We start from the raw sequence: 115,343 nt of genomic DNA, 5'->3' as shown, positions 1-115,343 counted from the left end.
TGCTTGTTCAGCACCAGCTGGAACTGCATGGCGCCCTGGGGGGCCAGGCTCAGGCTCAGCCAGGCGACGATCAGCGCGACACCGGCGGCCGGGATCATGGTCATGCCCAGCAGGCGTTGCTGGCTCATGCCGGTGGCCGAAAGCACGGTCATTTCACTTTCGAGATACAGGCGACCGTACGCCAGCAGGATCCCGAGGAACAGGCCCAGCGGCAGGATCAGTTGCAGGAACCCCGGCAGGCGAAAGCCCATGATCAGGAACAGCGAGCCCGGATCCAGCGCGCCAGAGGCGGCCTGGGCGAGGTATTTGACGAAACGACCACTCATGATGATGACCAGCAACACCGCGCTCACGGCACTCAGGGTCAACAGGACTTCGCGGGACAGATAACGGAAGACGATCAAACCAGACACTCCAGGGTTGTCAGGCTAAGGCGGCCAAACAAGCAAGCATACCAGTCGACCCGTTTGCACAGGCCGGCTAAAAAGATGGCGCATTATCCTGTGATTGGCCGCGCCTGTCACGGAGCATGCTCAACCACGTGGACAAAGCTTACACCAAGGGTTGTCAGGCTCCGCCGCCGAGGTTCAAACTGCGGCCTTTGTCGCGGGCGGTTTATACAGCCGCCAAGCTTTAAAGCCGGCGTACAGACGCCCGGCTCTTTGACCTTTATAAGGGACCCGAAAATGGAATTGGTTGTAAAAAGCGTTAGCCCCGAAACGTTGAAAACCGCCACCCTCGTGGTCGCCATCGGCGAAGGCCGCAAGCTTGGCGTCGCTGCCAAGCAAGTCGACGAACTGAGCGGCGGCGCCATCAGCGCGATCCTCAAGCGCGGCGACCTGGCGGGCAAAGTCGGCCAGAGCCTGCTGCTGCAAAGCCTGCCAAACCTGAAAGCCGACCGCGTACTGCTGGTGGGCGTGGGCAAGGACGCCGAGCTGGGCGACCGTCCGTTCCGCAAGATCATCAGCGGCATCCTCACCACCCTCAAAGGCCTGGGCGGCGGTGATGCCACGCTGGCGCTGGATGAAGTGGTGGTCAAGGGCCGCGACAGCTACGGCAAGACCCGCCTGCTGGCCGAAAGCCTGGTGGACGGCGGCTATATCTTCGACCAGTTCAAGAGCACCAAGGCCGAACCCCGCGCCCTGAAGAAGATCACCCTGCTGACCATCAAGGCCGCCCAGGCTGAAGTGCAGCGCGCCGTGACCCACGCCACCGCAATCGCCAACGGCATGTCGTTCACCCGCGACCTGGGCAACCTGCCGCCGAACATCTGCCACCCAACCTTCCTCGGCGAACAGGCCAAGGCGCTGGGCAAGGAATTCAAGGGCCTGAAAGTCGAAGTCCTGGATGAGAAGAAGATCAAGGAACTGGGCATGGGCTCGTTCTATGCCGTGGGCCAGGGCAGCGACCAGCCGCCACGCCTGATCGTGATGCAATACAACGGCGGCAAAAAGGCCGACAAACCTTACGCCCTGGTCGGCAAAGGCATCACCTTCGACACCGGCGGCATCAGCCTCAAGCCAGGCGCCGGCATGGATGAGATGAAGTACGACATGGGCGGCGCCGCCAGCGTGTTCGGCACCCTGCGTGCGGTGCTGGAGCTCAAGCTGCCGATCAACCTGGTGTGCATCCTGGCCTGTGCCGAGAACATGCCAAGTGGCGGCGCGGCGCGTCCGGGCGACATCGTCACCACCATGAGCGGCCAGACCGTCGAGATCCTCAACACCGACGCCGAAGGCCGCCTGGTGCTGTGCGATGCCCTGACCTACGCCGAGCGCTTCAAGCCGCAAGCCGTGATCGACATCGCCACCCTGACCGGCGCGTGCATCGTCGCCCTGGGCTCCCACACCTCGGGCCTGTTGGGCAACAACGACGAGTTGATCGAACAACTGCTCAGCGCCGGCAAGGCCGCCGACGACCGCGCCTGGCAACTGCCGCTGTTCGATGAGTACCAGGAACAGCTGGACAGCCCGTTCGCCGACATCGCCAACATCGGCGGCCCGAAAGCCGGCACCATTACCGCAGCCTGCTTCCTGTCGCGCTTTGCCAAGAACTTCAACTGGGCGCACCTGGACATCGCCGGCACGGCCTGGACCAGCGGCGGCAAGGACAAGGGCGCCACTGGCCGTCCGGTTCCACTGCTGACCCAGTACCTGCTGGATCGCGCCAAGGCCTGAAAATGAGAACGCCGGGGCGGCTTTCAGATAGCCGCCTCGCGTTCCAGGAACCACAATGACCCAAGTCGACTTCTATATATTGCCCAGCGCCGACCCGCTCGCGCGCCTGGACTTTGCCTGCAAACTCACCGAAAAAGCCTGGCGCATGGGCCACCGCATCTACCTGCATTGCAGCGATGCCGCCCAACGCGACGAGCTCGACGCCCGCCTGTGGCGCTTCAAGGGCGAAAGCTTCGTGCCCCACGGCCCTGCCGAATCAGAACCCGAAGGCCTTGTTGTACTGGGCTTGGGCGACAGTTGCGGCGATCACCATGACCTGCTGGTCAACCTGGACCTGAAAGTGCCGCCGTTCGCCAAGGCGTTTGCCCGCGTGGCAGAGGTGGTGGTGGAAGACCCGGCTATTCGTCAGGCGGCGCGGGAGAGTTTCCGTTTCTATCGCGAACAGGGCTATCCTTTGCAGGATCACCGGCTACAACGACTTTGAGTAAATGATGGACACTCCCAACTCGGTAAAAAAAGACGACCACCTGCTGGACGACCTGGAGTCGATCCGCCAGTTGCTCGGTGACGACGGCCTGCAACCGCCACTGCTGACCGACTCGGTCGATGCAGAGGTACAGATTCCGCTGTTGTTCGATATGGTCGGCGCCAAGCCCGCTGCGCCGGAGCCGGTTGCCGTTGCTGTCGAGCCCGCCCCCGCCGAAAAAGGCCAGGACGCCCTGCTGCTGCACCTGGACAACGAACTGCGCGCCGCCGCGCAACTGATCATGCAAGACGTCATCGACGACTTCGCCCCGCATATCGAAACCGAGATCAAGCGCCGGCTGGATGCGCGGATGGAGCGGTTGCTCAGCCAGTACCAGTCATGAAGACAAACAGCTGTTAATTGTTGCCAGCCTCTCTCCATCTCCTTGCCACATACGTGTCATCTAGGAGCGCACTAGCGGCACCGCTGGTCAAAACTGTCATTTATGACAGTAGATAAAGATTCGGGATCTCGTGGAAGGTTATTCGTGGAAAGTTAACGAAAACCTCCCATTGGAGAAACGTCATGCCCTCTTTACCCTCCGGCAGCGCTCCCGTACTCGTTAGTTCAACGACCATCAACTCCCGCCAGCCACTGCTACAAGGCGTGGCTGCGCCAAATGCCATAGTCCAGGTTTTCCTCGCGGGCGGAAGTGTAAATTACGGGTTGGTCAGAGCCGATCAATTCGGTAACTGGAGCCTCACCCCCAACCAACCATTGGCAATCGACGCCTACGGTAACGTCAGTATCGCCTTGGCCGAATACAACGCTTCCGGCCAGCAGATCTCTCCCTGGACCGGCGCCAATCTGACCCTCAGCAGCGTCGGTGGCGGAGGCGGCACTGTCCCAGGCGGTGCAATCCTGCCACCAGGAAGCCCTCCAGTGCTTACCAGCTCAACGACCATCAACTCCCGCCAGCCACTGCTACAAGGCGTGGCTGCGCCAAATGCCATAGTCCAGATTTTCCTCGCGGGCGGAAGTGTAAATTACGGGTCGGTCAGAGCCGATCAATTCGGTAACTGGAGCCTCACCCCCAACCAACCATTGGCAACCGACGCCTACGGTAACGTCAGTATCGCCTTGGCTGAATACAACGCTTCCGGCCAGCAGATCTCTCCCTGGACCGGCGCCAATCTGACCCTCAGCAGCGTCGGTGGCGGAGGCGGCACTGTCCCAGGCGGTGCAATCCTGCCACCAGGAAGCCCTCCAGTGCTTACCAGCTCAACGACCATCAACTCCCGCCAGCCACTGCTACAAGGCGTGGCTGCGCCAAATGCCATAGTCCAGATTTTCCTCGCGGGCGGAAGTGTAAATTACGGGTTGGTCAGAGCCGATCAATTCGGTAACTGGAGCCTCATCCCCAACCAACCATTGGCAACCGACGCCTACGGTAACGTCAGTATCGCCTTGGCCGAATACAACGCTTCCGGCCAGCAGATCTCTCCCTGGACCGGCGCCAATCTGACCCTCAGCAGCGTCGGCGGGGGAGGCGGCACTATCCCAGGCACTACGCCCCGCCCGCCAGGAAGCGCTCCCGTGTTGACCAGTTCGACCACAGTCAGTGCCTACAATCCTTACCTGCAAGGCATAGCAACGCCCTACTCAACCATCTGGTTCTATAACGCCAGCGGCAGCATCTTTCATGGCCAGGCACAGGCAGATGCGTCGGGTAATTGGAGCTTGACACTCAATCCACCGCTACAGCCCGACGCACAAGGCAACGCCTTGATCCAGTTTGCCGAATACAACACGGCAAACCAGCCTGTCTCCGGTTGGGCTACCTATACACTGAGGGTCATCTAGACCATTTCTGCGTTCGTGCTACCTACGGGGCGAACCAACTTTCTACTTCGCCCCGTCACCTCGCTCTACGCGCAACGGCTCATCCTCGTTATACTTGCCGGCTTTCCTGAATAAATGCCAACTAGGGTCCCGCCGCGCATGGATAAGACCTACCAGCCGCACGCTATCGAAACTTCCTGGTACAACACCTGGGAATCCGAGAATTATTTCGCCCCGCAAGGCGCGGGCGATTCCTACACCATCATGATCCCGCCACCGAACGTCACTGGCAGCCTGCACATGGGCCATGGCTTCAACAATGCGATCATGGATGCGTTGATCCGTTTCCGCCGCATGCAGGGCCGCAACACCCTGTGGCAGCCGGGCACCGACCACGCCGGTATCGCCACGCAGATGCTGGTGGAGCGCCAACTCGAAGCCACCGGCCAGAGCCGTCACGACCTGGGCCGCGAGAAATTCCTGGAAAAGATCTGGGAATGGAAAGACCAGTCCGGCGGCAACATCAGCCGTCAGATCCGTCGCCTGGGTTCTTCCGTAGACTGGAGCCGCGAGCGCTTCACCATGGACGACGGCCTGTCGGAAGCCGTGAAAGAAGCCTTTGTGCGCCTGCATGAAGACGGCCTGATCTACCGCGGCAAACGCCTGGTCAACTGGGACACCAAGCTGCACACGGCGATTTCCGACCTCGAAGTGGAAAACCACGACGAAAAAGGCTTCCTGTGGAACCTCAAGTACCCCCTGGCTGACGGTGCCAAGACCGCCGAGGGCAACGACTACCTGATCGTCGCCACCACCCGTCCGGAAACCATGCTCGGCGACGCCGCCGTGGCCGTTAACCCGAACGATGAGCGCTACCAGGCACTGATCGGCAAGTTCGTCGAGCTGCCGCTGGTTGGCCGCCGCATCCCGATCATCGCGGACGACTACTGCGACCCGGAATTCGGCACCGGCTGTGTGAAAATCACCCCGGCCCACGATTTCAACGACTACGAAGTCGGCAAGCGCCACAACCTGCCGCTGCTGAACATCTTCGACAAAAACGCCGCCGTATTGCCGGCCTGCCAGGTGTTCAACCTGGATGGCACGTTGAACGACAGCATCGACGGCAAGATCCCGGCCGAATACGCCGGTCTCGACCGTTTCGAAGCGCGCAAGCAGATCGTTGCCGCCTTCGACGCTGCCGGCCTGCTGGTCAGCGTTGACGACCACGGCCTGAAAGTGCCGAAGGGCGACCGCTCCGGCACCATCATCGAGCCGTGGCTGACCGACCAGTGGTACGTGTCCACCAAGCCGTTGGCCGAGCCTGCGATTGCTGCCGTGGAAGATGGCCGCATCCAGTTCGTGCCGAAACAGTACGAAAACATGTACTTCTCGTGGATGCGCGACATCCAGGATTGGTGCATCAGCCGTCAACTGTGGTGGGGCCACCGTATTCCGGCCTGGTACGACGAGTCGGGCAAGGTCTATGTAGGCCGCGACGAAGCCGAAGTGCGTGCCAAGCACAACCTCGGTGCCGACGTTGCGCTGCAACAGGACAACGACGTACTGGACACCTGGTTCAGCTCGGGCCTGTGGACGTTCTCCACCCTGGGCTGGCCGCAACAGACCGAATTCCTGAAGAAATTCCACTCCACCGACGTGCTGGTCACCGGCTTCGACATCATTTTCTTCTGGGTCGCCCGGATGATCATGCTGACCATGCACCTGGTGAAGAACGAGGACGGCACGCCACAGGTTCCGTTCAAGACCGTGTACGTGCACGGCCTGGTGCGTGACGGCCAGGGCCAGAAGATGTCCAAGTCCAAGGGCAACGTCCTGGACCCGTTGGACATCATCGACGGTATCGACCTGGAAACCCTGGTACAAAAACGTACCTCGGGCCTGATGCAGCCGAAACTGGCGAAGAAGATCGAGAAGCAGACCCGCGACGAGTTCGCCGACGGCATCGCCAGCTATGGCACCGACGCCCTGCGCTTCACCTTCTGCTCGCTGGCGTCCACCGGTCGCGACATCAAGTTCGACATGGGCCGCGTCGAAGGCTATCGCAACTTCTGCAACAAGATCTGGAACGCCGCGCGCTACGTGCTGGACAAAGGCGAAGACTGCGGCCAGAACGGCGAAGCCGTCGAACTGTCCCTGGCGGATCGCTGGATCATCTCGCAATTGCAGCGCACCGAAGCCGAAGTGACCCGCCAACTCGACCAGTTCCGTTTCGACCTGGCCGCACAAGCCTTGTACGAGTTCATCTGGAACCAGTACTGCGACTGGTACCTGGAACTGTCCAAGCCTGTGCTGTGGGACGAAAACGCGCCGATCGAACGTCAGCGTGGCACCCGTCGCACCCTGGTGCGCGTGCTGGAAGTGGCCCTGCGCCTGGCGCATCCGTTCATGCCGTTCATCACCGAAGAAATCTGGCAGCGCCTCGCGCCGCTGGCCGGTATCGAGGGCAAGACCATCATGCTGCAACCTTGGCCGGTGGCCAATGAAGCGCGCATCGATGAGGCGGCCGAAAGCGATATCGAATGGCTCAAGACCCTGATGCTCGGCACGCGCAACATCCGCGCCGAGATGAACATTGGGCCGGGCAAGCCATTGGCGGTGTTTGTGAAGAACGCCAGTGCCGAAGACCAGCGTCGTCTCGCCGAAAACGATGCGCTGCTCAAGAAGCTGGCGAAGCTGGAGTCGATCACGGTATTGGCTACCGACGCCGAAGCGCCGCTGTCAGCCACCGCACTGGTCGGCGAGATGGAAGTGCTGGTGCCGATGGCTGGCCTGATCGACAAGGGCGCGGAACTGGCTCGACTCGACAAGGAAATTGCGCGCCTGCAAGGCGAAGTGCAGCGTGTGGGCGGCAAGCTGTCCAACGCGGCATTCGTCGACAAGGCACCGGCCGAAGTGATCGACAAAGAACGCGCCAAGTTGGCCGAGGCTGAACAGGCCCTGGGCAAGCTGGCGGAGCAACATGCGCGGATTTCCAGCCTGTAAGGTGGATTCCATGTAGAAAAGAGGCCTTCGGGCCTCTTTTTTTTGGCCTGAAAACCCAATCGATGTGGGAGCGGGCTTGCTCGCGAATGCAGTGTGTCAGGCACTGCATCTGTTTCTGATGTACCGCATTCGCGAGCAAGCCCGCTCCCACATTTAACCGAGTTCACCCTGAGAATGTGTGACAATGCCCACCACTTTGAGCCAACACCAGAATCATCATGACCGCCCCCAGCACACCCAAGCCTGCACGCAAGAAGCCTAAAACCGCCGCCACGGCCAAGCCCGTCGCGCCGCGCAAAGAGGCTACCCTGCACCCGCGCAACCGCCACACAGGCCGTTACGACTTCCCGGCGCTGATCAAGACCACGCCGGAACTGGCGAAATTCGTGATCATCAATCCGTATGGCAAAGAGAGCATCGACTTCGCCAGCCCGGATGCGGTGCGGGTGTTCAACCGGGCGCTGCTCAAATCCTTCTATGGCATCCAGCATTGGGACATCCCGGCCGATTACCTGTGCCCGCCGGTGCCGGGGCGTGCGGACTACGTGCACTTCCTCGCCGACCTGTTGGCCAGCAACAACGACGGCAAGGTCCCGCGCGGCTCGATCATCAAGGTGCTGGACATCGGCATGGGCGCCAACTGCGTCTATCCGCTGATTGGCTACATGGAGTACCGCTGGACCTTCCTTGGCTCGGAGGTCGACCCTACCGCCGTGGCCGCCGCCAAGGCCATCGTGCAGTCCAACGACTTGAGCAAGGTCATCCAACTGCGCCAGCAACCCAACCCCAAGCAGATCCTGCTGGGCTTGCTGGAGCCGGGTGAGCGTTTTGACCTGACCATGTGCAACCCGCCGTTCCACGCGTCCATGGACGAAGCCACCAAGGGCAGCGAGCGTAAATGGCGCGCCCTGGGCAAGGCCGATCCCAAGCGCAAGTTGCCGGTACTGAATTTCGGTGGCCAATCGGCCGAATTGTGGTGTGAAGGCGGCGAAGCGCGTTTTGTGACGCAGTTGATCGCCGAGAGTGCGCATTTTGCCCACAAGGTGTTGTGGTTCAGCACCCTGGTGTCAAAGGCGTCGAACCTGCCTGCCATCGAGACCGCGCTGAAAAAAGCCGGGGTGCTGGAAAGCCAGGTAGTGGAGATGTCCCAGGGGCAAAAGCAAAGCCGCTTTGTGGCCTGGACCTTCCAGACCAAGAACGAGCAGCAGATCTGGCGCCAGCGCTGGGCCCGCGACTAACTGTAGTGAGCGGGCTTGCCCCCGCGCTGGGTGGCGAAGCCGCCCTAAAACGGTCCGCCGCGGTGTGTCAGGAAAACCGAGGTGACGGGATTTGGGGCGGCTTCGCCACCCAGCGCGGGCAAGCCCGCTCACTACAGGGCCTCTACAAATCGCAGGCAACAAAAAACCGTGCCCGGATCGCTCCGGAGCACGGTTTTTTTGCTGCGTCTTACTTGTTAACAGCGTCGGTCAGGCCTTTGGCCACAACCAGCTTGATAACTTTCTTGGCAGCGATTTCGATGGCAGCGCCAGTCGAAGGGTTACGGCCAGTACGGGCAGGACGCTCGGTCACTTTCAGTTTGCCAACGCCTGGCAGAGTGATTTCGCCGCCGTTTTCCAGCTGGTCAGCAACAACTTGGCTCAGTTGGTCCAGCAGAGCGCGCACGGTGGTTTTCGGTGCGTCTACTGCTTCAGCCAGGTCAGCGATCAGTTGGTCTTTAGTAATAGCCATTGTGGTGTTCCTTCCCTATCAAATTCATATGGATTGCAGAGTGCAGTGTCAGCCGTCGAGCCCGACCGTCTAGGTCTGGCACCCCAGGCTATAACCGCGAAGATCGGGGTTATAGATGCTTGAAACGGGGATTGGTTCGACCTGACAGATGCTGAATGCACGCTTAACGCCGAGACTTGGCGTAAGACGGGGCAAAACTAGCACAGAGACGGGGAAATATCCGCTTCTACCTACCCATTTGGTCAGCTTTATCGCTCTAAACCGTGAAAAAATGGCATATGCCATGTCGGAGAGCGGCAAAACCGCCTTGAAAGCGCGTCTTGACCAATGGGTGCGGTACACTGGGCGACTTTTCGGGGAGGCCAACCGCTCCCCTTCAACCAGCCGAGAAGCCCATGCCGATCCGTCATTGCATCGTCCACCTGATCGACAAAAAACCCGACGGCACGCCCGCAGTTCTCCACGCCCGCGATTCGGAGCTGTCCGAATCGGCCGCCATCGAGAACATGCTTGCCGACCTCAACGAGAGCTATAACGCCAAACAAGGCAAGGCCTGGGGTTTCTTCCATGCCGAGTCCGGCGCGCACCCGTTCAGTGGTTGGTTGAAGGAGTATTTCGACGGTGGCCAGGATTTCACCACCTTTAGCCGCACCGCCGTCGAGCACCTGCAAAAGCTGATGGAAGAGTCCAACCTCTCCACTGGCGGCCACGTGCTGTTTGCCCACTACCAACAAGGCATGACCGATTACCTGGCCATCGCCCTGCTGCACCACAGCGAAGGCGTGGCAGTGACCGACGAGTTGGACGTGACCCCGTCGCGTCACCTGGACCTCGGCCAGTTGCACCTGGCGGCGCGTATCAACGTTTCCGAGTGGCAGAACAACAAGCAGTCCAAGCAGTACATCTCGTTTATCAAGGGCAAGAACGGCAAGAAGGTCTCGGAGTACTTCCGCGACTTTATCGGCTGCCAGGAAGGCGTCGACGGCCCGGGCGAAACCCGCACCCTGCTCAAGGCATTCAGTGAGTTCGTTGAAAGCGAAGACCTGCCGGACGAATCCGCCCGCGAAAAAACCAAGACCCTGGTGGACTACGCCAGCAGCCAGGCCAAGCTCGGCGAGCCGATGGGCCTGGAAGAACTCTCGGGCTTGATCGATGAAGATCGGCCTAAGGCGTTCTACGACCATATCCGCAACAAGGACTACGGTCTGTCGCCGGAAATTCCGGCGGATAAGCGCACCCTCAACCAGTTCCGCCGCTTTACCGGCCGCGCCGAAGGCTTGTCGATCAGTTTTGAAGCACACTTGCTGGGCGACAAGATCGAGTACGACGAGGCGGCTGGCACGCTGATCATCAAGGGTTTGCCGACCCAACTGACCGACCAGCTCAAGCGCCGCAACTGATGCTCGGCGGGGTGTTCAAGAAAGTCCTGCTGGTATTGCTGGTGGTGGTGGTGTTCCAGAACTGGGGCAAGATCGAGCGGGTGTTCAATCCGTCCCAGGTGGCGCCGGAACAAACCCGGGCCTCGGCGCGGGTGGTGCTCTATTCCACCGAATGGTGCGGCTACTGCAAGCAGATCCGCCGCTTCCTGGACCAGAAAGGCCTGCCCTACCAGGCGTTCGACATCGAAAAGGACGCCCAGGCGCGCAAGGCCTACGAGGCGCTGGGCGGCGGCGGGATTCCGTTTGTAGACGTCAACGGCACGCTGATCCGTGAGTTCAGCCCGGAGAAGATCATGGCGGCGCTGAAATAATCAGCGCACCACGATCACGCGACCCAGCAGGTTGTGCTGCTCGAACCCGAGCACGGCCTGCAACGCATTCAACACCGCCTGCGGATCCTTGCTCGGGAAACTGCCACTGACGCGCTTGCTGCCCATCTCATCGTTGAGCAACAGGATGCGGCCCGGGTAGTAGCGCTCCAGATCCTTGACCACATCGGCCAGCGGCGCCTTGTAGTAGTTGAGCCAGCCGTCGCGCCAGGCCAGGCGCGATTCGCTGTCCACCGGGTGCATGGCATCGGCCACACCTTGCGTGTAGGCCACTTGCTGGCCGGCTGTAAGGACTTGCTGTTGGCCCTGCCTGGACGGCGTCACCCCTACCCGCCCCGACAACACCGTCACCTGCGCCCCCGCCGGTTGCAGGCGCACTTCGAATTGCGTACCGAGCACCCGCGCTTCACCGCTGCCCGCCTCCACCACAAAGGACTCGCCAGTGTGGGTCACGCTGAAAAACCCCGCACCACGACGCAACTGGATGTGCCGTTCGCCATGGCTGAAATCCACGGCAATCGCGCTGTCGGCATCAAGGGTGACTTGGGATTTATCCGCCAGGGTGACGGTTTTGACTTCGCCTGGCGCCGTCACATAGTCGGCGCCAAAGTCATCGACCCAGCGCGACGGCTGCCAGCCTGCGCCCATGGACACCATCAGCAGCAGGCACGCGGCCATCGCCAACGCGCCTGCCCCGCGTACAACCCGCGAGCGCTTCGAGGTGTGCATCGCCTTGAGGTAACCCTGCAAGGCCAATGCATCCTCGTCCGCCAATTTTCGCGCAGGCACTTCACTCAATTCCCAAAGCACCTGGGCCCGGGAGTACGCCTCGATGTGGGCCGGATCGGCACGCAACCATTGGCTGAACGTGGCCTGGTCGCCGCTGCTCGGTTGGTCGTGCAGCAGGCTCAGCCAGGCCAGCGCGGCGTGTTCCTGGTCGGGCGTGGGGGTGCGGTTCACGGTGCTGTCCCTGGCGTGCGTGGGGGTGATGGCTCACGAAGGCTGGCTTTGCAGGCTTCGAGGGCACGCATCATATGTTTTTCCACGGCACTTTGGGACAGACCCATGGCCTTGGCGATTTCCGCGTACTTGCGGCCATGAATGCGGTTGAGCAGGAAAATCTGCCGCGTGCGCTCCGGCAAGCTGCGCAGGGCAGCTTCGACATGGCGCAGATCATTGCCCGCCTCCAAGGCCGCTTGGGGTTCGCAACCCTGATTATCCTGTTGCTCGGGCAGCCAGCCTTCGCTGCTGCGCACCCGCGCGCTTTCGCTGCGCAGGTGGTCAATGGCGATGTTGCCAGCGCAGCGCAGCAGGTAGGTGCTGAGTTCCTCGACCTGCACCAGCGGGCGGCGCCAGAAGCGTAGGAATAAATCCTGCACCAGGTCGGCAGCCGTGGCACGGCAACCGACACGTCGGCTGACCAAGGCTTCCATCTGTGAACGCTGCGAGAGAAACACCTGCAGGAAATGCGCACGCCCGCCTGCTGATTCAGCGCGCTGGCTGTCCTGGGACTCCGGTGGGGTGCTGATCATCATGGGCGTGGCTCAGAGGATGGCGAAGGCCGCGACGGGGCTGGCCAGCAGGCCGACGCCCGCCAGGATCAAGGCCAACCGTGGCCGATACGGCAACAACAGCACCAGCAACAGCGCACTGAGCATCAACACCGCGCACCACTCCACCAGGCCCCGGCTCCAACCACCGAGCGCCACGGCAGGCCAGATCGACAGTGCCAGCAGCAACCAGCCCGCCGCCCGCAACCCCACGCGCCGTTGGGGCGACGGCTTGCTGTGCAGCAATTCGCCATGGTGACGGTCGGTGGACAGGCACAGCGCAGTGAACCCGGCGTAGCACATCAAGAGTGCGAGCAGCATTCAGTTCGCCTCCTGCTTGAGGGTCAACGAACGCGCCCGCTCGCCCCTGGGCTGGGGCGCAGCACGGTGCTGCATCTTCCACGCGGCCCAGGCGAGGAATAAGCCGCTGGCCAGGCACGTCAGGTCGAAACCGGCCATGGCCCAATCACCCGTCGCCAGCGACACGCCCAGGTGGTGCGAAGTGGTCAGCGCATTGAGCAGCGGGATCGCGACAAACAGCAGCGCGCCGACACTCAGTTGTTCAACCCAGCCCTGGCGGCCACGGCGCAGGACCGCGTGCAGCAGGCTCACACCCCAGGCCATGAAGAAGGTCTGTACTTCCCAGGCAGAGCGCTCGGCAAAGCCCACCGGCAGCAGGCGGTTGGCCCAGAAGAACGCCGCAATGGCGATCATCAACCCGGACATGCTGGCGATGTTGAGCACCTCCACCAGGCGCAGTTCAAACGGCATCACGCCGCTCTTGGCGTGCTTGAGTTGACGCTTGCCCAGCCAGATCACCAGCCCGGTGCCGATCATCGCCGTGCCCGCCAGCCCGCAGATAAAGTACAACCAACGCAACACCGGCCCGGCGAACTGGCCCATGTGCAGGCCGTAGAAACTGCCGCCGATGATCGCCGGCAGCGATTGCCCGGCACTGGTGCGCAGCAGTTCGCCGCTGGTGCCGCTGAACGACACGATGCTGTCGAACTCATGCACCACGTTGTCGGAACTGGCCCGAAACACATTGACCGAAGCGTTCACGTCGCTGGGGTTGTTCACCCCCAGACGCCCCACATGGCCACCGTCCCATTGCGCCCGCGCCTGTTCGTACATCGGCAACAGCGGCAGCAATTTGCCCGGTTGCCCCTGCGCCGGCGCGTTGTTGGTGGCGGGGAACACGTCGTTGAAAAAGGCGCGGGTATCACCCGCATAGGAGGCGAGGATCGGCGCCGGCATCACCATGCTCATGAAAATCACCAGGCTGCTGTAGGTGATCATCAGGTGGAACGGCAGCACCAGCACACCGACCGCGTTATGCCCGTCGAGCCAGGAACGCTGGCCTTTGCGCGGGCGGAAGGTGAAGAAGTCCTTGAAAATTTTCTTGTGGGTGATGATCCCGGTGATCAGCGCGACAAACATCACCATCGCAGCGATGGTGGACAGCCAGCGGCCCCAAGGATGGGGCATTTGCAGCTGGAAATGGAAACGATAGAAGAACTCGCCGCCCATGCTTTCGCGGGCCTGCACATCTTGGCCGGTAACCGGGTCGAGGGTTTTCTGGATGAAATTGCCGCGACGGCCAGGGTCGAGTTTGTCTTGCCACATCACCGTCAAGGCGGGGTCGCGGTCATCCGGCAGGTTGATAAACCAGCGCGCGGCCGTTGGCGCCACCTGCTGCAAATAGGTTTGCGCGACGCCCAGGCTGCGCGCGTTGTCCAGTGGATAAGCCTGCACTTCGGGCTGCATCCAGTGGCTGATCTCGTCCTTGAAATACGACAAGGTGCCCGTCAGGAAAATCGCAAACAGCAGCCAGCCAAAGATCAGCCCGCTCCAGGTGTGCAACCAGGCCATGGCCTGGCGAAAACCCTCTTTCATGGACGCGCCATCCACAACCCCACACCCGCCAGGGTGGCAAACGCCGCACTCGGCAACATCACGCCAAACCAGGCGCGCCAGGCCGTGCGGCATGCAAAGCACCAGAGCACCGCCAGCAGATAGAACACAAACGAACTCATCATCCCGGTGATCACCGCGTCGGCGCGGGACGTGGGCATCCACAATGCCAGGCAGATGGCGGCCAGGGAGGCCATCAGGTAGCCGCCGACGACAGCCGCGAGCACCCGCGATGTGACGGCCAGACGGTAGGGTAGCGCAAGTGAGGTTTTGCTTTTCATGCGGGAGACGCCAGGTTCATCAGTGCGCAATATTAATGATAAATATTCTCATAAGCAAAAAAGAACGGATGAAACGCCGGTACTGGCGGATTGCCGAACCGTAGCAGCCCACCTACAATGCGAACAATTCTTGTTCTCTAAAGCATGCCAAATGCCCGCATGCTCGTAGCGAAGGGTGATCGCGTTGCAGCCGTCCAACACCGTCGAAGTTTTGTACACCGACCATCACCACTGGCTCACCGGCTGGTTGCGACGCAAGCTCGGCTGCCCGGAAAGTGCCGCCGACCTGGCGCAAGACACCTTCATCCGCGTGCTCAGCGCCCGTGAAACGCCAACATTGATCGAACCCCGCGCCTTCCTCACCACCGTGGCCAAGCGCGTGCTGTGCAATTTCTACCGCCGCCAGGACCTGGAGCGCGCCTACCTCGACGCCCTGGCCCAGTTGCCCGAACACGTGGCACCGTCGGAAGAGGAACGCGCAATCATCCTGCAAACCCTGGTCGAGCTGGACCAGTTGCTCGACGGCTTGCCCACGCCAGTCAAACGCGCCTTCCTGCTGGCCCAACTCGATGGCCTGACCTACGCGCAAATCGGCGCAGAGCTGGGCATCTCCATCGCCACCGTCAAACGCCACCTGAATAAAGCCGCCATGCGCTGCTACTTTGCCCTATGAACTTCTCGACCCAAGTTGCCGAACAGGCCGTGCATTGGCTGATGGAAATGCAGCAAGGCGCCCTCAACCCGCGCCAACAAGCGGCCTGGCAGCAATGGCTGAATGCCCACAGTGAACACCAGCGCGCCTGGGACCATATGCAACGCGTCAACCAGCGCCTGCGTGGCATGCCATCGCCCCTGGCCCATGCGGCGTTGAACGCGCCAACCTCCACCAGCCGCCGCCAGGCCCTCAAGCTGCTGCTGATCCTCGGCGCTGGTTCGGCCGCCGCCTGGAGCCTGCGCCAGCAACATATCCTGCCGCCGCTCACGGCCGACTACCGCAGCCCCGTCGGTCAACGGCGCAAGGTGCAACTGGCCGACGGCAGCCAGTTGCAGCTCAATACCGGCAGCGCGGTGGATGTGCATTTCGATGGCCAGCAGCGGCTGATCCGCCTGCTCGAAGGCGAGATCCTGCTGACCGGCGCCAAAGGCAACCGGCCGCTCAACGTGCTGACCGGCCAGGGTCTGCTCAGCAGCCAGGCGGCGCGCCTGAATGTGCGCCAGTTCAACGACCACACCCAACTGGCGGTCCTCGACGGCCACGTCGACGTGATGCCCAATACCTACAGCGGCCTGCCGCTGACGGTCGACACCGCACACCAGGTCAACTTCACCCGCAAAGGCTGGGACACCCCGCGCGCCACCGACGCCAACAGCGGCGCGTGGGCCGATGGCATGCTGGTCGCAGCCCACATGCGCCTGGAAGATTTCCTCGGCGAACTCAGCCGTTATCGCCGTGGCCAACTCAATTGCGCCCCCCAGGTCGCCAACCTGCTGATCTCCGGCAGCTACCCGCTGGACGACAGTGAACGCATTCTCGACCTGTTGACCGTCAGCCTGCCGGTCAAAGTGCGGCGCTTTACCCGCTATTGGGTAACCGTCGAGGCGCGAGCCTGAAATTATCTGCAATTGTTGTGAGCCGTTTTCCACACCTCGCGTGACAGAGAAGGAAAGCCACCTTGATCCTTCCTTCTCAGGACCGCACTTCATGCCCCAGCAACCGACGCTTCTTGCCCGCACCTTGGGCCAACTCCTACTCGGCGCCAGCCTGAGCCTGACCGTACTACCTGCTGCAATGGCCGCCGACGCCAAGCCTTACCACATCGCACCAGCGTCGCTGGAAGCCGCGTTGAATCAATTCGGTCGCGAGGCCGGCGTGCTGATTTCCTTCGGCTCCGAGGTCACGGCCGGCATGCAGAGCCGTGGTTTGAGCGGCAACTACAGCGCCGCCGAGGGCCTGCAAAAATTGCTCGAAGGCACCGGCCTGCAAGCCCGCGCCGAGGGCGACAATGCCTACAGCCTGCAGTCGGCCAATGCACCGGCACCCCTCGAACTGGGCACCTCCAGCGTGGTCGGCGACTGGCTCGGCGATGCGGCGCAAACCAATGTCTTCGAACATCCCGGCGCCCGTGACGTGATCCGCCGCGATGAATTCGAACGCCAGGGCGCAACCCAGGCCCGCGATGTGCTCAACCGCATCCCCGGCGTCAACGCCCCGGAAAACAATGGCACCGGCAGCCACGACATGGCGCTGAACTTCGGCATTCGCGGCCTCAATCCGCGCCTGGCGTCGCGCTCCACGGTGCTGATGGACGGCATCCCGGTGCCCTTCGCACCGTATGGCCAACCGCAACTGTCATTCGCGCCGATCAGCATGGGCAACATGGACGCGGTGGACGTGGTCCGCGGCGGCGGCGCCGTGCGCTACGGCCCGCAGAACGTCGGCGGGGTGGTCAACTTTGTGACCCGCGCAATCCCGGACACACCGACTGTCAAAGGCGGTTTCCAGACCGAAACCAGCCCGTCTTCGAGCCATGACGGTTTCAAGACCACCGCCAACCTGCTGGCCGGCGGCACCGCCGACAACGGCCTGGGCGGCGCGCTCCTGTACTCCGGCACCCGTGGCGGCGACTGGCGTGAAAACAGCAACACGCGCATCGATGACCTGATCCTCAAGGGCAAATACCAGCTCGACGAGGCCAACAGCTTCAACGCCATGGCGCAGTACTACGAAGGCCAGGCGGATATGCCCGGTGGCTTGAACGTCAAGGACTACAAGGCCGACCCGTATCAGTCGACCCGTCCCTACGACAAATTCTGGGGGCGCCGTACCATGTTCAACGCCGGTTACCGCTACCAGGAAGACCGCCGCGAATTCACCGTGAACACCTTCTTCACCACCACCCTGCGCAACGGCTACCTGGACCAGACCCGCTTCCTGTCCCTGTCGCCCCGCGAATACTGGGTGCGCGGCCTGGAAACCCGCTTCGCCCAAGGCTTCGACCTCGGCAACACCAGCCACGAAGTCGGCGTGGGCTATCGCTATATCAACGAAGCCGGCCACGAGATGCGCTACACCACGCCGATTGCGGCCAACCAGCAAATTCCGAGCACCAGCAGCAAGAACGACCGCGACACCCGTGGCAGTACCGAAGCCAACGCGTTCTTCATCGACGACCGGATTGATATTGGCAAGTGGACCATCACCCCGGGCGTGCGCTACGAAATGATCAAATCCCGGCAGGTCGACCACATCAACAACCTCGACAACAAAGGCAGCTACAACACCGCGCTGCCAGCGTTGAACGTGCTCTATCACCTGACCGACAGCTGGAACCTCTACGCCAACACCGAAGGCTCGTTCGGCAGCGTGCAGTACAGCCAGATGGCCAAGCGCGTGCCCAAAGGTGAAGTCAAACCGGAAAAAGCCCGCACCTGGGAAATCGGCACGCGCTACGACGACGGCACCTTGCGGGCGGAACTCGGCGCGTTCCTGATCAACTTCGACAACCAGTACGAAAGCAACCAGACCGATGACTCGGTGATCGCACGCGGCCAAACCCGCCACCAAGGCATCGAATCCAGCTTCAACTATGCCCTCGACGGTCTGAGCCCGGCGCTGGCGGGTTTTGATGTGTACGCCAGCTACGCCTACATCGACGCGACCATCCGCGAAGACGGCCCGAACAAAGGCAACCGCGTACCCTTCTCGTCCAAGCACAAAGGCACCCTGGGCGTGGGTTACACCGAAGGTCGCTGGAAACTCAATGTGGACAGCAGCTACCAGAGCAGCCAGTTCGCCGACAACGCCAATACCGAGCAGGAAAATGCTGAAGGCAATACCGGACGTATCCCTGGCTACATGCTGTTCAGCAGCCGTGCCGCGTACGACTTTGGCCCGCAACTGTCAGACTTGAACGTCGCGGTCGGTGTGAAAAACATCTTCAACAAGCAGTATTTCACCCGCTCGTTCGACGACAACAACAAGGGCAAGTACGTCGGTGAACCGCGCACGGTGTACGTGCAGACTTCCATCGCCTTCTAACCCTCGCCACTTTAACTGCCCGCCAGGCAGCTCGGGGTCGCCGCGACCAGTGCGTCGATGGCGCACCGGGTCTTGGCCGGCATGTGCGGTGCGGTCGGCCAAATCACGTGGATCGGCGAAGGCTGTTCACGGTAGCCCGGCAACACCGCCTCCAGCCTCCCGCGCAGTACGTAATGCGCGATCAACCAACTCGGCAACCAGGCCAGGCCAACGCCCGCGATGGCGGCATCGGCCACGGCCTGGAGGTCGTCCAGCACCAACGGCGAAACCACTCTCGAACGATGCGGGGTGTTGGTTCTGTAGGCGATGCCGCGATGGCCTGCCAGATCATCGATAGATTCAATTCGTCCTACGCGCTGCAGGTACGCCGGTGACGCCGCCAGGCCCACCGATTGTTCGCCCAGCCGGCGCGCACTCAGGCGGTCGGTGTCGGGCAGCGGGCCGATCCGCACGGCGAGGTCAAAGCCTTCCTGCACCAGATCGATCATGCGGTCGGCAAAACTGATCTCGATCTCCAACTCCGGGTAAACATCCATCAGCCCCCACAACGCAGGCGCCGCATAGTGATGCCCGAATGCCAGTGGCACGCTTGCCCTCAAGCGTCCGCGCGGCTGCTGGCGCCCGCTTTCCAGCACCGATTCGGCCGCCTCGAGTTCCGCCACTGCACGTAGGCAATGCTCGTAGTACGCCTGCCCATCCTCGGTCAGATGCTGACGCCGGGTAGAACGCTGCAACAAGCGTGTGCCCAAGCGGGCTTCCAGCCGCGCCAGACCTTTGCCGACGGCCGAGCGCGTGAGGTTCAGGCGTTCGGCCGCCTCGGTCAGGTTGCCGCTTTCCACCACTTGCAGAAAGAGCTCAACGCCATCAAAACGTGGGATAGACATGCTTGAATTGTCGCTCCTGATTCCCGTATTGACGGAAAACTTATCACGAATAACGAACTGAGTTCCCCTGAAAATAGCATCACTTCACTCTTCCCAGGAGAATTCCATGCCCGCCGCCACGTTATCGGCCACTCAACCAACCCACACCGCCAGGAACGGCCTCGCTTTAACCGCCGTCTGCCTGGTGGCCCTGATGTTCGGCCTGGAGATTTCCAGCGTGCCGATCATCCTGCCCACCCTCGAACAACAATTGGGCACCGGCTTCCAGGACGCCCAATGGATCATGAACGCCTACACCCTGGCATGCACCAGCGTGTTGATGGCAGCCGGTACCCTGGCCGATTGCTTTGGTCGGCGGCGCATGTTGGTGCTGTGCCTGTGGCTGTTTGGCCTGGCCTCGCTGGCGTGTGGCCTGGCTGACGACGCCTCCACGCTGATCGCGGCACGTTTCGTACAGGGCGTGGGCGCCGGGGCGATGATGATCTGTCAGTTCGCGATTCTGTCGCACCAGTTCCGCGAGCCAGCGGCGCGCGCACGGGCCTTTGCGGTATGGGGCGTGATCGCGGGTGTGGGGTTGGGCTTCGGGCCGATGGTCGGGGCGTTGATCCTGGCGGTGGCGGACTGGCGCTGGGTGTTTCTCGTACACGTGCCGCTGACCTTGCTGACGCTAGGATTGCTGCACATCAGCGTGCAAGAATCCCGCGACCCGGCCGGAAACCGCCTCGATATCGCCGGCATGTTGACCCTGACGTTGTCGGTGTTTTCGCTGGTGTACTTCATCACCCAGGGCAGCGAATACGGTTTCGGCACACCGGCCATGCTCGGTTGGGCGGGCTTGGCGTTGGTCGGCCTGATGCTGTTCATATTTATCGAGAGGCGCAGCGCCCACCCGATGTTTGATTTCTCGGTGTTTCGCATCCGCCGCTTCAACGGTGCGCTGATGGGTTCCATCGGCATGAACTTCAGCTTCTGGCCGTTCATGATTTACCTGCCGCTCTACTTCCAGGCTGGCCTGGGCTACGACACCCTGACCACCGGCGGCGCCCTGCTCGCCTACACCTTGCCGACCTTGCTGGTGCCGCCACTGGCCGAACGCCTGGCCCTGCGCTACGGCGCCGAACGCATCATCCCCCAGGGGCTGGGCCTGATGGGCGTAGGCTTCTTGAGCATGGCCGCCGTCAACCTTGCCGCACGACCCAGCATCGTGCTGGTGCTGATCAGTTGCGTGATGGCCGGCGTGGGCCTGGCGCTGACCAACTCGCCGACCACCAACACCACCACCGGCTCCGTGTCGGCAGACCGCGCGGGAATGGCCTCGGGCATCGACCTCAGTGCGCGGTTGATTACCCTGGCGCTCAACATTGCGTTGATGGGGTTGGTATTGCTACTGGGGATCAGCGATCAACTGGCCGCACTCTTGCCCGCCAGTACGCTGACGCAGTGGCCGGCCATCAGCCAGAACATTGCAGCGGGCAAGCTCACCGCCTCAAGCGTACTTGCGGCCACCGACGCCCAGGCGGCGCTGCGTCAGGGCGCTGGCTGGGCGATGCTCTTCGCAGGGGCGGGCGCCGCCGGGCTGGCAGTGTTGAGCCGGTATTTTTTCCGACGTCTGGGGTAAACGAAAACGGGCCTGCATTTGCAGGCCCGTTTTATGGGGGGGATGAAAGAACTGTCAGCTATCAGCTGTTAAATACGGCACGTTCTTTTTCCAGAAACTCCTGTTCAAGCTCATCTTCATTGACTTTGGTATCCGACAAACTTTTACCGGCAGCGCGTGGCTTGCCTTGCAGTCGGCCAAACAGATGTTCCAACGCGTGGTCCAGCTTGGTCGCCGCACCGTCGATCGCCTGTTCCAGGGTATCGGCCTTGTGCAGTACCGAGAGCGGCTGATGGCCCTTTGGCCGTGCTTCCAGACGGCAGCTCAAATCATGGGGACCGGGCTTGTCGCCGTTCTCATCGCGCAGGTAGACCTCAACGCGGGTCAGGTCTTCTTCGTATCGTTCGAGCGTGCTCTCAATGGTAGTACGTACCCACTCCTCCAGTCGGATGCTGCTTTCAATATGGTTATCGCTATTGACTTGGATTTGCATAGTTCTTCCCTTATTTCAGCTAGCTCGCGGGAGGTCACAACTGCAACACCGATGCGGTGAAACCATGACCTCCTGACTACACAATTGAGCAGTCAGCGAAACAATTCAACCCCTTTGCAAAGATAAATCCCACATTACAAATTAACCCTGACTACAAGCAAAAACGCTGTTAGGGTGGGGAGTTAGTTACAACTTATTCCACCCTGCGCCCCTCACAATTGCCCCTCGCCCAACGGGTGCAATCCGCGAAAAATCCCTGCCTCCTCCACCAGCCAGTCATGCACCGCCCGCACGCCCGGATGGTTCAGCGCGCCCGGCGCATACAGCAGCACGTAACGTTTATGGTTGGGCACCGCCAGGCCGAACGGCACGATCAAGGTGCCGCGTTCCAGCTCATCGTTGAGCAAGGTGCGGCGTGCGATGGCCACGCCCATGCCGGCGATGGCGGCTTCGATGGTCAGGTGGTTGCGGTTGAACGTGTGGCCGCGGCGCACATCGGCTTCGTGATAACCGATGGCATTCAGGTAAAACTCCCACTCGGCGTATTCATAACTCCCACGCCAGGCGGTGATGTCGTGCAGCAGCGGGAAATGCACCAGGTCGGCCGGGCCATGCAACGGCGGGCGCCCGCGCAGCAGGCTTGGCGCGCACACCGGGAAAATCTGCTCATCCAGCAGGGCTGTGGATAACAGGCCGGGGTAGCTGCCGTCGTTCAGGTCGATAGCCAGGTCGAAGTCGCCCTCATGCAAGGCGATGCTGCTGTCTTCGGCGACCATGCGCAGCTGAATGTCCGGGAACCGTTGCTGCAAGCGCGGCAGACGCGGGGTCAGCCATTTGCCCAGGAACGACGGGATCGACCGCAGGCGCAAGGTGCCGCTGATCATTCCTGCGTCCAGCCGCTGCAATTCCGCATCGATGCTGCCGTAGGCCTCCCCCACCGTCGCCGCCAGCCGTTGCCCCTCGGCGCTGAGCTCTACCCCGCGTGCACGGCGATGGAACAGCCGAAACCCCAAACGCTCCTCCAGCTGGCGAATCTGCTGGCTCACCGCCCCCGGTGTGATGTGCAGTTCTTCGGCGCAACGGGTGAACGACAAGTGTCGTGCCGCGCAGGAAAACACGTGCAGCCAGACATAAGTCTGGCCATGGAGGGGACGGGTCATAGGGTTTAGTCCTGCTAAAGGGTGTCTTAGGATAATTCGTTGGTCATTGCTGATCCAGAGGCTCAGTATCGCGCCAACTCCGCTCGGCCGACAAAAAATGGCAGCGATTACCTTCCATTGCTTGTAAGGCTTTAGCATGGCTATCAGTGTTTTTGATCTATTCAAGGTGGGCATCGGCCCGTCCAGCTCCCACACCGTTGGCCCGATGCGTGCGGCGGCGACCTTCGCCCAGGCACTGCTCGACCACCATCTGCTGAGCGACACCCGCCGCGTCGAAGTGCGCCTGTACGGCTCACTGTCCGCCACAGGTATCGGCCATGCCACCGACCGCGCCTGTGTGATGGGCTTGATGGGCGAGTGGCCCGATCGCGTCGATCCCACGTCGATCAATGCACGTATCCAGCACCTGCGCGAGTCCGGTCGACTGCTGCTCGCAGGCCAACAGGAAATTGCCTTCAACTGGCAAAGTGATCTCCTGCTGCTGGACGAAAGCCTGCCCTACCACCCCAACGCCATGTCCCTGCACGCCTATGGCGACAACGGCCTGTTGAGCGAACAAACCTACTACTCGGTGGGCGGCGGTTTCATTATCGAAGCGGCTGAGGCCGAATCGGGCCTTGCGCCGACCAGCGATGTGCAATTGCCCTACGACTTTTCCAGCGCCGTCGAACTGCTGGCGCTGTGCAACAAGCACGGCCTGCGGGTTTCCGAGCTGATGATGGCCAACGAACGCGCATGGCGAAGCGATGAGCAGATCCGCAGCGGCCTGCTGCATATCTGGTCGGTGATGCGCGAATGCGTGGAACAAGGGCTGCGCGATGAAGGCATCTTGCCAGGCGGCCTGGATGTTCCGCGCCGAGCGGCGAAATTGCACCGCAGCCTGTTGGAAATCGGCAAACCGAATGTGATCACGTCGACCTTGTCGGCGATGGAATGGGTCAACCTGTTCGCCCTCGCCGTCAACGAAGAAAACGCCGCCGGCGGGCGCATGGTCACCGCGCCGACCAATGGCGCGGCGGGGATCATCCCGGCGGTGCTGCATTACTACATGAAGTTCAATGCCGATGCGTCCGACGACGACGTGGTGAATTTCTTCCTGGCGGCCGCCGCTGTCGGCATTTTGTGCAAGAAAAACGCCTCGATCTCCGGCGCCGAAGTCGGCTGCCAGGGCGAAGTCGGTTCAGCCTGCGCCATGGCCGCGGCCGGCTTGGCCGATGTCCTCGGCGCCACGCCCGAACAGCTGGAAAACGCTGCCGAGATCGGCCTGGAACACAACCTTGGCCTGACCTGCGACCCCGTCGGCGGGCTGGTCCAGGTGCCGTGCATCGAACGCAATGCGATTGCCGCCGTCAAGGCGATCAACGCCACGCAGATGGCCCTGCGCGGCGACGGCAAACACTTCATTTCCCTCGACCGGGTGATCCGCACCATGCGCGATACCGGCGCCGATATGCATGACAAATACAAAGAAACTTCACGGGGCGGCCTGGCCGTGAGCTGGGTGGAATGCTGAGGAGCATTCCCTGACCGTCCCAACGTGAGCCCGCGCAAAAATAATAACGAGGCAATAACGATGACCGATGTACGTACACCTGCTGCCGAAAATCCTGTAATTGAAACAACCGTGAGCAAAGGCTGGACCAAACACGACACCACCTGGATGCTCGGCCTCTACGGCACCGCCATCGGTGCCGGCACGCTGTTCCTGCCGATCAACGCCGGCGTGGGCGGCTTCTGGCCGCTGATCGTGCTGGCGTTGCTGGCTTTCCCGATGACTTTCTTCGCCCACCGTGGGCTGACGCGCTTTGTGCTGTCGGGCAAATCCGGCGACATCACCGAAGTGGTCGAAGAACATTTCGGCGTCGGCGCGGGCAAGCTGATCACCCTGCTGTATTTCTTTGCGATCTTCCCGATCCTGCTGGTGTACAGCGTGGCGCTGACCAACACGCTGAGCAGCTTCATGGAACACCAACTGCACATGGCCCCGCCGCCCCGGGCGATCCTGTCGCTGGTGCTGATCCTCGGCCTGATGGCGATTGTGCGTTGCGGCCAGGGCGTGATCGTCAAGGCCATGAGCGTGCTGGTGTATCCGTTCGTCGCCGCCCTGTTGTTGCTGGCATTCAGCCTGATCCCCAACTGGAACGGCGCATTCTTCGCCTCAGCCAGTGAGGGCATGCCCCTGCCGCTGTTCTTCAAGACCCTGTGGCTGGCGATTCCGGTGATGGTGTTTTCCTTCAACCACTCGCCGATCATCTCCGCGTTCGCCGTCGACCAGAAACGCGTGTATGGCCCGCAGGCCGAGCGCAAAAGCAGCGGCATCCTCGCCACCGCCCACGGCATGATGGTGCTGACGGTGATGTTCTTCTGCTTTAGCTGCGTGCTGGCCCTGTCGCCGGCCGACCTGGCGGCCGCCAAGGCGCAGAACATCTCGATCCTGTCGTACCTGGCCAACCACTTCCAGACCCCGGTGATCGCCTATGCCGCGCCGTTGATCGCGCTGGTGGCCATCACCAAATCGTTCCTCGGCCACTACATCGGCGCCAGCGAAGGTTTTCAAGGTTTGATCGTCAAATCATTGCGCGGGCGTAACCGTTCGATGTCGGCCAAATGGCTGGAACGCAGCACCGCGCTGTTCATGGTGCTGACCTGCTGGGCCGTGGCCACCTTCAACCCGAGCATCCTGGGCATGATCGAAACCATGGGCGGGCCGATCATCGCGTGCCTGCTGTTCCTGATGCCGATGTATGCGATTCGCCGCGTGCCATCGCTGCGCCAGTATTCGGGCCAGGTGTCGAATGTGTTTGTGGTCGTACTCGGCCTGATTGCGCTGTCTGCGATCGTTTTCTCGGTACTGCCCTGAAACAACGCACACACCTGAAGAACAACACTGACTCCATGTGGTAGCGGGCTTGCTCGCCAATGCGGTGGATCAGCCAATGAATACCGGGTTGATCCACCGCATTCGCGCTCCCACATGGAGGTCTCATTGCCAGGGGGATCGCTGTACGGCACGGCGCTTGCTGTACAGATCACAAGGGAAATGGCCGGTGGTCAGGAGATGCGAACTAATCCCGACACCGGTCGTCAATGACTGCATGTTCTTATCAGGCGGTACGCACCATGGACAATCCTTTTCAGATCATCACTGACACCTTCACACCGGAATACCGCGTCAACCTGAGCATCCAGCGGCTGGATGGCAGCATCATGCTCACCCTCTCCAACGAGGCGGGCGTGGTGGCCAAGCGCATGATCAGCGCCGAACAACGCAACGATCCACAGCGCCTTAAACGCCTGGTGCAAAGCATCCAATTCGGCATCGCCATCGAGCAGGGCCACAGCGCCATGGAGATCCTGGCGGTGATGACGGATGGCGATCACAAACTGTTGCAGCGACCACCCAGCCGCGCCCTGCCCTTCAGCGTCGGGCTTTAAAGCTCACCCTTCTCGGTCTCCAGGCTCGCCTCGCCCTTGCGACGCGGGCCTTCGACTTTCACCGAAGGGAACGCCGACGAGGCGTAGCGCACCACCAGAATCGAGAAGGCCAACAGCAGAATCCCACCGCACAGGTAGATGATGCCTACGTCTGGCGGGTTGTGGTGGGACACGTTGGAGATCAACAGGCGCGTCAGCGCGGTGATCGCCACGTAGATCAGGAAGCGCACGGGCATGTGGTTGGTCTTGAAGTAAATCCCGACCATCGCGCCCAATTCCAGGTAGATGAACAGCAGCAAGATGTCATCGATCTTGATATGCCCGTTCTCCAGCATCCCCAGAAATTCCATCACCGCCGCCCAGGCCGTCACCGCACCAATGGCGAACAACGCCAGGTAGTGGAACGACTCCACAAACAGATTACCCAGGGATTCCGCCAGCCCATGCACGTTCTGGCGCAGCCTTTCGGCCCAGTTGATTTTCACGATGATGCTTCCTTAGGTCGGTTCGACCGGATAATGCGGGTTGGACGTGACGGTTGTTCTGCATGCAGAAAAAAGGCCAGCGGCGTGTATAAGATGATGGCGGGGTGACATGAGGCACGCTTAACCTGTATTTACGGGCTACATTAAAAAACTGCTACCCAAACCCCACGGTTTGGCTTACCCTTTTAGCTGTATATAAATACAGTAGTCGCAAAAGACAACTATCGTGAAGGCATGTGAGGTGGTGAATGGCCGTCGAAGTGGTATACCGCAGCAGCCGAGATCTGGAGCGTTTGTTCATGGATAAAGCCGAAGCTGACCGTCATGACAAGATGCTTGAACTCGCTGAGTTGCTCGCAGAAGTGTTGCAAAAAGCCGTGCCGTCGTTGAGCGAGCAGCAGGTTGAGGAAGCCGGGATCTACATGGCGAAGAACCGCGATGTGTTTGCCAAGGCGTTCAAGAGCCAACCGGATGCACTGTCCGAGTTGCTGAACCCGGCGGCGGAATAAAGCCCGAATTGAACAGGCCCTGAATCATTGATTCAGGGCCTTTTTAATATCTGGCTAGCGGTACAGCAGGCGTTCGGCCAGTTCGTCCGCCACCCTGGCGGGGGAGCGTTTTTCGGCTTGGGCGTGGGCGTAGATTTCCGTCAGGCGGGTGCCAATGTTCGACAGGTGCGCGGTGATGGTGGGCAGTTCGGCGCCACGGTGCTTGAGGGCGACGTAGATCAGGCCGCCGGAGTTGATCACGTAGTCGGGGGCGTAGAGGATGCCCCGTGCCTCCAGCTGATCGGCGTTGTCCAGGTGGGTCAGTTGCGCGCTGGCGGAACCGGCGACGGCGGCGCAGCGCAGTTGGCCGACGCTCTGGCGGTTGAATACGGCGCCCAGGCCGCAGGGGGCCAGGATGTCGCAGGGGGTGCTGAGCAATGCATCGTTGGCGATGGGGTGCGCGCCCAATTGCTCCATGGCCAACTGCACCTTGCCATGGTCGATGTCGCTCACCAGCAGCTCGGCACCCGCGGCGTGCAGTTGCTCGGCCAGCGCGTAACCGACGTTGCCCAGGCCCTGCACGGCCACCCGCAGGCCTTCGAGGTTGTCACTGCCCAGGCGCGCCATGGCGGTGGCGCGGATACCGGTGAATACGCCCATGGCAGTATGGGACGAAGGGTCGCCCGCCGCCGTGGTGCTGGTGACGAAACGGGTGTGCTGGGCGATGCAGTCCATGTCGGCCACCGAGGTGCCACTGTCGATGGCGGTGATGAAGCGCCCGTCGAGTTTTTCGAGGCAGCGGCCAAAGGCTTCAAACAACGCGGCGCGGCTTTCCACGTGCACTGGGCGGACAATCACCGCCGTGCCGCCGCCCACCGGCAAGCCAGCCAGGGCGGCCTTGTAGCTCATGCCTTGGGCCAGGCGCGCGGCATCCGCCACGGCACTTTCGTCGTCGGGGTAGGAGAGGTAGCGACAGCCACCCAGGGCGGGCCCGAGACGGCTGTTGTGGATGGCGATGACCGCCTTCAGCCCGGTAACCGGGTCGACGCTCAAGTGCAGCGATTCAAGGCGGGTGCTGTGCATGAGAGCAAACATCGTCAAGCTCCCGAATCACTTCTGGTAGTGGCCCAAGTATAGGCTTGCGGTGGAAAACTGCCGGAATACGCTGGAATAAGCCGCCCGATTTTGCAGGTCGCGCGACATAAGCAAGTGGGATATTTCTCAAGCCACTGGACGAAAATTCCCAGCAAGGCTAAAACGGGGACATCCGCCGGAGAATGCAATGAATCCCCGCAAAGCCTTTTTCGCCTGCCTGGAACGCTCCCCCCCTGCGCTGTTTGAAGCGGCGCTGTGGATTGCCGCCGAGCACGACCCCACGGTGCAGCCGTTGGTGATCCTGCAAGAGCTGACGTTGTTGCAACAGCAAGTCAGCGTAGGCATGCCCATGCTGCCGGCGGATGAACTGGGCCAGCCGCTGCTGCGCCGCTTGAACGACCTGGGCTTCGCCCAGGACGACTTCACCCCGCTACGCCCCGCCGCGGCCTTGCTGGACAAAGTCTTGCAACGCAAACGCGGGCAGCCGCTGGCCATGGGGTTGATCGCGCTGGAGCTGGCGCGACGCCTGCACATCCCGATGGTCGGCGTGAATTTCCCCGGACACTTCCTGCTGCGGGTACCCGGCGCCGATCACCTGCTGGACCCCTGCGGCGGCCGGCGCCTGTACCCCAACGATTGCCGCGAACTGCTGCAACGCCAATACGGCCCCAACCTCAAGTTGCAGGCCGACCACCTGCACAGCGCCGACCCACGTTCGATCCTGCAACGCCTGTCACGCAACCTGCGCCAACTGCACCTGGCCAATGACGCGCCGCTGGCCGCCCTGGTGGATGCCGAACGTGTACTGGAACTGGGCAATGCCAGCGCCGCCGATTACCTGGCGCGGGCCAGTTTGTATCAGCGCCTGGATTGCCCGAACGCCGAGCGTTTTGATCTGGAGCACGCGTTGATGCTCAGTGAGGACCCGATCCAACGCCTGCGCTTGACCGAGCGATTGGGCCATTTGCCGCCTAACTCAGTGGTGCACTGAGCATCAAGAAGCTGCGGCGCATCAGTGATTGGCCGGCGCTTTTAGAATGTCGCCATGCAACGGACTCACAGGCCCACTTGAGCCCGGTGATCTCACTTGGATGATCAAGAGCGCCGCCATCACCGCCGGAATCGCACAGAAGAAGAAAATCTGCTGCACCGGGATATGCATCGCCAACAACAGGCTGCCGAACAGCGGCCCCAGGATCGAGCCAAACCGACCCACACCCAACGCCCACCCCGTGCCAGTGGCGCGCACGTGGGCCGGGTAGAAGTTGCTGGCGAAAGCGTTAAGCGTCAGTTGCCCGCCGATAATGCAGAACCCGGCGGCAAACACGCACGCCACCAGGTAGCGCGGATTGTCGTGATTCAAGCCCAGCAGGATCGTGCACAGCGCGGCCGCCGCCAATACCCCGGACAACAGGCGCACTTTGCTTTTCAGGCGGTCGGCGAACCAGGCCATGCCGATGGCGCCAAGGGTGCCGGCAAACAGGAACATCGAGGTCACCAGGTTGGCTTGCTTGAGGGCCAGCCCACTTTCCAGCAGCAGCGACGGCAACCAACTGATCATGAAATACAACAGGATCAGGCTGACAAAAAACGTTGCCCAGATCAGCAGCGTCGGGCGCGCATAGCCGTTGCGGAACAGCTCCACTACCGTCAATTGGCCGCCCTGCGCCTGCGGGCTGTCTGCCGCAGCCGCCAGCGGCGCTTGCCAGCCGGGCACCATGTGCGTGCTGACGTCGTGCAAACGCGCATACGGCGGCGCATCCCGCAGCAAGCGCGGCAGCGACTCCGGCAGCAACCACACGAGGAACGGGAACAGCAGCAACGGCGTCACGCCACCGGCAAGAAACACCGCCTGCCAGCCGAAGCCGTCGATAAACCCGGCGGCCACAAAACCACCCGCCGCACCGCCGAACGAAAAGCCGCACGCAGCCAACGTCACCATCAAGGTGCGCAGGCGCGGTGGCGAGTAATCCGACATCAACGCCATGGCGCTCGGCATGGCGCCGCCCATGCCGATGCCGCAGATAAAGCGTGCCGCCATCAAGCTGGTCAGTGAGTGGGCGAACACCATCAGCAGCGTGAGGCTGGCGTAGATCAGCACGCAGCCGAGCAGGATGCGGCGCACGCCAAAGCGGTCCGCCAGCGGCGTGACCAGCAGCGAGCCCAACGTCAGCCCCAGCAGGTTGGCGCTGAACACCGGGCCGAAGGCCGCTTTTTCCAGCCCCCAATCCTTGGCCAGCGCTGGCACCACGTAACCCAGGACCTGGGCGTCGTAGCCATCGGTCACCAGCAACAGCGCCAGCAACAGAAGAATCAACCACTGATAGCGCGACACCGGACGGGCGTCGAGTGCCGCGCGAAAGCTGGCAATCTGATTGTGCATCGCAAGGTACCTATTATTTTCATAAGGATGACGCTGATCAAACTGTGGGAGCTGGCTTGCCTGCGATGGCGGTGCGTCAGGCAACTCATCTGGCACGGGTGCTCCGCTATCGCAGGCAAGCCAGCTGCCACATGTGTATTTAGGGGGTGTCAGGTTGATTGGCAGGGTGCGCCTGAATAAAGGCCGGATGCTGCGCGGCCAACGCCGCCACCCGGCCGATACGCGGATACGCCGCCAACGGCACCTTGAAGCGCTCCGCCGCATACAGCTGCGGAATCAGAAACGCATCCGCCATGCCTGGCTGCTCCCCAAAGCAAAACCCTGTGTCGCCAATCAACTGTTCCACCGCGCCCAGGCCCTGGCTGATCCAATGGCCGATCCATTCCAGCAGTTGCGCTTCGTCATGCCCCCACTGGCGCAACAGGTTCTGGGTGCTGGAGTTGTGCAACGGATGAATATCGCAGCCAATGATCGACGCCACCGCGCGTTCGTGGGCGCGGGTTGCCAGGTCCTTGGAAAGCAGCGGCGCCTGTGGATAACGTTCGTCGAGGTACTCGATGATCGCCGGTGACTGGATCAACAGCTCGCCGTCATCGGTGCGCAGGGCAGGCACGCGGCCCTGCGGGTTGATCGCCAGGTACTCGGGCTGGCGGTTCGCGCCACCGGCCGGCACCAGCAGGTTGACCGGCACCGCACGAAAATCCAGGCCCTTGAGCGCCAGGGCGATGCGCACCCGGTACGACGCGGTGGAGCGGTAGTAGGTATAGAGTTCCATCGCCCTGCCCTCTTAACGTGCGGCGACTACCGTGCCACGGCACTCGCCGAAGCCGATGGAGGCAAACCCTTCGCGGTTGCAGCGGGCGCGCAGGATGATTTCGTCACCGTCTTCAAGAAACTTGCGCACTTCGCCGGAAGGCAACTCGACCACCTTTTTACCGCCCTCGGTCATTTCCAGCAGGCTGCCAAACTGGCCTTCCTGCGGCCCGGACAAGGTGCCCGAACCAAACAGGTCACCGGGCTGCAATTGGCAACCGTTGACGCTGTGATGCGCCACCAACTGGGCGACGGTCCAGTACATATGCAAGCTGTTGCTCAGGGCCAGGCGCTGGGCCGGCAGGTTCTGCTCGCGCATGGCGGCGGTGGTCAGCAGCACTTCCAGTTCGATGTCCAGCGCACCCGCCGCCTGGTCGCGTTTATCCAGCAGGTACGGCAGCGGTTGCGGGTCGCCTTCAGGACGCGCCGGTTGTGCCTTGCGGAACGGCGCCAGGGCTTCGGCGGTGACGACCCACGGCGAGACGGTGGTGATGAAGCTTTTCGACAGGAATGGCCCCAGCGGCTGGTATTCCCAGGCCTGGATGTCCCGCGCCGACCAGTCGTTGAGCAGGCAGAAACCGGCGATATGCTCGGCCGCGTCGCCAATCGCAATCGAGTCGCCCATGGCATTGCCCTGGCCAATCCAGATGCCCAGCTCCAGCTCGTAGTCCAGGCGTGCGCAGGGGCCGAAGCTCGGTTCGGTCTGGCCGGCCGGCAGCGTCTGGCCTTTGGGGCGGCGCACGTCCGTACCGGACGGGCGAACGGTCGAGGCGCGACCGTGGTAGCCAATCGGCACGTACTTGTAGTTGGGCAGCAATGGGTTATCCGGACGGAACAGTTTGCCAACGTTCTGCGCGTGCTCGATGCCGACGTAGAAGTCGGTGTAATCGCTGATTTTCGCTGGCAGGTGCATCTGGCAATCGGCGGCGCGATGCAGCACCTGGGCCTCTCGCGCTTGCAGCGGGCTGCCTTCGGCGAGCAGTTCCAGCAGGCGCTCGCGCAGGGCCACGCGCGGGCCGCGACCCAGTGCGAAAAAGTCGTTCAACTGGCCACCGGCCGTGGCTTCGACGGCACGCCGGGCTTCGCCTTCGAACGCGTCGATGGCCGCGTGCAGGTCCAGGATCGCGTCGCCTATCGCCACGCCACTGCGCGGCGCCGAGCCGTTGTGGCTGAAGATGCCCAGGGGCAGGTTTTGCAATGGGAAATCGGCGTGACCGTTGGCGGAGGCTACCCAGCTGCGGGTCGTGGTGGGCTGAGTCATGGGTTATCTCCGGTTCGGGTTGAAGGTGACGGGCAGCGAGGCCCAGCACGCGTCATAAGAGGGTTGCAGTTGCGGGCAGTCCAGGGCGAATTGGGTCGGGCGCAGCACTTGGCTGGTCTCGAACATGAAGGCCATGGTGTTATCGATCTTGTGCGGCGCCAGCTCGACGTTGATCGCCTTGGTGCAGGTTTCGCCGTCCGGGCCGTGGGCGCTCATGCAGCTGTGCAGCGACGCGCCGCCGGGCAGGAAGCCTTCGGCCTTGGCGTCGTAGGCCCCCTGGATCAGGCCCATGTATTCGTTCATCAGGTTGCGATGGAACCACGGCGGCCGGAAGGTGTTCTCGGCCACCATCCAGCGCGGCGGGAAGATCACGAAGTCGAGGTTGGCCAGGCCGTGCACACTGGTGGGCGAGGTCAACACGGTGAAGATCGACGGGTCGGGGTGATCGAAGCTGACGGTGCCGATGGTGTTGAAACGGCGCAGGTCGTATTTGTACGGCACATTGTTGCCGTGCCAGGCGACCACATTGAGCGGCGAGTGGTCGAGCTCACAGCCCCACAGTTCGCCGAGGAATTTCTGCACCAGGGTGGTCGGTTGCTGCAGGTTCTCGTAATGCGCGACCGGCGTGAGGAAGTCACGCGGGTTAGCCAGGCCATTGCTGCCGATGGGGCCGAGGTCCGGCAAGCGCAGGGGGGCGCCATGGTTCTCGGCGACGTAGCCGCGGGCTTGGGCATCCAGCAGTTCGACGCGGAATTTCAGGCCGCGTGGCAGTACGGCAATCTCCAGCGGCTCAACGTCCAGCACGCCCAGCTCGGTGGCGATGCGCAGGCGGCCCTGCTCGGGGACGATCAGCAGTTCGCCATCGGCATTGAAGAACACCCGTTCCATCGAGCGGTTGGCGCAATAGTTGTAAATGCTGATGCCTGCGGGTTTTTCCGACCCGGAGTTGGCGACCATGCCGACAAGGCCGTCGATAAAGTCCGTCGGTTCAGCGGGAATATCCAACGGGTTCCAACGCAACCGGTTTGGCGTCACCGCGCCCAGCGGTCCGCCGGCGAGCTGGCGCTCCAACTTGACGAACGCCGGGTGATTGGCCGACGGCTGGATGCGGTACAGCCAGGTACGCCGGGCTTCGCTGCGCACCATGGTGAAGGCCGTACCGGAGAAGAGTTCGGTGTACAGCCCGTAGGGCGCTTTTTGCGGGGAGTTCTGGCCGACCGGCAATGCGCCGGGCAGGGCTTCGCTGGCGAATTCATTGCCGAAGCCCGAGAGGTATTCGAGGTTCATGGATCATCCTCTGTACGGAAGTTGTTTTTATCGTAATCCAGTTACGCATAACGTAATTTGATCACTATCGACCGTCAAGCTATAAAGACGCCCATTCATCTCTCGGATTCCCGCTCCCCCATGGAAAAGCCCCGCGACACAGGCAAACAGAAAGTCCGCTCGGCCGAAGTGGGCACCGACATCCTCAAGGCCCTGGCCGAACTGTCGCCGGCCACGTCGCTGTCGCGCCTGGCCGAGCATGTGCAAATGCCGGCCAGCAAGGTGCATCGTTATCTTCAGGCGTTGATCGCCTCGGGGTTTGCCGAACAGAACACCGCCACCAACCATTACGGTCTCGGCCGCGAAGCGTTGCGCGTGGGCCTGGCGGCGCTGGGCAGCATGGACGTGTTGAAAGTCGGCGCCCTGCCCCTGGCGGAACTGCGCGATGAGCTGAATGAAACCTGCTTCCTGGCGGTATGGGGCAACCAGGGCGCGACCGTGGTGCATATCGAACCGGCAGTGCGTGCGGTGACGGTGGTGACGCAATTGGGCTCGGTGTTGCCGCTGCTCAGTTCGTCCACCGGCTTGGTATTCAGCGCCTTCCTGCCCTCGCGGGAAACCGTGGAGTTGCGTGAACGGGAGATCCAGGCCGGTATCGCCCACGCCCTGGCCGACGATCAGGCCTACGCGACCACGTGTGAACAGATCCGTGCCCGTGGCCTGCACTTTGTGCATGGCTTGCTGATGCCGGGTGTGGATGCACTGTCGGCGCCGGTGTTCAACGCCGTCGGGCAAGTGGCGGCGGTGATGACCGTGGTCGGTCCCACCTCGCTGTTCCACGCCGATGAAGACGGCCCGGCGGCGCAGCACTTGCTGGCCGCGACCCGGGCCGTGAGTTGGCGCATGGGTTATCAGCCCTGAGTCACCAGTTGGCCAGGGTCAGCGCGACGCGGTTTTCCAGGGCTTTGATCTGCGCGCCACTGGCCAGGTAGTTGTTGCTGATCATCGAGAACACCAAGCGGCGCCCGTGGGCGTCGGTGATGTAGCCACCCAACGAAGAGACGCCGACCATGGAGCCAGTCTTGGCGTGCAGGTTATCTGCCGCCGGGGTCTTGCGCAGGCGCCAGCGCAGGCTGCCGCCGGTCATGCGATCGCGGTTGCCGGCAATCGGCAGCGCGTTGTACCAGGCGTCGAACCAGGGCTGTTTGCTTGCGACCAGCAACAGGTCGGTGAGGGTTTGCGAAGACACCAGGTTCAGCCGCGACAGGCCCGAGCCGTCAACCTGCCTCAACATCGTCGTATCCAGCCCCTGGCGCTGCATGAAGCCCGCCACCGCCACCACGCCTGCCGACGCTGTCCCGCTATTCGACGCTTTGCGGCCCATGGCCTTGAGCAAGGCTTCGGACATATTGTTGTTCGACAGCTTGAGCAGCGGCGTAATCAATTCTTGCAACGGCGCCGACTGGTGCTCGGCCAACACGTTCGCCGTGGCCGGGCTTGCGCCGCCCATCACGCGACGGCCGAGCACGGTGATGCCCTGCTGCGCCAGCGCCTGCTCGAACAGGTTGGCGACCAATTGCGTCGGTTCCCAGACACTGAGCAGTTGCTTGCTCTGTTTACCCGGCGCCAGCGCACCGCTGAGCTGCAGCAGGTTGGTGCCGTGGCGACGGTTGATGCCATAGCTGTTGCCTGGCCCGCTGACCGCGCGATTGCTCAGTTGCAGGTAGTCGGTGGGAGGGAAGATCTCCACGCCCACCGGCTGGCCGACCCGCACCGGCGCCTTGGCCGTGACCAGCACGGTGCCTGCATCAAAATCCGCATTGGGTGACACGGTCAGCGCCGAAATCTGCGCGCCGTAGTAGGTGCTTTCGTCATCGTGGGACCAGTCGACCCCCAAGCGCTCGGCATCAAACCAGCTGTCGTCGAACACCAGGTCGCCCTGCACCTGGCGGATGCCCTGGCTGGCCAATTGCGCGGCCAGGGCCTGATAGTCGGCCCATTGCAGGGTCGGGTCGCCCAGGCCGCGCAGGTAGAGATTGCCGCCCAGGCGCTCGCCCTGCCGGGTGCCATTGCTCAACAGTTGCGTGGCAAAACGGTATTGCGGGCCCAGCACATCCATCGCCGCCGCCGTGGTCAACAACTTGAGGTTGGAGGCCGGCACCAGACGCGTGCGTGGGTTGTGCTGATAGAGCATGTTGCCACTGCGGGCATCACGCACCGTCAGCGACACCGTGGCGCCGTGCAGCGCCGGGTCGGCCAGGAGTTGGTCGAGGGAAGTGGTTTGCGAAACGCTGGCGCAACCGCTGAGTAACAACAGAAGTGCGCTGGTGTAGATCAACTTTCCAAATGGCATCAGTAAGGTGTTTCCGCGAAAAATCAGTGCGGCCACGCTACCAGCTCGCTTCCCTTGTGGCGAGGGAGCCTGCTGCCGTCAGGTCGCGCAGCGGCCCCGGCACTTTGCTTGGAAAGACGAGGACTGCTGCGCAAAGCGCCTTTGCCACAGGGGCCAGGTTTAGAACGCCAACGTGCTGGACACCGACACCTGCCGCGCATCGCCAATCGACACAAACAGGCGGCTGGCCGCCGAGCTGTAGTAGGTGCGGTCGAACAGGTTCTTCACGTTGAGCTGGAACTTGACCTTCTGCCCGTCGATCTTGGTGTCGTAGGTGGCAAACGCGTCCGCCACGGTGTAGCCCGGCAAGGTGAAGTCGTTGGCCGCGTCACCCGCGCGCTCGCCGACGTAGCGTGCACCTGTGCCCACGCGCAACTGGTCGCCACCGAAAATGCTGCCGAAGTCGTAGGCCACCGACAGCGAGCCGGTGTGCTTGGCGACGTTTTGCAGGCGGTTGCCTTCCAGGGTCGGATCTTTGTCCTTGGTGTCCCTGGCGTCGGTATAGGCGTAGCTGCCGATCAGGCTCCATTGGTCGGTCAACTGGCCGCTGGCGTCCAGTTCCAGGCCACGGGAGCGCACCTGGCCAGCCAGGCTATAGATGGTGCTTCCCGCCACTTCCGACGACACCAGCACGTTGCGCTTGTCGATATTGAACAGCGCCGCACTGGCGGTGATGCGCCCAGGAATGTCGAGCTTGGCCCCCAGTTCCCACGACTTGGATCGCTCTGGCGTCAGGTCCCCGGTCAAGGTGCTGCCATCGGCCAGGGCGGCGATGGTGGAGTTGGGCTTGAACGACTCGGTGTAGCTGCCATAGAACGACAACTCATCGGTGTAGCGATACACCAGGCCCGCACGCGGTACCCAGGCCTGGCCATTGCCGTTGGTGTTGGCCTTGAACGGCACGCCTTTGCCGGCGTACTGGTCGTACATCTGGTAGCGCGCACCGGCGACGAAGATCCACTGGTCGGTGAGGTGGATCGCGTCCTGGAAGAACAGCGAGTCGCTGCGCAGCAGGTCGGTCTGGGCGCTGTCGGCGGCGCTGACGTTAGTGCCCGCGACTTCATTGCCGTAGACCGGGTTGTAGTAGTTGAACGAGCCACGCGAGTTCTGGCGGATCAGGTCGGCGCGGTAGATCTTGCGATACTCGTCGTCCATGCCGAACACCAGGTCGTTCTGCAGGCCAAACACGTTGACCTTGCCTTCGAGGCTGGCGGTGGTGAAGCGGTCGGTGGTGATCGCGCCTTTGGTGCCGTCCATCCTGCGCGTCAGTGCGCCGTTGGTAGCCACGGCGCTGACGCGTACCTGGCTGGCGTCGTAGGTTTCGCGGTTCCAGCTGTAGCCGAAGTGGGCCTTCCAGTCGTCGTTGAGGTCGTGGTCGGCTTCAAAGCGGTACAGGTCGGAACGGCCTTCCATATTGTTGAAGGGCTCATCCAGCCGGCGGGTGGACGGAATGTCCAGCGGGTGGTTGGACTTGTCGATGGCGGTGCCGCGGTCGAACGGCGAGAGAAACTCGCGGTGCTCGTAGGCGAACAGCAACTTGGTGTTGTCGCCGTACCAGGCCAGGGACGGCGCCACCAGCGTCTCGCGGTGGGTGCCGAAGTTGCGCCAGTAGTCTTCGTCTTCATGGTCGACGATCAGCCGATAGGCCAGGCCGCTGTCGCCAATCGGGCCGGTGGTGTCGAGGCTGCCGCCGCTGCCATTCTTGCCGTCGCCAAAGGTGGAGCCACGCACGGTCAGGGCGGTGGACTGCACCAGTTCCGGTTTTTTGCTGACGATGTTGACCACGCCGCCCGGGTCCTGGATGCCGTACAGCAACGACGCCGGGCCCTTGAGCACTTCGACGCGCTCGGCGGTGGCGTTCAGCGCCCGACCCTGCACCACGGGCATGCCGTCGCGCATGATCGAGCCGTTACGGTTATCGCCAAAACCGCGCAGCATCACCGCGTCCTGGGTGCTGGCCAGCGTGTTGGCCTGGGTGATGCCGCTGATATTGCCGAGGGCGTCATCCAGGTTGCGTGGGGTCTGGTCGCGTAGCACTTGGGCGGGGACGACGTTGACGGTTTGCGGGGTTTCCAGGAGCAGGCCGCGCGAGCGCATCACCGAGCTGGTGGGCGGCGGCTGGTAGCTGGTGCTGTCCTGGGTCTGCTGGCCGACGCCGCTGATGGTGGTGGCGCCGAGGTTGACTGCGCCTTCGGTCGGCGCGGGTTCCAGGGCCAGGGTGCGGGCGTCGATCTGGCGGAAGGTGAAACCGGAGTGGCCGAGCAGGCGTTGCAGGGCCTGGGGCGCGCTCATCTGCCCGTTGACCGCCGGGGCGCTGAGACCGTAGGGCGCTTCATCGGTGTAGATCACGCTGATCCCGGTGACCCGGCTGAAATCGCTCAAGGCCTGGGGCAGCGGCTTGGCTGCCAGGGCAAAGTTGAACTGGGCGTTTTGTTGTTCCTGCGCCTGCGCCACGGCCAGGGGCAGCAACGCCAACCCCGAGACCGCCAATACCGAGGCTCCCAGCCACTGTTTAACCCAACCGCCCGCCGTCAACTTCATGCTGTGAGAACCCGTGTAGAAAACGCTGTTAATGCGAATTGATCGCAGTTTCAAGCACTACACGTATGGGCCGCCGGTTTACCTCACCTTACTTTGCAAAATATTTTGTTTATTGCGCCTGAATGCGAAAACCCATGCGCGGGAAATGCACATGCACGGTGCCAGCACGTTCGTCGCTGCGGCGCAGGATCAGTTCTTCGCGCCCGGTAAACAGCAACTCACCAGCAACCGGATCGGTGCCGTAGTCGGTGGCACTGATGCTCACCTGCTGGCCCGGGGTGAAACCGTTCAAGTCTTCGAACACTTCATCCGGCAGAGGGGCTGGCGTGGCGTTGCGGCAAACCTCCAAGGCCTGCTCGGCGCTCATCTGGTTGGAGGTGCCATGGCCGAAGCCCAACACGCGGTCCAGCCAGGCGGCAACAGGCGGGTAAGCGTCCACCAGCGGCGATGTCACCGAGGAGCCTTTGAGGAACCACAACGGGTGGGCCAGGGCGAAGTCGGCAATGGAGGGCTCGCCGAACAGGAAATCCCCGGCTTGGTGCTTCAATTGCTGATCGATGCGACTGACAATCGCCGGCCATTGGTGCAGGGCCTGGTCCAATTGCACACGTGCCGCCGTGCCGCCGCTGAACAGTTTGCCGCGGTCGGCTACCAGCACTTGGAGCATCTGCGGCGGCACCTTGGCGAACTTGACCGCCAGGGACTCAGGTTGGAACACCAGCGCCACGGCATGGGAAAACACCACCGAATCGGCCCAGGCGGCGAAGCCTTGGGTGACCAGTTCCAAGCCTTGGGGAAACAGCGCGGGAGCGGCTTTTTCCTGCTCCAGGCGGCGGGCGATCAAGGCGGTGTCACAGTAGATATCGGCGCCCACTTGCAGCACCGGAGTCTTGCGATAGCCACCGGTGAGCGCGGTGAAATCCGGCTTGGGCATGACTGGCGGGATCAGCACCGAATGCCAAGACAAGCCTTTGAAGCCCAACAACAGACGGGCTTTTTCGGCGAAGGGGGATTGGGGGTAGTGGTGAAGAATAAGCTCAGACATGCCGGACTCCGCTCCAGAAGTGAGCCGCTAGCTTAGCCTGCAAAATCCTGGTTGGGGGCGATGGGAACCCATCAGTCAAATCAATGAGCCACTGGCCGCCAGGCATTCCTTGGCGCTTTTCTTCAGCTTCTTGATCAACCGTTCCTGACGCAGCGCCTCGGCCTTGCTTGCACATTGCTCGGTGTACACCAGTGCCACGGCCGGGCTGGACAGGAAAAAGCGTGCGCCCTTGCCGCTCTGGTGCATGGCAAAACGGCGCAGCGGGTCATTGCTGATGCCGCAATACAGCGAGCCGTTGGCGGCGCGCACCAGGTAGACAAACCAGGGTTTGGGTTCAGGCGTGTTCACAGATGGATTCGGCAAGGCAAAGAGGCGCCAAGCTTATCAACGACTGGCCTGGAATGCCTTCAAACCGCGCAATGCCTGGGCACGCACTGCGTTTTTCACCAACGGTGTCCAGCCCAACAACAAGCCCTTGGTGCCCAACGCCTGACGCGACCAGCGCCACAGGTCGAAGCTGTCGTGGTGTTCGCAGATCTTGCCGTCGCGAAACACAAAGCGTGCCTGGATATCGTTGACCACCGTGTTGCCGGTGGCGCTGAACAGGTAGGTCGCCACCCAATGCGCGCCGCCACTGCGTTCGTCGCTACGCACATTGTCGAAGGTCAGGGAAAAGTCCTTGGCACGGGTGGTGAGCATGCGCCACATGTCACCGGCATCGCGCCCGTGCAGTTCGCCGAAGGCCGGGTCGCTGAACACCACGTCATCGGTGTAGCAAGCGGCCATGGCTTCGGCGTCCAGGCGTTGGAATGCCGCATAGAAGTGGGTGATAAGGGCGGTGTGGGCTTCACTCATGGGCAGGCTCCTTGATTATCGGCAGGTGAGCTGCACGATAATCCGCGATGCTGGGGAAAGCCATGGGCATTCGCCAACCGAATGAGTGATGCACGGAGTGTTACAGGTAGACGATGTCCAAGGTGGCGCTGCCATCGATCAGGATTTCTTCGGCGACAGGAAGTTCCCGCTTGTCAGTGATGGTCGTTGCAACCACCACATCCGTCGTAAACATTTGCATGGGCAGTGGAACCGCACCAACCCCCGCTGCGCCCGTCAGGGAACGCATCCAGCTCGGCTGCCAGATCGTGCCGTCTGGCGCATCCATCCAGGTTTGACCATCGATGGACTCGATGACTGCGCGGGGAATATCGTCAGCGAGTGCGTTCAGCATTTTCAGTCGGTACCAGCCGATTTTCTTGTTGCCGGAGGTCAGTCCCAAGCCGTAGTTGGGCAGCCCGATGTCAGATTCTGCGGAAGTGCCTGCACGGTTGTCTGTGCCCTTGATAGCAACCAATGTCGCGGCTTCACAATTGATCGCCAATTGCAGGACCGCTTCCGGGAGCGGGGTCGGCGCGTTACCCAGGTCCTGAACCGATATTTTCCCATGGTCCACAACCCCACCCGCTGAGAGCGTTGGGGTACAGGCCGACGGAGTGATGGTCCCGGAGACGCTCAAGTCCACGCTAGACGCGGCATACACAGGGGAAATGGCAGACAGCACGATGGCCGCAGCCATTAGACTCAAAGACTGTTTCATATAAAGTTGCTCACACTAACAACCTGCATAACAGGTTAATTTGTCGGACTAGAGGATTAGTGTCATCGCCCTATATAGCAATAACACCCACCCACTCTAATCCCGACACCAAACTTCCCAAATACAAGTATTACGAATACGGCAAACTTCCAACCTATCTGAATACAACTAACACTTGCGCGATCAAGAACGCGATCAACTCTTTGGCACCATGCCACTCTCTCGAGCATAGGCGTACAAATCCACATCGGTGGAAATGCACAGGCGTAACATCGCCGTACTTTTCTGCTTGCTGATCGTCGATATGCTGCGATTGACTTGCGCGGCAATCTGGCTGACGGTCATGCCGCTGGCCAACATGCGTACAACCTCACGCTCTTTGCCGGATAACTGGGGCGGCTGATCACTGCTGGCACCCGCCATATCCAATTGGGTACGCAAGCACTCGCTGACAAATGTGCGCCCATGGATCACTGCCTTCAGGGCCAACGGCAGCTCGCTCGCAGAGGCGCTCTTGGCCACAATGGCGCGGGCTCCGTGGCTGAAAGCAGCCCTGAGCGTGGCCACGTTGGCGAACATGGTCACCAGAATCACCGGCAGCGTCGGATGCTGGCGCTGTAGCAGTCCCAGCAAGCCAAAACCGTCTGCCTGTTGGTCACCGGGCATGGCAAAGTCGGTCACAATCACATCGCATGGCGTAGTCGCCATCAATGCCAGGAGCTGGTCGGGACCATTGGCTTCCCCAACGACCTTGAACACGCCGCTGGCCTCGATGACCACTTTTTGACCAACACGAACAATGGGGTGATCGTCGGCAATCATTATCCGAAACATCGTGCTATCCATGATGGCAATTTGAGTTTTTTCAAAATACCTCGACACGCTTGTTACAACAACACTTGGAAACAATCCGATTTCCGGTGCGCCCTTTATTTATGCGGCGAAAACTTATGCCTACAGCATAAAAAGAATTGGAGTACAGAAACAACCTACACGACAGAAAGGAAACCTCCTTCTTATTTATGTAGGACGCTACAGATTGGCCAAGTAAGACAGATACCGTTCGATTTCTTGCTCGAACCGTTCCAGCAGGGGTTTATTGGCCGCGATACCACTGCGCCGGACCCGCTCGATCAAGCGGATTGCACGTTGCTCCAGACCGGTATCGCCTAAAAAAGCTACCCCGCCCACCAGCCGGTGCAGATGCTCGACGGTCAGCTTGACGTCCAAGGCTTCGCGCGCCTGCCCAAGCGCGGTGAGGTCATCGTGCGCTTCCTGGAGCAAGCAGAACAACAAGGGCTCCACCACCTCCCAAAAGCCAAAACTGGCAATAAGGCTGGCGCGCGTCGGCAACCAGCCATGCATACGTGCCAAATTGGCCGCATGCCTTGTTGGGTGTACACGGGACTCGGGGTCGGGCAACCAATACAGCAGCGCTTCACGCAATTGCTCAAGGGTGACGGGTTTGAGCATCCAGTCATCCATGCCGCAGTCAACGCAACGGCGCATCTGCTCGGCATCCAGGCCGGCCGTCATGGCGATCACTGGCAGACGTGCGGTTCCAGCCCGGTTCTCACGACGGCGCAGCTCCCGTGTCAGGGCATAGCCATCCATCCCAGGCATACGGCAGTCACTGATCAGCAGATGAAAAGGTCGTGCGGCCAATGCATCAAGGGCCGCTTGCCCGTCACCGACGGTTTGGTGCGCCACACCCAGCGTGCTCAAGAAAGAGCCGATCAACAAACGATAGGCCCGGTGATCGTCTGCCAGTAACACCCGCACCTTCTGCCAATGGACAGGCGGGGACACTGACGGGGGAAAGCATTGCGGACTACAGCCAGCAGTCGGATCCTGCATAGCTACCTCGTGCAAAACGATCAGCGCGTCAGCCCAGCAAGGGACGACGATTGCCGACCTGTCGGTCGACCTCACTCGATTTTTTCGCGCAAGGGCCTTTACAGCCATTCAAATGAGTGAATAGCCATTATTTAAGTGCGCAGAAAGTATCCGAGCGGGTAGATGATGGCGATACAACAACTACGACAACGCAGAATTTCCTACAGACACAAAGAGGCCTTCCAACGCGCCAGCAACACCGGCGAGCACTATCGTAATAGTTGCATTCACCCTCGCAGGCCCCACCGCTAAAGTCGCCGTCGCTCGGGCTCAAGAAGGCGCGAGGGGGCTTAAAACAACCACACTGCCACTCCCTCAGCGCACCGCCTAGAGCTCCCTGTCCCTTAAAAACGCCTAGGAGCCCCATTCAATGAAAGCTTCACTCGCCACGCTGGTGGCTGCCGTCCTGCTGGGCGGTACGTCTTGCGTACTGGCCGCCAGCAACGTGGATCTGACCGTCAAGGGAAGTATCACGCCAAGTGCCTGCGTACCCAACTTGACCCAAGGGGGCACCGTGGACTACGGGAAGATTCCCGCCAAGGACCTGTCGGTCGACACCCCTACCGAGTTCGCCCCCGCCACACTTCAACTGAGCATCGCCTGTGAGGCCCCGACTCTGTTTGCCCTGAACGCCAAGGACAACCGTTTTGGCTCGTCACTCTTCCCTAACCTCACGTGGTACTACGGCCTGGGCTACGTCAACGGTACCCAGAAGTTAGGCAGCTACTCCCTTGACTTGCTCAACCCTGTCGCGGACTCCGACGTGTTCCCGATCCACTCCTTCGATCAAGGCCAGAGCTGGTCGAAATTCGCGGGGGGCATGATGAGGCACACCTACTGGAACTCATTCAGTGATACCCCAGGTGTCGGTGGCCCTTACTTTCCCAAAGCGCTGCGCGCAGTCACGGCCGACCTGCAGATCATCACCTTCGTCGCGCCCAGCAAAGATCTGCCCTTAAGGGAAGAAGTGCCCCTGGACGGCAGCGCTTCACTGGACCTGTTGTACCTCTGACTCTCCCCCAACCGCCCACTCACAAGGACTTGTGCCCATGGAAAGAACCCCCTCGGTCGCCTTCGCCATTCTGCTGGCGGCCTGCTCACCCGGCGTGTTTGCCGCCAGCAGCCAGGACTTGAGCGTCACCGGGATCATCACCCCGGCGTCGTGCACGCCTGTGCTGTCCGGCGGTGGCGTGATCGACCACGGCAAGCTGACGGCCAAGGATCTGCACCCGGACTTCCCGACCAGCCTGCAAGCCGGGGAAATGCAGCTACAGGTGCAGTGTGAGGGGGCGACGTTTTTCACCCTGACCACCGTCGACAACCGCGCCGGCAGCTCGGCGATCAACCCGGCACACCATGGGCTGGGCATCATCAACGACGACCAGAAACTCGGCAGCGTGGCGTTTGGCGTGTTCGACCCGGTGGCCGATAGCGTGCCGGTGCAAACCATCCTGTCCCGCGACAACGGCGCCAGTTGGCGTCCGTCCTCGTACCTGGGGCATGCGGCCCTGACCTCGTTCGCCCCGCCTGCAGGCCCTTACACCCCGATGGCCCTGCAAACCCTCAACGCACGTTTGCGGGCATTCACCGTGATCGTGCCCGCCAGCGACCTGACCCTGCTCGACGAAGTGCCCATCGATGGTCAGGCCACGCTGCAACTCAAGTACTGGTAACGCCTTCTTTTCATCTCAACCTGGAGCCTCACCATGAACACCGTACTCAAATCCGTCGCCGTCGCCCTGCTGGCCGCCAGTAGCGCCACTGCGTTTGCTGCGTCCAGTGTCGACCTGACGGTCAAGGGCCTGATCACCCCAAGCGCCTGCACGCCGGCACTGTCCAACGGCGGGACCGTGGACTACGGCAAGATCTCGGCCAAGGACCTGAACATCGATCAGATGACCCCACTTGCCGAACAATCCCTGCAGCTCACCGTCACCTGTGACGCGGCGACGTTGATGGCCCTCGACGCCGACGACAACCGCGCCGGGTCGAACCACGGCAACGACATGATGGAATTCGGCCTGGGTTTGATCAACGACACCGAAAAACTCGGCGCCATGACCCTGCGACTGCTTTCGCCTGTAGCTGATGGCGTTGCAGTCAAAGCCATTGGTTCCGAGGACGGCGGTGTCACCTGGTTCACTGAGCGCTACCTGATGCCCGAGAACCTGATCTCGGTCGCCAACACCAGCGCCGATGCACCGATCCCGGTCCAGGTGCTGACCTCGGAAATGCGTGTCGGCCCCAAGATCGCTCCGGCCAGTGGCTTGACCCTGACCAACGAAGCCGCCATCGACGGCTCGGTGACCGTCACCGTGCGCTACCTGTAACCCCTGAAGCGCGCGACGACAGCCCCCTCCTGTCGTCGTCGCGCCTTGCCCCCTGAACCAGGCAACCGGTGAACCTCCTCCATGAAGCACGTTTCTTCACGCCTTCTTGCCCTGTTTTATCTGCTCAGCGTCGGCTCGTCGGTGCTGGCAGCGTCCAGTACCGAACTGAACGTCACGGGCTTGATCACGCCCAGTGCCTGCGCCCCCACATTATCGGCCAACGGCATTGTCGACCATGGAAGGGTACCGGCACGCAGCCTCAACCAATACGAGTACAGCGCCCTGCCGACCCAGGTCCTGGAACTGGCGGTCAGTTGCAACGAACCGGTGCTGTTCGTGTTGGTGGGCATGGACAACCGCGCCGATTCATCCCTGGGCCCAGGTTTCTACTACGGCCTAGGCACCAACATCCACGCCCCGACCGAACGACTGGGCACTGTGTCCCTGGTGTTTCGCGAGGTGATGGGCGATGGCGAGCGCGTGCTGGTGCTGGCGTCCAGCAACCAGGGCCTGACCTGGTTTCCGGAATCCAACGCCTACCCGAACAACTACATGGGCTTTGCCCATCCCGGCACGCTGGTGCCGGAGCCGCACCGGCTGCTGACGGCCACATTGCAAGTCAACACGTCCATCAACGCCGCCGCCTATTTGACCCTCAAGCAGGAGGTGCCCCTGGACGGGTCCATCGTGCTTGACCTGAGGTATCTGTAGCCATGAATCCCCTACCCTTTTTTACCCGACTGTTCACGTACCTGCGCTACGCCGGCATTTACCTCGCCTCACTCGCCCTGGCATGCGGCGCGCCTGCACTGGTACTGGCCGATGGCATGGTGCCCGACACCTCGGTGGTGATCGTCAACGAGGCCGATGGCGAAGCCTCGGTGACGGTCACCAACACCGACGACAAACTGGCCCTGTTGCACGTGACCCTGGAAGACATCCCCGAGGACAAGGCTTCGCTGCTGTTCGTCACGCCCCCCCTGGCAAGGGTCGAGCCGGCCAAGAGCCAACTGATCCGGTTCATCCTGCAATCAGCCGAGCCGCTGACGACCCAGCGCTTGAAGCGGGTGATTTTCGAAGGCATGCCCCAGGGGCGTTCCGCCGCGCAGGCCGGGCATGCGCGAGTGGGCGTCACCGTGCGCCAGAACCTACCCGTGATTCTGCATCCCAAGGGCCTGGCGCCCAACCGCACACCCTGGACCGGCTTGGAATGGCGCTTGAGCAGCGACCAACTGAGCGTCAGCAACCCGACGCCCTACGTGGTACGCCTGGCCCAGGAATTGAAGCTGTTGCCCGGTGGCGGTTCGGCGTTGTTGCCGCGCACGTACGTGCTGCCGGGTGAAACCCTGAAGGTGACGGCCAGCGGCAGCGGTGCGAACCGTGTGCAGTTGCAGCCGGCCACGGTCTACGGCTTTGCCGTGGCGCCCTACGAAGCACCGATCACCCTATAAAAAAGAGTGGCCTGCCAACGCCACCATCAGGCCTGACTCACCACAGAGTGAGCGGGCCGCCAACTGTTGAGTACGACCTTGTGAGCACAGCAATGACTGACCGCGACGGCGGCGCCGTGCCTGGCGTTTCACCACGCCCGGCACCTTATATTCTGGCGGGGCTGGCCCTGGCGTTGGGCAGTGCACTGCCCATGGGAGAGGCACTGGCCCATGACGACCTGATCGCCGGCTCCTTCGACCCCCAAACCCTGTCGAGACGCGGCATCGACCCGGAACTGGCCAACCTGTTGCTCGAGGCACCGCGCTTTGCCGCAGGCCGGCACGCCGTCAACCTGAACGTCAACGGCCAGCGCCGTGGCCGGGTGGATGTGACCTTCGAGCCACAGGGTGGCTTGTGTTTCAACCGCACACTGCTGGATGCCGCAAACCTGATCGTGCCCGATGACGACGGCGCCCCGACCTGCCATCGCTTTACCGAACGCTTCCCGCAGACCGTGATCGAGCAAGACCCCGCCAGCCTGAGCCTGGCTTTGGTGGTACCGACCGACGCCGTGCGCCCTGCGCAACAGGACATCTCCGGCTACCAGACCGGCGGCTTCGCTGGCCTGCTCAACTACGACCTGACGGGGCTGTACAACGAGTTCGGCGCCGACACCAGCCGCTTCGGCTCGGCCAATACCGAGGTGGGTTTCAACGCCGGTGATTGGATCGTACGCAGCCGCCAGGTAAAAACCTGGCAAGACAGCCGCTCGCGCACCACGCACCTGGACGCCTACGCCCAACGCACCTTCGCCGAGCAGCAGACGGTGTTGCAAGCGGGTCAGATCAGCCTCTACAACCCGGTACTGGCCGGCACACAGATCACCGGTGCCCAGGTACTGACCGAAACGGCGCTGCAGGACCAGAACCAAGGCGCAACCATTACCGGTATCGCCAACAGCCCGGCCCAGGTGGAGGTACGCCAGAACGGCGCACTGATCCACTCAACCGTGGTACCCGCCGGCCCATTCGCCCTGACCGACGTGCGACGCTTGAACAGCCGCGCCGACGTGGAAGTCACGGTCAAGGAAACCACCGGCGAGGAGCGCCGCTTCACCGTGCCCGCTGGCATGCTCGGCCTGGGCTTGCCGGCACCAGGCTATTCGGTGGCCGCCGGCCGCGTGCGCCAGATCGGCGACAGCGACGGCAAGGAGCCCTGGGTGGTCAGTGCCGGCTGGAGCGGCACGGTGCACCCGCAAGTCAGCGTGGGCGGTGGGGGGCTGATGGCCGATGCGTATCGTGCCGTTGGCGTGAACCTGGGTTGGCTACCCTGGCAGGACAGCCAGTTGCAGTTCACCACCCAGGCCGCCGAGGCCAGCCGTGAGGGGCGTGATCGCGGGGTACAGACCGACCTTTCCTGGTCTCAGCGCCTGAACGACAGTTGGTCGCTGAGTACCAGCGGCTCGTGGCGCTCCCAGGGCTATCGCGACCTGGAAGACTCCACCTACGTCGGCAACAGCCGCGACCAGCAGCGTTCGCGTTACCGCGACCAGCAAAGTTTCACCGCGTCCTGGGCGCATCCAGCACTGGGGGCGTTCAGTGCCGGCGTCTCGCGCACGGCGTCGTACAACGGTGAGAGCAGCAGCCGTGCGCTCGCCTCCTGGGGCCGCAGTTTTGGCCGGGTGTCCGTGTCGGCGAGCGCTGAGTGGCAAGTGGGGGGGCGCCAGCAGAACGACAACAGCGTCTACCTGAACCTGAGTGTGCCGCTGGGCGAAAGCCGTCGAGGACGTGCCTGGGCTCGCCACACTGGCGGTGAACATCGACTGGGCGCCGGGGTAAGCGAACAACTCAACGACCAACTCAGCTACCGGGTGGGGGTGGAACGCGACAGTCGCGACCGCGAAGTGGAGTCGTCGCTCGGCGTATCGGCCTTGCCGTGGTACAGCCAGTTGGACTTCAACTACACCCGCTCCGACAACGAGCGCTCCAGCTACCAAGGCGGCGCCCGTGGCGGCGTGGTGGTGCATGGCGACGGCGTGACCTTCTCGCCCTACCCGGTGCGCGAGACCTTCGCCGTGATGTCGGTGGGCGAGATGGCCGGGGTCAAGGTCAGCACCCCTAGTGGCCCAGTCTGGACCGATTGGCAAGGCCAGGCCGTGGTGCCGCAGCTCAACGCCTATGGCCGCAGTCCGGTGGAAGTGCAGACCCGCTCGCTGCCGCGCAACGCCGATATCCACAACGGTCTGGCGATGATCTCCGCCGGCCGCGGAGCGGTGGACAAGGTGCAATTTGGTGTGGCCCTCACGCGCCGCGCACTGCTCAACGTCACCACCGACAGCGGCCAGCCGCTGCCACGGGGCGCCACCGTCAGTACCGCCGAGGGTGAGTTCGTCACCCTGGTGCAGGAAGGCAGCCAAGTGTTCCTGCCCGATGTGCTGGACCCGCGCCCGCTCTGGGTCAAGCCGCCGGGACAGCCCCGCTGCCGCCTGGAGTTCCAACTGCCGGAAGACGCCGACCCCGAGGTGTATTTCGAAACCGCACCGGCCCGGTGCCGCCCGTCATGAGGAGTCCTGTCATGGGCCTGAAACACCTGCTGTATCCCCTGGCTCTGTTGACGAGTGCCGGCGCCTGGGGGGCGGACGAATGCCAACTCAACCTCAGCCAGGCAGAGCTGGACTTCGGCCTGATGAACCGCGCCACGGCCGTGACCCCGGCGGCGGAGCGATGGCTGGGGGAGCGGCAGATCAGCCTCACGCTGAACTGCCCGCACCCCAGCGATCTGAGCCTGTTCTATCGAGGGCCCGGCGCCGGGCCCGAACGGTTCCGCTTTACCGAGCGCGGCACTTACGGTTTGCGGGTCAGCGATGCGGTGCTGGATGGTCAGGCGGTGGAGCTTGGCCAGATTGCGGGCCCGGGCCAGGCGCCCTCCACGACCGGCGCGCAACTGCCTTGGCCGCCGGACCATGGCGTCGTGCCGATGCGGGGTGGCGTCGTGGTAACAGGGCGCAACCTGTCGTTGCAGATCGACGCCAGCGCCTGGGCCAGCGAGGCGGCCACACAGGTGCGCGACGCCGTGACCTGGGACACCGCCGGGCTGTTCGAGGCCCTCGCCGCCGGGCGTTCACGGGAGCTGCGGCTATTGGCACACTTCGCACCTGCGGCTTGTACCCCCACCTTGTCCAATGGCGGCCATGTGGAACTGGGCAAGCTGTCGGTCAGCGACCTGAGCATGGACAAAGACACCGTCCTGGCGCCAAGGGCGCTGTCGCTCAGTGTCATCTGCGATGGGCCCACGGCATTCGCCGTACGCATGCAGGACAACCGCCAGGGCTCCGCCACCGGCATCGCCGATGAAAGCGCCTACGGGCTGGGCCTGGACGCCCGGCAGCAGAAAATCGGGCGTTACCGGCTGCTGTTCGATCCGAGCCGGATCACGGCCGACAGCTTAGGCCCGGTTTTTTCCACCGATTCCGCCAGCGGTGGCCTGCCCTGGAGCAGTGCCAGCGCGCGCATCGCGGCAGTCGGTGCCAATCGCTACCTAGGCTTCAGCGCCACCTCCGGCAGTACCAGCGGCCCCAGCGCGATTCAGAACCTCAATGCGACGCTGAGCCTGGAGGCCGTGATTGCCCCCCTGGGCTCGCTGGACCTGGGCAATGAGGTCCGGCTGGACGGCTCAGGCACCCTCGAAATCATCTATCTATAGGAACGCGACATGAAACCCTTGCTGATCGCCCTCGCTGTCTTTACCTGGGTCAACACAGCCCAGGCCGCTTCCGGTATTGACCTCAATGTCACCGGCCTGGTCACCCCCAGTGCCTGTGAACCGAGCCTGCCCAATGGCGGCCTGTACGACCTGGGCAAAATCGCCGCCCGCGAGCTAACGCTCGACGCACCTACCGTTCTACCGCCCCACAGCCTGCAACTGACGATCAACTGCGAAGCCTCCACCCTATTGGCCCTGGAACCCCGGGACAATCGTCTGGGTTCCAGTTATGCCGGCGATCAGAGTTTCAAGTTCGGCCTGGGGTTGATCAATGGCGTCACCCGGTTGGGCTCCATGACATTGAGCGTCTACTCAGTGGTGGCCGACGGCGTCCAGATGCACCCCATCGGCTCCAGTGGCCCCACTTCGTGGGCACCCGCGAAGTTGCTGTCACCGCACTTTCTGACCGCATTCACGCCGACCCCGACGGTGCCGGTGCCTGCACCGATAAAGCTACTGACAGCATTCCTGTACATCGAGCCCAGCATCGCGCCGGCCAATACGCTGCCCCTGGCCGAGGAGATTCCCATCGACGGGTCCATGACCCTGACCATGAAGTACCTATAGGAGTTGAACCATGAAAATGTTGCTGATTGCAGTGGCCGGGCTTGCCTATGTCATACCCGCCCATGCCGGCTCCACCGCCGAACTGACCGTCGGCGGCCTGATCACGCCCATGGCCTGCACCCCGGTGCTGTCCGGCGGTGGCTTGATCGACTTCGGCAAGATTTCCCAGCAGGACCTCAACCAGGCCACGGGTACCCGGCTGCCACTCAAGTCCTTGACCCTGACCGTCAGTTGCAATGCCCCCGGCCGCTATGCGCTGCGCATGGCCGACAACCGAGACGGCACGGCCCACGTCAACAGCGAGATCTACTACGGCTTGGGCCTGGACAGCGCGGGCAACAAGATTGGCGTGTACTCGGTCAAATTCGACCCCAAGCAAACCGTGGCCGATGACTTGGCAGTGGCCTATGGCACAGAATCGACCACCGGCGGCGTGGCCTGGCGTACGTCCAATACCAACCCCATCGACATCGGCTCACGCAGCTTGCTGGGCTTTACCGATGTGGCGGGCAGCACCGCCGGGCCTTCGGCCATCCGGAACCTGACGAGTACCTTGACCCTGGAAGCCGTGATCAATGCCAAGCAGAACCTGGACCTGAGCGTCGAGACCCCCATGGACGGCTCCGCGACGCTGGAAGTGGTGTACCTGTAATCAGACCTTTTCGCTGGTGACGCCGACGTACTGGGCACGACCTGCCCCGCACCCTGTGACGATCGCACCGACGCCGATCACCGCGAAGACCCAACCGGTGGCTCCCCAGCCACCGGTCCAGTCATGCAGGACGCCCACCGCCAGCGGCCCCAGGGACGCCAGGGTGTAGCCGAACCCTTGGGCCATGCTCGACAGGTTGGCCGCCACATGGGAGTCCCGTGAGCGCAGCACGATCAAGGTCAGCGCCAGGCTGAAGGTGCCGCCTTGGCCCAGGCCAAGCAGAATCGCCCAGCCCCACAGCCCTTCGATGGGCGCATACAGGCAACCGAACAAACCGCCGAGGGTCAGCAGCATCACCACCACGATGGCCAGGCGCTGGTCCTTGCCACGGGTGGCCAGCCAAGGCGCGGCGAGGGAGCTGATCAACTGCACGATGATCGAACCCGACAGCGCCAACCCCGCCTCGGTGGCACTCAGGCCGCGGCCGATCAGGATGGACGGCAGCCAGCCAAACACGATGTACGCCAGGGACGATTGCAGGCCCATATACAAGGTGACTTGCCAGGCCAGCGGATCACGCAGCAACCCTTTCACGCGGTAGGCAACCCGGTGATTCCCCTGTTTGTGCCCGACCTGAGGCAGCCAGAACAACGCCGCCAACACGGCAGGTACAATCCAGAATCCCAGGCCGATATTCCAACTGTCGTCGAAATACTGGCTCAGGGGCACCGTCGCCCCCGCCGCCACCGCCGCGCCCAGGCACAGGGCCATGGTGTAGACACCCGTCATGGCCCCTGCCTGCTTGGCGAAATCTCGCTTGACGATACCGGGCAGCAACACACCGATGATGCCGATGCTGGCACCGGCCATCAGGCTGCCGGCGAACAGCCCGACTTCACCGAAGGAACTGCGCAGGAGAATGCCGGCGGCCAGCGTCAGCAAAATGCCCAGCACCACGCGCTCTGCGCCGAAACGCCGAGCCAGGAGCGGTGCCAAGGGGGCGAACAACCCCAGGCACAGCACCGGCAAAGTGGTCAGCAAGCCAGCCTTGGCCGCTGACAACCCCAGGCTGGCGGACACCTCGCTGAGCAGCGGCGCCATGCTCGACAAAGCCGGGCGCAGGTTCAACGCCACCAGGATCAACCCCAGCAGCAACAGCCATGGGCGGCTCACCTGCGGGTGGGCGTGCTGCACCACCGCATCGTCCGCTTCGGCGTCGATCAACAGTTCTTCAAGCTTGGTTTCGGAGGTCATGGATCCACTGCCAGCAGAGGGATGGTCGTTTGGATGAACAGCCCCACAGCCTATTCGGACACACCTACAAGAGCAACGCACTAGGGTTTTTAGACAGTTAAAAGCGGTTGGGAGGCGGCCACAACGCGTTCTCACGTTACGAACGCGGCACGTTCAGCGACACCAAACACGACAAAGCTGAAACGCTGAACGCGTCCTAGCCCCAAAAAAACAAACCCGGCACCAGGCCGGGTTTGTTTATTCAAGCATCGATCAATGCAAAATCTGGCTCAAGAACAACTTGGTCCGATCATTCTGCGGGTTGTCGAAGAAGTCATTCGGCGCCGCCTGTTCCACGATCTCGCCCTTGTCCATGAAGATCACGCGGTTGGCCACGGTGCGCGCAAAGCCCATTTCGTGGGTGACGCACAGCATGGTCATGCCGTCTTCCGCCAGGCCGATCATGGTGTCCAGCACCTCCTTCACCATCTCTGGGTCGAGTGCCGAGGTCGGCTCGTCGAACAGCATGATTTTCGGCTTCATGCACAAGGCACGGGCAATCGCCACGCGCTGTTGCTGGCCGCCAGACAACTGGCCCGGAAACTTGTGGGCCTGCTCCGGGATGCGCACGCGCTCCAGGTAGTGCATGGCGATTTCCTCGGCCTTGCGCTTGGGCATCTTGCGCACCCACATCGGCGCCAAGGTGCAGTTCTGCAAAATGGTCAGGTGCGGGAACAGGTTGAAGTGCTGGAACACCATGCCGACCTCGCGGCGGATCGCTTCGATCTGCTTGAGGTCGTTGGTCAGCTCCACGCCATCCACCACGATGCGGCCCTGCTGGTGTTCTTCCAGGCGGTTGAGGCAGCGGATGGTGGTGGACTTGCCCGAACCCGACGGGCCGCACAGCACAATACGCTCGCCCTGCTTGACGTTGAGGTTGATGTCTTTCAACACGTGGAACTGGCCGTACCACTTGTTGACGCCCTGCATCTGAATAATGCCTTCAGGGCTCACAGGCTGTTTGATCGCTTCGCTCATAACATCAACTCCTAACGCTTGTGGCCTGTGTCGAGCTTGTGTTCCAAATGAATGGAATAGCGCGACATACCAAAACAGAAAATCCAGAACACCAGGGCTGCGAACACGTAGCCTTCGGTGGCCATGCCCAACCATTTCGGGTCGGCGGCGGCTTGCTTGACGCTGTTGAGCAGGTCGAACAGGCCGATGATGATCACAAGGCTGGTGTCCTTGAACAGCGCGATAAACGTGTTGACGATGCCGGGAATCACCAGCTTCAGGGCTTGCGGCAGAATCACCAGGCCCATGCTGCGCCAGTAACCCAGGCCCATCGCCGCGGCCGCTTCGTATTGGCCCTTGGGAATCGCCTGCAAGCCACCGCGCACCACTTCGGCCACGTAGGCCGACTGGAACAGGATCACGCCGATCAACGCCCGCAGCAGTTTGTCGATGCCCATGCCTTCAGGCAGGAACAACGGCAGCATCACCGAAGACATGAACAGCACGGTGATCAACGGCACGCCGCGCCAGAATTCGATGAAGGTCACGCAGACCACACGAATCGCCGGCATGTTCGAACGCCGCCCCAGCGCCAGCACAATCCCCAGCGGCAACGCGCCGGCGATCCCGACGGTGGCGATCACCAGGGTCAGCATCAGGCCGCCCCATTGGCTGGTCGCCACGTTGGTCAAGCCGAAGATGCCACCGTGCAACAGGAAGTAGGCAATGATCGGGTACAGCACCAGGAAGCCCAGGCCATAGACCGCCTTGCGCGCAAAGCGCGAGATGAACAACGGCGCCACGCCGACGATGGCCAGCCACACGGTCAGGTCCACGCGCCAGCGCAGGTCGCCGGGGTAGTAGCCGTACATGAACTGCCCGAAGCGCTGCTGGATGAACACCCAGCACGCGCCTTCCTTGGTGCAATCGGCACGGGTGGTGCCAACCCAGTTGGCGTCGAGGATTGCCCAGTGCAGGATCGGCGGCACCACCAGGTAGACCAGGTAGAACGCCAGCAACGTCAGCAGGGTGTTGAGCCAACTGGAAAACAGATTGGCGCGCATCCATGCCACCGGGCCGAAGACTTTGCTCGGCGGCGGCATATCAGGTTTGAAAGTATGCGTACTCATGCAGGTTTCCTCACCGCTCGATCAGCGCAATGCGCTTGTTGTACCAGTTCATCAGCAGGGAAATGCTGATGCTGATCGCCAGGTACACGCTCATGGTGATGGCAATGACTTCGATGGCCTGGCCGGTCTGGTTGAGCACCGTGCCGGCAAACAGCGAGACCATTTCCGGGTAACCGATACCGGCGGCCAGCGACGAGTTCTTCGCCAGGTTCAGGTATTGGCTGGTCAGCGGCGGAATGATCACCCGCAGGGCCTGCGGGATGATGACTTTGCGTAGCGTCGGCCCGGGGCGCAGGCCCAGGGAGCGCGCGGCTTCGGTCTGGCCGTGGCTGACGGACTTGATGCCCGAACGCACGATCTCGGCGATAAACGCCGCGGTGTAGACCGTCAGCGCCAGGGTCAACGCCAGCAGTTCGGGAATCAGGACCCAGCCGCCGACAAAGTTGAAGCCCTGCAACTTCGGCATTTCCCAGTGCAGCGGCGCACCGAAGATCAACGCGCACAACGCCGGGATCACGATGAACAGCGCCAGGCCCGCCCAGAATTTGTGGAACGGTTCGCCGGTCGCTTCAAAGCGCTTGTTGGCCCAACGCGTCATCAGCACGATGGCCACGATGGCAACCACGATGCTCACCACAAACGGCCAGAAACCGTCGGCGGCAATCGCTGCCGGCATATTCAGGCCACGGCTGCTGACAAAGAAGGTATCGCCGAAGTTATGACTGTTGCGCGGCCCCGGCATGGTCAGGAACACCGCGAAGTACCAGAACAGGATTTGCAGCAGTGGCGGGATGTTGCGGAACACTTCCACATACACGGTCGCCAGCTTGTTGATCATCCAGTTCGGCGACAGACGCGCCACGCCGATGATGAAACCGAGCAGGGTCGCCAGGATCACGCCGATCACGGTGACCAGCAAGGTGTTGAGCAGGCCGATCACAAAGACCCGGGCATAGCTGTCCGATTCGGTGTAATCGATCAAGTGCTGCGCGATGCCGAAGCCGGCACTGCGTTCAAGAAAGTCGAAACCCGAGGTAATGCCCCGGTGCTGAAGGTTGGTCTGGGTATTGTTGAAGAGGTACCAGCCCAGCGAGACCACCGCCACAATCGTGATGATCTGGAAGAGCCACGCACGCACTTTGGGATCGCTGAAGCTGAGCTTCTGCTTTGGTGCGCCGATTTGATTTTGCATGAAGTGCCCCGGAAATAATGGAACAGAACATCACCCGGCGGTTGGCCCACCGGGTGACAGAACCATCAGCGATCAGCGCACAGGTGGTGCGTATTGAATGCCGCCGTTGTTCCACAGCGCGTTCAGGCCACGGTCGATTTCCAGCGGGGTGCTCTTGCCCAGGTTGCGCTCGAACACTTCACCGTAGTTACCGACCTGCTTGACGATCTGTACAACCCAGTCTTTCTTCACTTTCAGGTCTTTGCCGTATTCGCCGTCAGCACCGAGCAGACGCGCGACGTCCGGGTTCTTGGTGGACTTGGCTTCAGCTTCAACGTTTTTCGAAGTGATACCGGCTTCTTCAGCGTTGAGCATGGCGTAGCCAACCCAGCGCACGATGGCCAGCCACTCGTCGTCGCCGTTACGCACGACCGGGCCCAGCGGTTCTTTGGAAATGGTTTCCGGCAGAACCACGTAGTCCTTCGGCGAGGCCAGCTTGCTGCGCTGGGCGAACAGTTGGGACTTGTCCGAGGTCAGCACGTCGCAACGCCCGGATTCCAGCGACTTGGCGCTTTCATCGGAGGTGTCGAAGGTGATCGGGGTGTATTTCAGGCCGTTGCCACGGAAGTAGTCGGAAACGTTCAGCTCGGTGGTGGTACCGGCCTGGATGCAGATGGTTGCACCGTCCAGTTCCTTGGCGCTCTTCACGCCCAGCTTGTTGTTTACCAGGAAGCCGATGCCATCGTAGTAGGTGATGAAGCCCGGGAATTTCAGGCCCATACCGGCGTCACGGGAGCTGGTCATGGTGGTGTTGCGGGACAGAATGTCGACTTCGCCGGACTGAAGCGCGGTGAAACGCTCCTTGGCGTTCAACTGGCTGAATTTGACCTTGGTCGCATCGCCGAACACGGCAGCGGCAACAGCGCGGCACACGTCAGCGTCGATCCCGAGGATCTTGCCGCTGGCATCCGGCACCGAGAAACCCGGCAGGCCGTCACTCACGCCACATTGCACAAAGCCTTTCTTCTGCACGGCATCCAGGGTGGCGCCGGCTTGGGCGAAACCACTGACACCCAATACGGCCGCCGCAGTCACGATGGCCAGGGTGGATTTCAATACCTTCATTCAAACCTCCAGTTGCTCTTGTTGTGTCGGAGCTCGAACCCCACCGCACCCTTTTGAGGCGACATCGACCCGTGTTGGCTTTTTTTGGGGTCAAACGGCATGAGGCTGTCGCTGTAAGTCCAGTTGCTATCCCAGAGGCGGCTGTCACTGATAGTGTTACCGCCAAGGGAGAGACCTGACATCGGCTTCTCCATAGCAAGCGCCGTACCAGACTGCGCGCTGAGTCGTTTCAGCCCACGGTCAATAGAAAAAGATTCAACCTTGCGACATTCTCTTAACAGATCAACCTGTCGCGCACCGTTCCATCGCACCCAATCGGAGCGCGCGCACATATATGGAGCAGACATGACCGACCCCTTGATTCTTCAGCCCGCCAAGCCCGCAGACGCCTGCGTAATCTGGTTGCATGGCCTGGGTGCCGATCGCTACGACTTCCTGCCGGTGGCCGAAGCACTGCAAGAAAACCTGCCGACCACCCGTTTCGTTTTGCCCCAGGCGCCGACCCGCCCTGTCACTATCAACGGTGGCTACGAGATGCCCAGTTGGTACGACATCAAGGCCATGAGCCCGGCCCGTTCGATCAGCCTGGAAGAACTGGAAGAGTCGGCCCGGATGGTCACGGATTTGATCAAGGAGCAAAAAAGCAGCGGAATAGACGCCTCGCGGATTTTCCTCGCCGGTTTTTCCCAGGGCGGCGCAGTGGTTTTCCACACCGCGTTTACCAAATGGCAGGGAGCCTTGGGTGGTGTGATCGCCCTCTCCACGTATGCGCCGACCTTCAGCGACGAGCTGGAATTGTCCGCCAGCCAGCAACGTATTCCAGCCCTATGCCTGCACGGCCAGTACGACGACGTGGTACAGAACGCCATGGGCCGTAGCGCCTACGAGCATTTGAAGACCCGTGGTGTCACCGTGACATGGCAGGAATACCCAATGGGCCACGAAGTGTTACCCGAAGAGATCCGTGACATCGGCACCTGGCTGACCGCCCGCCTGGGTTGAACCCGGCGTTTATGTAGCCGTATGACAGACGCACTACGCCGCGCCCGTTTCTTGCATTACACTGGCCGGCGTACATTCCTTAACCAATTAATGAGATCACCGTGCTCGAAGCACTCAAGAAGATGTTCGGCAAAAGCGAGGCCGAGCCGCTCGCGCCTGTTCCCAGTGCTCCTGTCCCGACTGCCGGCAGCCGCAATGACGGTAAACAGCCAGAGCGGCCTGCGCCTGTCGCCCAGCCGACGACGCCTACGGTGACCACGCCTGAACCGGCTAAAGAAGCGGCACCGGCCCCCAAGCCTCGCCGCGAGCGCGCGCCCAAGCCGCCGGTCATTCCCTGGAAACTCGAAGACTTCGTCGTCGAACCCCAGGAAGGCAAGACCCGCTTCCACGACTTCAAACTCGCCCCGGAACTGATGCACGCCATCCAGGACCTGGGTTTCCCATACTGCACGCCGATCCAGGCACAGGTGCTGGGCTTCACCCTGGCGGGCAAAGACGCCATCGGCCGCGCCCAGACCGGCACCGGCAAGACCGCCGCGTTCCTGATCTCGATCATCACCCAGCTGCTGCAGACGCCGCCGCCGAAAGAGCGCTACATGGGTGAACCGCGCGCGCTGATCATCGCCCCGACCCGCGAGCTGGTGGTGCAGATCGCCAAGGACGCCGCCGACCTGACCAAGTACACCGGTCTCAACGTCATGACGTTCGTCGGTGGCATGGACTTCGACAAGCAGCTCAAGCACCTCGAAGCCCGTCACTGCGACATTCTGGTTGCCACCCCCGGCCGCCTGCTGGACTTCAACCAGCGCGGCGACGTGCACCTGGACATGGTCGAAGTGATGGTGCTGGACGAAGCCGACCGCATGCTCGACATGGGCTTTATCCCGCAAGTACGCCAGATCATTCGCCAGACCCCGCCGAAATCCGAGCGCCAGACCCTGCTGTTCTCCGCGACCTTTACCGAAGACGTGATGAACCTCGCCAAGCAGTGGACCACCGAGCCGTCCATCGTCGAGATCGAAGCGGAAAACGTCGCCAGCGAAAACGTCGAGCAACACATCTACGCCGTGGCCGGTGCCGACAAGTACAAGCTGCTCTACAACCTGGTCAACGACAACGGTTGGGAGCGTGTGATGGTGTTTGCCAACCGCAAGGATGAAGTGCGCCGCATCGAAGAGCGCCTGGTGCGTGATGGCGTCAACGCCGCGCAACTGTCCGGTGACGTGCCACAGCACAAGCGCATCAAGACCCTGGAAGGTTTCCGCGAAGGCAAGATCCGCGTGCTGGTGGCCACCGACGTGGCAGGCCGCGGGATTCACATTGATGGCATCAGCCACGTGATCAACTTCACCCTGCCGGAAGTGCCGGATGACTATGTGCACCGTATTGGTCGTACTGGCCGTGCGGGGGCTGCGGGTGTGTCGATCAGCTTTGCCGGGGAAGATGATTCGTACCAGTTGCCGTCGATCGAAACGTTGCTGGGGCGCAAGATCAGTTGTGAGACGCCGCCGACGCATTTGCTGCGCCCGGTAGAACGCAAACGCCCTGCTTAAGCTGAAATGCAGTAAAAAAATGTGGGAGCGGGCTTGCTCGCGAATACGGTGTATCAGTCATGCATGTATCGACTGACACTCCGCATTCGCGAGCAAGCCCGCTCCCACATTGGGTTTTGTGTTTGGCCTAAGATTTCCAGCGGTCTGCGGCGGCGTAGTCGCTACTGCGCCCTTCCACCCAGCGCGGCCCCTCACTGGTATTTTCCTTCTTCCAGAACGGCGCCCGCGTCTTCAAGTAATCCATCACGAACGCACAGGCATCAAACGCCGCCTGGCGATGAGCGCTCGCGGCTGCCACGAACACAATCGGCTCTCCCGGCTCCAACGCGCCGACGCGGTGCAGCACTTCCAGCTTGAGCAACGGCCAGCGCTGCTCGGCCTCCACGGCAATCTTGGCCAGGGCTTTCTCGGTCATGCCGGGGTAGTGCTCCAGGAACATCCCCGCCACCTCCAGGCCGTCGTTGAAGTCGCGCACGTAGCCGACAAAACTCACCACCGCACCTACGCCCACGTTGGCCGCATGCATGGCGTTGACCTCGGCGCCCGGATCGAACGCCTGGACCTGCACTCGAATGGCCATGCTCAGCCTCCGGTCACCGGCGGAAAGAACGCAACCTCATCGCCAGCCTTCAACGGCTCGTCGAGGCCACACAGCTCCTCGTTGCGCGCACACATCAGGCTGGTTTCGTTGAGCACGTCAAAACCTGGATCGGCGGCCAACGCCAAACGCACCGCGTCGACAGTGGCGAACTCGCCTTCCATTTCCAGCGAGTCCAAGCCAATCACTTCGCTGTAACGCGCAAAAAACAATACGTTGATGCTCATGCCTGGTCCGCCTTGAAATGCCCGCTCTTGCCGCCCAGCTTTTCCAGCAGGCGAATGCTTTCGATGGTCATGCCCCGGTCCACGGCCTTGCACATGTCGTAGATGGTCAGGGCCGCGACGCTGGCGGCGGTGAGGGCTTCCATCTCCACGCCGGTCTGGCCGGAGAGTTTGCAGCGCGCCAGGATGTGCACCGAGTCTGCGCCGTCGGCGCTCAGTTCGACCTTGACGCCCGTCAACATAAGCGGGTGGCACAACGGGATCAGATCACTGGTTTTTTTCGCCGCCTGGATCCCGGCGATGCGGGCCACGGCAAACACGTCGCCCTTGGGATGGGCGCCGTCGACAATCATTTGCAGGGTCTCGGGCAGCATGCGCACCCGGGCTTCGGCCACCGCTTCACGGAACGTCACGGACTTGTCGGTAACGTCGACCATGTGGGCGCGACCTTGGGAATCGAGATGAGTCAGCACAGGGATACTCCTGATCAGGAGCAGCGATTGTAAACCCAACACTGATCAATATGTGGAGAGCGCTTGTGTGGGAGCGGACTTGCTCGCGAATACGGTGTGTCAGTCAATACATTCGGCGACTGATACTCCGTATTCGCGAGCAAGCCCGCTCCCACATTTTGACCGCGTTTAGAGGTGCGACTCGGCGTATTCAGCCAAGATCGAGCGTGGAACACCCTGCAGCGCAATATGCACGCCGTTCGGGAAGTCCTTGAAGCGTTCCGTCAGATAGGTCAGCCCGGAGCTGGTCGCGGACAGGTAAGGAGTGTCGATCTGTGCCAGGTTGCCCAGGCACACCACTTTGGAACCGGCGCCGGCACGGGTGATGATGGTTTTCATCTGGTGCGGCGTGAGGTTCTGGCATTCATCGATCAAGATCAGGCTTTGCTGGAAGCTGCGACCCCGGATGTAGTTGAGGGATTTGAACTGCAACGGCACTTTGCTGAGGATGTAGTCGACGCTGCCATGGGTGTTTTCGTCATCCATGTGCAAGGCTTCGAGGTTGTCGGTGATCGCCCCCAGCCACGGCTCCATTTTTTCCGCTTCGGTGCCGGGCAGGAAACCGATTTCCTGATCCAGGCCCTGCACGCTGCGGGTGGCGATGATGCGGCGATAGCGCTTGGTCACCATGGTCTGCTCGATGGCGGCGGCCAGGGCGAGAATGGTTTTGCCGGAACCGGCGGCGCCCGTCAGGTTGACCAGGTGGATGTCCGGGTCGAGCAGCGCGTACAGCGCCAGGCTCTGGTAGATGTCACGCGGTTTCAGGCCCCAGGCTTCCTGGTGCAACAGGGGTTCCTGATGCAGGTCGAGAATCAGCAGCTTGTCGACCTGGATCTCTTTGATCCAGCCCACAAAGCCCTGTTCGTCGACGATGAATTCATTGATATGCACGGCCGGCAGGTTGTCGATCAGTTGCACCTGGTGCCAGGTGCGGCCATGGTCCTGGCGGGTTTCAACCTTGCTGACGCGGTCCCAGAACGAGCCGGTCATCATGTGATAACCACGGGACAGCATCGATACGTCATCGACCAGTTGGTCGGTGCTGTAGTCCTCGGCCGCGATCCCACACGCACGGGCCTTGAGGCGCATGTTGATGTCTTTGGTCACCAGCACCACGCGCAGGTCCTTGTCACGCGCGTGCAGGTCGATCAACTGGTTGATGATCTTGTTGTCGTTGAGGTTTTCCGGCAGTAGGCTGTTGGGTTCGCGGCCCTTGCTCATCAGGATCGACAGCAAGCCCTTGGGCCCGCTCTTGCCGCGCTGGATCGGCACGCCGACTTCAACGTCCTCAGGAGAGGCCTCGCCCAAGGTCTTGTCGATCAGGCGAATGGCCTGGCGGCATTCGGCCGCAACGCTGTGGTGCCCGCTTTTGAGTTTGTCGAGTTCCTCAAGCACGATCATCGGGATGGCGACGTGGTGTTCTTCAAAGTTGAGCAGTGCGTTTGGATCGTGGATCAATACGTTGGTATCAAGCACATAAAGGATTGGCTGGTCGGAAGAAGGGGTGCGTCCGTGATCATCCATACTCGGTCACCTTTTGTGGGAGCCAGTCGACGCAATACCTAAGCGGTGCTGCGCCTCGATTCGACCACCGAATGCACCTGAGGGACGTCAAGTGCATGCCCACATGAGGAGTCTTGAAAGACGCCACCTGTGCTGCAGGTTTCGGCGATCTGACTTCGTAATACCGCAAAACCTATGACAGGAAAAAGCACTTTGACGTTTTTTTGAAGTTTATTTTTCAGGATGACGAATAGCACTAGCCGAGTGCCATGCACCCCGTTAAAGTCGGAAGTCCGCCTGCATCGATTTGTCGCACAAAATCACCCCGAAAATGCCCCGCACCCAACAGGGCCGGGCACTTCAGCGAAACGCCTCGCGGCAGTCCTGCCAACCCAAGCCACTCTGTGCCGTCGCCTGCATCAACTGCGGCAATGCGACCCGCGCCTTGTCCTGGGTGTCGTGAAACACAATCACCCCTTTGCGCCATAGCAACATCAACGTCAGCACCCGCTGCGCCGACTCTTCGGCCTTGAGCTTGCCCGGTTCGTCCTGGGAATCGATGTCCCACAACGCCACCTGCAAACCCTGGGACTGGAAAAACCCCTGGCTGTCGGCGCGGCGCTGGCCGTACGGCGGACGGAACAGCGGCACATAGTTTTCCGGCATCAGGTTCTGCGCCAGCGACGCGCTGCGGGTGATCGAGCTTTGCCAGTCGACCCAGTGGCTGTGGGAGCGGTACTGCCAGCCCTGGGTGCCCACGCACTGGCCCTGGTACAACGTCTGCACATCACTGGCAGAACTGCGCTCCACGCGGGTTTGCAGGCTGCTGCCAAGGACGAAGAAGGTGGCGTTCAGCTTCTGCTTGCGCAGGTAGTCGGTAAGCCAGTCGGTATTGCCGCTGACGGGCGCGGGGCCGCCGTCGAAGGTCAGCAGAAACAGGCGGTCGTTGAATTCATCGCCATTGCGCTCGTGATCGCCAAACCGCGCGACTTCACTGCTGATCTGCGGGAACAGCGCAGCCTTGCGCAGCAGCTCGTCCAGGTAGCGTTCGTGGAAAACGTGGCTGGGGTTCGCCCAGCCTATATAGAAGGAGTTTTCACTGACCTCGAGCTTGCCCGCCTGCTCGCGCAGATCGTCCATGTTCTCTACCAAGTAGCAAAACGAGGCGTCCTCTTCGCAGCTTTTCTGGGCGACCAGGTAGTTCTCCAACAGGCGCTGCCAGAGCTGGCGACGCAAGTCGTCGATGGCGGCCAGGTTGATGATCTTCAAGCCCAGGCGCTGTTTGAGCGCCGCCTCGTCCAGGGCTTCGCTGGCCAACAGGCCATGGGCAAACATGAGGATTTCCGCACGCGAGGCCACATCGAACAGCGCCGGGCTGCTGAGCTTTTCGGGCCAGGTGCCACGGTCCAGGCTGGCCACATCCACCGGCGCGGCCTGGGCGTTCAGGCAGAGCAGGCAGGCCGACAATAAAAGCGCTATTCGCACGCAGGGTCTTCCTTTGCAGAGTTACCGCCCATCATAGCGGATCATGCCTATCGCCATCATAGGTGGAGTCAAAACGCCCCAGCCCCTAGAATCGCGGCACGATTTAAGGAGACGACTTCATGCTGACGGTGATTTCACCCGCCAAGACCCTCGATTTCGAGACCGCGCCCGCCACCCAGCGCTTTACCCAGCCGCAGTACCTGGATCACTCCCAGGAACTGATCGAGCAACTGCGCGAAATGAGCCCGGCACAGATCAGCGAACTGATGCATGTGTCCGACAAGATCGGCGGCCTCAACGCGGCGCGCTTCGGCAGCTGGAACCCCGCCTTCACCCCCGCCAACGCCAAGCAGGCGCTATTGGCCTTCAAGGGTGACGTGTACACCGGCCTCAACGCCGAGACCTTCAGCGATGCCGACTTCAGCTACGCCCAGGACCACTTGCGCATGCTCTCGGGCCTCTACGGCCTGCTGCGACCCCTGGACCTGATGATGCCGTACCGCCTGGAGATGGGCACCAAACTGGCCAACGCCCGTGGCAAGGATCTCTACGCCTTCTGGGGCACGCGCATCAGCGAATGGCTGAACGAAGCCCTGGCCGAGCAAGGTGACGACGTGCTGCTGAACCTCGCGTCCAACGAGTACTTCTCGGCGGTCAAGCGCACGGCCCTGAATGCGCGGATCATCAACACCGAGTTCAAGGACTTCAAGAACGGCCAGTACAAGATCATCAGCTTCTACGCCAAGAAGGCCCGGGGCATGATGAGCCGCTTTGTGATTGAAGAGCGCATCAACGACCCGGCCAGGCTCAAGGAGTTTGATGTGCAGGGTTATCGCTTCAATGCCGAGCAGTCCAAGCCGGACAAGCTGGTGTTCCTGCGCGATCACGCACCGGAATAAAGCCAAACCCGTGTGCTTCAGACAACGAGATCCAACTGTGGGAGCGGGCTTGCTCGCGAATGCGGCGTGTCAGTCGATAAATTCTTATCTGACCCACCGCATTCGCGAGCAAGCCCGCTCCCACAGTTTTGATCGCATTTCAAATCTAGAGTCGCCATTTTTTTGGCGTCAAAAAACATTTTGACGTACTCCTAACAATTCTTTCACTCGACATTCGTCATTTTTTTTCGTAGTGGCACCACTTTTTTCAAACACTAGTGGCACAAAACTATCCCCGCGTACCAACTCCCTATAACTATTGGCCCAAATAGCAAGTGCTATCAATATAGTACTAGTGCCATCTCTTCTCATATTTCAAGAAATTTCAGGAAACAGGATGAGCGGGCTGGAACTTCATCAAAACCCACGGCTCATACCACCGGTAACGAAATTCTCTGTTTCTGTAAGAGATGACTTACATGGCGATCCAAGGAAGTAGCGAAGTTGCCCCATCAACTTTGACTCACGGGTCACATCATCAACTGATATGAGTTGAGGGCAGCGATAAGGATTAATTGCTAACCCCTATAGGCCAAGGCAGCGCTTACCCAAATGTGTCAGTGATGACACCCAAGGCTTTGATAGTTAAAGGCTTATGGCCTGTATCAAGGTCCTGCGGCACTGGCGTCGGACCCTTCCCCCAAGGAAGGCCGGCTGCATTTGAGGGCAAGCCCCAATAACAAGGCCAAGTTGCGCACAACTTGAGTGCAATAGTTAGTCACTCACTAATTAACATGCCCGTACGCGGTAAGTCGGCGTCTATTCGCCCAACTTCCGTGGCATCAGTGACGCTTGCAAACATGAACTCCGGCCAATTATTGGCATGATTATTAAAGAGGTAAATGCGATGCGCATCAGCATATTTGGTCTCGGTTACGTCGGCGCAGTCTGTGCCGGTTGCCTGTCTGCCCGTGGCCACGAAGTGGTCGGCGTAGACATCTCCAAGGACAAGATTGACCTGATCAACGCTGGCAAATCGCCCATCGTTGAACCGGGCCTGGGCGAACTGTTGAGCCAGGGTATTCAAACCGGCCGACTGCGCGGCACCACCAACTTCGCCGACGCCATCCGCGATACCGACCTGTCGATGATCTGCGTCGGTACGCCAAGCAAGAAAAACGGCGACCTGGAACTGGACTACATCGAAGCCGTGTGCCGCGAAATCGGTTTTGTCCTGCGCGACAAGACCACCCGCCACACCGTCGTGGTGCGCAGCACCGTGTTGCCAGGCACCGTGGCGAACGTGGTGATCCCGATCCTCGAAGACTGCTCCGGCAAAAAAGCCGGCGTCGACTTCGGCGTCGCGGTCAACCCGGAGTTCCTGCGTGAATCCACCGCCATCGCCGACTACGACCTGCCACCGATGACTGTCATCGGCGAGTTCGACAAAGCCTCCGGCGATGTCCTGCAGTCGCTGTACGAAGAACTCGACGCGCCGATCATCCGCAAGGACATCGCCGTTGCCGAGATGATCAAGTACACCTGCAACGTGTGGCACGCCACCAAAGTCACCTTCGCCAACGAGATCGGCAACATCGCCAAGGCCGTCGGCGTCGATGGCCGCGAAGTGATGGAAGTGGTCTGCCAGGACAAGACTCTCAACCTGTCCCAGTACTACATGCGCCCAGGCTTCGCCTTCGGCGGTTCGTGCCTGCCAAAAGACGTACGTGCCCTCACCTACCGCGCCAGCTCCCTGGACGTGGAAGCGCCGCTGCTCAACTCGCTGATGCGCAGCAACGAATCCCAGGTACAGAACGCCTTCGACATCGTTGCCGGCCACGACAAGCGCAAAGTCGCGCTGCTGGGCCTGAGCTTCAAGGCCGGTACCGACGACCTGCGTGAAAGCCCGCTGGTAGAACTGGCGGAAATGCTGATCGGCAAGGGTTACGACCTGAGCATCTACGACAGCAACGTCGAGTACGCCCGTGTGCATGGTGCGAACAAGGACTACATCGAAGGCAAGATCCCCCACGTGTCGTCCCTGCTCAACTCGGACTTCGATGACGTGATCAACAACTCCGACGTGATCATCCTCGGCAACCGTGACGAAAAATTCCGCGCCCTGGCGCAGAACGCACCGCACGGCAAGCAAGTGATTGACCTGGTGGGCTTCATGAAAAATGCGACCTGCACCACAGGCCGCACCGAAGGCATCTGCTGGTAACAGCAACGGCAAGTTTCAGGCGGCGCGCGTTTCCATCCCCAGCGCTCGCCGCCTGAAACCTCCTTCACCTTCGGAAGATGCTTATGTCCAAGTTAAAACACGTCCTACTGCAATCTGCCGGCTGGCTGTTCTTTCTCAGCCTGCTGATGGGACTCGCCCTGCTGTTGCCGGCGAGTACGTTCGACTCGGAGTCGAAGAATTTTATTTTCCTGATTGGCGCCGTCGGCATCTGGCGCTACTCGATGGGTGCTACGCATTTCTTTCGCGGCATGCTGTTTTTGTACGTGGTCTACCCGCACCTGCGCCGCAAAGTGCGCAAGCTGGGCAAGGCCGCCGACCCGTCCCACGTGTTCCTGATGGTCACCAGTTTCCGTATCGACGCGCTGACCACCGCGCAGGTCTACAGCTCGGTGATCCGCGAAGCCATCGAATGCGGCTTCCCCACCACCGTGGTCTGCTCGCTGGTGGAAATGTCCGATGAGCTGCTGGTGAAAAGCCTGTGGGAACGCATGAACCCGCCGGACCACGTGAAGCTCGACTTCGTGCGCATCGCCGGTACCGGCAAGCGCGACGGCCTGGCCTTCGGCTTCCGGGCGATCTCCCGCCACCTGCCGGATGACCGCGCCGTGGTCGCCGTGATCGATGGCGACACCGTGCTGGCCGAAGGTGTCGTGCGCAAGACCGTGCCGTGGTTCCAGTTGTTCGGCAACGTCGGCGGCCTGACCACCAACGAATTCTGCGAAGTGCGTGGCGGCTACATCATGAGCGAGTGGCACAAGCTGCGCTTCGCCCAGCGCCACATCAACATGTGCTCCATGGCCCTGTCCAAGCGCGTGCTGACCATGACCGGGCGCATGTCGGTGTTCCGCGCCAGTGTGGTGACCGACCCAGGCTTCATCGCCGACGTCGAAAGCGACTCGCTGCAGCACTGGCGCCTGGGCCGCTTCAAGTTCCTCACCGGCGACGACAAGTCCAGCTGGTTCAGCCTGATGCGCCTGGGCTACGACACCTTCTACGTGCCGGACGCCGCGATCAACACCGTGGAACACCCGCCGGAAAAGAGCTTTATCAAGGCCAGCCGCAAGCTGATGTTCCGCTGGTACGGCAACAACCTGCGCCAGAACTCCCGCGCCCTCGGCCTGGGTGTGCGACGCCTGGGCCTGTTCACCAGCGTGGTGCTGTTCGACCAGCGCGTGTCGATGTGGACCTCCCTGCTCGGCCTGACCGTGGCAATCATCGCCACCTTCAAATACGGCGGCGCCTTCATCCTTGCGTACCTGCTGTGGATCGGCATCACGCGCCTGATCCTGACCCTGTTGCTGTCGTGCTCCGGCCACACGATCGGCCCGGCGTACCCGGTGATTCTCTATTACAACCAGATCATGGGCGCGCTGGTGAAGATCTACGTGTTCTTCCGCCTTGATCAACAGTCCTGGACCCGCCAGGACACCAAACTGACCCGCGATTTGGCCAGCTTTCAACGTTGGTTCAACACCTGGTCGTCTCGGACCATGACCTTCTCCGCCGGCAGCATCTTCGTTGCCGTGTTGCTGATGATGGTCTGACCCTGCCAAGCCTGAATTAACTCTAGGAAATTGCCCTGATGAACAGCCAAGTAAATGCCAATGTTGTCCACGAATCCGAAGCCCAGCGCCAACATGCCCGCGTAAAAATCCCGGCCAAGCTGCGCTTCTTCAACACCGACCGCACCCAGACCGAAGCACGGGTGATCGACCTGTCCGCCGGCGGCCTGGCGTTCACCGCCACCCAGCCGTTGACCGTCGGCGAAGTGCACAAGGGCCGCCTGCAATTCGTCATCGATAACCTCGGCCTGGCCATGGACGTGGAACTGCAGATCCGCTCCTACGACCGCCAGACCGGCCGCACCGGTTGCCAGTTCCAGAACCTCGACGCCCAGGATATTTCCACCCTGCGCCATCTGATCACCTCGCACCTGTCCGGTGACATCGTGACCATGGGCGACGTGCTGGCGACCCTGCAACGCGATAACTTCACCAAGGCGCGCAAGGTCAAGGACAGCGGCAGCGGCATGACCGCGTTCGGTCGCCTGCGCGCCGTGGTATTCAGCGCGGGCATCTTCATCGTCGGCCTGGCGGCTTTCGGTTTCGTGTTCAAGTCGGTGTACGGCATGTACTTCGTCAGCCACGCCCAGGCCGGCCTGGTCAGCGTGCCCGGCATGAACGTGACCATGCCCCGCGACGGCACCGTGCAAAGCCTGCTCAAAGGTGACGCGGTCGCCGCCAAGGGCGCGCCACTGGCGACGTTCAGCACCAGCATGCTGGATGTGCTCAAGGGCCACCTGGACGAAGACCAACTGCAACCGGCCAAGGTTGAAGAACTGTTCGGCAAGCAAATGACCGGCACCCTGACCTCGCCGTGCGACTGCGTGGTCGCCCAGCAAATGGTCGCTGACGGCCAGTACGCCAACAAAGGCGACGTGATCTTCCAACTGGTGCCTCGCGGCAGCCAGGCCAATGTGGAAGCACGCTTCACCTATCGCCAGTTCGCCGACGTGCGTCCAGGTACGCCGGTGAGCTTCCAGGTCGCCGACGAAGAACAGACCCGCACCGGCACCATCGTCAGCAGCACCAGCTTGAACAGCGCCGACCTGTCCTCCGACATCCGCGTGCAGATCAAGCCTGACGCTCCGCTGGACAGCACCTACGCCGGCCGCCCGGTGGAAGTGACCAGCGACCGCGGCCCTTCGCTGAACTGGCTGATCGACAAAGCCATGGCCAACGGTCTGTAAGCAGAGGACATGCCTGTGATGACTCCAATAAAAACACCGCGGTCCCTGTGGGAGCGGGCTTGCTCGCGAAAGCAGTGTGTCAGCCAGCACATGTATCAACTGACAAGGCCCCTTCGCGAGCAAGCCCGCTCCCACATGGGTTCTCTGTGCACCTTGACACTTGCGGTGAGCCTCGCTGGCTGCGCCGGCCTGCCCGACCAACGCCTGGCCAATGAAGCGCTCAAACGTGGCGACACCATCACCGCGCAGCAGAACTACCAGCAACTGGCAGACCTGGGTTACAGCGAGGCCCAAGTCGGCCTGGCCGACATCCAGGTCGGCACTCGCGATCCGGCGCAAATCAAACAGGCCGAAGCCACCTACCGTGCGGCAGCGGACACCTCGCCCCGCGCCCAGGCCCGCCTCGGTCGCCTGCTGGTGGCCAAGCCCGGCAGCACCGAAGCCGAACACCACGAAGCCGAAGGCCTGCTGAAAAAAGCCTTTGCCAATGGCGAAGGCAACACCCTGATCCCGCTGGCGATGCTGTACCTGCAATACCCGCACAGCTTCCCCAACGTGAATGCCCAGCAGCAGATCAGCCAATGGCAGGCCGCCGGTTACCCGGAAGCCGGTCTGGCCCAGGTGCTGCTGTATCGCACCCAAGGCACTTACGACCAGCATCTGGACGATGTGGAACGCATCTGCAAAGCCGCGCTGAACAGCACCGACATCTGCTACGTCGAGCTGGCCACGGTCTACCAGAAACAAGCCGCGCCGGAAAAACAGGCTGAACTGCTCAAGCAAATGGAAGCCGGCTACAGCCGTGGCAGCGTCACCGCCCAGCGTGTCGACAGCGTCGCCCGTGTGCTCGGCGATGCCAGCATTGGCACCCCGGACGCAAAAACCGCCCAGGCCCTGCTGGAAAAAATCGCCCCTGGCTACCCGGCATCCTGGGTCAGCCTGGCACAACTGCTCTACGACTTCCCCGAACTGGGCGACGTCGACCAGATGATGAAATACCTGGACAACGGCCGCGCCGCCGACCAGCCGCGCGCCGAGTTGTTGCTGGGCAAGCTCTACTACGACGGCAAGTGGGTACCGGCCGATGCCAAGGCGGCCGAAGCACACTTCCAGAAAGCCCAGGGCAAGGAAGTCGCCGCCGACTACTACCTCGGCCAGATCTACCGCCGTGGCTATCTCGGCCAGGTCTACTCGCAAAAAGCCCTGGACCACCTGCTGACCGCTGCGCGCAACGGCCAGAACAGTGCCGACTTCGCCATCGCCCAACTGTTTTCCCAAGGCAAGGGCACCAAGCCCGACCCATTGAACGCCTACGTCTTCAGCCAATTGGCCAAGGCCCAGGACACCCCGCAAGCCAATGACCTGGCCACCCAGCTCGAAGCCCCGCTGACACCGGAGCAACGCGCCCAAGGCCAACGCCTGGTGCAACAGGAACTGGCCGCCCGCGGCACCCTGGCCCAGAGCACGTTGCAACTGCACGCCCTGGAAGAAGACGACGGCGAGGAATCCCTATGAAGCTCAACCCATTCGTCAAGGCCGGTATCGGCCTGACCTTCGCCCTGCTGTGGTCGTGCCCGACCCTGGCCGCGCTGACCGAAGCGAAGAACTTCGGCCTGGAAGTGAAAATCACCGGCCAGTCCGAAGACGACCGTGACCTGGGCACACAAAAAGGCGGCGACGTCAACGGCATCGGCCTCGACGTACGCCCGTGGATCTACGGCGAAAGCGGCGCCTGGAGCGCCTACGCCATGGGCCAGGCCGTGGCTTCCAGCGACATCATCGAGACCGACACCCTGCAACAGTCCTCCGATGACGAGAACCAGCAAACCAGCAACGACGACCGCAAGACCAAGAAAAACTTCCTGGCATTGCGCGAGTTCTGGGTCGGCTACAGCGGCTTCACGCCCTACCCCGGCGAGATCCTCAAGCTCGGTCGCCAGCGCCTGCGCAATGACGACGGCCAATGGCGCGACACCAACATCGAAGCCCTGAACTGGACCTTCGACACCACCCTGCTCAAGGCCAATGTCGGCGTCGCCGAACGCTTCAGCGAATACCGCACCGACCTCAAGGAACTCGCCCCGGTCGACAAAGACCGCCAGCACCTCTACGCCGACGCCGCCTACCAGTGGACCCCCGGCCAGTGGATCGGCCTGCGCGGCCATCACACCCATGACAACGGCAAGCTCGACTACCCGGAACCGGGCGTCGCTACCGACTCCCTGGACAAGCGTGAAAACGGCGACCTGACCTGGCTCGGCATCGAGGCCAACAGCGACGCCTACAACTGGCGCAACACCAACACCGTCAACTACTGGGCCAGCATCACCGGCATGCGCGGCGACCGCGACAAGGTCAACGCCTTGAAAGCCGACGGTTCGAGCCCCGACCAAGCCAAGCGCAGCGACAACCTGAGTGGCTGGGCCACCGACATCGGCGTGCGCCTGCGTCTCGATCCGCAGTGGCAAGTCGGTGCGGCCTACTCCCGCGCCAGCGCCGAGTACGAGCAGAACGGCCTGCAAAGCAACCGTTCGAACTGGACCGGCACCCAGTCCCGCGTGCATCGCTTCGGCGAAGCGTTTCGCGGCGAGATGAACAACATGCAGTCCATGAGCCTGTTCGGGTCCTGGCAGCTGCGCGAGGACTACGACGCCAGCCTGGTGTACCACAAGTTCTGGCGCGTGGACGGCAACAAGCCGGTCACCAGCAATGGCATTGCAGCCGTGGACAACACCACCGACGCCGCCGGCGACATTATCGCCAGCACCTCGCTGCCGCTGGCCGATGGCAAGAAAGACCTGGGTCAGGAAATGGACCTGGTGGTCACCAAGTACTTCAAGAAAGGCCTGTTGCCAGCCGGGCTCAGCCAGTCCATCGACGAGCCGTCGGCGCTGGTACGGTTCCGTGCTGGCGTATTCAAGCCGGGTGATGCCTATGGCAGCGGAGTCGATTCCTACATGCACCGCGCATTTGTCGATGTGGTGTGGAAATTCTGATGGGAGCCTGCGCTATGAAACCTCACCGTTTGCTGGTTGCCGCGATGCTGATGGCGAACGCCACTGCTTTCGCGGATACCGCGCAGCAGGTCAAGGCGCCGACCATCGCCAAAGGGCTGCAACAAGCCAAGACCTACACCATTTCCAGCCCGCCGACCGCGCCGCTGGAAATGGCCAAGCCCGCCCTGCCTGACCTGTCGGGCTACACCGCCGCCGCGATGGAAAGCAAGATCGTGCGCAGCAAGCCGGGCAAGATCAGCCTGCGCCGCATGATGCAGGAAGACGCCCTCAAGGACTTTATCGGCGGTGACAACAAGATGGCCGAATGGGTGGTGCGCCAGCACGGCATTCCCCAGGCGATCTTTGTCGACGATGGCTACATGAACCTCAAGGACCTGCTGGGCAAGGTGCCCAAGCAGTACTTCAGCGAAACGTCGCCCGGGGTGTTCCTCGCCAAGCTGCCGATTGTGGTCGGGCGCAAGGGCATCCTCGACATCGACGGCAAGACCCAGGAGTTGCGCCTGTCCCAGGAAGCCGGTTCGTTCCTGATCAACGACGGCCAGTTGTTTGTGCGTGACACCAGGATCACCGGCTGGAGCGAAAAGGCCAACGGCCCGGCGCTGTTCAAGTCGCCCAAGGAGTTCCGCCCGTTCTTGCTGGCCTGGGGCGGCACCGAGACCTACGTCGCCAACACCAAGATGGCCAGTTTCGGCTATGCCAACAGTAAGTCGTACGGGGTGAGTATCTCCCAGTACACGCCGAACATGGCCAAGGTGCTCAAGCGTGCGGAGCCGACCGGCTGGATCATCGACTCCGAGTTCTCGGACATGTGGTACGGCTTCTACTGCTACGAGACCACCGGTTTCGTGGTCAAGGGCAATACCTACAAAGACAACATCGTCTACGGCATTGACCCCCACGACCGTTCCCACGGCCTGATCATTGCGGACAACACCGTCTACGGCACCAAGAAGAAGCACGGCATCATCATTTCCCGGGAAGTGAACGACAGCTTCATCTTCAACAACCGCAGCTACGACAACAAGCTCTCGGGCCTGGTGATCGACCGTAACAGCGTGAACAACCTGATCGCCGACAATGAGATCTACCGCAACCACACCGACGGCATCACCCTCTATGAGAGCGGCGACAACCTGCTGTGGGGCAACAAGGTGATCGCCAACCGTCGCCACGGCATCCGTGTGCGCAACAGCGTGAACATCAAGCTGTACGAAAACACATCGATGGCCAACGGTCTCACCGGCCTGTACGGCCACATCAAGGATCTGACCGACACCGACCGCGACATCGCCCTCGACCCGTTTGACGCGAAAGTCTCGCTGATCGTGGTGGGTGGTGAACTGGCGGGCAACGGCAGCGGGCCGCTGTCCATCGACTCGCCGTTGAGCGTGGAGCTCTACCGCGTATCGATGCTGGCGCCGACCAAATCCAGCGGCATCAGCTTCAACGGTGTGCTGGGTGATCGCCAGGAAGAGATTCTCGACCTGCTGGTACGCCAGCAGAAAGCCGTGCTGATCGACCCTGTCGAACGCCAGACAGAAATGCAGGACTGAGGATGACCCTTATGCACCCACACATGATCAAACTGCTGAGCCTCTCGGGTCTGACCCTCGGCCTGCTCGCGGCCAGCCAGGGCGTGCGCGCCGACGACGTACAGGCACCGAAATTCACTGCCGAACCGTGCTGCAGCCTGTGCCCGGCGGCGCATGACGCAAAGAACTACACCACCCGTTACCAGCAGAACTTCACCACCCTGGTACAAGCCCAGGGCGACTGGTTGTTCCGCACCCAGGAAGACCTGCGCACCGAATTCGACACCAGCCCCGCTGGCTACAAACGCATGCAGCAACTGCACGATGCGTTCAAGGCCAAGGGCGTGGAACTGGTGGTGGTCTACCAGCCGACCCGTGGCCTGGTGAACCGCAACAAGCTCAACCCCGAAGAGAAAGCCAAGTTCGACTTCGACAAGGCCCTGAGCAACTACAAGACCATGCTCGGCCGTTTCGCCAAGATGGGTTATGTGGTGCCGGACCTGTCGCCATTGACCAATGAGCAGCTGCCGGATGAGCTGCCGGCCCACGATTTCTACTTCCGCGGCGACCAACACTGGACGCCATACGGCGCCCAGCGCACGGCGAAAATCGTTGGCGCCAAAGTGCGCGCGATGCCTGAGTTCGCCGACATTCCCAAGCGCGAATTCGAAACCACCCGCTCCGGGCGCATGGGCAAGACCGGCACCCTGCACAACATGGCCGGGCAACTGTGCGGCACCAGCTACGCGGTCCAGTACATGGACCAGTTCACCACCGAGCCCAAGGGCGAAGCGGGCGACGGCGACCTGTTCGGCGATTCGGGCAACCCGCAGATCACCCTGGTGGGCACCAGCCACAGCGGCAAGAACTACAACTTCGCCGGCTTCCTGGAGCAGGAAATCGGTGCCGATATTCTCAACGTCGCCTTCCCTGGCGGCGGCCTGGAAGGTTCGATGATCCAGTACCTGGGCAGCGATGAATTCCAGAAGAGCCCGCCGAAAATCCTCATCTGGGAGTTCTCGCCGCTGTACCGCCTGGACCAGGAGACCATCTACCGCCAGATGATGTCGCTGCTCGACAACGGCTGCGAAGGCAAGCCGGCACAGATGAGCGCCAGCACGTCGTTGAAGCCCGGCAAGAACGAATTGATGGTCAACAGTTCGAACAAAGACCTGCGTAACGCCAATCACCAGGTTGATATCCGCTTTGCCGACCCGTCGGTGAAAACCCTGCAAGCCACCCTCTGGTACATGAACGGGCGCCACGAGGACATCAAGATCGAGAAACCCGACACATCCGATACAGACGGGCGTTTCGCCTTTGAACTGCGCACCGATGAAGACTGGGCCGCGCAGAACCTGCTGGCCGTGGAAGTGCAAGGCCCCGAGGCGGGCCAGGCCGCGCAGAAGGTTGAAGCGAAAATTTGCACACGCAACGTATTCCCAAGCGGCGGTCAGAAGACCGCCTCCCTCGGGCAATGAGGTTACCTATGCAGAAGTTATTGATCCCTACGTTACTCGGCCTGGCGATGTTTGCAGGCTCGGTCAACGCCGCCGCGCCCCTGCGTCCGCCCCAGGGCTACTTCGCACCGATCGAGGCGTTCAAGACCGGCGACTTCAAGGAAAACTGCGACACCATGCCGGCGCCGTACACCGGGCCGTTGCAGTTTCGCAGCAAGTACGAAGGCTCGGACAAAGCCCGTTCCACCCTGAACGTGCAGTCGGAAAAAGCCTTCCGTGACAGCACTGCCGACATCACCAAGCTGGAAAAAGACACCAGCAAGCGCGTGATGCAGTTCATGCGTGACGGTCGCCCCGAACAGCTCGAATGCACCCTGAACTGGCTGGTGTCGTGGGCCAAGGCCGATGCATTGATGTCCAAGGACTTCAACCACACCGGCAAGTCCATGCGCAAATGGGCACTGGGCAGCATGGCCTCGGCCTATGTGCGCCTGAAGTTCTCCGACTCGCACCCGTTGGCCAATCACCAGCAGGAATCCCAACTGATCGAAGCCTGGTTCAACAAGCTTGCCGATCAAGTGGTCAGCGACTGGGACAACCTGCCGCTGGAAAAAACCAACAACCACTCCTACTGGGCCGCCTGGTCGGTGATGGCAACGTCCATCGCCACCAACCGTCGCGACCTGTTTGATTGGGCAGTGAAGGAATACAAGGTCGGCGTGAACCAGGTCGATGACCAGGGCTTTTTGCCGAATGAATTGAAGCGCCAGCAACGTGCCCTGTCGTACCACAACTACGCGCTGCCGCCGCTGTCGATGATCGCCAGTTTTGCGTTGGTCAACGGTGTCGATCTGCGCCAGGAAAACAACAGCGCGCTCAAGCGCCTGGGTGAAAAAGTCCTGGCCGGGGTGAAAGACCCGGACATCTTCGAGCAGAAGAACGGCAAGCAGCAGGACATGAAGGACCTCAAGCAAGACATGAAATATGCCTGGCTTGAGCCGTTCTGCAACCTCTACACCTGCGCCCCCGATGTGATCGAGCGCAAGCACGGCATGCAGCCATTCAAGACATTCCGCCTGGGGGGTGACCTGACCAAGGTCTACGACCCGGCGCATGAAAAAGGCAACAAAGGTTCCTGAATAACTAACTGAAGGAACAGGGTCCCCATGTGGGAGCGGGCTTGCTCGCGAATGCGGTGTGTCAGTCGACACATCTGTAACTGAACCACCGCATTCGCGAGCAAGCCCGCTCCCACAGTTGAACCGGTTTCGACAGTTGGAATGTTGTACCGCCCTCCCCCGAATTTTCGTGGGGGGGTTTGGGGGGGCTGCGGCCCTTGACTGTTGGTTAAACATGGAGAGATCGGGATGGTTTTCTCGTCCAATGTGTTCCTGTTTCTGTTCTTGCCGATCTTCCTCGGCTTGTACTACTTGAGCGGGCAACGCTATCGCAACCTGCTGCTGCTGATTGCCAGCTATGTGTTCTACGCCTGGTGGCGAGTGGACTTCCTGGCGCTGTTCGCCGCCGTGACGCTGTGGAATTACTGGATCGGCCTCAAGGTCGGTGCCGCCGGCGTGCGCACCAAGCCGGCCCAACGCTGGTTGCTGCTCGGCGTGGCCGTCGACCTGTGCATCCTCGGCTACTTCAAGTACGCCAACTTCGGTGTCGACAGCATCAATGTGATGATGAAGTCGGCGGGCCTGGAGCCGTTTATCCTGACCCACGTGCTGTTGCCGATCGGGATCTCGTTCTACATCTTCGAGTCCATCAGCTACATCATCGACGTGTACCGCGGCGATACCCCGGCAACCCGCAACCTCATCGACTTTGCGGCGTTCGTGGCGATCTTTCCGCATTTGATCGCCGGCCCCGTGCTGCGCTTTCGCGACCTGGCCGACCAGTTCAACAATCGCACCCACACCCTCGACAAATTCTCCGAGGGCTGCACGCGGTTCATGCAGGGTTTCATCAAGAAGGTGTTCATCGCCGACACCCTGGCGGTGGTGGCCGACCATTGCTTCGCCCTGCAAAACCCCACCACCGGCGATGCCTGGCTCGGCGCGCTGGCCTACACCGCGCAGCTGTACTTCGACTTCTCCGGCTACAGCGACATGGCCATCGGCCTGGGCTTGATGATGGGTTTCCGCTTCATGGAAAACTTCAAGCAGCCGTACATCAGCCAGTCGATCACCGAGTTCTGGCGGCGCTGGCACATCAGCCTGTCCACCTGGCTGCGTGACTACCTCTACATCACCCTGGGCGGCAACCGTAAAGGCACGCTGACCACTTACCGCAACCTGTTCCTGACCATGCTGCTCGGTGGCCTGTGGCACGGCGCGAACATCACTTACATCGTGTGGGGTGCGTGGCACGGCATGTGGCTGGCGATTGAAAAAGCCATCGGCCTCAACACGTCGCCGCGCAGCTTCAACCCGGTGCGTTGGGCCTTCACCTTCCTGCTGGTCGTCGTGGGCTGGGTGATCTTCCGCGCCGAGAACCTGCACGTTGCCGGCCGCATGTATGGCGCAATGTTCAGCTTCAACGAGTGGTCGCTGTCGGAACTCAACCGCGCCAGCCTCACCGGCCTGCAAGTGGCAACCCTGGTGGTGGCGTATGCCACGTTGGCGTTCTTTGGCCTGCGCGATTTCTACCGTGACCATCCCGCGACGCCAAACCCGGCGCGCAGCGTGCCCGGCTACGCCATGCGGGCCTGCGTGCTGCTGCTGTTCGCGGCATCGATCCTGAAACTGTCGGCGCAGAGTTTCTCGCCGTTCCTTTACTTCCAATTCTGAGGGAGCCGACATGACCCGATCATTACGCGTGCTCTACATCACCGTGTTCCTGGCCATGCTGCTGGTGCTGGGGCTGTGGTCGATGCGCAGTTTCCTGGGCTTTAGCACCAACGCCGATGCCACCGTGCTTAACGGTCGCTGGACCAAGGCCGTCGAGACCCACTACGACGACGAGTTCCCAATCAAGCGCCTGGGCACCAACCTCTGGGCGGCGCTGGACTACAAGCTGTTCAACGAAGGCCGCCCTGGCGTGGTGCTGGGCCGCGACCACTGGTTGTACAGCGACGAGGAGTTCAACCCCATCGTCAACGAAGACCAGAACCTGCAAGGCAACTACGCGCTGGTCGAAGGCGTGCGCCAGAAGCTCAAGGCCCAAGGTGTGCAGTTGGTCATGGCGATTGTCCCGGCCAAGGTGCGCTTGTACCCGGAGCACGTCGGCGACGTGAAGCCGGCAAGCATCCACGCCAACCTGTATCAGGACTTCCACGCCCGTGTGGCGGCCGACAAGATCCCGGCACCTGATCTGCTTGGCCCACTGCAACAGGCCAAGCTGAGCGGCACGCAAGTGTTCTTGCGTACCGATACCCACTGGACGCCGGACGGTGCGGAAATCGCCGCCAAGCAACTGGCCAAGACCATTGCCGAGAAAACCCCGCTGAGCGGCGAGCCGCAGCGTTTTGTCACCGAGGCCGAGAGCACCGCACCGCATAAAGGCGACCTGCGTCTGTTCCTGCCCCTGGACCCGCTGTTCGAAAACCTGATGCCACCCAAAGAACCGCTGCAAAAACGCGTGACCCATCTGGCCGAAGCCGGGGGCGACGATGCGCTGTTCAGCAACAGCGAAACCCCGGTGGCGCTGGTCGGCACCAGCTACAGCGCCAACCCCAACTGGAACTTCGTCGGTGCGCTCAAGCAAGCCCTGCACAGCGACGTCATCAACTATTCGGAAGACGGCCACGGCCCGATCTTGCCGATGCTCAGCTACCTGAAAAGCGATGACTTCAAGAACAGCCCGCCACAAGTGCTGATCTGGGAGTTTCCTGAACGTTATCTGCCCGTGAACAACGAAATCGGTGATGCCGACCCGTCCTGGGTTGCGCAGCTTAAACAAGCCGGTTCGCGCCAACAAAACATGGCTTTGAACACCCTTGAAAAATCCGAGACGCCCGACCGGGCGCAAAACTGAAAGAGAGGTAACTCACATGACTTTCACTACAACTCCTCGTCGTCTCGCCAAGACCCTGGCCCTCGCCGCTGGCATGAGCATCGCGTCAATGTCGGCCTTTGCCGGTGATGCCGCGTTGTACGGCCCCGTCGCACCGAAAGGCTCCAGCTTTGTGCGCGTGTTCAACGCCTCCAACCAGGAAGTCAGCGCGACGGTTGGCAGCACCAACCTCAGCGACGTTGCGCCCCTGGCCAGCAGCGACTTCAGCTTCATGCCCGGCGGTGACTACAGCGCCAAGGTCGGCAGCCAGACCGTGCCGGTCAAACTTGCCGCCGACCACTACTACACCCTGGTCAACAACGGCAGCGGCCAACCGCAATTGATCGAAGAGCCGCCGTTCAAGAACAAGCAGAAATCCCTGGTACGTGTGCAGAACCTCAGCGACAAGGCCCTGACCCTGAAAACCGCCGACGGCAAGACCGATGTGGTCAAGTCGGTGGCGGCCAAGGGCCGTGGCGAGCGTGAAATCAACCCGGTGAAAGTGAGCCTGGCGTTGTATGACGGTGACAAAAAAGTCGGTGATGTGAAGCCGGTTGCGTTGGAACGTGGTGAAGCGGCGGTGCTGTACGTGACCGGCTCCGGTTCGAGCCTGTCGCCAGTCTGGGTGAAACGCCCAGTGTCGACCCGCTGATTAAATTTTCAATTTAACGCCCCCTCCTGTGGGAGCGGGCTTGCCCGCGAATGCGGTGGTTCAGCACCCGCTGTACCAACTGACACACCGCTTTCGCGAGCCAGCCAGCGCCCACAGGCTCTGACCCAATTCGATTCAAGGAGAAACACCCATGATCCCAGTAATCCTTTCCGGTGGTAGCGGCTCCCGTCTTTGGCCGCTGTCGCGTAAACAGTTCCCGAAACAATTCCTGGCGCTGACGGGCGAGCACACGCTGTTCCAGCAAACCCTGGAACGCCTGGTATTCGAAGGCATGGACACACCGATTGTGGTCTGCAACAAAGACCACCGCTTCATCGTCAACGAGCAACTGAGCAACCGCAAGCTGGACTGCCAGCGCATCCTGATGGAACCGTTCGGCCGCAACACCGCGCCGGCCGTGGCCCTGACCGCGATGATGCTGGTCAACGAAGGCCGCGACGAGCTGATGCTGGTGCTGCCCGCCGACCACGTGATCGAAGATCAGAAAGCCCTGCAACGTGCACTGGCCCTGGCCACCGTGGCAGCAGAACGCGGCGAGATGGTGCTGTTCGGCGTACCGGCGACCCGTCCGGAGACCGGCTACGGCTACATCAAGTCCACCGCTGATTCGCTGCTGCCCGAAGGCGTGAGCCGCGTCGAGCAGTTCGTGGAAAAACCCAATGAAAAACGCGCGGTCGAGTTCGTCAAAAGCGGCGGCTATTTCTGGAACAGCGGCATGTTCCTGTTCCGCGCCAGCCGCTTCCTCGAAGAGCTGAAAAAGCACGATCCGGACATCTACGACACCTGCCTGCTGACCCTTGAGCGCAGCGAACAGGATGCCGACACCGTGTCCTTCGACGAAGCCACCTTCGCCTGCTGCCCGGACAACTCCATCGACTACGCCGTGATGGAAAAAACCCAGCGCGCCTGTGTAGTGCCGCTGAGCGCCGGTTGGAGCGACGTGGGTTGCTGGGCCTCGCTGTGGGCGGTCAACGATAAAGACGCCGACGGCAACGTGACCAAGGGCGACGTGGTGATCCAGGACAGCAAGAACTGCATGATCCACGGCAACGGCAAGCTGGTGTCGGTGATCGGCCTGGAAAACATCGTGGTCGTTGAAACCAAGGACGCGATGATGATTGCCCACAAGGACAAGGTCCAAGGCGTCAAGCAGATGGTCAACACCCTCAACGAACAGGGGCGCAGTGAGACCCAGAACCACTGCGAGGTCTACCGTCCGTGGGGGTCCTACGACTCGGTGGACATGGGCGGGCGTTTCCAGGTCAAGCACATCTCGGTCAAGCCGGGCGCGTGCCTGTCGCTGCAAATGCACCACCACCGCGCCGAACACTGGATCGTGGTCAGCGGCACGGCCGAAGTGACCTGCGACGAGAATGTGTTCCTGCTGTGTGAGAACCAATCCACCTACATCCCGATTGCCTCGGTGCACCGCCTGCGCAACCCGGGCAAGATCCCGTTGGAGATCATTGAAGTGCAATCGGGTAGCTACCTGGGCGAGGATGACATCGAGCGCTTTGAAGATATTTACGGGCGTTCGACGCCGGTTGAGCGTGGCGTGTCGGTGAAAACTATCGCGCAGTAAAACAGTCGTAAAAAGAAGCCCCCGTCCAGCCGACTGCGTCCCCTATCCGCAGCCGGTTGGGCGGGGGCTTTTTCTGTGGGTTTGGGGGTGACTGTGAGGGCCTCTTCGCGAGCAAGCCCGCTCCCACAGGTTGATTGCATTCCAAAGGTTATACGCGGTCAAAATGTGGGAGCGGGCTTGCTCGCGAAGGCGTCAGCCGCATCAACCTATCTCTCAAGCCGCCCAAACCCACCTACGCTTAAGTTAGGATGCTCGCTCCCCATTCGAGGTGGTCTCCATGTTCTTCGGCGTTCTCCTGATCATCACCTGGCTGATCCTGCTGCTGCGCTACCCCGCCAAGGCCTTGCCGGTATCCCTCGCGGCCGCGGTCGGCCTGGGTTTCGTCGCCATCTGGGTGGTCTGGCTGGACAACCGCGAAGCCTCGCAACTGGCGCGCCTGGAACTGCGCATCACCTACGCGCCTGAGGAATGCCCCGCCGACCGTCCGCTGAAACTGGTCCTCAACAATGGCAACGACGTGCCTCTCACCGAACTGCGCTGGCGCGTCGCCGCCTATGCGCCGGGCGACACCGTCAACCTGGCCGACAACGTCTACGCCGCCCCGCGCTACCGCGGCCCCGGCGAGTTGCAGGCCGGCGCCACCTGGGACGATTGCCTGCCCGCCCCACCGCTGCGCCCCGGCTACCGCCCGCAAACCCTGGAATTTCGTGCCGAGCACCTGCAAGGCAGCTTCTCGGACTGACAAAGGATTGATCCATGCCCAACGTACTCATCACCGGCTGTTCCAGCGGTATCGGCCGCGCCCTGGCTGACGCGTTCAAAGCCGCCGGCTACAGCGTATGGGCCAGCGCCCGTCGACCGGACGATGTTGCCGGTTTAGCCGCCGCCGGCTTCAACGCGGTACAACTGGACGTCAACAACAGCGCCGCCTTGCAGCACCTGGCTGAACAGTTGGGCGAGCTGGACGTACTGGTCAACAACGCCGGTTACGGCGCCATGGGCCCGCTGCTCGACGGCGGCACCGAGGCGATGCAGCGCCAGTTCGAGACCAACGTGTTCTCCATCGTCGGCGTGACCCAGGCGCTGTTCCCGGCACTGCGCCGCAGCAAAGGCCTGGTGGTGAATATCGGCAGTGTTTCCGGGGTGCTGGTCACGCCGTTTGCCGGTGCCTACTGCGCATCCAAAGCCGCCGTGCATGCCTTGAGCGATGCCCTGCGCATGGAGCTGGCGCCGTTTGGCATTCGCGTGATGGAAGTGCAACCGGGGGCCATCGATACGAGCTTCGCGAAAAACGCCGGTGCCCAGGCCGAGCTGTTGATCAGCGAGAAATCGCCCTGGTGGCCGTTGCGCGAAGGCATTCGCGCGCGCTCACAGGCCTCGCAGGACAACCCCACCCCGGCCAACCGGTTTGCCGCCCAGGTGCTCAAGGGCGTACAACAAGCCACGCCGCCACGCCTGCTGCGCGCAGGCAATGGCAGCCGGGCGCTGCCGTTGATGGCGGCGCTGTTGCCCAAGGGGTTGCTGGACAAGGTGTTGAAGAAACGGTTTGGGCTGGATGGCGCGCTCTAACCCTTCAAGAAATCGATGAACGCCCGCACCTTCAAGGGTAAATGCCGGGTGTCCGGATACATCGCATAAACCCCCTGGGGGTCGAAGCGATGGTCCGGTAACAGACGCACCAAGCGCCCCGTTTCCAGATCGTCATTCACCAGCCACTGTGGCAGCACGGCTACACCGTGGCCGTGCACAGCGAACGCCTGGAGCACAGCGGCACTGTCGGCCACCAATGTCGTTTGACCGACGCGGTAGAGACATTCGGTGCCTGCCGGGTCGGTTACCGTCAATCCCGTCAGCCGCCCATGGCCCAGGCGGGGCAACTGCTCCAGTTCATCCAGGGTGGCAGCCCCGGCAAACACCGGTGCCGCCACGGCGAATACCTCGAACGTCGACAACTGCACCGCACGGTGATTGGAATCCGGCAGGCGCCCCAACCGGATCGCCACGTCAAAACGCTCGGAAATCAGATCGGCATGGGTCGAGGACGTGGACAAGTGAATGTTCAGGTCCGGGTGTAGTCGCCGAAAGGCCTCCACGGCAGGGGCAACCACGGCCAGGGCGTATTCCACCGTGGTGGTGATGCGCAATGTGCCCTTGAGTTGGGCGTGCTCCGAACGCGCTTCTTCGACCGCCAACCGCGCTTCTTCAAGCATGCGGGTACAGCGCAGGTAGAAGCGTTCGCCGGCATCGGTCAATGCCAGTTGGCGAGTGTTACGGGTCAGCAGAGTCACGCCCAGCTCCGCTTCCAGGCGCTTGAGATTGAAGCTGACCACGGCGCGGGTCTGGCCCAGCAGGTCGGCCGCAGCCGTGAGCGAGCCGGCCTCGACCACGGCCTTGAAGGTGTCGAATCGGTCCAGGCTGACCATGGGCCAGGCCTCCTTTGTCAAAATATTTTTGACAAACTAACAGGCAAACCGACGTAGCCCAACTGCAATGCCCGGCCTACCCTGCCCGCTTCATTCGCAGGATCGCGCTCATGACCTACCGCTCGAAAGTCGCCTGGATATTTTTGCTGGGCTTTGCCCTGGACCTGGTGAACATGTTTGTCGCCACCGTCGCCTACCCGGACATCGCCCGCGACCTGCACGCCTCGGTCACGCAATTGGCGTGGATCAGCAATGCGTACCTGCTCGGTCTCACGCTGATCATTCCATTGAGTGTGTGGCTGGCGGCAATGCTGGGCGAGCGCACGTTGATCGCTGCCAGCCTGCTGTTGTTTGCGGGCGCATCGGTGATGGTTGGCCAGGCGGCTTCCATTGACACGTTGATCGGCTGGCGTGCGCTGCAAGGGCTGGGCGGCGGCTTGCTGATTCCCGTTGGGCAGGCCATGGCCTATCGGTATTTTCCGGCAAATGAGCGCAGCCAGTTGACGGCACGGGTGATGTCCGTGGCGCTGCTGGTGCCAGCGTTGTCCCCCGCCTTGGGCGGCTTGATCGTCGACAGCATGTCCTGGCGCTGGATCTTCTACGCCAACCTGCCACTGGCCTTGATCACACTGTTGCTGGCGCTGCTGTGGATAACACCCGATGGGCCCACGAACCCACGCCCGAGACTGGAAGTGGGCGGCATTTTCAAACAAGTCCGCAGCCCGATGCTGCGCGTGGCGATGCTGGTTTACCTGTTCATCCCTGGCGTCTTCATTGGCACCAGCCTGATTGCCGTCCTTTATCTACGCGGCCTGGGTTACGACGCAACCCGCACCGGCGCACTCATGCTGCCGTGGGCGCTGGCGTCGGCAGTGGCGATCTACCTTGGCAAAACACTGTTCAACCGCTGGGGGCCGAAGCCTTTACTGCTGACGGGCATGGCACTGCAATGCGTCGGCATTATGTTGCTGAACGAACCGACGCTGATCATCGCTGCCTACTGCTTGATGGGCCTGGGCGGCAGCCTGTGCAGCAGCACCGCGCAAACCCTGGCCTTTATCGACATCCCTGCCGAACGCATGGGCCACGCCAGCGCCTTGTGGAATATCAATCGACAAATGAGCTTTTGCCTGGGGGCCGCGGCGCTCAGTGCGCTGTTGTCGGCCTTGGATTCCTTCAGCATAACCTTCACGATGGCGGCAGCTCTGACACTGCTACCTGCTTTTGCGGTGCTGCGCCTGGATACCGCCAGGGTACGGACACTGCTTCACCCTGCCAGCGAGGCTGACCAATGATTGACTACAGCGATTTTTTTGAAGAAGTGATCCAGACCCACGTCGAGATCGAACAGTGGTTTGCTGGCATCGCACCGCAGGGCACCTTGCAGAACCTGCTTGCGCGCTTCTCCCCCGAGTTCAGCATGGTCGCCCCCGCCACCGGCACGCGGGTCAATGCGGCCGGGGTCAATGCGTTGTTCACACGCCTGGGCGGGATGCGCCCGGGGTTGAAGATCACCTTGAGTGAGATGGCCGGGATCGACCGGCATGCACGCGGTGCGACGGTGACTTACCGAGAGCATCAAGTGGATGACAGCGGCACGCAGACCGATCGTCGCGCCACGGTGGTGTTCGAGAAACAGGCCAGCGGCGCGCTGCTGTGGCGCCACCTGCACGAAACCTTCATCAAGGTCTGATGCGGTCGAAAATGTGGGAGCGGGCTTGTTCGCTAAAGCGGTGGGTCGTTGACGAATCTGTTGGCTGACACTCCGTATTCGCGAGCAAGCCCGCTCCCACTTTTTAGCTTTACGCCTGGCTAGTCGGGCCAGGTACTACAAGAAACAGCGAACCGCCTGACATCATTCCAAGGAACCAATCCTCAGTCTCTTTCACCTCTGTCTACCCACAGGTGAAAGGATGCCCAGGGATTTCCTGCAAAGCGGCGTGCCGACGGCGCACACCACCACAACGGGCCGCGATCTGAAGGACATTTTGAGACGCATGAGTCGCCAGGAACGCGCAAAGCTGACAAATGAGGTTCTGCGCCTGCAGAACATTCGCCGTCCTCGCGAAATGATCCGGTTAATGCAGTTGGCCGGAAAACTCCCCAAACGCTTCAGTAATGCCCAAATACGTCGGGATATTTTCATTCAATTAGCCGATCAGGTGGGTGCCGCGTTTGCGGTAACGGGCAGCGGCATTTCAGAAAATCTCAACCACGTCGTCATTGCCATCTACGAGGAGTTCGGCAGCCATGAGCAATAACATCGATCCCGTGCGAGCGCCACGAACGTTGCGTCGTTACACCCAACGTTTCGCATTCACTGTGGGAACTGCGGTGTCCATGAATATGGTCGCCATATCAGGAAACCTTTCACATAGTCTGACGTATTACGCACGAATAAATTATCTCCCCAGCGAATACGCGGTAGTGGCCAGCTGGGTATTGCTACTGACAATGTGCATTGGGTTAGCCCTGGTAGCAGTTGGGTTTCGACTAGGGCCGCCATTACTCGTATGCGTCGCCGTCTTGAACGCTTTGATTTCGGCGGACTATCTTGGGAACCACCCCGTGACTCTGTTTGCAGTATTCCCTCTGTTCCAATCCCTGGCTTGTCTACTGATGCTCCATACAAGAAACCACCGCCGCTTCGTCAGCATGCTGCGGGTCAAGCGCCGACGAAAAATCAGAGCCGCCAAGTCGCTCATTAACTGAAATGACTGACTCAGTGTGGCGAGGAAGCTTGCTCCCTCGCCACAGCAAGCCCACACCTTTAGTTCTGCGTCTGGTCCACGATAACGGTGCAGGTAATACCGGCCGCCAACAGCACGCCTTCCGGCACTTCATCGATATGAATCCGCACCGGCACCCGCTGGGCCAGCCGCACCCAGTTGAAGGTTGGGTTCACATCGGCCACCAGCTCACGGCTCTCGGGGTTGTCGCGATCGTAGATGCCCCGCGAGATGCTTTCCACATGGCCCTTCAAGGTCTCGCCGCTCATCAATTGCATATCGGCTTTATCGCCGACCTTCACATGGGGCAACTTGGTTTCTTCAAAGAAGCCGTACACCCAGAAGGAATTCATATCCACCACGGCCATCTTGGCCTCGCCGATGCGCGCATAGTCGCCGCGATGCACGTTGAGGTTGGTGACGTAGCCGTCCACCGCCGCCAGCACCTGGGTGCGCTTGAGGTTCAGCTCGGCCGCTTCCAGTTGCGCCAGCGCGTGCTGGTAATCGGCCAGGGCCGAGTCGGCGATGTTGCTGGCGTCGTCGCGGTTTTCCTTGGAGATCACCAGGGCGTCGAGGTCGGCGCGGCGGTGGGCGTTGACCTTGCGCATTTCCCAGGTGGCTTTGCGCGAAGCGACGAGGGACTGCGCCTGCTTGACGGCGATGCGGTAGTGCTCGGGGTCGATCTGCATCAGCAGGTCGCCTTTTTTCACCAACTGGTTGTCACGCACCGGCACGTCGACGACTTCGCCGGTGACGTCGGCGGCGACGTTAATGATGTCGGCGCGCACACGGCCGTCGCGGGTCCATGGGGTTTGCATGTAGTGCACCCACAACGTACGGCCAATCCAGATCGCCAGAGCCAGTACCAGCAAGGTGGCGAGCAGGCTGAAAAACTTTTTCATCGGGGCATTCTCAACGATAGACGGTCAGCGCCAGGGCGCCGAACAGGCAAACGAACAGGCTCAGGCGCAGCAGCGCCGGGTGCCAGAAAAACCGGTACAGGTCGAAGCCGGCCAGGAAGCGATCCAGGGCCCAGGCCAACACGGCTGCAATCAGGAACATCAGGGTCATGGTCGGCATGTAGATGCCGTGGAACGCGATTTCACGGGGCATGCGCAGCTCCTTTAAGGGCAGCGAGGGGCGATTGCGGGTCGAGCAGCGAGGTGCGGATAAAGTGCAGGTAGCTTTTCACCCGGCGCAGGGCCGAGGTGTCGAAGTGCGGGGCGAAGGGTTCGTCGGTGGCCTGCACACGGCTGATCGCGTGGTCGACGGCAATCAGGCCGCGCTCCAGGTTGCTCGCGCTGGGTTGCAGGAACAGCCGCACCAGCGAGCGCCCCATCACGCGGATCGCCTGGCGCCACGGTTGGGATTCGGCGTACGCCGGATGCACCGGCAAAATCGCCTGTTCCTTGCGCAACTCGATGATCGCGTGGCCGACTTCAAGCACCACGAACATCCAGCGCAACAGGTCGCGCTGCACTTGCGGCTGGCCGACGGCGAGGCCGTAGGCCTGGTGCAGCAAGTCACGGGTGCGGCTTTCAAAACTCGACGCCAGGCCCTTGAGCTTGCCGCTGATCGCATACACCACCTGCTCGCGCAGGTCCTGCTCCAGGCGGCGCCACAACCAGCGGCTGTTGGGCGGCAGGATGATCGCCCCGGCGGCGGCACACACCAACATGCCGATGATCATGGCGATGTAGTCGTTGATAAAGGTGTAGGGGTTGTAGACCGTGAGGTTGTCCGGCACCGAGCCGGTGCTGAAGAAGATCAGCAGCCCCACGCCCACCCCGGCGTATTGCGGCCGCGAAGCGAGGAACGCGCCAAGGATGATCACCGGCGCGAGCATCACGCACAACAGCGGGAAGCCGTCGATCCAGGGGAACACGAAGAACATCTCAACAAAGCCCACCAGCGCGCCGATCAAAGTGCCGCAGGCCATCTGGAATGCCATGCGCTTGGGGTTCGGTGTGGCGGCGGACAGGCCGACGGTGGCGGCGGCGATCAGGGTCATGGTCGCGCCGCTGGGCCAGGCGGTGGCCACCCAATAGCTGCCGAGCACGATGAGGATGAATGACGCCCGGATCCCCGAGGCGGCGCAGGCCAGCCAGTTGGTTTTCGGCGTGTAGGGTTCGTCCCAGTCTTCGCGGGCGTGGCTGTGGTCGGCCAGGGAGGCGTGGGTTTGCGCGTAGTTGTGCAGATCGTCGACGAAGCGGTACAGCAGCTCGTAGGCGGTGTGGAAATCCAGTTGCTCGGCGTCGGTGGGGTCACCTTCCTGGAAAGTTGCGCGCAGGCTGCGCACCTTGGCGGGCAGGCCGTCCTTGTAGGCGCTGAGTTGCACCACCAGGCGCGCGGCGTCGGGGCTGGTGAGGGCGCGCCCGGAGAAGCCGTCGAGCAGTTCGGCCAGGTCGTGCAGGCCCGGCTTGATGGCCGCCACCACATGATCGGCCGCATCGGTGCGCAGCCGTTCGAGCAACTGGTGCAAGGCGTTGAAGCGCGTGGTGATGCTCATGAATTCGCTGTTCAGGCGACTGAGCCGCCCGTTGCGCCTGCGCATGTGCGGGTCTTCAAACACCGTGAGGCTGCGCAGCCCTTCCAGGCCCACGGCTTCGGCGATAAAGCGCACGTTGCTGGCCTCGAACCCTTCGCGCTGGCTGCGCCCGCGCAGGCCGTCAGTGACGAACAGCGCGAACACGCCGAAACGCTGGTAAAGCGCGTTGCGCATGGCGGCGCTGGAGGTTTGCGGCAGGATCGCGGCGCTGACCAGGGTGGAGCACAAAATCCCCAGGGAGATTTCCAGCACGCGCCACACCGCCGCCATGAAGGCGCCGTCTGGATGGGCCAGGGCGGGCAAGCCGACCATCGCCGCGGTGTAGCCCGCAAGGACAAAACCATAGGCGCGAAAGTTACGGTTGCGGGTCGCCCCTGCCGTGCACACGCCGACCCAGATCGCCAATGCGCCGAGGAACAGTTCGGTGTTCTGCGCGAACAAGGCGATCAACAACACCATCACCGCCGACCCCGCCAGGGTGCCGAGGAAGCGGTAGAAACTCTTGGCGAACACCTGGCCGCTTTGCGGTTGCATCACGATAAATACGGTGATCATCGCGGTGCGCGGTTGCGGCAGTTCCAGGCGCATGGCCAGCCACAGCGTGAGAAACGCGGCGATCAGCACCTTGAAGATATACACCCAGGTCACGCCGTCGCTGCGCGCCCAGTCGAAAAAACCGCGGCGCCACTCAAGGGAGTGCAGCCAGCGCAGCGGTGCAGGCAAGGGAGTCATCAAATCCTACTCAGTGATCAAACACGGCGAGTGCCGCCGGGGTCTTGCTCGGAAGGGTCTTGGCGTCTGGTGGTACGTCGTCGCCAGCACCCAGACCGCCGCCCAGGGCGCTGACCAGTTCGGCATGGGCGCTCAGGCGCGCGGCCTGGACCTGTTGCTCGATCTGCTGCTGGTGGAACAACAACGTCTGCGCGTTGAGCACATTGAGGTAATCGGTGAGGCCACGCTGATAGGCGATCATCGCGATGTCGTAGGTTTTCTGCGCCGAAGCCACCGATTGCGCGGCGAAGGCCGATTGCTTGTCCATGGATTCGCGGCGGATCAACTGGTCGCTGATGCCCTTGAGCGCATTGACCAGGGTCTGGTTGTACTTGGCCACGGCCACGTCATACCCGGCGCTGGCTTCGCCCAGTTCGGCACGCAATCGCCCGCCGTCGAAGATCGGCAAGGTGATCGCCGGCCCCACGTTGTAGTTGAATTTCTTGCCGGCCAGAAACTCCAGCATGCCGCCGCCCGTGGCCATGTAGCCAAGGCTGCCGACCAGGTCGACGTTGGGATAGAACCCGGCGTGAGCCACATCGATGCCACGGGCCTGGGCCGCGACCTGCCAGCGGCTGGCAACCACGTCCGGGCGCTGGCCGAGCAATTGTGCGGGCAGGCTCGACGGCAACTTCAGCGGCGCGGCCAGGGCCAGGCTCGGACGCTGCAATTGCGCGCCCTCCCCCGGCCCTTTGCCGGCCAGTGCCGCGATCTGGTTGCGACTCAGGGCGATTTCTTCGTCCAGGGCGTCCAGTTGGCGATGGGTTTCCGGCAACGGGGTTTCGGCCTGGCTGACATCCAAGTGCGTGCCGATCCCGGCGTCCAGGCGTTTGTTGGCCAGGTCGAGGATCTGCTGTTGCTGGGCCAATGTCGCGGCAACGATGTCGCGGTTGGCGTAATGCAACGACAACTGGATATAGGCGCGCACCACGTTGTTCTGCAATTCGAGCCTGGCCTGGCGCTCCTCGGCGGCGCTCATGTGCGCCAGGTCGACGGCGCGCTCGGTGGTGTTGCTTTCGCGGCCCCACAGGTCGAGGGCGTAGCTCAGGCCCAGGGACGCGTTGTTGTCCCAGGTGTTGGCGCCGCTCAGCTCGCCAGGGCCGTAGAACTGGTCTTTCGGCCAGTTATGGCGCTTGAGGCTGGTGTTGCCGTTGATCTGCAGCGACTCGGCCGACTCGGCAATCCCGGCCATGGCGCGCGCTTCACGCACACGGGCGGCGGCCATGGCCAGGCTTGGGCTGTTTTGCGTGGCGAGTTCGACCCAACGGTTCAGTTGCGGGTCGCCATAGGCCTGCCACCACTGACTGGCGGGCCAATGGGCATCCCGGATGGCACTCTGGATCGCTTCGTCGGTGGCCAGGGTATTGGCGCTGAGGGCCTGGCCTTGGGGGGCGATTCCTCCGGTTCCGATGCAGCCGCTGATTGCTAACGATAAGGCGCAAACACTGAGAGCCTTCAGCCCTCTGTTAATGAGAGTCTTCGGCTCTCTGCTGATGCGACGCGGCACGGCAAGCGTATTCCTGAGGTGGTGTTGCGAGGTAGGTAGCGCAATTCTAGGCGGCGGCCTGGAGGACGATAAGCGGGTATTCCTGTGAATCTTTGTTACCGTTCTAGCGATAATCCGGGCATTTGACCTACATAGTAGGGGGCAAGCGAGTAACAGAATGAGGCACCTAAGCACGCTTGGAGCCGCCCATGCTTTCAGCCCTCAGCACGTTTACCCCGCTGCCGCCGGCACACGACACCGCCGACGGCTTGCACAGGCAGTTACATCTGCGCCCTGAGCCGTTGCGTCCGGGGATGCTGCCGGTGCAACGCGATGTGCGTTGGATCGCAGACACACTGCTGGAAAAGCTGCAGTCCTACGCGGGCAGTTCCCAGGAGCTACAACCGATCAGGGCGCTGCACCAGACGCTGACCCACAGCGAACCGCAGTTGGAAGTCTCGGCCGACGAACTCCCAGGCTTCTACGCCTTTTTCAAAAAGGCCGAACACCTGCTTGAACGCCACCGTACCCGCGGCAACCCACAGATTGAGGCTGACTACAGCTTGTGCCGTGCGCTCAAATGGCAATTTCGCGCGGCCGTCGGCGAAGCCCGGCATACGCGCCAGGCCCCCGCCAGACTGCGCTCGCTTGCCGATGTCAGCGCCGGGGACAAACGTTCGAGCCACTACCATCTCGGGTATGACTTCATGCTGGAACCCTCCCGGCAGCTCAGTGCAGGCCCTTGCCTGACGAACGACTCACACCTGGAAATCACCCGTGACCAGCGCATCGAGCGCTCGCGGGTCATTGCCCTGCAGGGCAAGCTGAAATCCATCGCGCTGAACCTGGGCCAGAGCCAGTCGCGCAACCAGCTCAGCCTTGGCTATTTTTCCTCCAAGGAGTACGCAAGCCTGGCGCACTACGCCGACGTTCCCGGCAGCACGCTGCAAAGGCAGCGGGATTATTCGGCACTGAGCCAGCCGGGTGTCAGGCAGGCACTGGCCGAAAACGGCTTGGCCGACATCGAACTGCCATGCCTGTACGACACTCCCGGGCCGCTCAAAACGGAAAAAGGCTTCATCATCAGTGCACGCAGCGACGTCGCCGTCGATGTCTTCAGCTTCCTCAAGCTCAACAGTGCAATGGACCTGAGACTGCGGCGCACCTACCCGCACAAGGCGCTGGATATTCTCGGCCTGTACGACACCTCAGCGACGATGGCCGCACGCAAGCTGAGCCCGTTGCCGCCCGACGGCGACACGCCAGAGCGGTTGCTCGACGATATGAAGCGCCTGGCCGCGTCGGGCAGCCGGCACTTCATGCAAAAGCTTTCCACGCCTGCGCACCACACCCGGCAAGCCCAGGCATTGCTCGAGCGCTACGTGCGGCTGAAGCTTCAAGCGCCAGTCGACCCCGGCCTGGACCGACAGTTACTCGATGTGATCCAGCAGCACCGCGCACTGCTCCGACCGGATGCCGTGAAGGTCTACACACTGGCGAGCCATGCCCAGGTGTTGAGCGGATCGGTAAGTGCCACGGCGTCGGCCCAGGACGAAGGCGGCAAAGGCGTGAGCATCGAAGTCAGCCATCGAAAACTCGACGACCCGCACTTGAGCGGCGATTACCTGAGCATCGACATCGCCCCGCTCCAAGGCGCCCAGGTGATCAAGACAACCTTGCGCAACGGGCTTTGCGCCATTGGCCAGCAGACATTTGACTGGGAGCAACTGGTCCAGTCGATCAGCGCCTCACTGCTCGATCCGGCCAAACGAGCGGTCACCCAGGTGCTGGTCAAAATCAAACACGGGCAACCCGTGGTGTTGCTCACGCGCCACACGCTGAGCAAGGCTAACGACCTGCGGCTACCGCCAGTGGTCAACCATTACACCGGGTTCGATCTGCAGTCCCTGCGCACCCGGCAACAATTGCGCAGCGAGCAATTGGGCAGCGACTCGCTGGACCAGGTATTGCCCATCGCCCGTCGCCTGCTGCCGGAGCGACCCGCCTGGGACCATTACGTGAAGCAGCACGCCGAAGCATTCCAGACGTTGCTCGACAGCATCGGCCAACAAAAAACCGGCAGCGTGCTCGACGCCGAACTTGATGAGCTGGCACGCATCAGCCCGGCTCTGCGCCAGGCCGTTGAAAGCCTGAGGTTGCGGACGGCCACCGCCTCAGGCACGCCAACCCAGGAAAACCGTGCCCTGGCACAAGAAGCGCTGGTGCAAATGCTGCTCGACTACCTGCCGCACTATGAGGCACGGGTCAGCACAGCCTGGACCTTGCGCTGAGCCTTGGGGGCGGGCGGCACCCAGTGGATGCACACCTGCGCGCAACTTCATGTCACAATTTGCCATCGCCCCTGAGAACCCCCCATGGACACTTTGCAAAACATGCGCGCGTTCAGTTGCGTGGCCGAAGCTGGCAGCTTCACCGCCGCCGCCGCGCAACTGGACACCACTACGGCCAACGTTTCGCGCGCGGTCTCGAACCTTGAGGCCCATCTGCAAACCCGCTTGCTCAACCGCACCACCCGCCGCATCGCCCTGACCGAAGCCGGCAAACGCTATTTGCTGCGCTGCGAACAGATCCTCGCCTACGTCGAAGAAGCCGAGGCCGAAGCCAGCGACGCCCACGCACGCCCCGCCGGGCAATTGAAAGTGCACACCATGACCGGCATCGGCCAGCATTTCGTCATCGACGCAATCGCCCGCTACCGCCGCACCCACCCGGACGTGACCTTCGACCTGACCCTGGCCAACCGCGTGCCGGACCTGCTCGACGAGGGTTACGACGTTTCCATCGTGCTGGCCAGCGAGCTGCCGGACTCGGGCTTCGTGTCCCAACGCCTGGGCATCACCTACAGCATCGCCTGTGCCTCGCCGGATTACGTCAAGGCCAAGGGTTGCGCGCAACGCCCCCATGATTTACTCAACCACGCCTGCCTGCGCCTGGTCAGCCCGGTGATCCAGCTGGACAAATGGACCTTCAACGGCCCCGAAGGCCAGGAAAGCGTGGCGATCAACACCTCGCCGTTCCTGGTCAACTCGGCCGACGCGATGAAGACCGCGATCACTAGCGGCATGGGCGTCGGCCTGCTGCCGGTGTACGCGGCCATCGAGGGTTTGCGTAACGGCACCCTCGTTCGGGTGATGCCGACCTACCGCTCCCAGGAGCTGAACCTGTACGCCATCTACCCGTCGCGCCAGTACCTGGATGCGAAGATCAAGACCTGGGTGGAATACCTGCGCGGGTCGTTGCCGGAAATCCTGGCGGCGCATCAGGCGGAGTTGGCGGCGTATGAGTTGAGTGGGGGGTTGGGCGGCGCTCGTTTGGCGAACTGAGGTAGTTCGAACCGCAGAAATCAAATGTGGGAGCGGGCTTGCCCGCGAAGGCGGTGTGTCAGATACAGACTTGCTGGCTGATCCACCGCCTTCGCGGGCAAGCCCGCTCCCACAGGTTGAACGGTGTACACGTTGCATGGGCGTCAGCCTGCTGCCGGTGTACGCGGCCATCGAGGGTTTGCGTAATGGCACCCTGGTTCGGGTGATGCCGGAAATCCTGGCGGCGCATCAGGCGGAGTTGGCGGCGTATGAGTTGAGTGGGGGTTTGGGCGGCGCTCGTTTGGTGAACTGAGGTAGTTCGAACCGCAGAAATCAAATGTGGGAGCGGGCTTGCCCGCGAAGGCGGTGTGTCAGATACAGACTTGCTGGCTGATCCACCGCCTTCGCGGGCAAGCCCGCTCCCACAGGTTGAACTGTGTACACGTTGATTGAGTGGTGTCCTGACAACACAGACGAGGAATGTTAGCTTGCTTGGCATTCTTCCGTAGTCGATGAGCCCGCCTGCAATGAAAAAGACCGTCCTCGCCTTCAGCCGTATCACCCCGCCAATGATCGAACGCCTGCAACAGGATTTCGAGGTGATCGCGCCCAATCCCAAACTGGGTGACATCAACGCGCAGTTCAACGAAGCCCTGCCCCACGCCCACGGTTTGATCGGCGTGGGTCGCAAGCTGGGCCGCGCGCAGCTCGAAGGCGCCGGCAAGCTGGAAGTGGTCTCCAGCGTCTCGGTGGGCTACGACAACTACGATGTGCCCTACTTCAATGAACGCGGGATCATGCTCACCAACACCCCTGACGTGCTCACCGAAAGCACCGCCGACCTGGCCTTCGCCCTGCTGATGAGCAGCGCGCGCCGCGTCGCCGAGCTGGACGCCTGGACCAAGGCCGGTCAGTGGAAAGCCAGCGTCGGCGCAGCGTTGTTCGGTTGCGATGTGCACGGCAAGACCCTGGGCATCGTCGGCATGGGCAATATCGGCGCGGCCGTGGCCCGTCGCGGGCACCTGGGGTTCAACATGCCGATCCTGTACAGCGGCAACAGCCGCAAGACCGAGCTGGAACAAACGCTGGGCGCACAGTTGCGCAGCCTTGACCAGTTGCTGGCCGAAGCGGATTTCGTCTGCCTGGTGGTGCCGTTGAGCGACAAGACCCGTCACCTGATCAGCACCCGCGAGCTGGGCTTGATGAAATCCAGCGCGATCCTGATCAACATCTCCCGTGGCCCGGTGGTGGATGAGCCGGCACTGATCGAAGCGCTGCAAACCCAGCGGATTCGCGGGGCGGGACTGGATGTGTATGAGCAGGAGCCCCTGGCGCAATCGCCGCTGTTCCAACTGAGCAATGCAGTGACCTTGCCGCACATCGGCTCGGCGACAGATGAAACCCGCGAAGCCATGGCCAATCGTGCGTTGGACAACTTGCGCAGTGCCCTACTGGGCCAGCGTCCGCAGGATCTGGTGAACCCGCAAGTGTGGAAAGGCTGACCTCTCACTACGGTGGGCGGGTGCTTCTGGGGGGGAGTTGGCTTGCCTGCTCCCACAGAAACCCGCCCGATACAAAACCCGGTTAAAGCCTGGCGCCCTCAAGTCGATAACTCGGTATAGATCGTCATCCCTGATCCTCAGAAGGTTTTTATGTCCACCACCAAAGCCCGCGCAGACTCACTCTCGCTTCTGCTCTTTACCTTACGTAGCGGCAAGCTGATGGCGATCAACCTGCTGAAAGTCAGCGAAATCATTCCCTGCCCGCCGCTGACCAAGCTGCCGGAGTCCCACCCCCACGTCAAAGGCATCGCCATCCTGCGCGGAGCCTCGCTGTCGGTGATCGACCTGAGCCGCGCCCTCGGCGAAATGCCCCTGCAAGACCCGGACGGCGGCTGCCTGATCGTCACTGACGTCAGCCGTTCCAAGCAGGGCCTGCATGTACAGGCGGTGAGCAAGATTGTGCACTGCCTGACCACCGATATCCGTCCGCCGCCCTACGGCTCCGGCGGCAACCGCGCGTTTATCACCGGGGTCACCCAGGTCGAAGGTGGCTTGGTACAAGTGCTGGATATTGAAAAAGTCATCCACGGCATCGCCCCGGCGCCGGTTGAAGCAGCGCCGACCGACCTGACCATGGAAGAAGCCGAAGTGCTGGGCAACGCCCGCATCTTGGTGGTGGATGACAGCCAGGTCGCCCTGCAGCAATCGGTGCACACCCTGCGTAACCTCGGCCTGACCTGTCACACCGCGCGCAGTGCCAAGGAGGCCATCGATGTGCTGCTGGAGCTGCAAGGCACGGCCGAGCAGATCAATGTGGTGGTATCGGACATCGAGATGTCCGAAATGGACGGTTACGCCCTCACCCGCACCCTGCGTGAAACCCCGGATTTCAAAGACCTCTACGTGCTGTTGCACACCTCCCTGGACAGCGCGATGAACAGCGAAAAAGCCCGCCTGGCCGGGGCCGATTCGGTGCTGACCAAGTTTTCTTCGCCGGAACTGACCAAGTGCCTGGTGATCGCCGCCCAGACTGTGGCGCAAAAAGGCCTGTAAGCGGTGAGCGAGTATTTCCAGCTGCTACGCCGCGACCTCACCGCCAGCCTGCCCGCGCAGCAATGGCCGGCGGGTACGCAGTTGGATCACTACCGCGACGCGCTGGCCCCGGCGATTCATGCAGTGTTGCGCATGACCCAGGACCAAGGCGGTGGCCGCGTACCCGGCCTGGATGAATGGCGACACCAGTTTGTCACCGACGCCGAATTCGACCCGACGCTGTGCCTGGTAGCCAGCAACGCCGACGGTATTCTCGGCGTGGCGCAATGCTGGACCAGCGCGTTTATCAAGAATCTCGCCATACACCCCTGCGCCCAGGGCCAGGGGCTGGGCCGTGCGTTGTTGCTGCACTGCTTCCAGGTGTTCAAGCAACGCGGCGAACCCTACGTGGATCTCAAGGTGCTGGAGAGCAACCTGCGCGCACGCAAGCTCTATGAAAGCGCTGAAATGAGATTCGTCCTACGCGATGTCGTCGCAGCAGACTGACAGGCACTGGCGCACAACTTGCTTCCAGACAGGCTGAGCGGTGGACAGAGGTAAAAACCCGTCACCGCTCAAGTGTGCCCTCTGACCTAGCCTGGTGACAGATCCGCCATGAACACTCATTTTTCCTGCGTCGGTTGCGGCAAATGCTGCAGCGACCACCACGTCCCCCTGACCCTCGATGAAGCCCGCATGTGGGCGGCGGACGGCGGCCAGGTCATCGTGCTCGTGGAAGGTTTTCTCGCCAGCGGCCTGGGCTTGCCCGCCCAGCAACGCGAGCATGCCGAACGCCGTTCGGTGGTGGTGCCCTGCGGCAACACCGAGGCGTTGCTGGCCATCACCTTTGCCGCCTACAACGCCGGGCGTTGCCGGAATCTTGACGCAGACAACCTGTGCCGCATCTATGAGCGGCGGCCGTTGGTGTGTCGGATCTATCCGATGGAGATCAATCCGCACATCCCGTTGAACCCCGCGGCGAAGGAATGCCCACCGGAATCCTGGGAACAGGGCCCGGCGCTGATCGTCGGTGGCGAACTGGCGGACCCGCAGTTGGCCGCCTTGATCCAGCGCTCGCGCCAGGCCGACCGCGATGACGTCCAGACCAAAGAAGCCGTGTGCGCCTTACTCGGCCTGCGCACCACGGCGCTCAAGGGCGATGGGTTTACCGCGTACCTGCCGGACATGGGCGCGTTTGCCCAGGCGCTTGAATTGGCGACGCAACGGCCGGCCGTGGCCAATGAGTGGGTGTTTCATGTGTCCGGGATGGACATTGCCGAGCAACTGCTGGATGCGGGGGCGCAGATTGCTACCGAGGTGCCGGCCAACTATGCGTTTATTTCGTTGAGGGCGGCGTAGGCAGTACCGGCCCCTTCGCGGGCAAGCCCGCTCCCACAGGTGATCGGTGTTGGCGGGCTGTCAGTGCTCGGCTGCAGATCGCCCAGACACTGCTAGTCCCCTGTGGGAGCTGTCGAGCTTTAGCGAGGCTGCGAAGGCGGCGGCACTGTTGGCGGATATGCTGCCTCTCAACCATAGAATCTCCCACAGGGGGTTGGCAGTGGAGCAACTGTGCAGGCTGGCTTGCGAAGGCGGCAGCACATTCACTCCAAATCCCACTAATGTCGCTTGCCCCAGAACTCCCGCGCCAACTGCCGCAAGTCTTCCGCCAACGCCGCCACATCCCCGGAACTGCGCTGGCTGCGCTGCCCCGCGCAGACGGTGGCCTCCCCTGCATTGCGAATACCGACAATATTGCGATTGATGTCTTCGCTCACCGCACTTTGCTCCTCCACCGCCGCCGCGATCTGCTGGCTCATGCCGGTGATCTGGCTCACGCGCTGGCTGATGCCATCCAACGCGGCCGCCGCCCGTTGTGCCTGCACGACGCTGGCGTCGACATGTTCGCTGCTCTGCGCCATGGCCTGCACCGCGTCCCGCGCGCCGCCTTGCAGGGTGCTGATCATGCGCTGGATTTCGTTGGTCGATTGCTGGGTGCGTTGCGCCAGGCCGCGTACTTCATCGGCAACCACGGCAAAACCACGGCCCTGCTCGCCGGCCCGCGCCGCTTCGATGGCGGCATTCAGTGCCAGCAGGTTGGTTTGTTCGGCAATGGTGCGGATCACCTCCAGCACGCTGCTGATTTCACCGCTGTGACTTTCCAGTTGGTGGATCACCTCAGTGGCGCGGGTCAGTTCCTGGGACAGGCGCAACACCGCATCGCGGCTTTCATCCACCCGCAGATGACCTTCACGGGTTTCGTTGCCGGCCTGGTCGGCCGCCTTGGACGCCACGACAGCATGGTTGGCCACCGCAGCCACACTGGCGGTCATCTGGTGGATCGCCGCCGCCACCTGATCGGTCTGGGTCTGCTGGCCGAGGCTGCTGGCATGACTGCTGTCCAACTGCTCGACCAACTGCGCGGCATGCCCGGACAAGCGCCACGATGCATCGCCGATGCGCCCGACCACTGCGCCCACCTGGGCTTCAAGCATGTGCAGGGCAAATTCGATCGTCCCGCACTCATCCGTGCGTCCGGTGTAGATCGCCTGGCTCAAGGGGTTGTCGGCGATTGCACGCGCGCGTTGATTCAACTGCGCCAGGGGCCGCAGGATCGCGTTGACCCCCGCCGCGCCCACAGCGCCACCGAGCACCAGCGCCAGCAGTTGCCAAACCAGCGCGTAGTCCGCCAGGCCCAGTCCCAACGCCCAGGTCAGGCCGCCGGTGCCGACCACCCACAACGATAACTTCAGGCCCATGCCGAACGTGGGCAGCAGCGGCCGCTTGCCCCCGCGCAATTGGGCGTAGGCACGTTCCGCTGCTGCGATGCGGCGCGCATCCGGCTTGGTGCGCACCGACTGATACTCCACCGTCACACCATCACGCGTGACCGGCGAGGCATAGGCGCTGACCCAATAGTGATCGCCGTTCTTGCAGCGGTTTTTCACCATGCCCATCCATGAGCGTCCCGCCTTCAAGGTTTGCCACATGTGCGCAAACGCCGCGGCCGGCATGTCCGGGTGACGCAACAGATGGTGCGGTGCGCCGAGCAGCTCCTCGCGGCTGTAGCCACTGACGTCGATAAAGTCCTTGTTGGCGTAGGTAATCACACTGGTCAAGTCGGTGGTCGAGAGGATATTGGCGTCAGGGGCAAAGTCCACATTTCGACCGGTGACCGGCAGGTTGATCTTCATGGATAAGCGCGCTCGTAATGGTTGGAGAGTCGGCAGGGCCGTCGACTCTAAGCGCACCAAGGGGGCAAATACTGATCCAGCTCATGTTCCGCGCAATTAGTTTGCCATCACGGCGTGCCGGGGGATGTCCAGGTGATAGGGTTGGGTGATCCGCTGGTATTCGCCGTTGTGCATCAACTGCTCAAGGGCGCGGTTCAGCTCATTGCGCAGCGCCGTATCAGGCTTGCGCAGTGCAATCGCCACACCGTCACCCAATGATTGCGCCGAGATGGCAGGGCCAAGGAAGTCGAAATCCTGGCCGTCTGCCGTGTCGAGCAGCAGCTCGCGGATCTCTATGGGGCCTTGCAAGGTTGCATCTATATCGCCAGCCACCAGGCTGCGCACGAGTTCTTCATTGAGCCAGAAACTCTTGATGATGACGCCCGCCGGCGCCCATTTCGACAGGGCGAAGGCTTCGCGATTGCTCCTCAGCAAGACCCCGACGCGCTTGCCTTTGAGCGAGCGCCGGTTCGGCAGCAAGCCCGAGGTTTTGCGCGCTACCAGGCGGGTAGTGAAGGGATAGAGGTCATCGGTGAAATTTACCCGCTTGCGCCGCTGAGCGGTCGGCGCCATGCCCATGATCGCGTCGAATTGCCGGGCTTCAAGGGCTGCGAAGCTCTCGACGAGGATCTGATCGACCCAGATGCAACGTGCGTTGAGCTGCTCACACAACGCATTGCCCAACTCGATGTTCAAACCCACCAGGCGGCCGTGCTGATCACGGCTTTGGAACGGCGGAAACTGCGCGGCGACGGCGAAGCGGATTTCGCGCCGTGGCAGGTCATCGGCTATTGCGATAGTGAAGCCCCCGGACAACATCAATAGGGCGAGGGAAACACGCAGGTGTGTCAGGGCCACAGGGGACGTCCTTTTCTAGAAAAACCAGCTTCATCCTCATCCAACCCCGTGAAGAGGCCGTGCAGGTGTCGCGAAAGCTTTCAAAAAAAGGACCTGTGCCTACAAGCAGAAATATCGACTGAGGCTGTAGGCATTTACCACTACAGCTTGTGACCCTCTACTCTCAACGTTTACCCATGGAACGACGGGTGCCCGGTGGCGCCATGCCAGGCGATTTGGTGTGACCGTTCTTGGCACCGTTTTTATACCAAGGTTGGGCGGCATTCTTCGCCCCGGCCAGCTCACCCGGTTTGAAGGGAAACTTGAACGCCGGGATCTCGGCTTTTTCAACGCCTTCGGCGTTGGCCGAATCGACGAGGTCGGCCGCTTCAACAGGGGATTGTGTCGGGGAATTCATGAAAGCTCCGGGGCATGCAGATAATGATGCGGGGCCGGCTTGCAGGCCACACTGGCGCGCAGTATACCTGCGGGCCCATGATCTTTTACCACTGTCGTACGAATGGTCAGCATGTAACTGACAGCGCCGTCAGAAAGCGGTCACCTTGCTGACCGGGTTCACAGGCTATAAATACCCATCCTTTTTCCACCTCTCGTCCCGGCACCTGACAGCATGCACATTCAACGCAAAACCGCCTTGATCGTTGGCGTCCTCGTGGTAGTGGCCATTGCGGCATGGGTCTTCACACGGCCAGCCAAGACCAAATTGGTGGCTTCGACCGCCGTGCCGGTACGCGTCATCCACGTGGTGGAACAGGACCTGCCGCGCTACGTCAGTGGCATCGGTTCGGTGCTGTCGTTGCACAGCGTGGTGATCCGCCCGCAAATCGACGGCATCCTCACCCGGCTGCTGGTCAAGGAAGGACAACTGGTCAAGACCGGGGACCTGCTGGCGAGCCTCGACGACCGCTCGATCCGCGCCAGTCTCGACCAGGCCAGGGCCCAGCTGGGACAGAGCCAGGCGCAACTGCAAGTGGCCCTGGTCAACCTCAAGCGCTACAAGGAACTGAGCGTCGACGACGGCATCTCCCGGCAGACCTACGACCAGCAACAGGCGCTGGTCAACCAACTGAAAGCCACGGTGCAAGGCAACCAGGCGGCCATTGACGCGGCCCAGGTACAGCTTTCCTACACCCAGATTCGCTCGCCGGTCACAGGTCGCGTGGGGATACGCACGGTGGACGAAGGCAACTTCCTGCGCATGAGCGACACCCAAGGCTTGTTCTCGGTGACGCAGATCGATCCGATTGCCGTCGAGTTCTCCCTGCCGCAGCAAATGCTGCCGACCCTGCAGGGGCTGATTGCCGCCGACCACCCTGCCAAGGTCGACGCTTACCAGGGCGCCGATACCGAAGGCCGGGACAGTGACCTGCTGGGCCAGGGCCGCCTGAGCTTGATCGACAACCAGATCAACAGCACCACCGGCACCCTGCGCGCCAAGGCCGAGTTCGCCAACACCGCGCAGAAGCTGTGGCCCGGCCAGTTGGTGACGATCAAGATCCAGACTGCCCTCGACCGCAATGCCCTCGCCGTCCCCCCGACCGTGGTGCAGCGTGGCCTGGACTCGCATTTCGTGTACCGCATCAAAGGCGACAAGGTCGAGACCGTGCCGGTGCAGGTGGTGTATCAGGACAGCGAGCGCAATATCCTCAAGGGCATCCAGGCCGGCGACGTGTTGGTCAGCGATGGCCAATCGCGGCTCAAGGCCGGCGCCCAGGTCGAGATCCTCAAGGAGCCGCCCCAAGTGATCCAGACCGCTGACGCCCAGGTGCAGCCATGACGTCGCGGGGTTCGGTTTCGGCCTGGTGCATCGACCGCCCGGTCGCCACCCTGTTGCTGACCTTTGCCCTGGTGCTGCTTGGGCTGATTGCCTTCCCCAAATTACCCATCGCCCCACTGCCGGAAGCGGAGTTTCCGACGATCCAGGTCAGCGCCCAATTACCCGGCGCGAGCCCCGACACCATGGCCTCGTCGGTCGCCACGCCGCTGGAGGTGCAATTCAGCGCCATCCCCGGCATGACCCAGATGACCTCCAGCAGCGCCTTGGGCTCAAGCCTGCTGACCCTGCAATTCACCCTCGACAAAAGCATCGACACTGCGGCGCAGGAAGTGCAGGCGGCGATCAACACCGCCGCCGGCAAACTGCCCAGCGATATGCCGAGCCTGCCGACCTGGCGCAAGGTCAACCCGGCGGACAGCCCGGTGCTGATCCTCAGTGTCAGCTCCCATGACATGCCCGGCACCGAACTGAGCGACTTGGTGGAGACCCTGCTTGCCCGGCAAATCAGCCAGATCGACGGTGTCGGCCAGATCAACATCACCGGCCAGCAACGCCCGGCGATCCGTGTGCAGGCCTCGCCCGACCGGCTCGCCGCCATCGGCCTGACCTTGGCCGACGTACGCCTGGCCATCCAGCAATCGAGCCTGAACCTGGCCAAGGGAGCGCTGTACGGCAAGCACAGCGTGTCGACCCTGGCGACCAACGACCAGTTGTTTCACCCGGATGAATACGGTGACCTGATCATTTCCTACAAGAACGGCGCCCCCGTGCAACTGCGCGATGTTGCCAAAGTGGTCAACGGTTCGGAAAACGCCTACGTCCAGGCCTGGGCAGGGGACACCCCCGGCGTCAACCTGGTGATCACCCGCCAACCCGGCGCCAACATTGTCGAGACCGTCGAGCGCATCCAGGCCGAACTGCCGCGCCTGGAAGCGATGCTGCCTGCCGCGGTGCAGGTCAGCGTGCTGATGGACCGCACCACCACCATCCGCGCTTCGTTGCATGAAGTGGAAATGACCCTGCTGATCGCCGTGTTGCTGGTAGTCGGGGTGATGGCGATTTTCCTGCGCCAGTGGTCGGCCACCCTGATTGTGTCGAGCGTGCTGGGCGTGTCGTTGATCGCCAGTTTTGCCCTGATGTACGTGATGGGTTTCAGCCTGAACAACCTGACCCTGGTGGCGATCGTGGTGGCCGTGGGGTTTGTGGTGGACGATGCGATCGTGGTGGTGGAGAACATCCATCGCCACCTCGAAACCGGGCTGGACAAACGCGAGGCGGCGATCAAGGGCGCCAGTGAAATCGGCTTTACCGTGGTGTCCATCAGTGTGTCGCTGGTGGCGGCCTTTATTCCGCTGCTGTTCATGGGCGGCGTGGTCGGCCGGCTGTTCAAGGAGTTTGCCTTGACTGCTACGTCCACCATCCTGATCTCCGTGGTGGTGTCGCTGACACTGGCCCCGACCCTCGCGGCCCTGTTCATGAAAGCGCCGAGCCACCGCGGCCATGACAACCCCGGCTTTGGCGAGCGGCTGCTGGCCGGATACGAAAAATACCTGCGTCGCGCCCTGGCCCATCAACGCACCATGGCCGGTATCTTCCTGCTGACCCTGGGCCTGGCCGTGGTCGGCTACGTATTTATCCCCAAGGGTTTCTTCCCGGTGCAGGACACCGGTTTCATCCTCGGCACAAGCGAGGCAGCGGCGGATGCGTCCTACCCGGACATGGTCGCCAAGCACAAGGCACTGGCCGAAATCATGCAGGCCGACCCGGCCGTGCGCGCGTTTTCCCACTCTGTCGGCGTGACCGGCAGCAACCAGACCATCGCCAATGGACGCTTCTGGATTTCCCTGGTGGATCGCGGCGACCGCGACGTGTCCGCCAGCCAGTTTATCGACCGTATCCGGCCCAAGCTGGCCAAGGTGCCGGGGATCGTCCTGTACCTGCGCGCCGGGCAAGACATCAACCTCAGTTCCGGCCCCAGCCGCAGCCAGTATCAATACGTGCTCAAGAGCAACGACGGTGCGCTGCTGAACACCTGGACCCAGCGGCTCACCGAAAAACTGCGCGCGATCCCACAATTTCGCGACATCTCCAATGACCTGCAACTGGGCGGCAACATCACCCACATCACCATCGATCGCCGCGCCGCCGCACGCTTCGGCCTCACGGCCACCGACGTCGACCAGGCGCTGTACGACGCGTTCGGCCAGCGCCAGGTCAATGAGTTCCAGACCGAAATCAACCAGTACCAAGTGGTGCTGGAACTCGACACCCAACAGCGCGGCAAGGCCGAAAGCCTGAATTACTTCTACCTGCGCTCGCCGCTGACCAATGAAATGGTGCCGCTGTCGGCGCTGGCCACGGTTGACGCGCCCACGGTCGGGCCGCTGTCCATCAGCCATGACGGCATGTTCCCGGCCGCCAACCTGTCGTTCAACCTGGCGCCCGGCGTGGCGCTGGGTGATGCGGTGATCCTGCTCGACCAGGCGAAAAACGAGATCGGCATGCCGGCCTCGATCATCGGCAACTTTCAGGGTGCGGCCCAGGCGTTCCAGAGTTCCCTGGCCAGCCAACCCTGGCTGATCCTCGCTGCACTGGTGGCGGTCTACATCATTCTCGGCGTGCTGTATGAGAGCTTTGTGCATCCGCTGACCATCATCTCGACCCTGCCCTCGGCGGGCCTCGGGGCACTGGTGATGCTGTGGCTGCTGGGGCAGGACTTTTCGATCATGGCGCTGATCGGCCTGGTGCTGTTGATCGGCATCGTCAAGAAGAATGGCATCCTGCTGATCGACTTCGCCCTGGAGGCGCAGCGCACACGCGGCTTGTCAGCCCATGATGCGATCTTCGAAGCCTGTATCACCCGGTTCCGTCCGATCATCATGACCTCCCTGGCCGCCCTGCTCGGCGCCCTGCCGCTGATGCTCGGCTACGGCGCCGGTGCCGAACTGCGCCAGCCGCTGGGCATCTCGGTGGTCGGCGGCCTGCTGGTCAGCCAGGCGCTGACGCTGTTCACCACGCCGGTCATATACTTGTACCTCGAAAAGTTTTTCCACAGGCCCAAACCAGCGCTTGCGCCGGTGACCACACATTAAGGCCTAGGCCCCGTCCTGGAACGAAAGGCTCATGCGCGTCCTGATTATTGAAGATGAAGAAAAAACCGCGGACTACCTGCACCGCGGCCTGACGGAACAAGGCTACACCGTCGACGTGGCTCGCGAAGGCGTCGAGGGTTTGCACCTGGCGCTGGAGAACGACTACGCGATCATCGTGCTGGATGTGATGCTGCCAGGCCTGGACGGTTTCGGCGTGCTGCGGGCCTTGCGCGCGCGCAAACAGACGCCGGTGATCATGCTCACTGCCCGCGAGCGCGTGGAAGACCGCATTCGCGGCCTGCGTGAAGGCGCGGATGATTACCTGGGCAAGCCGTTTTCGTTCCTTGAACTGGTGGCGCGCCTGCAAGCTCTGACCCGCCGCAGCGGCGGGCATGAGCCGGTGCAGGTGACCGTCGCCGACCTGTGGATCGACCTGATCAGCCGCAAGGCCAGTCGCAACGGCCAGCGCCTGGACCTGACTGCCAAGGAGTTCTCGCTGCTCAGTGTGCTGGCGCGTCGCCAGGGCGAGATCCTGTCCAAGACCGCGATTGCAGAGATGGTCTGGGACATCAACTTCGACAGTGACGCCAACGTGGTGGAGGTCGCGATCAAACGCCTGCGCGCCAAGCTCGACGGACCGTTTGAAGAAAAACTGCTGCACACCATTCGTGGCATGGGTTATGTGCTGGAGAGCCGCAGTGTCGGCTAACTCCATCGCCCTGCGCCTGAGCGGCATGTTCACCCTGGTGGCGCTGCTGATCTTCGTGTTGATCGGCGGCGCGCTGTACCAGCAGGTGGACCGCAGCCTGGGCTTGTTGCCGGAAGCCGAGCTGGATGCGCGCTACAGCGTGCTTGAATCGTCGGTGGGTCGCTTTGGCACGCCCGACCATTGGGCAAAAATCACCGCCAAGCTCAAGCTGCTCAGTGAAGAGGACAAACGTATCCACTTCTGGGTAGTGAGCGGCGACCCATCCTACGAATACGGCAACCCCGACCCACAGATCCGTGCCTTTGCCAACGGGCACACCGGCAAGCGCGATTTGCATCTGCCGGGCCACCAGCATCCGTTCAAGGCCCTGGTGAGCCAGTTCCCGGCCAAGGATCAGCGCCCGCCGCTGCGCTTCATGATCGCCATCGACACCGAGAACTTTCACGCGACCCAGCACCATCTGCTGGTGGCGCTGATCAGCCTGGCGTTTGTGGGCGTAGTCCTCGCCGCGCTGCTGGGCTTCTGGGTCTCGCGCATCGGGCTCAAGCCGCTGGGCAAGCTGTCGGATGAGGCGCAGAAACTTGCGCCACCGAAATTGTCCGGGCGCTTGCGGTTGTCGCCGCTGCCGCCGGAGCTGAGCCAGTTCGTCAACTCGTTCAACTCCACCCTCGACCGCGTGGAACACGCCTACTCGCGCCTGGAATCGTTCAACGCCGACGTCGCCCACGAGTTGCGCTCACCGCTGACCAACCTGATCGGCCAGACCCAGGTCGCCCTGACGCGCGGACGTTCGGCGGAACACTACTTCGAAGTGCTGCAATCGAACCTCGAAGAATTGGAACGCCTGCGTTCGATCATCAACGACATGCTCTTCCTCGCCAGCGCCGACCAGGGCAGCAAGGCCACCAAGCTGATCGAAAGCGCCCTGGCCGATGAAGTGGCAACCACTCTCGACTATCTGGATTTCATCCTCGAAGACGCCCAGGTCAGCGTGCGGGTCAGCGGCGATGCCACGGTCCACATCGAAAAAGCCCACCTGCGCCGCGCACTGATCAACCTGCTGAGCAACGCAGTGCAACACACCGCGCCAGGGCAGGTCATCGATGTGAAGATCGAGGTCCAGGCGGATCAAGTGGCAATCGGCGTGACCAACCCCGGCGAGGTGATTGCCAGCGAGCACTTGCCACGCTTGTTCGAGCGCTTCTACCGGGTGGACGCCTCGCGCAGCAACAGTGGCGCCAATCATGGCCTGGGGCTGGCCATCGTCAAGGCGATTGCGCTGATGCACGGCGGCGACGTCTTTGTACGAAGCGACGCCAACGGCAACACCTTCGGCATCACCCTGCCCTTGTAGTGAGCGGGCTTGTCCCGCGCCGGGGGACTAAGCCGCCCTCAATCCAAGCACCGCGGTCGCCCTGAAAAACCGAGGCGTACCATTTTGACCGACTGCGCCACCCGCGCTGAGGACGCAACCCCGCCCACCACACTGTTGCGATTTGGGCAACAGTCATTATCTTGTTACACTCTGTATCGTACCGCTCGCCTGCGTTAATTTGACGCATCGATGAGTGTGACGGCAAAAGCAGTTTGCGCTTACCCGAATTTCCCTCGACTTATTTCCAGGGCTCTACACTGGGAATCTGTTTAAAAGCCGCTGACTTCAGCGGCTTTTTTTTTGCCGTAAAAAAGGCCAGGAACACCCCACGACATGGCCGTTCTCGATTGATCCAAAGGAGCTCCCCCGGTGAAGAACTCGCTGACGTTCACCCCGTTATTCCTCGCGATTACAGCAACGATCGCCCCGCTGACCCACGCGGCAGGCAGCCCCCCCGCCGACGGGTTCGTCGAAGGCTCCCACCTCACCGTCAACACCCGCAATTACTACATGAACCGCGACCGACGCGACATTCACAGCGATGACAGCAAGGAGTGGGGCCAGGGCTTTCTCGGCACTTTCGAATCCGGCTACACCCAGGGCACCGTTGGCTTCGGCCTGGACGCCCACGCCATGCTCGGCCTCAAACTCGATGGTGGTGGCGGCACAGACGGTTCCAGCATCCTTCCGTACGGCAGCGGCAACGGCAAGGCGCCGGGGTCCTTCTCCACGGCGGGCGGCACCTTGAAAATGCGCGCGCTGGACACTGAATTGAAGGCCGGCGACCTGTTCCTCAACAACCCGGTGATCGCCGGCGGCATGACGCGCATGCTGCCGCAGACCTTCCGTGGCGTGACCCTGGCCAACCACAGCCTCGACGGTTGGCTGTTCGAAGGTGGCCAGGCCAGTTTCACCAAGCTCTATAACCAGAGCGGCCACCAGCGCATCGGCACCAGCTACGGCGCCCTGCCGAGCCACACCGATGCACAGCACATGAACTGGGCCGGTGTGTCGTTCAGCGGCATGCCCGGGCTGACCAGCAACCTCTACGCCTCCGAACTGAAGGATGTGTGGAACCAGTACTACTACGACCTGGACTACACCTACGCGCTGAACGACCTGGTCAGCCTCAATCCCGGCCTGCACTACTACCACACCCAGGACACCGGGCAATCGCTGCTAGGCAACATCGACAACAACACCTACAGCCTGCATTTCACCGTGGGCGTGGGCCATCACAGCGTCACCGCCGCGTACCAGCGGGTCAACGGCAACACGCCGTTCGACTACATCGCCCAGGGCGACAGCGTGTACCTGGACAACTCCCAGCAATACTCGGACTTCAATGGCCCGAACGAACGCTCGTGGAAACTCAAGTACGCCTACGACTTCAGCGGCCTCGGCATGCCTGGCCTGACGTCGGCAGTGTCCTACATCAGCGGCAAGACCGACCTGACCAGCGTCGACCCGCAAAGCCGTGGCTACAGCCGCTGGTACAGCGCCGAGGGCAAGGACGCCAAGCACTGGGAACGGGACATCGACCTGAAATACGTGGTGCAGGGCGGCAAGGCCAAAGACTTGGCCGTGCGCCTGCAATGGGCGACCAACCGCGGCAGCAACGGCTATTCGGCGGTGGACAATGACGTGGATGAATACCGCGTGATCGTCGACTATCCGATCAACGTGTTCTGATCCGGGGATCTTTCTTTTTTCCCAGCCATTTAATTTTCGTCGCGTAGAACTAAACTGCCAGCATTCCAACCGCTGAAGTCTGCACGATGAGCCAAGACCGTGGCCGTACCCTGCCTGCACGCCCAGAGCTTTTTCTGATTCTGGGCAGTGGCCTGACTGTTGTCCTGATCATGGTGATTGTCGCGGCGCTGTTGATCCGTGAACACGCCAGCACCCTGCAGGCAGCCCAGCGCGCGACCACCAACATCACGCAACTGATCAATGCCGATGTACTGCGTAACGTCGAGCTATACGACCTGACACTGCAGGGACTGATTGCCGCCACCACGCGCACGGACCTGGCGAAAGTGCCCCCGGACGTCAGACATATGGTGCAGTTTGATCAATCCATCGCGGCCCCCTTCAAAGGCGAAGTGCTGTTGCTGGACACCAACGGTGATGTGACTGCCGACTCCTCGACACTGTGGCCGACGCCGCGCAATTTTGCTGACCGGGACTATTTCCAGGCGCATAAAGACAATGCGCAGGCCGGACTGTTTATCAGCCGCCCGTTCAAAATCCATTGCGCCTGCGATCAAGTATGGCGAATCGCATTCAGTCGCCGAGTCTCAGGCCCCAGCGGCGAGTTCGCCGGTGTCGCAGTGGCCACCATGCGCCTGGCGTATTTCGATCAGTTGTTCAATCGCCTGACCATCGGCAATGGCAGCACCGTCAACCTGCTGAACACCCAGGGCATCCTCCTGGCCCAGCAACCGTTGCTGGAACGCGACATGATCGACAAGGACCTGAGTGATCGCCCCAACTTCAAACGCATGCTGCGCGAAGGCGAAGGTAGCTTCCGGGCGATTTCCGCCATCAGCGGCACCGAACGTTTGTATACCTTCACCACCGTCGGTGAGTTGCCGCTGATCGTGGTAGTGGCGCTGTCCAGCGAGGATGTGTTCGCCCCCTGGGAACGCGCCGCGCTGCTGACTTCCGGTGCCACCGGCGTGCTCTGCATCGGCTTGCTGTGGCTGACCTGGATGCTGCGCCGGGAATTGCGCCGCCGCTATCGCACCGAGCGGGTGCTGTCAGAACTGGCAGCCACCGACGCCCTGACCGGCCTGGCCAATCGCCGCATCCTCGACGAACGTCTGCGCCTTGAATGGGACCGCGCACAGCGCTCCACCGAGCCGTTGACCTTGCTGATGATCGATGTCGACCACTTCAAGGCCTTCAATGATCGCCACGGCCACCACGGCGGCGATGAGGCGTTGCGTAACGTCGCCCAAGTGATCGGCACCAATATCCGCCGCCCTGCCGACCTGGCGGCACGCTATGGTGGCGAAGAGTTTGCAGTGGTATTGCCGCATACCGATGCCAACGGCGCCCAGGTCATCGCCGAGCATATCCGCAGCAGCGTCGAGAACTTGCCACGGGTGGCAGGGGACGAGCGGCCAATCACGGTGAGTATTGGCTTGAGCACGTGGGACAAGCGCAGTCGGCTGTCGCTGGAGGCGCTGTTGTTGAGTGCGGATCAGGCGTTATATGAGGCCAAGCACACGGGGCGCAACCGCACGGTGGTCGCCGCGACCCTCTGACATGTCAATGTGGGTTCTGGCTTGCCTGGCAAAGCGCAGTGTCAGGCGGCAGATGTGTAGCTGACATATCGCGCTCGCGGGTAAGCCCGCTCCTACATTCTTGATCTTCATAAGCCTGAACGGCAGGCATAAAAAAAGGCCACCCGAAGGTAGCCTTTCAAAACTAAAGAAAGAGAGTTGTTACTTACACCGCCGCAACGGGACGCATGTAAGAGATCGGTGCGGTGCTGGCATCTTCGAAGGTCACGACTTCCCAAGCGTCTGTCTGCTCAATCAACTTGCGCAGCAGCTGGTTGTTAAGGGCGTGGCCCGACTTGAAGCCTTTGAACTCGCCTATCAGGCTATTGCCCAGCAGGTAGAGGTCACCGATTGCATCGAGGATCTTGTGCTTCACGAATTCGTCTTCGTAGCGAAGGCCGTCTTCGTTCAGTACACCATCCGCGTCGACCACAATGGCGTTTTCAACGCTGCCGCCGAGTGCGAGGTTGTGCTTGCGCAGGTACTCGATGTCACTCATGAAACCAAAGGTACGGGCGCGGCTGACTTCTTTTACGAACGAAGTGCTGGAGAAATCCACGCTTGCACTTTGGGTGCGGTCACGGAATACCGGGTGATCGAAATCGATCTCAAAGCTCACTTTAAAGCCTTCGAACGGGACGAAGGTGGCGCGCTTGTCGCCGTCTTCTACTGTCACTTCCCGCAGAATGCGAATGAACTTCTTCGCTGCGTCCTGTTCTTCCAGGCCGGCAGATTGGATCAGGAATACGAAAGGTCCAGCGCTGCCATCCATGATCGGGACTTCGGACGCGGAGAGCTCGACGTAGGCGTTATCGATGCCCAGGCCAGCCATGGCCGAGAGCAAGTGCTCCACCGTGTCCACTTTGACGTCACCGTTGACCAATGTGGTCGACATGGTGGTTTCGCCAACGTTTTCCGCGCGAGCAGGAATATGCACGACAGGGTCCAGGTCGGCACGCACAAACACGATGCCGGTGTCGACAGGTGCAGGCTTGAGGGTCAGGTATACCTTCTCCCCGGAGTGCAGACCTACACCTGTGGCACGAATAATATTCTTCAGGGTGCGTTGTTTAATCATGGCTTGGACCGCTTCAGCGCAAATTGCGAACTGGTATCAACAAAGGCTGGCGATAATAGCAGACCAGACCTTTGCTGAACACCAATCACCTTCATAGCCCTGATACATTCCATTAATCGGCCTGACGACGCAGGAATGCCGGGATGTCCAGGTAGTCCAGATCATCTTGCGGATTCGGGCTACGGGACGCCGCAGCACCGGCCTGAGCCTGGTTGCGCATCACGGTCGGACGGTCCAGGTCGCGGTAGTTCACCGACGGCAGTTCCTGGCGCGAAGGCGCTGGAGCGGCAGCCGCCTGGCTTACCTGGCTGGTGTGCAGGGTGTTGTCGATGACCTTTACAGGCTTCTCGATCTTGGCACCCAGGCCGGTAGCAACCACGGTCACGTGCAGTTCGTCGCGCATGTCCGGATCGATAACGGTACCGACCTTGACCATGGCGTGCTCGGAAGCGAAGGCTTCAATGATGCTACCCACGTCGGAGTACTCACCCAGGGACAGGTCAGGACCGGCAGTGATGTTCACCAGGATGCCGCGTGCGCCCTGCAGGTTCACGTCTTCCAGCAACGGATTGCGGATGGCTGCTTCGGTGGCTTCACGTGCACGGTTCGGACCGCTGGCGCAGCCAGTGCCCATCATCGCCATGCCCATTTCGCTCATCACGGTGCGTACGTCGGCAAAGTCGACGTTGATCATGCCTGGGCGCTTGATGATGTCGGAGATACCGCGAACGGCACCGGCCAGTACATCGTCAGCCTTGGCGAAAGCGGACAGCAGGCTCGCGTCCTTGCCCAGGATGGTCAGCAGTTTCTCGTTGGGGATGGTGATCAACGAGTCAACGCTTTCAGACAGCAGACGGATGCCTTCGTCGGCGATCTGCATGCGCTTGCGACCTTCGAACGGGAACGGACGGGTCACGACTGCAACCGTCAGAATCCCCATTTCCTTGGCCACTTCGGCAATGATCGGTGCAGCACCGGTACCGGTACCGCCGCCCATGCCGGTGGTGATGAACACCATGTTGGTGCCTTGCAGCACTTCGGCAATACGCTCGCGGTCTTCCAGGGCGGCTTGACGGCCGACTTCCGGATTGGCG

At 61.8% G+C, this 115,343-nt stretch carries 105 protein-coding genes and 1 pseudogene (2 of these 106 running past the window's edge); 60 read left to right on the top strand and 46 right to left on the bottom strand.

The annotated features are described in order from the left end of the window. A protein-coding gene (gene lptF / locus PSH81_RS05345) for an LPS export ABC transporter permease LptF (RefSeq protein ID WP_226457808.1) crosses the window boundary here: on the bottom strand, positions 1-404 show its 5' end (the start). It extends 715 nt beyond the left edge of the window; 404 of the gene's 1,119 nt are visible here — the first part of the coding sequence; the start codon lies at positions 402-404; the stop codon falls past the left edge of the window. Between the two features lie 282 nt (positions 405-686). Between lptF and PSH81_RS05340 the strand changes: the two genes are divergently transcribed. The 6 genes from PSH81_RS05340 (at position 687) to rlmF (ending at position 8,729) form a co-directional block, all read left to right on the top strand. Next, a complete protein-coding gene (locus PSH81_RS05340) occupies positions 687-2,177 on the top strand; it encodes a leucyl aminopeptidase (protein WP_192297446.1) in 1,491 nt (496 codons plus the stop codon). Between the two features lie 55 nt (positions 2,178-2,232). After that, positions 2,233-2,661 (top strand): DNA polymerase III subunit chi, encoded by a 429-nt coding sequence (locus tag PSH81_RS05335; protein WP_012722396.1) that lies wholly within the window; start codon positions 2,233-2,235, stop codon positions 2,659-2,661. Positions 2,662-2,668: 7 nt separating this feature from the next. Beyond that, positions 2,669-3,046 carry a DNA polymerase III subunit chi gene (locus PSH81_RS05330; protein WP_226457810.1) on the top strand — a complete coding sequence of 126 codons (378 nt, stop codon included), beginning with the start codon at positions 2,669-2,671 and terminating at the stop codon, positions 3,044-3,046. Between the two features lie 182 nt (positions 3,047-3,228). Continuing rightward, positions 3,229-4,506: a hypothetical protein gene (locus PSH81_RS05325; protein ID WP_305392121.1), complete on the top strand. Its 1,278-nt coding sequence runs from the start codon at positions 3,229-3,231 to the stop codon at positions 4,504-4,506. 138 nt (positions 4,507-4,644) lie between these two features. After that, positions 4,645-7,491, top strand: coding sequence for a valine--tRNA ligase (locus PSH81_RS05320; RefSeq protein WP_305392120.1), 2,847 nt, complete (start codon positions 4,645-4,647; stop codon positions 7,489-7,491). A 218-nt stretch (positions 7,492-7,709) separates the two neighbouring features. After that, positions 7,710-8,729, top strand: coding sequence for a 23S rRNA (adenine(1618)-N(6))-methyltransferase RlmF (gene rlmF, locus PSH81_RS05315; RefSeq protein WP_192297455.1), 1,020 nt, complete (start codon positions 7,710-7,712; stop codon positions 8,727-8,729). A 208-nt stretch (positions 8,730-8,937) separates the two neighbouring features. Here rlmF and PSH81_RS05310 read toward each other — a convergent pair whose 3' ends face one another. Continuing rightward, entirely contained in the window at positions 8,938-9,219 is a 282-nt protein-coding gene (locus PSH81_RS05310; protein WP_003188840.1) for an HU family DNA-binding protein, read from the bottom strand. 395 nt (positions 9,220-9,614) lie between these two features. Between PSH81_RS05310 and yejK the strand changes: the two genes are divergently transcribed. Then, a complete protein-coding gene (gene yejK / locus PSH81_RS05305; protein ID WP_305392119.1) occupies positions 9,615-10,619 on the top strand; it encodes a nucleoid-associated protein YejK in 1,005 nt (334 codons plus the stop codon). After that, positions 10,619-10,969, top strand: a complete 351-nt coding sequence (locus PSH81_RS05300; protein ID WP_192297457.1) for a glutaredoxin family protein — start codon at positions 10,619-10,621, stop codon at positions 10,967-10,969. Before yejK ends, PSH81_RS05300 begins: the two co-directional genes overlap by 1 nt. Here the strand turns inward: PSH81_RS05300 and PSH81_RS05295 are convergent, their stop codons facing one another. Genes PSH81_RS05295 through PSH81_RS05275 form a run of 5 tightly spaced genes read right to left on the bottom strand, consistent with a single transcriptional unit; the run spans position 10,970 to position 14,732 of the window. Then, positions 10,970-11,947, bottom strand: coding sequence for a FecR family protein (locus tag PSH81_RS05295; protein ID WP_305392118.1), 978 nt, complete (start codon positions 11,945-11,947; stop codon positions 10,970-10,972). Next, entirely contained in the window at positions 11,944-12,522 is a 579-nt protein-coding gene (locus PSH81_RS05290; protein WP_192297461.1) for an RNA polymerase sigma factor, read from the bottom strand. The genes PSH81_RS05295 and PSH81_RS05290 overlap by 4 nt, the downstream gene beginning before the upstream one ends. 9 nt (positions 12,523-12,531) lie before the next feature. Beyond that, positions 12,532-12,858 (bottom strand): DUF3325 domain-containing protein, encoded by a 327-nt coding sequence (locus tag PSH81_RS05285; RefSeq protein WP_192297463.1) that lies wholly within the window; start codon positions 12,856-12,858, stop codon positions 12,532-12,534. Next, positions 12,859-14,433, bottom strand: a complete 1,575-nt coding sequence (locus tag PSH81_RS05280; protein ID WP_305392117.1) for a PepSY domain-containing protein — start codon at positions 14,431-14,433, stop codon at positions 12,859-12,861. Next, positions 14,430-14,732, bottom strand: coding sequence for a DUF3649 domain-containing protein (locus tag PSH81_RS05275; RefSeq protein WP_192297467.1), 303 nt, complete (start codon positions 14,730-14,732; stop codon positions 14,430-14,432). Before PSH81_RS05275 ends, PSH81_RS05280 begins: the two co-directional genes overlap by 4 nt. A 184-nt stretch (positions 14,733-14,916) precedes the next feature. Between PSH81_RS05275 and PSH81_RS05270 the strand changes: the two genes are divergently transcribed. From PSH81_RS05270 to fecA, 3 genes are all read left to right on the top strand, one after another. After that, positions 14,917-15,405, top strand: a complete 489-nt coding sequence (locus PSH81_RS05270) for a sigma-70 family RNA polymerase sigma factor (protein WP_192297469.1) — start codon at positions 14,917-14,919, stop codon at positions 15,403-15,405. Further along, the gene (locus PSH81_RS05265) at positions 15,402-16,343 is read left to right on the top strand and encodes a FecR domain-containing protein (RefSeq protein ID WP_192297471.1); all 942 of its coding nucleotides are present in this window, start codon (positions 15,402-15,404) and stop codon (positions 16,341-16,343) included. The genes PSH81_RS05270 and PSH81_RS05265 overlap by 4 nt, the downstream gene beginning before the upstream one ends. A 91-nt stretch (positions 16,344-16,434) precedes the next feature. Next, entirely contained in the window at positions 16,435-18,771 is a 2,337-nt protein-coding gene (fecA, locus tag PSH81_RS05260; protein WP_305392116.1) for a TonB-dependent Fe(3+) dicitrate receptor FecA, read from the top strand. A gap of 11 nt (positions 18,772-18,782) precedes the next feature. Here the strand turns inward: fecA and PSH81_RS05255 are convergent, their stop codons facing one another. Next, positions 18,783-19,655, bottom strand: a complete 873-nt coding sequence (locus PSH81_RS05255; protein WP_226457424.1) for a LysR family transcriptional regulator — start codon at positions 19,653-19,655, stop codon at positions 18,783-18,785. A 106-nt stretch (positions 19,656-19,761) separates the two neighbouring features. Between PSH81_RS05255 and PSH81_RS05250 the strand changes: the two genes are divergently transcribed. Further along, on the top strand, positions 19,762-21,273 hold the full coding sequence (locus PSH81_RS05250; protein ID WP_305392115.1) for an MFS transporter: 1,512 nt from the start codon (positions 19,762-19,764) through the stop codon (positions 21,271-21,273). Between the two features lie 61 nt (positions 21,274-21,334). Here the strand turns inward: PSH81_RS05250 and PSH81_RS05245 are convergent, their stop codons facing one another. Further along, entirely contained in the window at positions 21,335-21,745 is a 411-nt protein-coding gene (locus PSH81_RS05245; RefSeq protein ID WP_012722380.1) for an HPF/RaiA family ribosome-associated protein, read from the bottom strand. Between the two features lie 212 nt (positions 21,746-21,957). Further along, the gene (locus PSH81_RS05240) at positions 21,958-22,905 is read right to left on the bottom strand and encodes a LysR substrate-binding domain-containing protein (protein ID WP_192297479.1); all 948 of its coding nucleotides are present in this window, start codon (positions 22,903-22,905) and stop codon (positions 21,958-21,960) included. A 136-nt stretch (positions 22,906-23,041) separates the two neighbouring features. Between PSH81_RS05240 and PSH81_RS05235 the strand changes: the two genes are divergently transcribed. The 3 genes from PSH81_RS05235 (at position 23,042) to PSH81_RS05225 (ending at position 26,340) form a co-directional block, all read left to right on the top strand. Beyond that, positions 23,042-24,418 (top strand): L-serine ammonia-lyase, encoded by a 1,377-nt coding sequence (locus tag PSH81_RS05235; protein ID WP_226457426.1) that lies wholly within the window; start codon positions 23,042-23,044, stop codon positions 24,416-24,418. 60 nt (positions 24,419-24,478) lie between these two features. Continuing rightward, positions 24,479-25,765, top strand: coding sequence for a serine/threonine transporter (locus PSH81_RS05230; RefSeq protein ID WP_305392114.1), 1,287 nt, complete (start codon positions 24,479-24,481; stop codon positions 25,763-25,765). Between the two features lie 260 nt (positions 25,766-26,025). Beyond that, complete coding sequence (locus tag PSH81_RS05225) at positions 26,026-26,340, top strand: DUF3509 domain-containing protein (RefSeq protein ID WP_305392113.1); 315 nt, start codon at positions 26,026-26,028, stop codon at positions 26,338-26,340. Here PSH81_RS05225 and PSH81_RS05220 read toward each other — a convergent pair. Continuing rightward, the gene (locus tag PSH81_RS05220) at positions 26,337-26,825 is read right to left on the bottom strand and encodes a phosphate-starvation-inducible protein PsiE (protein ID WP_192297485.1); all 489 of its coding nucleotides are present in this window, start codon (positions 26,823-26,825) and stop codon (positions 26,337-26,339) included. The genes PSH81_RS05225 and PSH81_RS05220 overlap by 4 nt on opposite strands. A gap of 248 nt (positions 26,826-27,073) precedes the next feature. On the opposite strand from PSH81_RS05220, the gene PSH81_RS05215 reads away from it, so the two are divergent. Next, positions 27,074-27,334 (top strand): YebG family protein, encoded by a 261-nt coding sequence (locus PSH81_RS05215; RefSeq protein ID WP_003188807.1) that lies wholly within the window; start codon positions 27,074-27,076, stop codon positions 27,332-27,334. 54 nt (positions 27,335-27,388) lie between these two features. On the opposite strand, the gene PSH81_RS05210 is transcribed toward PSH81_RS05215, so the two are convergent. After that, entirely contained in the window at positions 27,389-28,408 is a 1,020-nt protein-coding gene (locus tag PSH81_RS05210) for a Glu/Leu/Phe/Val dehydrogenase (protein ID WP_192297487.1), read from the bottom strand. Between the two features lie 187 nt (positions 28,409-28,595). Here PSH81_RS05210 and PSH81_RS05205 point away from each other — a divergent pair, with 187 nt between their 5' ends. Next, a complete protein-coding gene (locus PSH81_RS05205) occupies positions 28,596-29,399 on the top strand; it encodes a SirB1 family protein (protein ID WP_226457428.1) in 804 nt (267 codons plus the stop codon). 21 nt (positions 29,400-29,420) lie between these two features. Here the strand turns inward: PSH81_RS05205 and PSH81_RS05200 are convergent, their stop codons facing one another. The 4 genes from PSH81_RS05200 to hmgA all read right to left on the bottom strand — a co-directional run bounded on the left by PSH81_RS05200 (position 29,421) and on the right by hmgA (position 34,152). Beyond that, positions 29,421-30,791 carry an aromatic acid/H+ symport family MFS transporter gene (locus PSH81_RS05200; protein WP_226457429.1) on the bottom strand — a complete coding sequence of 457 codons (1,371 nt, stop codon included), beginning with the start codon at positions 30,789-30,791 and terminating at the stop codon, positions 29,421-29,423. A 139-nt stretch (positions 30,792-30,930) separates the two neighbouring features. Beyond that, entirely contained in the window at positions 30,931-31,566 is a 636-nt protein-coding gene (gene maiA, locus PSH81_RS05195; RefSeq protein ID WP_192297493.1) for a maleylacetoacetate isomerase, read from the bottom strand. 12 nt (positions 31,567-31,578) lie between these two features. Beyond that, on the bottom strand, positions 31,579-32,865 hold the full coding sequence (gene fahA / locus PSH81_RS05190) for a fumarylacetoacetase (RefSeq protein WP_305392112.1): 1,287 nt from the start codon (positions 32,863-32,865) through the stop codon (positions 31,579-31,581). A gap of 3 nt (positions 32,866-32,868) precedes the next feature. Beyond that, positions 32,869-34,152, bottom strand: a complete 1,284-nt coding sequence (gene hmgA, locus PSH81_RS05185; RefSeq protein WP_305392111.1) for a homogentisate 1,2-dioxygenase — start codon at positions 34,150-34,152, stop codon at positions 32,869-32,871. A 120-nt stretch (positions 34,153-34,272) separates the two neighbouring features. Between hmgA and PSH81_RS05180 the strand changes: the two genes are divergently transcribed. Continuing rightward, positions 34,273-35,052 (top strand): IclR family transcriptional regulator, encoded by a 780-nt coding sequence (locus PSH81_RS05180; protein ID WP_192297498.1) that lies wholly within the window; start codon positions 34,273-34,275, stop codon positions 35,050-35,052. A gap of 1 nt (position 35,053) precedes the next feature. Here the strand turns inward: PSH81_RS05180 and dacB are convergent, their stop codons facing one another. The 8 genes from dacB to PSH81_RS05140 all read right to left on the bottom strand — a co-directional run bounded on the left by dacB (position 35,054) and on the right by PSH81_RS05140 (position 43,479). After that, a complete protein-coding gene (dacB, locus tag PSH81_RS05175; RefSeq protein ID WP_305392110.1) occupies positions 35,054-36,484 on the bottom strand; it encodes a D-alanyl-D-alanine carboxypeptidase/D-alanyl-D-alanine-endopeptidase in 1,431 nt (476 codons plus the stop codon). Positions 36,485-36,643: 159 nt separating this feature from the next. Next, on the bottom strand, positions 36,644-39,064 hold the full coding sequence (locus tag PSH81_RS05170) for a TonB-dependent receptor (protein ID WP_305392109.1): 2,421 nt from the start codon (positions 39,062-39,064) through the stop codon (positions 36,644-36,646). A gap of 109 nt (positions 39,065-39,173) precedes the next feature. Continuing rightward, positions 39,174-40,109, bottom strand: a complete 936-nt coding sequence (locus tag PSH81_RS05165; protein WP_305392108.1) for a glutathione S-transferase family protein — start codon at positions 40,107-40,109, stop codon at positions 39,174-39,176. A 75-nt stretch (positions 40,110-40,184) separates the two neighbouring features. Beyond that, entirely contained in the window at positions 40,185-40,457 is a 273-nt protein-coding gene (locus PSH81_RS05160) for a GIY-YIG nuclease family protein (RefSeq protein ID WP_305392107.1), read from the bottom strand. A gap of 36 nt (positions 40,458-40,493) precedes the next feature. Beyond that, positions 40,494-40,964, bottom strand: a complete 471-nt coding sequence (locus PSH81_RS05155; RefSeq protein ID WP_226457436.1) for a nuclear transport factor 2 family protein — start codon at positions 40,962-40,964, stop codon at positions 40,494-40,496. 100 nt (positions 40,965-41,064) lie between these two features. Beyond that, on the bottom strand, positions 41,065-41,703 hold the full coding sequence (locus PSH81_RS05150; RefSeq protein ID WP_226457437.1) for a DUF1120 domain-containing protein: 639 nt from the start codon (positions 41,701-41,703) through the stop codon (positions 41,065-41,067). Positions 41,704-41,898: 195 nt separating this feature from the next. Beyond that, the gene (locus PSH81_RS05145) at positions 41,899-42,537 is read right to left on the bottom strand and encodes a response regulator transcription factor (protein ID WP_226457466.1); all 639 of its coding nucleotides are present in this window, start codon (positions 42,535-42,537) and stop codon (positions 41,899-41,901) included. A gap of 198 nt (positions 42,538-42,735) precedes the next feature. After that, positions 42,736-43,479: a response regulator gene (locus PSH81_RS05140; RefSeq protein WP_329959630.1), complete on the bottom strand. Its 744-nt coding sequence runs from the start codon at positions 43,477-43,479 to the stop codon at positions 42,736-42,738. 490 nt (positions 43,480-43,969) lie between these two features. On the opposite strand from PSH81_RS05140, the gene PSH81_RS05135 reads away from it, so the two are divergent. From PSH81_RS05135 to PSH81_RS05095, 9 genes are all read left to right on the top strand, one after another. Then, positions 43,970-44,611, top strand: coding sequence for a DUF1120 domain-containing protein (locus tag PSH81_RS05135; RefSeq protein WP_226457438.1), 642 nt, complete (start codon positions 43,970-43,972; stop codon positions 44,609-44,611). 37 nt (positions 44,612-44,648) lie between these two features. Continuing rightward, on the top strand, positions 44,649-45,272 hold the full coding sequence (locus tag PSH81_RS05130; RefSeq protein ID WP_226457439.1) for a DUF1120 domain-containing protein: 624 nt from the start codon (positions 44,649-44,651) through the stop codon (positions 45,270-45,272). Positions 45,273-45,305: 33 nt separating this feature from the next. After that, positions 45,306-45,929: a DUF1120 domain-containing protein gene (locus tag PSH81_RS05125; protein ID WP_305392106.1), complete on the top strand. Its 624-nt coding sequence runs from the start codon at positions 45,306-45,308 to the stop codon at positions 45,927-45,929. Between the two features lie 81 nt (positions 45,930-46,010). Continuing rightward, complete coding sequence (locus PSH81_RS05120) at positions 46,011-46,640, top strand: DUF1120 domain-containing protein (protein WP_226457441.1); 630 nt, start codon at positions 46,011-46,013, stop codon at positions 46,638-46,640. 2 nt (positions 46,641-46,642) lie between these two features. Continuing rightward, complete coding sequence (locus tag PSH81_RS05115; protein WP_305392105.1) at positions 46,643-47,380, top strand: fimbria/pilus chaperone family protein; 738 nt, start codon at positions 46,643-46,645, stop codon at positions 47,378-47,380. Positions 47,381-47,472: 92 nt separating this feature from the next. After that, a complete protein-coding gene (locus tag PSH81_RS05110; protein WP_370694888.1) occupies positions 47,473-49,923 on the top strand; it encodes a fimbria/pilus outer membrane usher protein in 2,451 nt (816 codons plus the stop codon). An 11-nt stretch (positions 49,924-49,934) separates the two neighbouring features. Further along, the gene (locus PSH81_RS05105) at positions 49,935-51,062 is read left to right on the top strand and encodes a DUF1120 domain-containing protein (protein WP_305392103.1); all 1,128 of its coding nucleotides are present in this window, start codon (positions 49,935-49,937) and stop codon (positions 51,060-51,062) included. A 9-nt stretch (positions 51,063-51,071) separates the two neighbouring features. Further along, positions 51,072-51,689 (top strand): DUF1120 domain-containing protein, encoded by a 618-nt coding sequence (locus PSH81_RS05100; RefSeq protein WP_305392102.1) that lies wholly within the window; start codon positions 51,072-51,074, stop codon positions 51,687-51,689. A gap of 10 nt (positions 51,690-51,699) precedes the next feature. Beyond that, positions 51,700-52,341, top strand: coding sequence for a DUF1120 domain-containing protein (locus PSH81_RS05095; protein ID WP_305392101.1), 642 nt, complete (start codon positions 51,700-51,702; stop codon positions 52,339-52,341). On the opposite strand, the gene PSH81_RS05090 is transcribed toward PSH81_RS05095, so the two are convergent. The 6 genes from PSH81_RS05090 to PSH81_RS05065 all read right to left on the bottom strand — a co-directional run bounded on the left by PSH81_RS05090 (position 52,342) and on the right by PSH81_RS05065 (position 58,364). Continuing rightward, positions 52,342-53,595 (bottom strand): CynX/NimT family MFS transporter, encoded by a 1,254-nt coding sequence (locus PSH81_RS05090; RefSeq protein WP_226457447.1) that lies wholly within the window; start codon positions 53,593-53,595, stop codon positions 52,342-52,344. It abuts the gene before it with no gap. 252 nt (positions 53,596-53,847) lie between these two features. Beyond that, positions 53,848-54,612 carry an amino acid ABC transporter ATP-binding protein gene (locus tag PSH81_RS05085; protein ID WP_003171943.1) on the bottom strand — a complete coding sequence of 255 codons (765 nt, stop codon included), beginning with the start codon at positions 54,610-54,612 and terminating at the stop codon, positions 53,848-53,850. Positions 54,613-54,623: 11 nt separating this feature from the next. Further along, positions 54,624-55,721 (bottom strand): amino acid ABC transporter permease, encoded by a 1,098-nt coding sequence (locus PSH81_RS05080; RefSeq protein ID WP_192297532.1) that lies wholly within the window; start codon positions 55,719-55,721, stop codon positions 54,624-54,626. 10 nt (positions 55,722-55,731) lie between these two features. Further along, positions 55,732-56,913: an amino acid ABC transporter permease gene (locus tag PSH81_RS05075; protein WP_192297534.1), complete on the bottom strand. Its 1,182-nt coding sequence runs from the start codon at positions 56,911-56,913 to the stop codon at positions 55,732-55,734. Between the two features lie 72 nt (positions 56,914-56,985). Then, a complete protein-coding gene (locus tag PSH81_RS05070; protein WP_004371891.1) occupies positions 56,986-58,017 on the bottom strand; it encodes an amino acid ABC transporter substrate-binding protein in 1,032 nt (343 codons plus the stop codon). Then, positions 58,014-58,364, bottom strand: coding sequence for a hypothetical protein (locus PSH81_RS05065; RefSeq protein WP_305392100.1), 351 nt, complete (start codon positions 58,362-58,364; stop codon positions 58,014-58,016). Before PSH81_RS05065 ends, PSH81_RS05070 begins: the two co-directional genes overlap by 4 nt. On the opposite strand from PSH81_RS05065, the gene PSH81_RS05060 reads away from it, so the two are divergent. Next, positions 58,363-59,019 (top strand): alpha/beta hydrolase, encoded by a 657-nt coding sequence (locus tag PSH81_RS05060; protein WP_226457449.1) that lies wholly within the window; start codon positions 58,363-58,365, stop codon positions 59,017-59,019. The genes PSH81_RS05065 and PSH81_RS05060 overlap by 2 nt on opposite strands. Positions 59,020-59,120: 101 nt before the next feature. Beyond that, on the top strand, positions 59,121-60,572 hold the full coding sequence (gene rhlB / locus PSH81_RS05055; protein ID WP_192297538.1) for an ATP-dependent RNA helicase RhlB: 1,452 nt from the start codon (positions 59,121-59,123) through the stop codon (positions 60,570-60,572). 127 nt (positions 60,573-60,699) lie between these two features. Here the strand turns inward: rhlB and moaE are convergent, their stop codons facing one another. From moaE to PSH81_RS05030, 5 genes are all read right to left on the bottom strand, one after another. Continuing rightward, a complete protein-coding gene (gene moaE / locus PSH81_RS05050; protein WP_226457450.1) occupies positions 60,700-61,152 on the bottom strand; it encodes a molybdopterin synthase catalytic subunit MoaE in 453 nt (150 codons plus the stop codon). Between the two features lie 2 nt (positions 61,153-61,154). After that, a complete protein-coding gene (locus tag PSH81_RS05045; RefSeq protein ID WP_192297542.1) occupies positions 61,155-61,397 on the bottom strand; it encodes a MoaD/ThiS family protein in 243 nt (80 codons plus the stop codon). Next, positions 61,394-61,867, bottom strand: a complete 474-nt coding sequence (moaC, locus tag PSH81_RS05040; protein ID WP_017736740.1) for a cyclic pyranopterin monophosphate synthase MoaC — start codon at positions 61,865-61,867, stop codon at positions 61,394-61,396. Before moaC ends, PSH81_RS05045 begins: the two co-directional genes overlap by 4 nt. A 168-nt stretch (positions 61,868-62,035) precedes the next feature. Continuing rightward, on the bottom strand, positions 62,036-63,430 hold the full coding sequence (locus PSH81_RS05035; RefSeq protein ID WP_192297545.1) for a PhoH family protein: 1,395 nt from the start codon (positions 63,428-63,430) through the stop codon (positions 62,036-62,038). A 339-nt stretch (positions 63,431-63,769) separates the two neighbouring features. Beyond that, positions 63,770-64,894, bottom strand: a complete 1,125-nt coding sequence (locus PSH81_RS05030) for a polysaccharide deacetylase family protein (protein ID WP_305392099.1) — start codon at positions 64,892-64,894, stop codon at positions 63,770-63,772. Positions 64,895-65,013: 119 nt separating this feature from the next. Here PSH81_RS05030 and yaaA point away from each other — a divergent pair, with 119 nt between their 5' ends. The 15 genes from yaaA to PSH81_RS04955 all read left to right on the top strand — a co-directional run bounded on the left by yaaA (position 65,014) and on the right by PSH81_RS04955 (position 84,595). Next, positions 65,014-65,793, top strand: a complete 780-nt coding sequence (gene yaaA, locus PSH81_RS05025) for a peroxide stress protein YaaA (protein ID WP_226457452.1) — start codon at positions 65,014-65,016, stop codon at positions 65,791-65,793. Between the two features lie 886 nt (positions 65,794-66,679). Then, complete coding sequence (locus PSH81_RS05020) at positions 66,680-67,996, top strand: nucleotide sugar dehydrogenase (protein WP_192297551.1); 1,317 nt, start codon at positions 66,680-66,682, stop codon at positions 67,994-67,996. 83 nt (positions 67,997-68,079) lie between these two features. Beyond that, positions 68,080-69,561: a mannuronan synthase gene (alg8, locus tag PSH81_RS05015; RefSeq protein WP_162232016.1), complete on the top strand. Its 1,482-nt coding sequence runs from the start codon at positions 68,080-68,082 to the stop codon at positions 69,559-69,561. Positions 69,562-69,599: 38 nt separating this feature from the next. Next, positions 69,600-70,766 carry an alginate biosynthesis protein Alg44 gene (locus PSH81_RS05010; protein ID WP_192297552.1) on the top strand — a complete coding sequence of 389 codons (1,167 nt, stop codon included), beginning with the start codon at positions 69,600-69,602 and terminating at the stop codon, positions 70,764-70,766. A gap of 90 nt (positions 70,767-70,856) precedes the next feature. After that, complete coding sequence (gene algK / locus PSH81_RS05005) at positions 70,857-72,281, top strand: alginate biosynthesis TPR repeat lipoprotein AlgK (protein ID WP_370694887.1); 1,425 nt, start codon at positions 70,857-70,859, stop codon at positions 72,279-72,281. Then, entirely contained in the window at positions 72,278-73,762 is a 1,485-nt protein-coding gene (locus PSH81_RS05000; RefSeq protein ID WP_226457454.1) for an alginate export family protein, read from the top strand. The genes algK and PSH81_RS05000 overlap by 4 nt, the downstream gene beginning before the upstream one ends. After that, a complete protein-coding gene (gene algG / locus PSH81_RS04995; RefSeq protein WP_192297558.1) occupies positions 73,762-75,336 on the top strand; it encodes a mannuronan 5-epimerase AlgG in 1,575 nt (524 codons plus the stop codon). The genes PSH81_RS05000 and algG overlap by 1 nt, the downstream gene beginning before the upstream one ends. Positions 75,337-75,347: 11 nt before the next feature. Further along, a complete protein-coding gene (locus PSH81_RS04990) occupies positions 75,348-76,796 on the top strand; it encodes an alginate O-acetyltransferase (RefSeq protein WP_192297559.1) in 1,449 nt (482 codons plus the stop codon). An 8-nt stretch (positions 76,797-76,804) separates the two neighbouring features. Continuing rightward, a complete protein-coding gene (locus PSH81_RS04985) occupies positions 76,805-77,914 on the top strand; it encodes a mannuronate-specific alginate lyase (protein WP_192297561.1) in 1,110 nt (369 codons plus the stop codon). A gap of 228 nt (positions 77,915-78,142) precedes the next feature. After that, the gene (locus PSH81_RS04980) at positions 78,143-79,567 is read left to right on the top strand and encodes an MBOAT family protein (RefSeq protein ID WP_192297563.1); all 1,425 of its coding nucleotides are present in this window, start codon (positions 78,143-78,145) and stop codon (positions 79,565-79,567) included. Positions 79,568-79,577: 10 nt separating this feature from the next. Continuing rightward, positions 79,578-80,753, top strand: a complete 1,176-nt coding sequence (locus tag PSH81_RS04975) for an alginate O-acetyltransferase (RefSeq protein WP_192297565.1) — start codon at positions 79,578-79,580, stop codon at positions 80,751-80,753. 16 nt (positions 80,754-80,769) lie between these two features. Beyond that, positions 80,770-81,423, top strand: coding sequence for an alginate O-acetyltransferase AlgF (locus PSH81_RS04970; protein WP_192297567.1), 654 nt, complete (start codon positions 80,770-80,772; stop codon positions 81,421-81,423). Positions 81,424-81,574: 151 nt separating this feature from the next. Then, positions 81,575-83,026: a mannose-1-phosphate guanylyltransferase/mannose-6-phosphate isomerase gene (locus PSH81_RS04965; protein WP_226457456.1), complete on the top strand. Its 1,452-nt coding sequence runs from the start codon at positions 81,575-81,577 to the stop codon at positions 83,024-83,026. Between the two features lie 277 nt (positions 83,027-83,303). After that, on the top strand, positions 83,304-83,768 hold the full coding sequence (locus PSH81_RS04960; RefSeq protein WP_124527405.1) for a multidrug transporter: 465 nt from the start codon (positions 83,304-83,306) through the stop codon (positions 83,766-83,768). A 14-nt stretch (positions 83,769-83,782) separates the two neighbouring features. After that, positions 83,783-84,595: an SDR family oxidoreductase gene (locus tag PSH81_RS04955; protein WP_226457458.1), complete on the top strand. Its 813-nt coding sequence runs from the start codon at positions 83,783-83,785 to the stop codon at positions 84,593-84,595. On the opposite strand, the gene PSH81_RS04950 is transcribed toward PSH81_RS04955, so the two are convergent. Next, positions 84,592-85,449, bottom strand: coding sequence for a LysR family transcriptional regulator (locus PSH81_RS04950; RefSeq protein WP_305392098.1), 858 nt, complete (start codon positions 85,447-85,449; stop codon positions 84,592-84,594). The two genes, PSH81_RS04955 and PSH81_RS04950, sit on opposite strands and share 4 nt — an antisense overlap. Positions 85,450-85,559: 110 nt before the next feature. Here PSH81_RS04950 and PSH81_RS04945 point away from each other — a divergent pair, with 110 nt between their 5' ends. From PSH81_RS04945 to PSH81_RS04935, 3 genes are all read left to right on the top strand, one after another. Beyond that, a complete protein-coding gene (locus tag PSH81_RS04945) occupies positions 85,560-86,744 on the top strand; it encodes an MFS transporter (RefSeq protein WP_305392097.1) in 1,185 nt (394 codons plus the stop codon). Further along, positions 86,741-87,142 (top strand): DUF4440 domain-containing protein, encoded by a 402-nt coding sequence (locus tag PSH81_RS04940; RefSeq protein WP_305392096.1) that lies wholly within the window; start codon positions 86,741-86,743, stop codon positions 87,140-87,142. The genes PSH81_RS04945 and PSH81_RS04940 overlap by 4 nt, the downstream gene beginning before the upstream one ends. Before the next feature lie 220 nt (positions 87,143-87,362). Next, a complete protein-coding gene (locus PSH81_RS04935) occupies positions 87,363-87,710 on the top strand; it encodes a hypothetical protein (protein ID WP_305392095.1) in 348 nt (115 codons plus the stop codon). A gap of 509 nt (positions 87,711-88,219) precedes the next feature. On the opposite strand, the gene PSH81_RS04930 is transcribed toward PSH81_RS04935, so the two are convergent. Genes PSH81_RS04930 through PSH81_RS04915 form a run of 4 tightly spaced genes read right to left on the bottom strand, consistent with a single transcriptional unit; the run spans position 88,220 to position 93,004 of the window. Continuing rightward, complete coding sequence (locus PSH81_RS04930) at positions 88,220-89,080, bottom strand: HlyD family secretion protein (protein WP_226457462.1); 861 nt, start codon at positions 89,078-89,080, stop codon at positions 88,220-88,222. Between the two features lie 10 nt (positions 89,081-89,090). Next, positions 89,091-89,291 (bottom strand): DUF1656 domain-containing protein, encoded by a 201-nt coding sequence (locus PSH81_RS04925; RefSeq protein ID WP_017738673.1) that lies wholly within the window; start codon positions 89,289-89,291, stop codon positions 89,091-89,093. After that, positions 89,281-91,458: an FUSC family protein gene (locus tag PSH81_RS04920; protein ID WP_192297579.1), complete on the bottom strand. Its 2,178-nt coding sequence runs from the start codon at positions 91,456-91,458 to the stop codon at positions 89,281-89,283. Before PSH81_RS04920 ends, PSH81_RS04925 begins: the two co-directional genes overlap by 11 nt. A 10-nt stretch (positions 91,459-91,468) precedes the next feature. Then, entirely contained in the window at positions 91,469-93,004 is a 1,536-nt protein-coding gene (locus PSH81_RS04915; RefSeq protein WP_305392094.1) for an efflux transporter outer membrane subunit, read from the bottom strand. Between the two features lie 188 nt (positions 93,005-93,192). Here PSH81_RS04915 and PSH81_RS04910 point away from each other — a divergent pair, with 188 nt between their 5' ends. From PSH81_RS04910 to PSH81_RS04880, 7 genes are all read left to right on the top strand, one after another. Then, positions 93,193-95,274 (top strand): hypothetical protein, encoded by a 2,082-nt coding sequence (locus PSH81_RS04910; RefSeq protein WP_305392093.1) that lies wholly within the window; start codon positions 93,193-93,195, stop codon positions 95,272-95,274. Positions 95,275-95,358: 84 nt separating this feature from the next. Beyond that, entirely contained in the window at positions 95,359-96,327 is a 969-nt protein-coding gene (locus tag PSH81_RS04905) for a LysR family transcriptional regulator (RefSeq protein WP_192297585.1), read from the top strand. Positions 96,328-96,463: 136 nt separating this feature from the next. Next, positions 96,464-96,619, top strand: a complete 156-nt coding sequence (locus tag PSH81_RS04900) for a hypothetical protein (protein ID WP_370694886.1) — start codon at positions 96,464-96,466, stop codon at positions 96,617-96,619. Positions 96,620-96,833: 214 nt separating this feature from the next. Next, on the top strand, positions 96,834-97,808 hold the full coding sequence (locus PSH81_RS04895) for a D-glycerate dehydrogenase (protein ID WP_226457464.1): 975 nt from the start codon (positions 96,834-96,836) through the stop codon (positions 97,806-97,808). A 150-nt stretch (positions 97,809-97,958) separates the two neighbouring features. Then, positions 97,959-98,861, top strand: a complete 903-nt coding sequence (locus tag PSH81_RS04890; protein ID WP_192297590.1) for a chemotaxis protein CheV — start codon at positions 97,959-97,961, stop codon at positions 98,859-98,861. Positions 98,862-98,864: 3 nt separating this feature from the next. Continuing rightward, positions 98,865-99,347, top strand: coding sequence for an N-acetyltransferase (locus tag PSH81_RS04885; RefSeq protein ID WP_305392092.1), 483 nt, complete (start codon positions 98,865-98,867; stop codon positions 99,345-99,347). A 108-nt stretch (positions 99,348-99,455) separates the two neighbouring features. Next, positions 99,456-100,199, top strand: a complete 744-nt coding sequence (locus PSH81_RS04880; protein WP_226457465.1) for a YkgJ family cysteine cluster protein — start codon at positions 99,456-99,458, stop codon at positions 100,197-100,199. Between the two features lie 257 nt (positions 100,200-100,456). On the opposite strand, the gene PSH81_RS04875 is transcribed toward PSH81_RS04880, so the two are convergent. From PSH81_RS04875 to PSH81_RS04865, 4 genes and pseudogenes are all read right to left on the bottom strand, one after another. Next, a complete protein-coding gene (locus tag PSH81_RS04875) occupies positions 100,457-101,530 on the bottom strand; it encodes a methyl-accepting chemotaxis protein (RefSeq protein WP_370694908.1) in 1,074 nt (357 codons plus the stop codon). Positions 101,531-101,749: 219 nt separating this feature from the next. Beyond that, positions 101,750-102,031 (bottom strand): annotated as a pseudogene (locus PSH81_RS27450) (PAS domain-containing protein); the annotation flags it as partial. A 96-nt stretch (positions 102,032-102,127) separates the two neighbouring features. Then, a complete protein-coding gene (locus PSH81_RS04870; protein WP_305392090.1) occupies positions 102,128-102,928 on the bottom strand; it encodes a transporter substrate-binding domain-containing protein in 801 nt (266 codons plus the stop codon). A 163-nt stretch (positions 102,929-103,091) separates the two neighbouring features. Further along, positions 103,092-103,325 carry a hypothetical protein gene (locus tag PSH81_RS04865; protein WP_192297600.1) on the bottom strand — a complete coding sequence of 78 codons (234 nt, stop codon included), beginning with the start codon at positions 103,323-103,325 and terminating at the stop codon, positions 103,092-103,094. 213 nt (positions 103,326-103,538) lie between these two features. On the opposite strand from PSH81_RS04865, the gene PSH81_RS04860 reads away from it, so the two are divergent. From PSH81_RS04860 to PSH81_RS04835, 6 genes are all read left to right on the top strand, one after another. Next, the gene (locus PSH81_RS04860; RefSeq protein ID WP_305392089.1) at positions 103,539-104,705 is read left to right on the top strand and encodes an efflux RND transporter periplasmic adaptor subunit; all 1,167 of its coding nucleotides are present in this window, start codon (positions 103,539-103,541) and stop codon (positions 104,703-104,705) included. Next, positions 104,702-107,797 (top strand): multidrug efflux RND transporter permease subunit, encoded by a 3,096-nt coding sequence (locus tag PSH81_RS04855; RefSeq protein WP_305392088.1) that lies wholly within the window; start codon positions 104,702-104,704, stop codon positions 107,795-107,797. Before PSH81_RS04860 ends, PSH81_RS04855 begins: the two co-directional genes overlap by 4 nt. A 31-nt stretch (positions 107,798-107,828) precedes the next feature. Next, complete coding sequence (locus tag PSH81_RS04850) at positions 107,829-108,506, top strand: heavy metal response regulator transcription factor (protein WP_192297604.1); 678 nt, start codon at positions 107,829-107,831, stop codon at positions 108,504-108,506. Continuing rightward, on the top strand, positions 108,496-109,860 hold the full coding sequence (locus PSH81_RS04845; protein WP_226457724.1) for a heavy metal sensor histidine kinase: 1,365 nt from the start codon (positions 108,496-108,498) through the stop codon (positions 109,858-109,860). The genes PSH81_RS04850 and PSH81_RS04845 overlap by 11 nt, the downstream gene beginning before the upstream one ends. A 390-nt stretch (positions 109,861-110,250) precedes the next feature. After that, a complete protein-coding gene (locus PSH81_RS04840) occupies positions 110,251-111,573 on the top strand; it encodes an OprD family porin (RefSeq protein WP_305392087.1) in 1,323 nt (440 codons plus the stop codon). Between the two features lie 86 nt (positions 111,574-111,659). Then, positions 111,660-113,153, top strand: coding sequence for a sensor domain-containing diguanylate cyclase (locus tag PSH81_RS04835; protein WP_305392086.1), 1,494 nt, complete (start codon positions 111,660-111,662; stop codon positions 113,151-113,153). A gap of 184 nt (positions 113,154-113,337) precedes the next feature. Here PSH81_RS04835 and lpxC read toward each other — a convergent pair whose 3' ends face one another. Beyond that, entirely contained in the window at positions 113,338-114,249 is a 912-nt protein-coding gene (lpxC, locus tag PSH81_RS04830; protein ID WP_016974965.1) for a UDP-3-O-acyl-N-acetylglucosamine deacetylase, read from the bottom strand. Between the two features lie 112 nt (positions 114,250-114,361). After that, positions 114,362-115,343 carry the 3' portion of a cell division protein FtsZ gene (ftsZ, locus tag PSH81_RS04825; RefSeq protein ID WP_017738690.1) on the bottom strand. 215 nt of this gene lie beyond the right edge of the window, so the window shows 982 of its 1,197 coding nt (coding positions 216-1,197); its start codon lies off the right edge, out of view; it ends in the stop codon at positions 114,362-114,364.

This window comes from Pseudomonas sp. FP2335, assembly GCF_030687535.1.
In the GTDB taxonomy this organism is placed as follows: Bacteria; Pseudomonadota; Gammaproteobacteria; order Pseudomonadales; family Pseudomonadaceae; genus Aquipseudomonas.
This window is presented reverse-complemented; position numbering and strand designations above follow the sequence as displayed.

Bases quoted from the DNA above. Each gene is read 5' to 3' on its own strand.
- yejK (WP_305392119.1), top strand. From the start codon at position 9,615: ATGCCGATCCGTCATTGCATCGTCCACCTGATCGACAAAAAACCCGAC.
- PSH81_RS04895 (WP_226457464.1), top strand. From the start codon at position 96,834: ATGAAAAAGACCGTCCTCGCCTTCAGCCGTATCACCCCGCCAATGATC.
- PSH81_RS04835 (WP_305392086.1), top strand. From the start codon at position 111,660: ATGAGCCAAGACCGTGGCCGTACCCTGCCTGCACGCCCAGAGCTTTTT.
- PSH81_RS04890 (WP_192297590.1), top strand. From the start codon at position 97,959: ATGTCCACCACCAAAGCCCGCGCAGACTCACTCTCGCTTCTGCTCTTT.
- PSH81_RS05045 (WP_192297542.1), bottom strand. From the start codon at position 61,397: ATGAGCATCAACGTATTGTTTTTTGCGCGTTACAGCGAAGTGATTGGC.
- PSH81_RS05105 (WP_305392103.1), top strand. From the start codon at position 49,935: ATGGGCCTGAAACACCTGCTGTATCCCCTGGCTCTGTTGACGAGTGCC.
- PSH81_RS05300 (WP_192297457.1), top strand. From the start codon at position 10,619: ATGCTCGGCGGGGTGTTCAAGAAAGTCCTGCTGGTATTGCTGGTGGTG.
- PSH81_RS05165 (WP_305392108.1), bottom strand. From the start codon at position 40,109: ATGTCTGAGCTTATTCTTCACCACTACCCCCAATCCCCCTTCGCCGAA.
- PSH81_RS04930 (WP_226457462.1), bottom strand. From the start codon at position 89,080: ATGAAAAAGTTTTTCAGCCTGCTCGCCACCTTGCTGGTACTGGCTCTG.
- PSH81_RS05070 (WP_004371891.1), bottom strand. From the start codon at position 58,017: ATGAAGGTATTGAAATCCACCCTGGCCATCGTGACTGCGGCGGCCGTA.
- PSH81_RS04950 (WP_305392098.1), bottom strand. From the start codon at position 85,449: ATGGTCAGCCTGGACCGATTCGACACCTTCAAGGCCGTGGTCGAGGCC.
- PSH81_RS05285 (WP_192297463.1), bottom strand. From the start codon at position 12,858: ATGCTGCTCGCACTCTTGATGTGCTACGCCGGGTTCACTGCGCTGTGC.
- PSH81_RS05090 (WP_226457447.1), bottom strand. From the start codon at position 53,595: ATGACCTCCGAAACCAAGCTTGAAGAACTGTTGATCGACGCCGAAGCG.
- yaaA (WP_226457452.1), top strand. From the start codon at position 65,014: ATGCTGACGGTGATTTCACCCGCCAAGACCCTCGATTTCGAGACCGCG.
- PSH81_RS04955 (WP_226457458.1), top strand. From the start codon at position 83,783: ATGCCCAACGTACTCATCACCGGCTGTTCCAGCGGTATCGGCCGCGCC.
- PSH81_RS05100 (WP_305392102.1), top strand. From the start codon at position 51,072: ATGAAACCCTTGCTGATCGCCCTCGCTGTCTTTACCTGGGTCAACACA.
- PSH81_RS04905 (WP_192297585.1), top strand. From the start codon at position 95,359: ATGGACACTTTGCAAAACATGCGCGCGTTCAGTTGCGTGGCCGAAGCT.
- PSH81_RS04900 (WP_370694886.1), top strand. From the start codon at position 96,464: ATGGGCGTCAGCCTGCTGCCGGTGTACGCGGCCATCGAGGGTTTGCGT.
- PSH81_RS05060 (WP_226457449.1), top strand. From the start codon at position 58,363: ATGACCGACCCCTTGATTCTTCAGCCCGCCAAGCCCGCAGACGCCTGC.
- PSH81_RS05135 (WP_226457438.1), top strand. From the start codon at position 43,970: ATGAAAGCTTCACTCGCCACGCTGGTGGCTGCCGTCCTGCTGGGCGGT.
- PSH81_RS05075 (WP_192297534.1), bottom strand. From the start codon at position 56,913: ATGCAAAATCAAATCGGCGCACCAAAGCAGAAGCTCAGCTTCAGCGAT.
- algG (WP_192297558.1), top strand. From the start codon at position 73,762: ATGGGAGCCTGCGCTATGAAACCTCACCGTTTGCTGGTTGCCGCGATG.
- PSH81_RS05255 (WP_226457424.1), bottom strand. From the start codon at position 19,655: ATGTCTATCCCACGTTTTGATGGCGTTGAGCTCTTTCTGCAAGTGGTG.
- PSH81_RS05215 (WP_003188807.1), top strand. From the start codon at position 27,074: ATGGCCGTCGAAGTGGTATACCGCAGCAGCCGAGATCTGGAGCGTTTG.
- PSH81_RS05000 (WP_226457454.1), top strand. From the start codon at position 72,278: ATGAAGCTCAACCCATTCGTCAAGGCCGGTATCGGCCTGACCTTCGCC.
- PSH81_RS04945 (WP_305392097.1), top strand. From the start codon at position 85,560: ATGACCTACCGCTCGAAAGTCGCCTGGATATTTTTGCTGGGCTTTGCC.
- PSH81_RS04970 (WP_192297567.1), top strand. From the start codon at position 80,770: ATGACTTTCACTACAACTCCTCGTCGTCTCGCCAAGACCCTGGCCCTC.
- PSH81_RS05170 (WP_305392109.1), bottom strand. From the start codon at position 39,064: ATGAAGTTGACGGCGGGCGGTTGGGTTAAACAGTGGCTGGGAGCCTCG.
- PSH81_RS04990 (WP_192297559.1), top strand. From the start codon at position 75,348: ATGCACCCACACATGATCAAACTGCTGAGCCTCTCGGGTCTGACCCTC.
- PSH81_RS04980 (WP_192297563.1), top strand. From the start codon at position 78,143: ATGGTTTTCTCGTCCAATGTGTTCCTGTTTCTGTTCTTGCCGATCTTC.
- PSH81_RS04880 (WP_226457465.1), top strand. From the start codon at position 99,456: ATGAACACTCATTTTTCCTGCGTCGGTTGCGGCAAATGCTGCAGCGAC.
- alg8 (WP_162232016.1), top strand. From the start codon at position 68,080: ATGTCCAAGTTAAAACACGTCCTACTGCAATCTGCCGGCTGGCTGTTC.
- PSH81_RS05150 (WP_226457437.1), bottom strand. From the start codon at position 41,703: ATGAAACAGTCTTTGAGTCTAATGGCTGCGGCCATCGTGCTGTCTGCC.
- PSH81_RS05125 (WP_305392106.1), top strand. From the start codon at position 45,306: ATGAACACCGTACTCAAATCCGTCGCCGTCGCCCTGCTGGCCGCCAGT.
- hmgA (WP_305392111.1), bottom strand. From the start codon at position 34,152: ATGAACCTCGAATACCTCTCGGGCTTCGGCAATGAATTCGCCAGCGAA.
- PSH81_RS05035 (WP_192297545.1), bottom strand. From the start codon at position 63,430: ATGGATGATCACGGACGCACCCCTTCTTCCGACCAGCCAATCCTTTAT.
- PSH81_RS05095 (WP_305392101.1), top strand. From the start codon at position 51,700: ATGAAAATGTTGCTGATTGCAGTGGCCGGGCTTGCCTATGTCATACCC.
- PSH81_RS04855 (WP_305392088.1), top strand. From the start codon at position 104,702: ATGACGTCGCGGGGTTCGGTTTCGGCCTGGTGCATCGACCGCCCGGTC.
- PSH81_RS05210 (WP_192297487.1), bottom strand. From the start codon at position 28,408: ATGTTTGCTCTCATGCACAGCACCCGCCTTGAATCGCTGCACTTGAGC.
- PSH81_RS05145 (WP_226457466.1), bottom strand. From the start codon at position 42,537: ATGTTTCGGATAATGATTGCCGACGATCACCCCATTGTTCGTGTTGGT.
- PSH81_RS05240 (WP_192297479.1), bottom strand. From the start codon at position 22,905: ATGACCCGTCCCCTCCATGGCCAGACTTATGTCTGGCTGCACGTGTTT.
- PSH81_RS05265 (WP_192297471.1), top strand. From the start codon at position 15,402: ATGAACTTCTCGACCCAAGTTGCCGAACAGGCCGTGCATTGGCTGATG.
- PSH81_RS04865 (WP_192297600.1), bottom strand. From the start codon at position 103,325: ATGAATTCCCCGACACAATCCCCTGTTGAAGCGGCCGACCTCGTCGAT.
- PSH81_RS05225 (WP_305392113.1), top strand. From the start codon at position 26,026: ATGGACAATCCTTTTCAGATCATCACTGACACCTTCACACCGGAATAC.
- PSH81_RS04985 (WP_192297561.1), top strand. From the start codon at position 76,805: ATGCAGAAGTTATTGATCCCTACGTTACTCGGCCTGGCGATGTTTGCA.
- PSH81_RS05330 (WP_226457810.1), top strand. From the start codon at position 2,669: ATGGACACTCCCAACTCGGTAAAAAAAGACGACCACCTGCTGGACGAC.
- rlmF (WP_192297455.1), top strand. From the start codon at position 7,710: ATGACCGCCCCCAGCACACCCAAGCCTGCACGCAAGAAGCCTAAAACC.
- algK (WP_370694887.1), top strand. From the start codon at position 70,857: ATGTATCAACTGACAAGGCCCCTTCGCGAGCAAGCCCGCTCCCACATG.
- PSH81_RS05010 (WP_192297552.1), top strand. From the start codon at position 69,600: ATGAACAGCCAAGTAAATGCCAATGTTGTCCACGAATCCGAAGCCCAG.
- PSH81_RS05080 (WP_192297532.1), bottom strand. From the start codon at position 55,721: ATGAGTACGCATACTTTCAAACCTGATATGCCGCCGCCGAGCAAAGTC.
- PSH81_RS05200 (WP_226457429.1), bottom strand. From the start codon at position 30,791: ATGCACAATCAGATTGCCAGCTTTCGCGCGGCACTCGACGCCCGTCCG.
- PSH81_RS05290 (WP_192297461.1), bottom strand. From the start codon at position 12,522: ATGATGATCAGCACCCCACCGGAGTCCCAGGACAGCCAGCGCGCTGAA.
- PSH81_RS04960 (WP_124527405.1), top strand. From the start codon at position 83,304: ATGTTCTTCGGCGTTCTCCTGATCATCACCTGGCTGATCCTGCTGCTG.
- moaE (WP_226457450.1), bottom strand. From the start codon at position 61,152: ATGGCCATTCGAGTGCAGGTCCAGGCGTTCGATCCGGGCGCCGAGGTC.
- PSH81_RS04925 (WP_017738673.1), bottom strand. From the start codon at position 89,291: ATGCCCCGTGAAATCGCGTTCCACGGCATCTACATGCCGACCATGACC.
- PSH81_RS05130 (WP_226457439.1), top strand. From the start codon at position 44,649: ATGGAAAGAACCCCCTCGGTCGCCTTCGCCATTCTGCTGGCGGCCTGC.
- PSH81_RS05155 (WP_226457436.1), bottom strand. From the start codon at position 40,964: ATGAGTGAAGCCCACACCGCCCTTATCACCCACTTCTATGCGGCATTC.
- PSH81_RS04975 (WP_192297565.1), top strand. From the start codon at position 79,578: ATGACCCGATCATTACGCGTGCTCTACATCACCGTGTTCCTGGCCATG.
- PSH81_RS05085 (WP_003171943.1), bottom strand. From the start codon at position 54,612: ATGAGCGAAGCGATCAAACAGCCTGTGAGCCCTGAAGGCATTATTCAG.
- PSH81_RS04860 (WP_305392089.1), top strand. From the start codon at position 103,539: ATGCACATTCAACGCAAAACCGCCTTGATCGTTGGCGTCCTCGTGGTA.
- PSH81_RS05110 (WP_370694888.1), top strand. From the start codon at position 47,473: ATGACTGACCGCGACGGCGGCGCCGTGCCTGGCGTTTCACCACGCCCG.
- PSH81_RS05180 (WP_192297498.1), top strand. From the start codon at position 34,273: ATGGAAAAGCCCCGCGACACAGGCAAACAGAAAGTCCGCTCGGCCGAA.
- PSH81_RS05340 (WP_192297446.1), top strand. From the start codon at position 687: ATGGAATTGGTTGTAAAAAGCGTTAGCCCCGAAACGTTGAAAACCGCC.
- maiA (WP_192297493.1), bottom strand. From the start codon at position 31,566: ATGGAACTCTATACCTACTACCGCTCCACCGCGTCGTACCGGGTGCGC.
- PSH81_RS05335 (WP_012722396.1), top strand. From the start codon at position 2,233: ATGACCCAAGTCGACTTCTATATATTGCCCAGCGCCGACCCGCTCGCG.
- PSH81_RS05245 (WP_012722380.1), bottom strand. From the start codon at position 21,745: ATGCAAATCCAAGTCAATAGCGATAACCATATTGAAAGCAGCATCCGA.
- PSH81_RS05275 (WP_192297467.1), bottom strand. From the start codon at position 14,732: ATGAAAAGCAAAACCTCACTTGCGCTACCCTACCGTCTGGCCGTCACA.
- PSH81_RS04940 (WP_305392096.1), top strand. From the start codon at position 86,741: ATGATTGACTACAGCGATTTTTTTGAAGAAGTGATCCAGACCCACGTC.
- PSH81_RS04910 (WP_305392093.1), top strand. From the start codon at position 93,193: ATGCTTTCAGCCCTCAGCACGTTTACCCCGCTGCCGCCGGCACACGAC.
- PSH81_RS05235 (WP_226457426.1), top strand. From the start codon at position 23,042: ATGGCTATCAGTGTTTTTGATCTATTCAAGGTGGGCATCGGCCCGTCC.
- PSH81_RS05115 (WP_305392105.1), top strand. From the start codon at position 46,643: ATGAATCCCCTACCCTTTTTTACCCGACTGTTCACGTACCTGCGCTAC.
- fecA (WP_305392116.1), top strand. From the start codon at position 16,435: ATGCCCCAGCAACCGACGCTTCTTGCCCGCACCTTGGGCCAACTCCTA.
- PSH81_RS05250 (WP_305392115.1), top strand. From the start codon at position 19,762: ATGCCCGCCGCCACGTTATCGGCCACTCAACCAACCCACACCGCCAGG.
- PSH81_RS05310 (WP_003188840.1), bottom strand. From the start codon at position 9,219: ATGGCTATTACTAAAGACCAACTGATCGCTGACCTGGCTGAAGCAGTA.
- dacB (WP_305392110.1), bottom strand. From the start codon at position 36,484: ATGCCATTTGGAAAGTTGATCTACACCAGCGCACTTCTGTTGTTACTC.
- PSH81_RS04965 (WP_226457456.1), top strand. From the start codon at position 81,575: ATGATCCCAGTAATCCTTTCCGGTGGTAGCGGCTCCCGTCTTTGGCCG.
- PSH81_RS05280 (WP_305392117.1), bottom strand. From the start codon at position 14,433: ATGAAAGAGGGTTTTCGCCAGGCCATGGCCTGGTTGCACACCTGGAGC.
- PSH81_RS05020 (WP_192297551.1), top strand. From the start codon at position 66,680: ATGCGCATCAGCATATTTGGTCTCGGTTACGTCGGCGCAGTCTGTGCC.
- PSH81_RS05065 (WP_305392100.1), bottom strand. From the start codon at position 58,364: ATGTCTGCTCCATATATGTGCGCGCGCTCCGATTGGGTGCGATGGAAC.
- PSH81_RS04920 (WP_192297579.1), bottom strand. From the start codon at position 91,458: ATGACTCCCTTGCCTGCACCGCTGCGCTGGCTGCACTCCCTTGAGTGG.
- PSH81_RS04935 (WP_305392095.1), top strand. From the start codon at position 87,363: ATGCCCAGGGATTTCCTGCAAAGCGGCGTGCCGACGGCGCACACCACC.
- fahA (WP_305392112.1), bottom strand. From the start codon at position 32,865: ATGACTCAGCCCACCACGACCCGCAGCTGGGTAGCCTCCGCCAACGGT.
- PSH81_RS04850 (WP_192297604.1), top strand. From the start codon at position 107,829: ATGCGCGTCCTGATTATTGAAGATGAAGAAAAAACCGCGGACTACCTG.
- PSH81_RS05205 (WP_226457428.1), top strand. From the start codon at position 28,596: ATGAATCCCCGCAAAGCCTTTTTCGCCTGCCTGGAACGCTCCCCCCCT.
- lpxC (WP_016974965.1), bottom strand. From the start codon at position 114,249: ATGATTAAACAACGCACCCTGAAGAATATTATTCGTGCCACAGGTGTA.
- PSH81_RS05320 (WP_305392120.1), top strand. From the start codon at position 4,645: ATGGATAAGACCTACCAGCCGCACGCTATCGAAACTTCCTGGTACAAC.
- PSH81_RS05325 (WP_305392121.1), top strand. From the start codon at position 3,229: ATGCCCTCTTTACCCTCCGGCAGCGCTCCCGTACTCGTTAGTTCAACG.
- PSH81_RS05120 (WP_226457441.1), top strand. From the start codon at position 46,011: ATGAAGCACGTTTCTTCACGCCTTCTTGCCCTGTTTTATCTGCTCAGC.
- PSH81_RS05230 (WP_305392114.1), top strand. From the start codon at position 24,479: ATGACCGATGTACGTACACCTGCTGCCGAAAATCCTGTAATTGAAACA.